This window comes from Candidatus Avedoeria danica, assembly GCA_016703025.1.
GTDB classification, from domain to species: Bacteria; Chloroflexota; Anaerolineae; order Epilineales; family Epilineaceae; genus Avedoeria; species Avedoeria danica.
In genome coordinates this window covers 1-115343 of the sequence record JADJCV010000001.1, presented here as the reverse complement: position 1 = coordinate 115343, position 115343 = coordinate 1, and the positions used below count along the sequence as shown (strand labels likewise).

The 115343-nt window shown below is 71.0% G+C and carries 90 protein-coding genes, 1 tRNA gene and 9 pseudogenes (1 of these 100 running past the window's edge); 46 read left to right on the top strand and 54 right to left on the bottom strand.

Features of this window, described 5'->3' with window-relative positions; genetic code table 11:
- A protein-coding gene (locus IPG72_00500; GenBank protein MBK6767523.1) for a hypothetical protein crosses the window boundary here: on the top strand, positions 1-289 show its 3' portion. The gene continues 857 nt to the left of window position 1, outside the view; the window shows 289 of its 1146 coding nt (coding positions 858-1146); its start codon lies beyond the left edge, outside the window; it ends in the stop codon at positions 287-289.
- A gap of 4 nt (positions 290-293) precedes the next feature.
- On the opposite strand, the gene IPG72_00495 is transcribed toward IPG72_00500, so the two are convergent.
- The 3 genes from IPG72_00495 to trxA form a co-directional block, all read right to left on the bottom strand.
- Positions 294-2255 carry a lamin tail domain-containing protein gene (locus IPG72_00495; GenBank protein MBK6767522.1) on the bottom strand — a complete coding sequence of 654 codons (1962 nt, stop codon included), beginning with the start codon at positions 2253-2255 and terminating at the stop codon, positions 294-296.
- Between the two features lie 124 nt (positions 2256-2379).
- Positions 2380-5454, bottom strand: coding sequence for a hypothetical protein (locus tag IPG72_00490; GenBank protein MBK6767521.1), 3075 nt, complete (start codon positions 5452-5454; stop codon positions 2380-2382).
- Between the two features lie 107 nt (positions 5455-5561).
- Positions 5562-5906, bottom strand: a complete 345-nt coding sequence (gene trxA / locus IPG72_00485; GenBank protein ID MBK6767520.1) for a thioredoxin — start codon at positions 5904-5906, stop codon at positions 5562-5564.
- A 143-nt stretch (positions 5907-6049) separates the two neighbouring features.
- Between trxA and IPG72_00480 the strand changes: the two genes are divergently transcribed.
- The 6 genes from IPG72_00480 to argJ all read left to right on the top strand — a co-directional run bounded on the left by IPG72_00480 (position 6050) and on the right by argJ (position 13231).
- Entirely contained in the window at positions 6050-7180 is a 1131-nt protein-coding gene (locus tag IPG72_00480) for a thiamine pyrophosphate-dependent dehydrogenase E1 component subunit alpha (GenBank protein ID MBK6767519.1), read from the top strand.
- Positions 7173-8150, top strand: a complete 978-nt coding sequence (locus IPG72_00475; protein ID MBK6767518.1) for an alpha-ketoacid dehydrogenase subunit beta — start codon at positions 7173-7175, stop codon at positions 8148-8150. Before IPG72_00480 ends, IPG72_00475 begins: the two co-directional genes overlap by 8 nt.
- Before the next feature lie 122 nt (positions 8151-8272).
- A complete protein-coding gene (locus IPG72_00470) occupies positions 8273-9328 on the top strand; it encodes an N-acetyl-gamma-glutamyl-phosphate reductase (protein ID MBK6767517.1) in 1056 nt (351 codons plus the stop codon).
- Positions 9325-10104, top strand: coding sequence for an acetylglutamate kinase (gene argB, locus IPG72_00465; protein ID MBK6767516.1), 780 nt, complete (start codon positions 9325-9327; stop codon positions 10102-10104). The genes IPG72_00470 and argB overlap by 4 nt, the downstream gene beginning before the upstream one ends.
- The gene (locus IPG72_00460; GenBank protein MBK6767515.1) at positions 10101-11900 is read left to right on the top strand and encodes an argininosuccinate synthase; all 1800 of its coding nucleotides are present in this window, start codon (positions 10101-10103) and stop codon (positions 11898-11900) included. The genes argB and IPG72_00460 overlap by 4 nt, the downstream gene beginning before the upstream one ends.
- Before the next feature lie 5 nt (positions 11901-11905).
- Positions 11906-13231, top strand: coding sequence for a bifunctional glutamate N-acetyltransferase/amino-acid acetyltransferase ArgJ (gene argJ / locus IPG72_00455; protein ID MBK6767514.1), 1326 nt, complete (start codon positions 11906-11908; stop codon positions 13229-13231).
- A gap of 138 nt (positions 13232-13369) precedes the next feature.
- Here the strand turns inward: argJ and argH are convergent, their stop codons facing one another.
- A complete protein-coding gene (gene argH, locus IPG72_00450) occupies positions 13370-14776 on the bottom strand; it encodes an argininosuccinate lyase (GenBank protein ID MBK6767513.1) in 1407 nt (468 codons plus the stop codon).
- A 104-nt stretch (positions 14777-14880) separates the two neighbouring features.
- On the opposite strand from argH, the gene IPG72_00445 reads away from it, so the two are divergent.
- The 3 genes from IPG72_00445 to IPG72_00435 all read left to right on the top strand — a co-directional run bounded on the left by IPG72_00445 (position 14881) and on the right by IPG72_00435 (position 19315).
- Positions 14881-16191 carry an aminotransferase class III-fold pyridoxal phosphate-dependent enzyme gene (locus IPG72_00445; protein ID MBK6767512.1) on the top strand — a complete coding sequence of 437 codons (1311 nt, stop codon included), beginning with the start codon at positions 14881-14883 and terminating at the stop codon, positions 16189-16191.
- 83 nt (positions 16192-16274) lie between these two features.
- Positions 16275-16898: an iron-containing redox enzyme family protein gene (locus tag IPG72_00440; protein ID MBK6767511.1), complete on the top strand. Its 624-nt coding sequence runs from the start codon at positions 16275-16277 to the stop codon at positions 16896-16898.
- A gap of 140 nt (positions 16899-17038) precedes the next feature.
- Positions 17039-19315 (top strand): glycosyltransferase family 39 protein, encoded by a 2277-nt coding sequence (locus IPG72_00435; GenBank protein MBK6767510.1) that lies wholly within the window; start codon positions 17039-17041, stop codon positions 19313-19315.
- Here IPG72_00435 and IPG72_00430 read toward each other — a convergent pair.
- From IPG72_00430 to thiS, 4 genes are all read right to left on the bottom strand, one after another.
- Positions 19242-19877 (bottom strand): thiamine phosphate synthase, encoded by a 636-nt coding sequence (locus IPG72_00430; GenBank protein ID MBK6767509.1) that lies wholly within the window; start codon positions 19875-19877, stop codon positions 19242-19244. The genes IPG72_00435 and IPG72_00430 overlap by 74 nt on opposite strands.
- 28 nt (positions 19878-19905) lie before the next feature.
- Positions 19906-20754: a hypothetical protein gene (locus tag IPG72_00425; GenBank protein MBK6767508.1), complete on the bottom strand. Its 849-nt coding sequence runs from the start codon at positions 20752-20754 to the stop codon at positions 19906-19908.
- 130 nt (positions 20755-20884) lie between these two features.
- A complete protein-coding gene (locus IPG72_00420) occupies positions 20885-21685 on the bottom strand; it encodes a thiazole synthase (protein ID MBK6767507.1) in 801 nt (266 codons plus the stop codon).
- 14 nt (positions 21686-21699) lie between these two features.
- Positions 21700-21915, bottom strand: coding sequence for a sulfur carrier protein ThiS (gene thiS / locus IPG72_00415; protein ID MBK6767506.1), 216 nt, complete (start codon positions 21913-21915; stop codon positions 21700-21702).
- A gap of 430 nt (positions 21916-22345) precedes the next feature.
- Here thiS and phbB point away from each other — a divergent pair, with 430 nt between their 5' ends.
- The 3 genes from phbB (at position 22346) to IPG72_00400 (ending at position 27417) form a co-directional block, all read left to right on the top strand.
- A complete protein-coding gene (phbB, locus tag IPG72_00410) occupies positions 22346-23068 on the top strand; it encodes an acetoacetyl-CoA reductase (GenBank protein ID MBK6767505.1) in 723 nt (240 codons plus the stop codon).
- 270 nt (positions 23069-23338) lie between these two features.
- On the top strand, positions 23339-25270 hold the full coding sequence (gene recQ / locus IPG72_00405) for a DNA helicase RecQ (protein MBK6767504.1): 1932 nt from the start codon (positions 23339-23341) through the stop codon (positions 25268-25270).
- A complete protein-coding gene (locus IPG72_00400) occupies positions 25270-27417 on the top strand; it encodes a CPBP family intramembrane metalloprotease (protein MBK6767503.1) in 2148 nt (715 codons plus the stop codon). The genes recQ and IPG72_00400 overlap by 1 nt, the downstream gene beginning before the upstream one ends.
- Before the next feature lie 117 nt (positions 27418-27534).
- On the opposite strand, the gene IPG72_00395 is transcribed toward IPG72_00400, so the two are convergent.
- Both IPG72_00395 and IPG72_00390 read right to left on the bottom strand, forming a co-directional pair.
- Positions 27535-29427 (bottom strand): VWA domain-containing protein, encoded by a 1893-nt coding sequence (locus tag IPG72_00395; protein MBK6767502.1) that lies wholly within the window; start codon positions 29425-29427, stop codon positions 27535-27537.
- A gap of 193 nt (positions 29428-29620) precedes the next feature.
- Positions 29621-33139 (bottom strand): VWA domain-containing protein, encoded by a 3519-nt coding sequence (locus IPG72_00390; protein ID MBK6767501.1) that lies wholly within the window; start codon positions 33137-33139, stop codon positions 29621-29623.
- Positions 33140-33265: 126 nt separating this feature from the next.
- Here IPG72_00390 and amrB point away from each other — a divergent pair, with 126 nt between their 5' ends.
- Positions 33266-34579 carry an AmmeMemoRadiSam system protein B gene (gene amrB / locus IPG72_00385; protein MBK6767500.1) on the top strand — a complete coding sequence of 438 codons (1314 nt, stop codon included), beginning with the start codon at positions 33266-33268 and terminating at the stop codon, positions 34577-34579.
- 32 nt (positions 34580-34611) lie between these two features.
- Positions 34612-35157 carry a methylated-DNA--[protein]-cysteine S-methyltransferase gene (locus IPG72_00380; protein ID MBK6767499.1) on the top strand — a complete coding sequence of 182 codons (546 nt, stop codon included), beginning with the start codon at positions 34612-34614 and terminating at the stop codon, positions 35155-35157.
- A gap of 67 nt (positions 35158-35224) precedes the next feature.
- Here the strand turns inward: IPG72_00380 and IPG72_00375 are convergent, their stop codons facing one another.
- The 9 genes and pseudogenes from IPG72_00375 to IPG72_00335 form a co-directional block, all read right to left on the bottom strand.
- Positions 35225-35893, bottom strand: a complete 669-nt coding sequence (locus IPG72_00375) for a hypothetical protein (GenBank protein MBK6767498.1) — start codon at positions 35891-35893, stop codon at positions 35225-35227.
- A complete protein-coding gene (gene gap / locus IPG72_00370) occupies positions 35890-36909 on the bottom strand; it encodes a type I glyceraldehyde-3-phosphate dehydrogenase (GenBank protein MBK6767497.1) in 1020 nt (339 codons plus the stop codon). The genes IPG72_00375 and gap overlap by 4 nt, the downstream gene beginning before the upstream one ends.
- Positions 36910-37013: 104 nt before the next feature.
- Complete coding sequence (locus tag IPG72_00365) at positions 37014-40487, bottom strand: VWA domain-containing protein (protein MBK6767496.1); 3474 nt, start codon at positions 40485-40487, stop codon at positions 37014-37016.
- Positions 40488-40562: 75 nt separating this feature from the next.
- Positions 40563-41351, bottom strand: coding sequence for a carbon-nitrogen family hydrolase (locus tag IPG72_00360; GenBank protein ID MBK6767495.1), 789 nt, complete (start codon positions 41349-41351; stop codon positions 40563-40565).
- Positions 41348-42511: an aminotransferase class I/II-fold pyridoxal phosphate-dependent enzyme gene (locus tag IPG72_00355; GenBank protein MBK6767494.1), complete on the bottom strand. Its 1164-nt coding sequence runs from the start codon at positions 42509-42511 to the stop codon at positions 41348-41350. Before IPG72_00355 ends, IPG72_00360 begins: the two co-directional genes overlap by 4 nt.
- Positions 42508-43341 carry a bifunctional hydroxymethylpyrimidine kinase/phosphomethylpyrimidine kinase gene (gene thiD, locus IPG72_00350; protein ID MBK6767493.1) on the bottom strand — a complete coding sequence of 278 codons (834 nt, stop codon included), beginning with the start codon at positions 43339-43341 and terminating at the stop codon, positions 42508-42510. The genes IPG72_00355 and thiD overlap by 4 nt, the downstream gene beginning before the upstream one ends.
- Complete coding sequence (gene thiE / locus IPG72_00345) at positions 43341-43970, bottom strand: thiamine phosphate synthase (GenBank protein MBK6767492.1); 630 nt, start codon at positions 43968-43970, stop codon at positions 43341-43343. Before thiE ends, thiD begins: the two co-directional genes overlap by 1 nt.
- A complete protein-coding gene (locus tag IPG72_00340) occupies positions 43967-45142 on the bottom strand; it encodes a glycosyltransferase family 2 protein (protein MBK6767491.1) in 1176 nt (391 codons plus the stop codon). The genes thiE and IPG72_00340 overlap by 4 nt, the downstream gene beginning before the upstream one ends.
- Before the next feature lie 268 nt (positions 45143-45410).
- A pseudogene (locus IPG72_00335) lies at positions 45411-46595 on the bottom strand (PQQ-dependent sugar dehydrogenase).
- Positions 46596-46797: 202 nt separating this feature from the next.
- Between IPG72_00335 and IPG72_00330 the strand changes: the two are divergent.
- Both IPG72_00330 and IPG72_00325 read left to right on the top strand, forming a co-directional pair.
- Positions 46798-48984 (top strand): hypothetical protein, encoded by a 2187-nt coding sequence (locus tag IPG72_00330; GenBank protein MBK6767490.1) that lies wholly within the window; start codon positions 46798-46800, stop codon positions 48982-48984.
- 104 nt (positions 48985-49088) lie between these two features.
- Entirely contained in the window at positions 49089-51281 is a 2193-nt protein-coding gene (locus IPG72_00325; protein MBK6767489.1) for a hypothetical protein, read from the top strand.
- Between the two features lie 35 nt (positions 51282-51316).
- Here IPG72_00325 and IPG72_00320 read toward each other — a convergent pair whose 3' ends face one another.
- Positions 51317-52006 carry a Uma2 family endonuclease gene (locus IPG72_00320; GenBank protein MBK6767488.1) on the bottom strand — a complete coding sequence of 230 codons (690 nt, stop codon included), beginning with the start codon at positions 52004-52006 and terminating at the stop codon, positions 51317-51319.
- 423 nt (positions 52007-52429) lie between these two features.
- On the opposite strand from IPG72_00320, the gene IPG72_00315 reads away from it, so the two are divergent.
- Positions 52430-54640, top strand: coding sequence for a hypothetical protein (locus IPG72_00315; GenBank protein MBK6767487.1), 2211 nt, complete (start codon positions 52430-52432; stop codon positions 54638-54640).
- A 98-nt stretch (positions 54641-54738) separates the two neighbouring features.
- Complete coding sequence (locus IPG72_00310) at positions 54739-55674, top strand: NAD(P)/FAD-dependent oxidoreductase (protein MBK6767486.1); 936 nt, start codon at positions 54739-54741, stop codon at positions 55672-55674.
- Between the two features lie 37 nt (positions 55675-55711).
- Here IPG72_00310 and IPG72_00305 read toward each other — a convergent pair whose 3' ends face one another.
- The 6 genes and pseudogenes from IPG72_00305 to IPG72_00280 all read right to left on the bottom strand — a co-directional run bounded on the left by IPG72_00305 (position 55712) and on the right by IPG72_00280 (position 61869).
- The gene (locus IPG72_00305) at positions 55712-56542 is read right to left on the bottom strand and encodes an alpha/beta hydrolase (GenBank protein MBK6767485.1); all 831 of its coding nucleotides are present in this window, start codon (positions 56540-56542) and stop codon (positions 55712-55714) included.
- A 159-nt stretch (positions 56543-56701) separates the two neighbouring features.
- Positions 56702-57037 (bottom strand): annotated as a pseudogene (locus IPG72_00300) (DUF5615 family PIN-like protein).
- Positions 57030-57341, bottom strand: coding sequence for a DUF433 domain-containing protein (locus tag IPG72_00295; protein MBK6767484.1), 312 nt, complete (start codon positions 57339-57341; stop codon positions 57030-57032). Before IPG72_00295 ends, IPG72_00300 begins: the two are co-directional and overlap by 8 nt.
- Before the next feature lie 82 nt (positions 57342-57423).
- On the bottom strand, positions 57424-59763 hold the full coding sequence (locus tag IPG72_00290; GenBank protein MBK6767483.1) for an ATP-dependent RecD-like DNA helicase: 2340 nt from the start codon (positions 59761-59763) through the stop codon (positions 57424-57426).
- Positions 59764-59795: 32 nt separating this feature from the next.
- A complete protein-coding gene (locus IPG72_00285) occupies positions 59796-60335 on the bottom strand; it encodes a tetratricopeptide repeat protein (GenBank protein ID MBK6767482.1) in 540 nt (179 codons plus the stop codon).
- Between the two features lie 1267 nt (positions 60336-61602).
- Positions 61603-61869, bottom strand: a pseudogene (locus IPG72_00280) (LysM peptidoglycan-binding domain-containing protein).
- Positions 61870-62145: 276 nt separating this feature from the next.
- Here IPG72_00280 and IPG72_00275 point away from each other — a divergent pair.
- The 5 genes and pseudogenes from IPG72_00275 to IPG72_00255 all read left to right on the top strand — a co-directional run bounded on the left by IPG72_00275 (position 62146) and on the right by IPG72_00255 (position 66425).
- Positions 62146-63195, top strand: a complete 1050-nt coding sequence (locus IPG72_00275; GenBank protein MBK6767481.1) for an amidohydrolase family protein — start codon at positions 62146-62148, stop codon at positions 63193-63195.
- A gap of 222 nt (positions 63196-63417) precedes the next feature.
- A complete protein-coding gene (gene pyrB / locus IPG72_00270) occupies positions 63418-64383 on the top strand; it encodes an aspartate carbamoyltransferase (protein ID MBK6767480.1) in 966 nt (321 codons plus the stop codon).
- A 2-nt stretch (positions 64384-64385) separates the two neighbouring features.
- Positions 64386-65198: an orotidine-5'-phosphate decarboxylase gene (gene pyrF, locus IPG72_00265; protein ID MBK6767479.1), complete on the top strand. Its 813-nt coding sequence runs from the start codon at positions 64386-64388 to the stop codon at positions 65196-65198.
- A gap of 129 nt (positions 65199-65327) precedes the next feature.
- Positions 65328-65975 carry an orotate phosphoribosyltransferase gene (gene pyrE / locus IPG72_00260; GenBank protein MBK6767478.1) on the top strand — a complete coding sequence of 216 codons (648 nt, stop codon included), beginning with the start codon at positions 65328-65330 and terminating at the stop codon, positions 65973-65975.
- 32 nt (positions 65976-66007) lie between these two features.
- A pseudogene (locus IPG72_00255) lies at positions 66008-66425 on the top strand ((2Fe-2S)-binding protein).
- Positions 66426-66491: 66 nt separating this feature from the next.
- Here IPG72_00255 and topA read toward each other — a convergent pair.
- Positions 66492-69064, bottom strand: a pseudogene (gene topA, locus IPG72_00250) (type I DNA topoisomerase).
- 253 nt (positions 69065-69317) lie between these two features.
- Here topA and IPG72_00245 point away from each other — a divergent pair.
- Positions 69318-71162 (top strand): hypothetical protein, encoded by a 1845-nt coding sequence (locus IPG72_00245; protein ID MBK6767477.1) that lies wholly within the window; start codon positions 69318-69320, stop codon positions 71160-71162.
- Between the two features lie 197 nt (positions 71163-71359).
- Here the strand turns inward: IPG72_00245 and IPG72_00240 are convergent, their stop codons facing one another.
- Together IPG72_00240 and IPG72_00235 are read right to left on the bottom strand one after the other, a co-directional pair.
- A complete protein-coding gene (locus tag IPG72_00240) occupies positions 71360-71644 on the bottom strand; it encodes a LysM peptidoglycan-binding domain-containing protein (GenBank protein MBK6767476.1) in 285 nt (94 codons plus the stop codon).
- Between the two features lie 13 nt (positions 71645-71657).
- Positions 71658-71864 (bottom strand): annotated as a pseudogene (locus IPG72_00235) (LysM peptidoglycan-binding domain-containing protein).
- A 315-nt stretch (positions 71865-72179) separates the two neighbouring features.
- On the opposite strand from IPG72_00235, the pseudogene dnaK reads away from it, so the two are divergent.
- The 3 genes and pseudogenes from dnaK (at position 72180) to IPG72_00220 (ending at position 74703) form a co-directional block, all read left to right on the top strand.
- Positions 72180-73390: pseudogene (dnaK, locus tag IPG72_00230) on the top strand (molecular chaperone DnaK).
- Entirely contained in the window at positions 73390-74082 is a 693-nt protein-coding gene (locus IPG72_00225; protein MBK6767475.1) for an Hsp70 family protein, read from the top strand. Before dnaK ends, IPG72_00225 begins: the two are co-directional and overlap by 1 nt.
- A gap of 21 nt (positions 74083-74103) precedes the next feature.
- Positions 74104-74703 carry a nucleotide exchange factor GrpE gene (locus IPG72_00220; protein ID MBK6767474.1) on the top strand — a complete coding sequence of 200 codons (600 nt, stop codon included), beginning with the start codon at positions 74104-74106 and terminating at the stop codon, positions 74701-74703.
- A 42-nt stretch (positions 74704-74745) separates the two neighbouring features.
- Here the strand turns inward: IPG72_00220 and IPG72_00215 are convergent, their stop codons facing one another.
- From IPG72_00215 to IPG72_00205, 3 genes are all read right to left on the bottom strand, one after another.
- A complete protein-coding gene (locus tag IPG72_00215; GenBank protein MBK6767473.1) occupies positions 74746-76482 on the bottom strand; it encodes a tetratricopeptide repeat protein in 1737 nt (578 codons plus the stop codon).
- Positions 76483-77083: 601 nt separating this feature from the next.
- A complete protein-coding gene (locus IPG72_00210) occupies positions 77084-77851 on the bottom strand; it encodes a hypothetical protein (GenBank protein MBK6767472.1) in 768 nt (255 codons plus the stop codon).
- Positions 77852-77926: 75 nt separating this feature from the next.
- The gene (locus IPG72_00205; protein MBK6767471.1) at positions 77927-79312 is read right to left on the bottom strand and encodes a CRTAC1 family protein; all 1386 of its coding nucleotides are present in this window, start codon (positions 79310-79312) and stop codon (positions 77927-77929) included.
- On the opposite strand from IPG72_00205, the gene IPG72_00200 reads away from it, so the two are divergent.
- Positions 79274-79567, top strand: a complete 294-nt coding sequence (locus IPG72_00200; GenBank protein MBK6767470.1) for a hypothetical protein — start codon at positions 79274-79276, stop codon at positions 79565-79567. The two genes, IPG72_00205 and IPG72_00200, sit on opposite strands and share 39 nt — an antisense overlap.
- Positions 79568-79867: 300 nt before the next feature.
- Here the strand turns inward: IPG72_00200 and IPG72_00195 are convergent, their stop codons facing one another.
- From IPG72_00195 to IPG72_00185, 3 genes are all read right to left on the bottom strand, one after another.
- Positions 79868-80239, bottom strand: coding sequence for a VOC family protein (locus IPG72_00195; protein ID MBK6767469.1), 372 nt, complete (start codon positions 80237-80239; stop codon positions 79868-79870).
- Positions 80240-80420: 181 nt separating this feature from the next.
- The gene (locus IPG72_00190; GenBank protein MBK6767468.1) at positions 80421-81728 is read right to left on the bottom strand and encodes a hypothetical protein; all 1308 of its coding nucleotides are present in this window, start codon (positions 81726-81728) and stop codon (positions 80421-80423) included.
- 321 nt (positions 81729-82049) lie between these two features.
- Complete coding sequence (locus IPG72_00185; GenBank protein MBK6767467.1) at positions 82050-82631, bottom strand: RNA polymerase sigma factor; 582 nt, start codon at positions 82629-82631, stop codon at positions 82050-82052.
- 179 nt (positions 82632-82810) lie between these two features.
- On the opposite strand from IPG72_00185, the gene IPG72_00180 reads away from it, so the two are divergent.
- From IPG72_00180 to IPG72_00170, 3 genes are all read left to right on the top strand, one after another.
- Positions 82811-84730, top strand: a complete 1920-nt coding sequence (locus IPG72_00180; GenBank protein MBK6767466.1) for a hypothetical protein — start codon at positions 82811-82813, stop codon at positions 84728-84730.
- A 34-nt stretch (positions 84731-84764) separates the two neighbouring features.
- On the top strand, positions 84765-85631 hold the full coding sequence (locus IPG72_00175) for a hypothetical protein (protein ID MBK6767465.1): 867 nt from the start codon (positions 84765-84767) through the stop codon (positions 85629-85631).
- Between the two features lie 85 nt (positions 85632-85716).
- The gene (locus tag IPG72_00170) at positions 85717-86382 is read left to right on the top strand and encodes a hypothetical protein (protein MBK6767464.1); all 666 of its coding nucleotides are present in this window, start codon (positions 85717-85719) and stop codon (positions 86380-86382) included.
- On the opposite strand, the gene IPG72_00165 is transcribed toward IPG72_00170, so the two are convergent.
- The 3 genes from IPG72_00165 to IPG72_00155 all read right to left on the bottom strand — a co-directional run bounded on the left by IPG72_00165 (position 86342) and on the right by IPG72_00155 (position 89095).
- Positions 86342-87367 carry an S-adenosylmethionine synthetase gene (locus IPG72_00165; protein ID MBK6767463.1) on the bottom strand — a complete coding sequence of 342 codons (1026 nt, stop codon included), beginning with the start codon at positions 87365-87367 and terminating at the stop codon, positions 86342-86344. The two genes, IPG72_00170 and IPG72_00165, sit on opposite strands and share 41 nt — an antisense overlap.
- An 83-nt stretch (positions 87368-87450) precedes the next feature.
- The gene (locus IPG72_00160; protein ID MBK6767462.1) at positions 87451-88155 is read right to left on the bottom strand and encodes an isoprenylcysteine carboxylmethyltransferase family protein; all 705 of its coding nucleotides are present in this window, start codon (positions 88153-88155) and stop codon (positions 87451-87453) included.
- A 37-nt stretch (positions 88156-88192) separates the two neighbouring features.
- Positions 88193-89095 (bottom strand): c-type cytochrome, encoded by a 903-nt coding sequence (locus IPG72_00155; GenBank protein ID MBK6767461.1) that lies wholly within the window; start codon positions 89093-89095, stop codon positions 88193-88195.
- A gap of 229 nt (positions 89096-89324) precedes the next feature.
- Here IPG72_00155 and IPG72_00150 point away from each other — a divergent pair, with 229 nt between their 5' ends.
- The 4 genes from IPG72_00150 (at position 89325) to IPG72_00135 (ending at position 94282) form a co-directional block, all read left to right on the top strand.
- Positions 89325-89882 (top strand): adenylate/guanylate cyclase domain-containing protein, encoded by a 558-nt coding sequence (locus IPG72_00150; protein ID MBK6767460.1) that lies wholly within the window; start codon positions 89325-89327, stop codon positions 89880-89882.
- Positions 89879-92908 (top strand): SUMF1/EgtB/PvdO family nonheme iron enzyme, encoded by a 3030-nt coding sequence (locus IPG72_00145; GenBank protein MBK6767459.1) that lies wholly within the window; start codon positions 89879-89881, stop codon positions 92906-92908. Before IPG72_00150 ends, IPG72_00145 begins: the two co-directional genes overlap by 4 nt.
- Positions 92885-92958: transfer RNA gene (locus IPG72_00140), tRNA-Arg, on the top strand. The genes IPG72_00145 and IPG72_00140 overlap by 24 nt, the downstream gene beginning before the upstream one ends.
- Before the next feature lie 124 nt (positions 92959-93082).
- Complete coding sequence (locus IPG72_00135; GenBank protein ID MBK6767458.1) at positions 93083-94282, top strand: FAD-dependent oxidoreductase; 1200 nt, start codon at positions 93083-93085, stop codon at positions 94280-94282.
- Between the two features lie 140 nt (positions 94283-94422).
- Here the strand turns inward: IPG72_00135 and IPG72_00130 are convergent, their stop codons facing one another.
- Both IPG72_00130 and IPG72_00125 read right to left on the bottom strand, forming a co-directional pair.
- Positions 94423-95103, bottom strand: coding sequence for a hypothetical protein (locus IPG72_00130; GenBank protein ID MBK6767457.1), 681 nt, complete (start codon positions 95101-95103; stop codon positions 94423-94425).
- A 72-nt stretch (positions 95104-95175) separates the two neighbouring features.
- The gene (locus tag IPG72_00125) at positions 95176-96117 is read right to left on the bottom strand and encodes a hypothetical protein (protein MBK6767456.1); all 942 of its coding nucleotides are present in this window, start codon (positions 96115-96117) and stop codon (positions 95176-95178) included.
- Positions 96118-96332: 215 nt separating this feature from the next.
- Between IPG72_00125 and IPG72_00120 the strand changes: the two are divergent.
- A pseudogene (locus tag IPG72_00120) lies at positions 96333-97732 on the top strand (MFS transporter).
- 45 nt (positions 97733-97777) lie between these two features.
- Here the strand turns inward: IPG72_00120 and IPG72_00115 are convergent.
- A complete protein-coding gene (locus tag IPG72_00115; protein MBK6767455.1) occupies positions 97778-98251 on the bottom strand; it encodes a hypothetical protein in 474 nt (157 codons plus the stop codon).
- A 1079-nt stretch (positions 98252-99330) separates the two neighbouring features.
- Here IPG72_00115 and IPG72_00110 point away from each other — a divergent pair.
- The 4 genes from IPG72_00110 (at position 99331) to IPG72_00095 (ending at position 102228) form a co-directional block, all read left to right on the top strand.
- Positions 99331-99756, top strand: coding sequence for a hypothetical protein (locus tag IPG72_00110; protein MBK6767454.1), 426 nt, complete (start codon positions 99331-99333; stop codon positions 99754-99756).
- 445 nt (positions 99757-100201) lie between these two features.
- The gene (locus IPG72_00105; protein MBK6767453.1) at positions 100202-100618 is read left to right on the top strand and encodes a DUF4389 domain-containing protein; all 417 of its coding nucleotides are present in this window, start codon (positions 100202-100204) and stop codon (positions 100616-100618) included.
- A 192-nt stretch (positions 100619-100810) separates the two neighbouring features.
- Positions 100811-101065 (top strand): hypothetical protein, encoded by a 255-nt coding sequence (locus IPG72_00100; protein ID MBK6767452.1) that lies wholly within the window; start codon positions 100811-100813, stop codon positions 101063-101065.
- 419 nt (positions 101066-101484) lie between these two features.
- Entirely contained in the window at positions 101485-102228 is a 744-nt protein-coding gene (locus IPG72_00095; protein ID MBK6767451.1) for an endonuclease, read from the top strand.
- A gap of 66 nt (positions 102229-102294) precedes the next feature.
- Here the strand turns inward: IPG72_00095 and IPG72_00090 are convergent, their stop codons facing one another.
- From IPG72_00090 to IPG72_00075, 4 genes are all read right to left on the bottom strand, one after another.
- Positions 102295-102717, bottom strand: a complete 423-nt coding sequence (locus IPG72_00090) for an ATP-binding protein (protein MBK6767450.1) — start codon at positions 102715-102717, stop codon at positions 102295-102297.
- A gap of 221 nt (positions 102718-102938) precedes the next feature.
- Positions 102939-103370 (bottom strand): PIN domain-containing protein, encoded by a 432-nt coding sequence (locus IPG72_00085; protein MBK6767449.1) that lies wholly within the window; start codon positions 103368-103370, stop codon positions 102939-102941.
- A complete protein-coding gene (locus IPG72_00080; GenBank protein MBK6767448.1) occupies positions 103357-103602 on the bottom strand; it encodes a CopG family transcriptional regulator in 246 nt (81 codons plus the stop codon). Before IPG72_00080 ends, IPG72_00085 begins: the two co-directional genes overlap by 14 nt.
- A 43-nt stretch (positions 103603-103645) precedes the next feature.
- Entirely contained in the window at positions 103646-104827 is a 1182-nt protein-coding gene (locus IPG72_00075) for a YcaQ family DNA glycosylase (protein ID MBK6767447.1), read from the bottom strand.
- A 224-nt stretch (positions 104828-105051) separates the two neighbouring features.
- Between IPG72_00075 and IPG72_00070 the strand changes: the two genes are divergently transcribed.
- From IPG72_00070 to IPG72_00060, 3 genes are read left to right on the top strand one after another with little or no spacing between them, the layout of a single operon-like run.
- Entirely contained in the window at positions 105052-105783 is a 732-nt protein-coding gene (locus IPG72_00070; GenBank protein ID MBK6767446.1) for a hypothetical protein, read from the top strand.
- Positions 105784-105833: 50 nt separating this feature from the next.
- A complete protein-coding gene (locus IPG72_00065) occupies positions 105834-108230 on the top strand; it encodes a hypothetical protein (protein MBK6767445.1) in 2397 nt (798 codons plus the stop codon).
- Positions 108140-108703 carry a VWA domain-containing protein gene (locus tag IPG72_00060; protein ID MBK6767444.1) on the top strand — a complete coding sequence of 188 codons (564 nt, stop codon included), beginning with the start codon at positions 108140-108142 and terminating at the stop codon, positions 108701-108703. Before IPG72_00065 ends, IPG72_00060 begins: the two co-directional genes overlap by 91 nt.
- 59 nt (positions 108704-108762) lie before the next feature.
- On the opposite strand, the gene IPG72_00055 is transcribed toward IPG72_00060, so the two are convergent.
- Positions 108763-109341 carry a hypothetical protein gene (locus tag IPG72_00055; GenBank protein MBK6767443.1) on the bottom strand — a complete coding sequence of 193 codons (579 nt, stop codon included), beginning with the start codon at positions 109339-109341 and terminating at the stop codon, positions 108763-108765.
- A gap of 171 nt (positions 109342-109512) precedes the next feature.
- Here IPG72_00055 and IPG72_00050 point away from each other — a divergent pair, with 171 nt between their 5' ends.
- Complete coding sequence (locus tag IPG72_00050) at positions 109513-109716, top strand: hypothetical protein (protein ID MBK6767442.1); 204 nt, start codon at positions 109513-109515, stop codon at positions 109714-109716.
- Between the two features lie 233 nt (positions 109717-109949).
- On the opposite strand, the gene IPG72_00045 is transcribed toward IPG72_00050, so the two are convergent.
- The 6 genes from IPG72_00045 to IPG72_00020 form a co-directional block, all read right to left on the bottom strand.
- Positions 109950-110282 (bottom strand): hypothetical protein, encoded by a 333-nt coding sequence (locus IPG72_00045; protein ID MBK6767441.1) that lies wholly within the window; start codon positions 110280-110282, stop codon positions 109950-109952.
- A gap of 439 nt (positions 110283-110721) precedes the next feature.
- Positions 110722-111225, bottom strand: coding sequence for a copper resistance protein CopC (locus tag IPG72_00040; GenBank protein ID MBK6767440.1), 504 nt, complete (start codon positions 111223-111225; stop codon positions 110722-110724).
- A 9-nt stretch (positions 111226-111234) separates the two neighbouring features.
- Positions 111235-111987, bottom strand: a complete 753-nt coding sequence (locus IPG72_00035) for a DUF4340 domain-containing protein (protein MBK6767439.1) — start codon at positions 111985-111987, stop codon at positions 111235-111237.
- 12 nt (positions 111988-111999) lie between these two features.
- Positions 112000-112182, bottom strand: coding sequence for a hypothetical protein (locus IPG72_00030; protein MBK6767438.1), 183 nt, complete (start codon positions 112180-112182; stop codon positions 112000-112002).
- On the bottom strand, positions 112176-112898 hold the full coding sequence (locus IPG72_00025) for a Gldg family protein (GenBank protein MBK6767437.1): 723 nt from the start codon (positions 112896-112898) through the stop codon (positions 112176-112178). The genes IPG72_00030 and IPG72_00025 overlap by 7 nt, the downstream gene beginning before the upstream one ends.
- A complete protein-coding gene (locus tag IPG72_00020; GenBank protein MBK6767436.1) occupies positions 112895-113569 on the bottom strand; it encodes a Gldg family protein in 675 nt (224 codons plus the stop codon). Before IPG72_00020 ends, IPG72_00025 begins: the two co-directional genes overlap by 4 nt.
- 373 nt (positions 113570-113942) lie before the next feature.
- Here IPG72_00020 and IPG72_00015 point away from each other — a divergent pair, with 373 nt between their 5' ends.
- Complete coding sequence (locus IPG72_00015; protein ID MBK6767435.1) at positions 113943-114251, top strand: hypothetical protein; 309 nt, start codon at positions 113943-113945, stop codon at positions 114249-114251.
- A 158-nt stretch (positions 114252-114409) separates the two neighbouring features.
- Here the strand turns inward: IPG72_00015 and IPG72_00010 are convergent, their stop codons facing one another.
- Together IPG72_00010 and IPG72_00005 are read right to left on the bottom strand one after the other, a co-directional pair.
- Positions 114410-114598, bottom strand: a complete 189-nt coding sequence (locus IPG72_00010) for a hypothetical protein (protein MBK6767434.1) — start codon at positions 114596-114598, stop codon at positions 114410-114412.
- Positions 114599-114724: 126 nt separating this feature from the next.
- Positions 114725-114940: pseudogene (locus IPG72_00005) on the bottom strand (ATP-binding cassette domain-containing protein).
- Positions 114941-115343: the final 403 nt, after the last annotated feature.

The window sequence follows — 115343 nt, the reverse complement described above, 5'->3', positions numbered from 1 at the left end:
ACAGATCGAGGGCGTTGACAACCGCAGTCAAGATGGAATCGTGTTCTGGTACAAGGCCGAACGGCGGGGAGCTAGTGCCATAGCATATGAAGCGTATCACGCGATCGAGTTGACGTTCGACGACTCTGCGACGCGTGAACCATTGGTGTCGCCAACACCAACGCCTTCCCCAACACCAACGCCTTCCCCAACACCAACCCCAACCCGACGACGCCCCTACTTCCCGTACGTCCTGCGCGACCATCACCTCCGCCCGACAGTTCCCACCCCCACCACCTCCACCCCCTGACCCCTCACCGCCCCACCCAAGGCACCCAAACCCGCATCCCCGCCGCCCCCGCCCAGTCCGCATCGAACACCCGCGCCAGGAACGCGTGCCCGCCCGCCGATTCGAACTGCACCGCCGCCTCCCGGTTTGCCTTGGCCGAGACCTCGGTCCCGTTCCAGCTGCCCAGGTGCACCCAGTGCGCCGCGCGCAGCGCCCCGACGTCGCGGCCCGCGGCCAGCCTGACGAGGACGATCTTGGCGTGCAGCCCGCCCCCGGCCGGGTTGGCCAGGCGCGCCTCCAAGTCGAGGTGCTCGGCACGGGCGACGGCGTTCAGGCGCGCCGCGGTGGCCCAGTTGCCGTCCGGGGACGCGGCATCGTCGAATCGGCCGTCGAGCAGGATGCGCACGCGGGCGCCGCGGCGGGCGGCGCCCAGGTAGGCGGCCACGCGTGGGTTCGTCGGTGGTGCAACGGGCGAGTCATCGCCGGCAACGATCATCGTCGATGCCGCAGTGCCCCACGACCACGGCTCCCGCAGCTGCGCCACGCGCACCCCATCGCCCGGTCCGGCGCGCTCGACGAGCGCCAACAGGCCCGCCGTCGGATGCAGGATGTTCTCCGGGGCGGTGAGCAGCGTCAGACCGGTCACGTCGGTCAGCAGCACCGGATCCGGCGCGACGGGGGTATAGCTGCCCGAAACGTCCGCCGGCCGCGGCGGGGCGTAGTCCGCGGCCGGTGCGCCGCGCACCGGATCGGCGGGCTGGTACGGCCGGACGTCCGCATGGTGTGAGGGATCGAGGTCGCGCGCGATGAGGTCATTGGCCCATGCCGCCACATCGGGCAACGCCGTGGCCAGATACGCGCCACGGCGGCCCGGCCGGCCGGGGGCGGGCGCAGCGCCGAGGCCCGGGTTCTCGGTGCCGATCAGCACGACGCGCCCGTCGACGACGATCACCTTGGCGTGGAAGCTGCGGTAGCGCGGCCGGACATCGCCCCCCTGGTCCATGAACCGAACGTCCCCACCGGCGGCCGCGATTCGGGCCAGACACCAGCGCTGTTCCGGCGGATGGCCGCCGACAGGAGAACCGTCCACCATGACGCGGACGCTCACCCCGCGCTTCGCCTGCGCGGCGACGACGTCGGCCAGATCGGCATTGTCGAACGTGTAGGCTGCGATGTCGATGGACAAGCGGGCGGCAGCCAAATGGCGACGCAGGAACGGCAGGAGCGCATCCGGCGCCACCGCCAGCTCGAGGGCGCCGTCGGCCAGCGTCGGTCCGTCCTCGTCGACACGGACCGTGCGCACCGGCACGCGGACGGGCACGACGCGGTCTTCGAGGTCCCAGCCCGGTAGGCGAACGCGACCGCCTAGCGCATCGTCATCGGGGTCGGACGCCCAGTCGGCCGCACCGTCCGTGTCCGTGACCGGCAGGCCGAGGAGCGGATCGAGCTTGCGATAGAGCACCTGGGCGCCGGCGCCTACCCCCGTCACGCGGTACGGGACGACCGCCGGGCCACGCCAGCCCGCCGACGCGGCGGCGCCGACCGAGTCCGTCTCCGTCGTCATGGCATAGCGCACGACGTCGTCGTAGCCGCCCTGCGGCGCGACGAGCCGGATCGTGTCGCCGCCGTTCGCCAGGCGCGGCGGTGCCGTTCGCACCACCAGCTGGCCAACCACGCCGCTCGCCCGATTTCGGCCGACCGGCCAGGCGTCCGGCGGGGACGAGGTCCACGCCCAGTCAGGCGCCTCGCCGAACGTGCGGGCAAACGCCGACGCGTCGCGCGCCAGCCACCATCGATCGCCCGCCGCCAAGTGCGCGCCGGCGGGAAAGACCGCGTCGCCGGACGCGTCCGCGAGGCGGTAGCCGCTCAGATCGACGCCGCGCGCGCCGACGTTCCATATCTGGACCGCCTCATCGCCCTCGTCGGGCGCGAAGCCGTCCGCGAAGACCGCGCTGATTACGACGGCGGCGGCGAGTACGCTGAACATGCCCACAGCGTACGAGCTGCGCTCGGTCCGAGAAGGTCAACGGCGACCGATTTGCGACACACCCGCGCCAAGTTGGGCGACACGCCCGCGCCAGGATGCGCGTCGAGGATCACTCGCCGCGCGGTCAGCGGCTCCGCCAGGCGATGGGCAGCCAGACACGAGACGGCGCAGCGATGCCGTCGATCATCAGGCGCACGCTCGCCGGCCCGTCCAGGTCGTGGTATTCGAGACGGACCCGGTGGCGACCGGCGGCGGGCACTTCGGCGTGCGCCACGGACGGCCCGTCGGGCGGCGTCGTCCACGTGTCGAGCAGCAGATCGTCGTCGAGCCAGAGTCGCGCACCGCCGCGCCCGTCGAGGACGAGGCGCGAAAGGCCGGCCGGAAGCAGGACGTCGCGGCTTGCCCGCAGCCCGAACCCATCCACCGGCAGCGCATCGCCCGGCGCGGACATCCCCCAGTCGAGGTCGATGGCCTCCGCTCCGACGACGGCGAGCGGGCGCTCGGTCAGCCAGCGGTTGCCGAAGAACTCGATCCGCCACGGTTCGAGCGGCGTCGGGCCGAACCCGATGACGCGGTGGGCCATCAGGTCGGCCACCCACGCACCGCTCGGTCCGAAAGCGATGCCTTCCGGGTTCTGGAGCTCGGAATCGCCGCCGCCCGGCCCGCTCCAATACCCGACGAAGTCGCCATCGCCCGTGAAGCACTGGATGCGGTCGTTCGTATCGCCCGTCAGGCCGTCGTCCGTGACGCAAACCAGACCATCAGGCGTCACCGCAACGTCCGTCGGCCAGACGAACTGGCCCGGGTCGCTGCCGATCGTGCCCCACTCCACGCGCGGCGTGCCGTCCGGGGTGAACGACACGATGCGATGGTTGAGCAGGTCGGACACGAACACCGTACCGTCGGCCGCGACGGCAATGCCCTGCGGCGAACGGAACTCGCCGAGCGCCCGGCCGTTCATGCCCCACGCGGCCAGGAATCCGCCATCGCGGGTGAAATGCTGCACGCGGTGGTTGCCGCGATCGGTGACGTACACCGATCCATCCGGCGCCACCGCGACGCCCGCCGGCCCGACGAACTGGCCGGGACCACGGCCCTGGCCGCCCCAACTCGTCTCGAACACGCCGTCCGAATCGAAGCGCTGCACGCGGTGGTTGCCGAGGTCGGCCACGAACACCGTGCCGCCCGCGTCGATCGCCAGGTCGCTCGGCGCAAGGAACCGACCGCGCCCGTCGCCGCTCGACCCGAACGCCAGCTCGAACGCGCCGTTGGCCGAGAAGCGCTGGATCCGGTCGTTGCCCGTGTCGGCCACGTACAGCCGCCCGTCGGCGGCGACGTCGAGGCCCTCGGGTCCGTTGAACCGTCCCTCCTGCATGCGCGAGACGCCGACGATGCCGAGCAGTCGCCCGGTCTGACCCAACCGCTGGACGCGGTCGTTGCCGGTATCCGCCACGAAGATCGCACCGTCCGGTGTGACGGCGATGCCCTGCGGCCCGTCGAGCTGGCCGTAGTCGCCGCCGCGCTCGCCGAACCCGCCGACCACCGCACCGTCGGCGCCCAGGATCTGGACGCGGTGGTTCAGCGTGTCGGCCACATACACCCGGCCGTCGATGCCGACGGCGACGGCGCGCGGGCGGGCGAACTGCCCGTCGTCGCGGCCGTATGCCCCGACCTGGCCGAGAAACGCACCGCCCGCGTCGAACCACTGGACGCGGTGGTTCCGCGCGTCGGCGACGTACACCCGCCCGTCCGGCGCGATGGCGATTCCGCTCGGGCTGTTGAACTGCCCGGCGCCGTCGCCCGGCGCGCCCCACTCGCCCAGCGGACGGCCATCGGCCTGGAAGCGCTGGACGCGGTGGTTGCCCGTATCGGCGACGAAGATCGTGCCGTCGGCGGCGACGGCCACCCCCTCGGGGCTGTCGAACTCGCCCGGCCCCCCGCCGTATGCGCCCCAGACCGCCAGCACCTGTCCGACGGCGCTGAAATGCTGCACGCGGTGGTTGAGGGTATCGGCCACGAAGAGGGAACCGTCCGGGCCGAGCGCGGTCCCGCCGGGCGATCGGAACTGGCCGGGCGCGCTGCCGAAGCTCCCGATCGCGCCGAGGTAGTAGCCTTCCGGACTGAAGAATTGGATGCGGTGGTTCTCGGTGTCGGCCACGTACACCGTTCCGTCGGGACGAACGGCGATGCCGGCCGGGCTGTTGAACTGCCCCTCGCCGGTGCCTGGCGCACCCCACGTGCCGAGGAATCGCCCGTCGGCATCGAACCGCTGGACGCGCCGGTTCCCATTCTCGACGACGAAGACCGAACCGTCGGCGGCCAGCGCGACGCCCCACGGAAGCAGGAACTGGCCGTTGCCGCGCCCGGGACCGCCCCATGGTGATCGGATCGCACCGTCCGGCCCGAACCGCTGCAGCCGATGGTTGTCCCGGTCGGCCACGACCAACGCCCCGTCGCTCCCCACGGCGATGCCGACCGGGAAACTGAACGCGCCGAGGTCCGTTCCCTCACGGCCGAACACCTCGATCCATTCGCCGGTGGACGACACGCGCTGCAGGCGGTGGTTGAACGTGTCGGCCACCCAGACGCTGCCGTCCGGCGCCGCGGCCACCCCGTAGGGCGAGCGCAGCTCGCCGAGCCCCCGGCCGTTCCGGCCCCACACAGCCACGAACGTGCCGTCCGCCGTGAAGAGCTGCAGCCGGTCGTTGCCGGTGTCGGCCACGACGACGGTGCCGTCGGGCCGGACCGCGACGGCGGCCGGCTGCTTGAACTCGCCCGCCGCCGTCCCGCGCCGGCCGACGGCCGCAAGGAACGTCCCGTCGGCCGTGAACCGCTGCAGCCGGTCGTTGCCGCTGTCGGCCACGACGACGGTGCCGTCCGGCGCCACGGCGACCCCCATCGGCTGCACGAACTGCCCCTCGCCGTCGCCGCGGCTGCCGAACGCCAGCTGGAAAGCGCCGGATGCATCGAAGCGCTGGATGCGGTGGTTGTCCGCATCGGCCACGAAGACCGTTCCGCGCTCGCCGAGCGCCACGCCAACCGGCCCGTCGAACTGGCCGGCGCTGTCGGCGGCGCCGAGGGCGAAGCGCGGCAGCGTCGGCAGGATGGCCGGCGGCGACGGAGCCGCGTCGGCGTTCACGGCGGCAGGCGCTGGGCGGCCGCCCAGCAACGACACCGTGGCCAGAAGGCCGGCGCACACGGTTCGACGCCGGCGGTTGGACCGGCGTCGACACGCGATCAGGTGAGCATCGGGCAATCCAGGCACGGGACGCGCGTCTGCGAATCAGCCGATCCGACTCCGCAGGCTCAGCTGACGAGCGTCGGCGTGAGGTGCGGCTCGAGCTTGGCCAGGATGCGCTCCTTGGGCATGTAGCCCACCAAACGCTCGGCCTCGCGGCCGTTCTTGAACAGGATGAGCGTCGGGATGCTGCGCACCCCGAACTGGAACGACGCCTGCTGGTTCTCATCGATGTCCAGCTTGGCGACCTTCAGCTGCCCGACGGTCTCGCCGGCGATCTCCTCGACCACGGGGCCGAGCATCTTGCACGGGCCGCACCACTCGGCCCAGAAGTCGACCAGGACCGGCATGTCCGACTTCAGGACCTCGGCCTCGAAGTCGGCATCGGTGACGACGACACTGTTGTGACCCATGTTCTTCCCATTCTCCTCAAGCGGGGGCCCGATCCTCGGTGCCCGATCTTGGCCGATAGCGCCGCTCTCGGCCGCCGCCACTTCTTGGCCGCGGCTTCGAGGGCCGCCTACAATCCCACCTTCTGCAACGTGGGAGGTCGGCGATGCCCTTGACCAGCGATGAGCGCTACCAACTTTACCATTATATGCGCCAGAGCCGGGCGATCGAAGATGCCGCGTGGGCCCTCGCAGGCCAGGGGCGACTGGTCGGGCGCTTGTACACCGGTCACGGCCAGGAGGCCATCCCGGTCGGCTGCGCCTTCGCCCTTGCCGACGGCGACGTGATCGCCCCGATGTACCGCGACATGGGCGCCCATCTGGTCCGGGGGATCCGACCGGTCGAGGTCTTCGCCCAGTACATGGGCAAGCGGGACAGCTCGAACGGCGGCACGGATTCCGGACTTCACATGGGCGACATGGCGCGGGGCATCGTTGGCATGATCTCTGTCCTCCCGGACTCCCTTCCCGTTACGGTCGGGGTGGCGTTGGCCTTCAAGCTGCGCCGCGAGCCGCGCGTAGCGATGACGTTCTTCGGCGAGGGCTCGACATCGACGGGCGCCTGGCACGAGGCGCTGAACATGGCGGCCGTCCTCAAAGTGCCCGCGGTGCTGGTGTGTGAGAACAACCAATGGGCGCTCTCGACCCCCACGGACCGCGAGTACGCCGCCGGCTCGATCGCCGACCGCGCGCACGGCTACGGCCTTCCCGGCGTCCGCGTGGACGGCAACGACGTCGAGGCGGTGTACGAAGCGGCACGAGCGGCCGTCGCCCGCGCCCGCATCGGCGAGGGTCCGACGCTGATCGAGTGCATGACGTTCCGGATGCGCGGTCACTCGATCATCGATCCGGCGGACTACGTGCCGGCCGCCCAGCGCGAGGCCTGGGCCGCCCGCGACCCGCTCGCCCGCCAGTTCGAGCGCCTCGTCGCCGCCGGTCTGTGGGACGACGCACGGGAGGCCGCCCTCATCGAGTCGTTCCGGGTCGAGATCGACGACGCGATCGACGTCGCCGCTGCGCTCGAGGATCCGCGGCCCGAAGACGTCGGGGCAGGCGTGTGGGCGACGACGGACGCGCCGACGACACGGCTGCCGGCAGCGGCACTGGCGGAGCTGATCCATCAGGGCTACCCGGACGAATTCCGGGTCACCCGGCCGATGTCGCCCCCCTCCACCGAAGTCGGTGCGATGGCGGCCGAACCCGCGACCGTTGCCGTCCGCGAGCCGAACGATGCGTGAGCTCACCTACCTCGAGGCAATCCGCGAGGCGCTGCACGACGAGATGACGCGCGATCCGCGCGTCTTCCTGCTCGGCGAGGACATCGCCGACTACGGCGGGGTCTACAAGGTGACGGACGGCTTCGTCGACACGTTCGGCGCCGACCGCGTCATCGACACGCCGATCAGCGAGAACGCGATCATCGGGGCGGCGACGGGCGCAGCGATCATGGGAATGCGCCCGATCGCGGAGATCCAGTTCGCGGACTTCATCGCCTGCGCTTTCGACCCGCTCGTGAACATGGCCTCGACGATCCACTACCGCTGGGGCCAGCCCGTGCCGCTCGTCGTCCGGATGCCGGCCGGCGCCACATGGGCCGGGGCCGGGCCGTTCCACTCGCAGAGCATGGAGGCGTGGTTCGCCCAGGTGCCGGGGCTGAAGGTCGTCATGCCGCACACACCCGCCGACGCCAAGGGCCTGCTCCTCGCCGCGATCCGCGACCCGAACCCGGTCCTCTTCCTGGAGCAGAAGTACCTCTACCGCCGCCTCAAGGGCCCGGTCCCGGAGGGCGATTACACCGTCCCACTCGGCCAGGCCGCCATCGCCCGGCCCGGCCGCGACGCCACCGTCGTCGCGTACGGAACGATGGCGCACAAGGCGCTCGAGGCGGCCGCGCTCGTCGCTGCCGACGACATCGACGTCGAGGTCGTCGACCTGCGAACGATCGTGCCGTGGGACCGCGACACCGTGCTGGCCTCGGTGGCCAAGACGGGCCGCGCACTCGTCGTGTACGAGGCCCATCGCACGGCCGGCTTCGGCGCCGAGATCGCGGCCGAGATCGCCGAGGCGGCCTTCACGGACCTCGACGCGCCCGTCCGGCGGCTGGCCGGCCTCGACACGCCGATTCCGGCCCACCCGACGCTCGAAGCGGCGTACCTGCCCGATGAGCACGCGATCGCCGCCGCGCTGCGCGCGCTCGTGGCCTGGTGAGCACGCGCCGGCGCGATCGGCCATGGCCTTCCAGTACTCTGTCACTGCAGAGTCTACGGGTATTGCACGTCTGTCACTGGACACCCGAAGCGTGTCCAGTGACAGAGTACTAGGAGCAACGCGTGATCCGTGCCGCGGTCCACGGCGCCACCGGCTACACCGGCGCCGAGCTGATCGGCCTGCTCGCCCGCCACCCGGGCGTTCAGCTGCGCTTTGCGGTGTCGACCTCCAGCGCCGGCCGAACGCTGGCCGACGTGATCCCCGGCGCACCCGACGTGCCGCTCGTCGCCGCCGATGCCGTGGTGGCCGATGCCGGGATAGCGGACGGCCTCGACGTCGCGTTCCTGTGCCTGCCGCACGGCGCCGCCGCGGAGACGGCGCTGCGCCTGCTGGACGCCGGGGTGCGCGTGATCGATCTGAGCGCCGACTTCCGGCTGCCGGACGCCGATCTCTACGCGGCGTGGTACGACCGCGCCCACCCGTCGCCGGCGCACCTCGGCAGCGCGGTGTACGGCCTCACCGAGCATGCCCGCGGCGCGCTCCCGGATGCCCGGCTCGTCGCCAACCCCGGGTGCTATCCGACGAGCATCCTCCTGCCGCTCGTCCCGCTCGTCCGGGCGGGCGCCGTCGCGTCGGGCGCGGTCATCGTCGCCGACAGCAAGTCCGGCATCTCCGGCGCCGGCCGCGTCCCCCTCCTCCACACGAGCTTCGTCGAGGTGGCCGACAACTTCTCGGCCTACAAGGTGGGCCGCAGCCATCGCCATCTGCCCGAGATCGAGTCGCATCTGGCGCGCCTGACGGCGCCGTCGGGCGCCCCGGCGCCCCCGATCGTCTTCACCCCGCACCTCCTGCCCGTCCCGCGCGGCATCCTGTCCACGCTGTACGTGCCGCTGGCAACCGGCTTCGACCTCGCCGCCGCCCGCGCCGCGCTGACCGACGCCTACGCCGCCGAGCCGTTTGTCGCCGTGCTGCCGGCGGGCGACCAGGTGCAGCTGGCCCACGTCGTACGAACGAACCGCTGCGCGATCAGCCTGGAGACCTGTCAGCCGCCCGACCGCGGGGCGATGCTGATCGTCACGAGCGCGATCGATAACCTGGTGAAGGGCGCGGCGGGGCAGGCGGTGCAGAACATGAACGCGGTCTTTGGGCTGCCCGAGACCACGGGGCTGCTCGGGTGAGCGCTGTCGCCCCGATCGACGTCGTGAAGGTCGGCGGGCACGACCTCGACGACCCGACGTTCGTCGCCGGCCTGGCGGAGGCCGTGGCCGCGCTCCGCGCCGCCGGACGCGCCGTCGTCGTCGTGCACGGCGGCGGGCGGGCGATCGCCGAACTCCAGTCCAAGCTCGGCCTCGCGGTGCGCGTCGTCGACGGGCTGCGCGTCACGGACGATGCCGGCCTCGACGTGGCGGAGATGGTCCTCTCCGGCCTGACGAACAAGCGCCTCGTCGCCGCCTTCCTCGCCGCCGGTCTGGATGCCCTCGGATTGAGCGGTGTCGACCGCGGCCTGCTGCGCTGCCGCCCACTCGAGCACCCCACGGCCGACCTCGGCCGAGTCGGCACGGTCGACCGCGTCCGCGTCGACATCCTCCTCGGCCTGCTGGCCGATGGCGTCGTGCCGATCGTCTCGCCGATCTCGCTCGGCCCGGACGACTCCAGCTGGAACGTCAACGCCGACTCCGCCGCCGCCGCGATCGCCGGCGCCCTCCGCGCCGCGCGGCTGGCGCTGGTGTCCAACGTGCCCGGCGTCCGGCTGGACGACGCCGTCGCCGCGCGGCTCGACGCGGCCGCGATCGAGGCGGCCATCGCCCGCGGCGGGATCCATGGCGGCATGGTGCCCAAAGTCAATGCAGCGCTCGCGTCGCTGGCTGCCGGCGTCGGCGAAGCGTGGATCGGCGACCTCGCGGGATTGGCGAACGGCCAAGGCACCGCGATCGTAGCGACGGAGCCGACATGAGCCGGGCGCTCCACGCCGCCGGCGCGCGTGCTGACGTCGTCGTGCGTGCGGCGGAGCCGAAGGACGTGGCTGCGATTGCCGCCCTTGTGGCCGAGTTCGCGCGGCGCGGCGACGTCCTGCCGCGGCCGGCGGCGGCCATCCGCGTGACGCTGCGCGACTGGGTCGTCGGCGTGGCGGGCGACGACGTCGTGGCGTGCGGCGCGCTGTTCCGCTACGGCGCCGGGCTGGCCGAGGTCCGGACGACGATCGTCGCCGACGCGTGGCAGGGCACCGGGCTCGGGCGGCGGATCGTCGAGGCCGTCATCGGCATGGCGGCGGACCGGGGCATCGAGACCGTCTTCACGTTGACGCGTCGTGCGCCGTTTTTCGAGCGGCTCGGCTTCGGGGCCGCCGACAAGGCGGACTTCCCGGAGAAGGTCTGGAAGGACTGCCGCACCTGTCCGTTGATCGACGCTTGCGACGAGACCGCGCTGCGGCTCGACGTCATCGACGCGCGCATCGCGGATGCGCCGTTGCCAAGGAGGCTTCCGATGTCCAACCGAACCCAGGTCAACCGCGTCGTCCTCGCCTATTCCGGCGGGCTCGACACCAGCGTCATCGTGCCGTGGCTGCGCGAGGAATACGGCTGCGAGGTCGTCTGCTTCTGCGCCGACCTCGGGCAGGGCGAGGAGCTCGAGGGCCTGCGCGACAAGGCGCTCGCGAGCGGCGCCGCCGACTGCGTCATCGAGGATCTGCGCGACGAGTTCGCCCGCGACTTCCTCTTTCCGATGCTGCAGGCCGGCGCGGTGTACGAGCGGCAGTACCTGCTCGGCACGGCGATCGCGCGCCCGCTGATCGCCAAGTGGCAGGTCGCGGTGGCCGAGGCCGTCGGCGCCGACGCGCTGGCGCACGGTTGTACCGGCAAGGGCAACGATCAGGTGCGCTTCGAGCTGACGTTCCAGGCGCTCAACCCGACGCTGCACGTCATCGCGCCGTGGCGCGAGTGGCACATCCGCAGCCGCGAGGACGCCCTGGCGTACGCCGACGCGCACGGCGTGCCGATCGCCAGCCGCGAGAACTCGGTCTACAGCCGCGACCGCAACCTCTGGCACATCTCGCATGAGGGCGGCCGGCTCGAGGACCCGCGGCTCGAGCCCGAGGCCGACATGTTCCTATGGACGGTCGATCCGCGCCACGCACCGGACACGCCCGAGGAGGTCGAGATCGGCTTCGACGCCGGCGTGCCGGTCACCGTCGACGGCGAGCGCCTGGCGCCGGCCGCGCTGATCGCCCGCCTGAACGACCTCGGGGCGCGGCACGGCGTCGGCCGGGTGGACATCGTCGAGAACCGGCTCGTCGGCATGAAGTCGCGCGGCGTGTACGAGACGCCCGGCGGGACGCTGCTCTACGCGGCGCACCGCGAAATCGAGTCTCTTTGCCTCGACCGCGACACGGCGCACTACAAGGAGCAGCTGGCCGGGCGCTACGCCGAGCTCGTCTACTTCGGCCAGTGGTTCCACCCGCTGCGCGAAGGCGTGCAGGCGTTCATCGCCCGCACCCAGGAGTCCGTCACGGGCTGGGCGCGGCTGCGGCTCTTCAAGGGCACGGCGACGGTCATCGGCCGCTACAGCCCGCACAGCCTCTACCGCGAGGACTTCGCCACGTTCGGCCGCGACGACGTCTACGACCAGACGGACGCCGCCGGCTTCATCCACCTCTTCGGGCTGCCGATGAAGACGCGGGCGATGATGGAGGTCTCCGGCGGCGGCAAGACCCGCTACGCGGCGCCGGACTACTCGCAGTTCAAGCGCGACTGATCGCCATGGCTGCACCGAACCCCGCCGACGTTCGCCCCGTCGCAGCTTTCGACGCACGCCCCGAATCGGCCGTCGACGCCATCGCACCTCTCGACGGCGACGTGACGACGCCCCGCGGCTTCCGCGCCGCCGCCGCCACGGGCGGCCTGAAGGCCTCCGGCGCGCCGGACATCGCCCTCGTCGTCAGCGACCTCGAATCCAGCGCCGCCGGGGTGTTCACCCAAAACGCCTTCGCCGCCGCGCCCGTCCGCCTGGACCGTGCGACGCTGCGTGCCAGCGGCGGCCGAGCGCGCGCCGTCATCGCCAACAGCGGCAATGCGAACGCCGTCACCGGGCCGGCGGGCGACGCCGCGGCGGCGGCGATGCAGCGGGCGGCCGCGTCGGCCCTCGCCTGCCCGGCCGAGCACGTGCTCGTCCTCTCGACCGGCATCATCGGCGTGCCGCTCGACGTCGCCAAGGTCGAGCGCGGCATCGCGCTGGCGAGTAACGCGCTGTCGGCGAACGGTGGGCCGGCGGCGGCAAGGGCGATCATGACGACGGACACGCGGCCCAAGACCGCGGCGCGGCGGGTCCGCCTGTCGGGGGGCGACATCCTCGTCGGCGGCATGGCCAAGGGCGCCGGGATGATCCATCCCGACATGGCGACGATGCTGGCCGTCGTGACGACCGACCTCGACCGGACGCCGATCGCGTTGGCTGCCGACCTGGCCACGGCCGTCGACGTCTCGTTCAACCGGATCTCGATCGACGGCGACACGAGCACGAACGACAGCGTGATCCTGCTCGCCAACGGCGCATCGGGCGTAGCGGTCGCCGCGGTCGACGACGCCGACGCCGACGACGTCGCGACGTGGCGTGCCGCGCTCGTCGACCTCTGCCAGGACTTGGCGCGCCAGATCGTTCGGGACGGCGAGGGCGTGCGGAAGCTCGCCGTCATCGTCGTCGCCGGGGCAGCCGATGATGCCGACGCGCGACGGGTGGCGAACGCGATCGCGACGTCGCCGCTGGTGAAGACCGCGTTTGCCGGCGGCGATCCGAACTGGGGTCGGATCGTCGCGGCCGCTGGCCGGTCCGGTGCCGCCGTCGATCCGGCGCGCGTAACCCTGACGTTCGCCCCGGGAGAACACGACGTCGAGGGTGCCGCCGCGCCCGTGCGCCTCTTGGCGAACGGCCTGCCGACGGGCTTCGACGAGGCCGCGGCCGCCGCGATCCTGGCCGATGATGCGTTCCGCGTTCGCCTCGACCTCGGGCTGGGCGACGGGGCGGCGACGGTGTGGACGGGGGATCTGACGGAGGAGTACGTGCGGATCAACGCGGATTACCGGACGTGAGCGCGCCCGCCCGCAGCGATTGGACCGCGCCGCCCGCAACAAGGCGCGTGTAGGGGCACGGCATGCCGTGTCCATCGTCGGACGCACGATGTCGTTGGATCGCGGTGTTCGCCAGACAGGGCACGGCATGCCGTGCCCCTACCGACGTCCGATCGATGAGCCACCGTCCCTATCGCCCCACGCCGCCACAGCCGCCCGCGCCGCCGCCAACTGCCGCGCCACCGCCGCCGGCGCCGTCCCGCCCTCCACCGATCGCGCATCGAGCGCGGCCTGCCAGTCGAGGGCCGCGACGTCGCCCGGTTCGAACGCCGCGTCGAGGGCGACGAGGTCGGCGGCGGGGAGCGACGTGAGCGCAATACCGCGCTCCTCGGCCAACCGGACCGCGCGGCCCGCCAACGCGTGGGCCGTGCGGAACGGGATGCCGCGGCGGACGAGATGGTCGGCGAGGTCGGTCGCGAGCATCGCCGGGTCGAGCTGGGCCGCCATCCGCACCGGGTCGACGCGCAGCGTGGCGACGAGGCCGGCGAGCACCGGCAGCAGGGCGGCCAACGTGTCGAAGGCGTCGAACACGGGCTCCTTGTCCTCCTGCAGGTCCTTGTCGTAGGCCGACGGCAGCCCCTTCAGCGTCGCGAGCAGCGCGGTGACGTGGCCGATCAGGCGGCCGGCCTTGCCGCGCGCGAGCTCGAGCGGGTCCGGGTTCTTCTTCTGGGGCATCAGGCTCGAACCGGTCGAAAAGCGGTCGTCGAGGGCGATGAAGCCGAAGGCCGGCGTGGCGAACAGGATGAGCGGCTCGGCCAGCCGGCTGAGGTGGACGCCGGCGAGGGCCGCGGCGAACAGGAACTCGGCCGCGAAGTCGCGGTCGGCGACGGCGTCGAGGCTGTTCGGCGCGACGGCGCGGAAGCCGAGGTCGGCGGCAATCGCGGCGCGGTCGATTCCGAACGCGGTGCCGGCCAGCGCAGCGGCGCCGAGCGGCAGAACGGCAGCCGAGGCGCGGACGTGGTGCAGGCGGTCGCGGTCGCGGGCCAGCGGCCAGACGTGGGCGAGCAGCCAGTGGGCCCACGTGATCGGCTGCGCCGGCTGGAGGTGGGTGAACCCGGGCATCGTCGTCGACATGTGCGGTGCGGCAGCCTCGACGAGGGCGGAGGCGAGCTGGCCGGTGGCGTCGACGAGGCGGTCGCAGGCGGTCATGACCCACAGGCGCAGGTCGGTCGCCACCTGATCGTTCCGGCTCCGTCCGGTGTGGAGCTTGCCGGCGACCGGACCGGCGAGCTCGCCCAGCCGCCGCTCGACCGCGGAGTGAATGTCCTCGTCGGCCTCGGCGAAGGCGAACGCGCCGCGCCGGAACTCGTCCGCGACGGCCTGCAGTCCCGTGTCGAGCGCTGCGGCCTCGTCGCCGGCCAGCACGCCGGCCCGTGCGAGCGCGCGCGCCCAGGCCCGGCTGCCGGCGACGTCCTCGGCCCAAAGCCGCCTGTCGAACGGCAGGCTGCGGTTCAGCGCATGCGCGGCCGGGTCGAGCGAGCCGGCGAATCGGCCTCCCCAGAGCATGGCGGTCGTCCTTCCGTATGGCGAGCGAATGCAGCGATGACCCGGCAATGCTTGGAACCGCGTCGCACGAGAATGATAATCCGCTGCCCAGCTTGAGGTGCCCGATGACCCCTTCCGATCCGGTCGATCTCCCGCGCCGCCCCGGCCAGGACCCCACCCCCCTCCTCGACGCCGACCGCGCCGCCGTCCTCCAGAACTACGCCCGCCCGCCGATCGTCTTCATACGCGGCGAGGGCGCGTGGCTGTACGACGATGCCGGCCGGCGCTACCTCGACTTCAACGCCGGCATCGCGGTCAGCGCGCTCGGGCACGGGGACGCCGAGTTGGCGCACGCCATCGCCGACCAGGCCGGGCGGCTCATCCACACGAGCAACCTCTACCACACCCCGCCTTACATCCGGCTGGCCGAACAGCTCGTTGCTCGCTCGTTCGCCGACCGGGTGTACTTCGGCAACTCGGGCGCCGAGGTGGTCGAGGCGGCGCTGAAGTTCGCGCGCCTGTACGCGCGGAAGACGCATGGCGAGATGCCGGCCCCGGACGGGTGGTCGGAACTCGTCGATGACGCGGCGACTTCGAGTTGGCCGCGCAAGTGGCGGACCGTCGCCTTCGACCACGCCTTCCACGGCCGGACGATGGGCGCGCTCTCGTTGACGCACAAGGCGGCCTACCGCGCCCCGTTCGCGCCGCTGCTCCCGGGCGTCGTGTTCGCGCCGTTCAACGACGTCGCGGCGGCGGAGGCGGCGATCGACGAGACGACGATGGCCGTCGTCGTCGAGCCGATCCAGGGCGAGGGCGGCTACGTGCCGGCGACGCTGCCGTTCCTGCACGCCCTTCGAACGCGGTGCGATGCCGTCGGCGCGCTGCTCGTCCTCGACGAGATCCAGTGCGGCCTCGGGCGCACCGGCCATCTCTTCGCGCATGAGATGTACGGCGTGCGGCCGGACATCGTCTGCCTGGCCAAGCCGCTGGCGGGCGGCCTGCCCATCGGCGCCGTGCTCATGACGCAGGCGGTGGCAGATTGCGTCGGCGTCGGCGAGCACGGCAGCACGTTCGCCGGCGGCCCGCTCGTCTGCCGCGCGGCCGAGGTCGTGTTGAACCGGGTGAGCGATCCGGCATTCCTGGCCGCCGTCCAAGCCCGCAGCGATCACCTCGTGCGCGGCCTGCTCGCCCTCGACAGCCCACACATCGTCGACATCCGGGGCGCGGGGCTGATGATCGGCGTCGAGCTCGATCTGGCGGTGAAGCCGATCGTCGACGCCGCCCGCGACGACGGTGTGCTGCTTATCGGTGCGGGCGAGCGCGTGCTCCGGCTCTGCCCGCCGCTGATCGTGGACGAGGCGCAGATCGACTTGGCCGTGGGTGCCATCGGGCGGGCCATCGCGCACACCGCGGAGCGCTCTGCCGCGCCCGGTTGACCCGCTGCGAGTTGCCTTCAGCCGGCCGATGCCTACGATGAGCGGCCAGCCCCGACGAACCGTGCCCCCGAAGGAGCCTTCCGGTGACGACGCCCGACACGCTTGCCGCCCGCTGTGACACCCATATCGCCGCGCACAGCCTGCTGCAGCACCCGTTCTACCAAGCATGGAGCGACGGCACGCTGCCCGTCGCCGCCCTGACCGACTACGCCCGCGAGTACGGCTCGTTCATCGGCCGGATCGCCGATGGGTGGCGTACGGTCGGGGAGCCCGACATCGCCGCCATCGAGGTCGGCCACGCCAAGGTCTGGGCGACGACGTTCGCCGACGGCCTCGGCACTGCGGTCACCGCGCCCGAGGTCCGCGCCGTGCAGGCGCTCTGCGCCACCGCCGACGCGCTCTTCACGGATCGCGTGACCGCCCTCGGGGCGCTGTATGCCTTCGAGGCCCAGCAGCCGGCCACCGCCCGGAGCAAGCGCGCCGGCCTCGCCACGCACTACAGCGCGTTGCCGGCGAGCTGCGAGACGTACTTCCGGCTGCACGAGGACGACGACCACGAGCCGGCGCTGCTGGCGGCCGGCCTGAACGCGTTGCCGGCCGAGGACCGGGCAAGGGCCGAAGCGGCGTGTGCGCAGATGTCCGTCGCGCTCTGGGATGCGTTGACCGGGCTCCACGCGCCGCATGCTGCGGCGTGCATGGCGAACTAGTACCCGCGTATGGGCTTGGTGGATCGGCCGCATTGCGACCGATCCCGCGATGGCACGATGTGGGTAGGGGCGCGCGGCCGTGCGCCTCTACCCATCGGCAACTCCACATCGTGGCACCCTCGTAGATCGAGGAGGAGTCGATGTCGGATGGATCGATGGACGGAGCGGCGGTTGGCCAACCGCACGATCGCCGCGCGATCGCCTTTTTCGCCCTGGCGATGGTCGTCTACCTGATCACCCGCCTGTACGCGCTCGACCGCTTCCCGATCTTCTTCCACGCCGATGAGGCCTTCGGGCCGTTGACGGCCTCGAGCCTGCTGACGAACGGCTTGAGCGACGCCTACCAGCGCCTGCTGCCCATCTACTTCGAGCCCGCCCCCAACCGCTGGATGCCGATCGGCACGGTGTACGCTCACCTCGTGACCGTTGCCCTGTTCGGCAAGAGCATCATCGTCACACGCGTCACGACGGCGCTCGTCACCGCGGCCGGCGCCGCGGCCGTGGCGCTGGCGCTGCGCGACGGCTTCCGCGCGCGGCGCTGGTGGGCCGGCGCGCTCGTCCTTGGCGCGATGCCGACGTGGTTCCTCCACAGCCGCACCGGCTTCGAGGCGGCGATGATGACCGCCGCGTTTGCCGTCTTCCTGTGGGCTTACCTGCGCTATCGGCAGGGCGGCGGGCGCTTCTGGTCGTGCGCCGCCGTCGCCGCCGGGGCGGCCACGTTCTATGCGTACTCCAACGGCCAGTCGCTCATGGCCGTCCTCGGCATCCTGCTCCTCGTCGTCGACAGCCGCTTCCACTGGTCCCAGCGGCGCGCCCTCGGGCCTGCCCTGGCGCTCGGCCTCGTCCTGCTCATCCCGTTCGTGCGCTTCCGCCTGGCACACCCCGGCGCCGAGATCGAGCACCTGCGGGCGATCGACAGCTACATCGTCGACCCCGCCGCGTCCGCAGGCGACAAGGCGCTCGGCTTCGCCCGGCGCTACGCCTTCGGCCTCCACCCGCGCTTTTGGTTCATCAGCCACGATGTCGACAACCCCCTCCAATGGGCCGAGGAGCGCTGGCCGGCGATCCGGCCGGCGCTCATGCTCGGCGGCAACCTCGACATCGAGCGCCACCGTTACCGCGGCCGCGGTCACATCGCGCTGTGGATGCTGCCGTTCTTTGTCGTCGGGCTCGTCGCCGCGCTTCGCCGCTGGCGGTCGCCGGCCCATCGCACCGTGCTCCTCGCCGCCCTGGCCACCCCCTTCGGCGCCGCGACGGCGGGCGTCGGCGTCACGCGCGTCCTGGCCTTCGTCGTGCCGGCGGCGGTACTGATCACGTTGGGCATCGAAGCGGTCATCGACGTCGCCGGGCGATGGCTGGCGCGCGAGCGCGCGTCGACGCGGGCATGGGCGTCGTCGTTGGCGGTGCTGGCGGCGCGTTGGCGTTCCCGGGCGCCGGGCGTCGCAACCGGGCTGTGCTTTGTCGCTCTGGCCGGCGCCAACTTCGAGCTGCTGACGACGGCGCTGCGCACAGGCGACCGGTGGTACGACGACTACGGGCTGTACGGGATGCAGTGGGGGGCCGCGCAGCTGTTCGACGACATGATCCCGTCGCTGTTGGCGGCGGACCCGGACGTCCACGTGCTCGTGACCTCGGACTGGGCGAACGCTGCGGATCGCTTGCCCTACTTCTTCCTCGACTTCGACCAGACGCGTCGGGTCCGGTCCCGCAGCGTCTCGGACCCGCTCACGCGCCTGATCGAGCTGTCGGACGACGAGATCTGGATCGTCACGGACCACGAACTGGACGGCGTCCGCAAGAGCGGCAAGTTCGCCCCGCCCGAGATCGTGCGCACGCTGAACTGGCCGGACGGGCGGCCCGGCTTCCACGCCGTGCGCCTGCGCTACGCGCCGGGCATCGACAAAGGTGTTCGCCGCCGAGCGGGCCGCGCGGCGCAAGCTCGTCGAGGCCGCCGTCGTCCTCGACGGCCAGGACGTGGTCGTTCGCCACTCCGTGTCCGACATGGGCTCGCCGGCCGAGCTGTTCGACGGCGATCCGAGCACGCTGCTGCGCGGGATGGAGGCGAACCCGCTCATCATCGAGCTTGCGTTCCCGACGCCCCGTGCCTTGACCGGTATCGCCGCCCACTTCGCCCACATGCCGTTCACCTGGACGGCCGACCTCTTCGCCCCGGACGCCGACGAGCCGGTGACCTATGCGCAGACGGTGACCGACGTCCCGGACGGCGACGCGCACGGGGACCTCGCATTCGATGCGGGGCCGGCCGCGGTGTCGCGGCTGAAGCTGACGATCCACCAGGACGACCTCGAGGACGAGGCGCACATCCACGTGCGGGAGCTGACGCTACGCTGACCAGCCCTCGATCAGCTCCGTCACCACCGACCTCGGATCCCCGGCACGCGCCACCGCGCCCATGACCACCACACCCGCGGCGCCTGCCGTCCGGCACGCCGCGACATCGTCGCGGGTCGCGATGCCGCCGAGGGCGAGGACGGGCACGTCGGTGGCCCGGGCAACCGCCTCCAATCGTGCGCGCCCGAGCGCCGGTCCGTACCCCGGCTTGCTGGCCGAGGCGAACACCGGGCTGAGCGTCACGTAGTCGGCGCCGGCCGCGGCGGCCCGTTCTACCTCGCGCAGATCGTGCGCGCTCAGGCCGACGAGGGCGTTCGGACCGAGCGCCGTTCGGGCTGCGGCGACGTCGCCGTCGCGCGGGAGGTGGACACCGTTGGCGGCGGATGTGCGGGCGATGCGCGCGGCGGCAGCGGCGTCGGCGACGCCGGCGACGAGGACGGTGGCGCCGTACGGCTTCGCCAGCGCGACGACGTCGGCGACGAGGTCGGCCAAGCCATCGGGCGCAAGGTCCTTCTCCCGCACGGCGAACCAGCGGCAGCCGCCCGCGAGGGCCGCCGCGACGACGGCGCGCAGCGGCAGGACCGACGCGCGCCGATCGGTGAGGACGAGCAGCGGGGGTGTCGGCAGCGGCGAAGTCGAACGACGTTCGGTCGAGCTACTTGGCACGGAACGCGGCGGCCACGAGGTCCGGCGGGAAGTAGCCGCCGACGCGCTGGCCCTCGGCGTAGCGGTAGACGGCGGCGGTGTAGATGCCCTGCAGCGCGCCCTGGACCAAGCCGATGAGGAGGATCGCCAGCACGAAGATCACGACGGCGGCGATGATCATCACCACCGACTCCGTGGCGGCGGCACCGATGATCGCGATCACGCCGATCGGGATCGTCACCAGGTAGGCCAGCCCGAAAACGAAGCCCATGCCCAGTCCGCCCGCCAGCTGCTCGCCCCACGTCTGCTTGAGCAGTGCCGTGCTGCGCTTCACCGCGGCCATCGGGCCGAGGCCCTCGTTCACCAGGACGGGCACGACGAGCGCGGTCGCGATCGTCCAGCCAAGGCCGCCAAAGCGCGAGATCGTCTGTCCGGCGCGCCCGCCGCGATCGGCCAGCACCTTGAGCGCCACGCCGACCGTCGCCGCCATCGCGGCGTAGCCCAGGATGTGGGCAAGGTGGCTGTTGGCCACGCGGAAGCCGTCCGACACGGTCGGATCGCCCCCGTCGAGGCGGATCATCGCCGCGCCGACGAGGGCCGAGTTGAAGTAGAAGATCACGACATACTGCACGAGGTAAAAGGCGAAGAGGAAGACGTAGCCGCCGATGCTGCGATCGGCGTTCCGCTCCATCACCTGCTGCCCGAACCCGGTGAGCCAGGCCGGCACGAAGAAGCTGGCGGAGACGATGAGCGCCGCGATGCTCGAGACGACCGGAAAGACGAGCAGCTCCTTGTCGGCCCGCAGCACGGCCGCGCTGGCCTTGACGAGCTGCCAGCTGTTGGACAGGCGTTGCATCATGGTGGGCCTCCTGGGCGGGGGTGCGGTTGTACGAGCCGCGCCGACAGTTTACGCCAAGGAATCGGTATATTCGTAGGGGCGATGCGAACGCATCGCCCGCAGGCCCTCCGCCTCTCGCCGCCGCCCGCTGCTACCCCACGTCCAGCATCCCCTCCAACGGACTGGACGCCTTCGCATACAACCGCCGCGGAATCCGCCCCGCCCCGTGCGCCAGCCGCCCCGCCTCAAGCGCGAGGCGCATGGCATGCGCCATCGCCACCGGATCGCGCGCGCCGGCGACGGCGCTGTTCAGCAGGATGCCGTCGTAGCCGAGTTCCATCGCCAACGCCGCGTCGGACGCCGTGCCGACGCCGGCGTCGACGATGAGCGGCACGTCGAGCAGCTCGCGGATGATCCGGAGGTTGTACGGGTTGGTCAGCCCCATCCCGCTCCCGATCGGCGCGCCAAGGGGCATGACGGCGGCGCAGCCCAGATCGGCCAGCTTGCGGCACGTCACGGGGTCGTCGTTGCAGTACGGCAGGACGATGAAGCCGTCGCGGACGAGTTCGGCCGCCGCCTGGAGCAGCTGCTCGACGTCCGGGAACAGCGTCTCGTCGTCGCCGATGACCTCGAGCTTCACCCAGTTCGTGCCGAGCGCTTCACGTGCGAGCTGTGCCGTTAGGACGGCCTCGCGCGCCGTGTAGCAGCCGGCGGTGTTCGGCAGGAGGTGGTAGCGCCCGCCGAGGACGTCGAACAACCCCTCGCCGCCGCCATCCACCTTCACGCGCCGCATGGACACCGTGACGATCTCGGCGCCGCTCGCTGCAATCGCATCCAGCATGACCTGCTGGTTGGGGTAGCGCGACGTGCCGATGAGCAGGCGGGAGGTGAAGGTCCTGCCGGCGATGACGAGGGGATCGACGTCGAAAGCGGTCGCCGCCGTCGGCGCCATGGACGAACCCGTCATCAGCCGCCCGCGATCGCGTGCAGCACCTCGACGCGGTCGTCCGGCGCAAGGTGCGTCGTGGCCCACGCCGAACGCGGCACGACGCGGTCGTTGACGGCGACGGCGATGCCGGGGCGGGCGGGGTCGGCGCCGGTGACGAGGGTGGCGAGGAGGGCGTCGAGCGTATCGCCGGGGTGGTGGGGGACGGGGGTGCCGTTGACCTGGACCGTGGTCATGGTCGTCGTCCCTGTAGGGGTCCCCGTCGCGATCGTCTCGGACACGGCAAGTCTACCCTTGGCGTGGAAGCACCGGCGCAGCAGCGAGCCCGTTCTTCTTGGCCAGCTTGGCGGCCTTCTTTTCCTTGGCGGTCAGCGCTGGCTGCTTCTTGGTTTCCTTGGTGGTCGGCGTGGCTTTGCCCATGGTTCTCTGCTCCTCGTGTGCACCGGTGAACGCGTGTGCGCATTGCAGCATAGCGCACTTTGGCGTGGCGCCGGCATCTGACGTGACGCCACACGCACTGCCGTCGGCCCGGCGCGACGTGCCGGACGCTCGCCAACCCGGTGAAATCGTCGATTGACACCCCGCCGCCCCCCTGGTAACGTCGTCGCGCCGGGTGGGGACCCGGCATCGCACGCATGACGACGTCGTTCGCGACAGGAGGTGGCTGTGGGCCGGGTGGCGGTTGTGACCGGAGGGACGCGCGGGATCGGGCGCGCGATCAGCGTGGCGTTGAAGGAGGCCGGACACACCGTGGCGGCCGTGTATCACGGCAACGATGCGGCCGCCGCCGCGTTCACGGCCGAGACCGGCATCGCCACGTACAAGTGGGACGTGGCGGACTACGAGGCCTGCCAAGCCGGCATGGCGAAGGTCGCCGCCGACCTCGGACCGGTCGACATCGTCGTGAACAACGCCGGCATCACGCGCGACGGCACGTTGATGAAGATGTCCGCCGAGGACTGGTCGACCGTCATCGCCACCAACCTCGGCTCGTGCTTCAACATGGCCAAGGCCGCCTTCCCGGCGATGGTCGAGCGCAAGTTCGGCCGGATCGTGAACATCGGCTCGATCAACGGGCAGGCCGGGCAGTACGGGCAGGTGAACTACGCCGCCGCCAAGAGCGGCATCCACGGCTTCACGAAGGCCCTCGCCCAGGAGGGCGCGCGCCACGGGATCACCGTGAACGCGATCGCGCCGGGCTACATCGACACGGACATGGTGGCCGCCGTGCCGCCGCCGGTGCTCGAAAAGATCATCGCCAAGATCCCGGCCGGCCGCCTCGGCAAGGCCGAGGAGATCGCCCGCGGCGTCGTGTTCCTCGTGGCCGAGGATGCCGGCTTCGTCACCGGCGCCACGATGTCGATCAACGGCGGGCAGCACATGTATTAGGGCCGGCCACCGGGGAGGCTAGGGGGACCCGCCCCTGCTGGCCATCACGAGCGTGTGCAGTGGTGGTCGGCGTGCCGGGGCAGTTGTCGCCGCCGCATCGCGCCGCGCTTGCGCGCCGCTGCGTGTCGTTACGCGGGCGGCGTGACGTTGTCGCCAACGTGTCGCCGCGGCGCTTGTCCGCAACGGCCTTGGCCGGTACGCTCTGCACATGATCCACGACCCGCTCGACCTCGCCGCCGACTCCCCCCCGCCGCCGCCGACCCGCGCGCGGTGCTGCGCCGTGTCTTCGGCTTCGCGGAGTTCCGCGGCCAGCAGCGGGCCGTCATCGACCGCGTCCTCGGGGGCGGCGACGCGCTCGTCGTCATGCCGACGGGCAGCGGGAAGTCGTTGTGCTACCAGCTGCCGGCGCTCGTGCGGCCGGGCGTGACCGTCGTCGTCAGCCCGCTCATCGCGTTGATGGCCGATCAGGTGACGGCGATGCGGGCGCTGGGCGTGCGCGCCGCGGCGCTGAACTCGTCGCTCGACCTCGGGGCGCAGCGCGGCGTCGAGGCCGCCGTGCGTGCGGGGCGGCTGGACCTCGTGTACGTGGCGCCCGAGCGCCTCGTCACGGAGGGATTCCTCGAACTGCTCTCGTCGACGAGCGTCGCGCTGTTCGCGATCGACGAAGCGCACTGCGTGTCGCAGTGGGGGCACGATTTTCGGCCGGAGTACCTCCAGCTCGATGTCCTGGCCGACCGCTTCCCGGGCGTGCCGCGCATCGCCCTCACCGCCACGGCGGACGGGCCGACGCGGCGCGAGATCGTCCAGCGGCTGCGGCTGGCGGACGCAACCGTCTTCGTGGCCGGCTTCGACCGGCCGAACATCCGCTACCGGGTCTGGCTGAAGGACGATCCGTTCAAGCAGCTGCTGACGTGCCTGAAGCGCGAGCACGTCGGGCCGGACGGCGGCATCGAGACCGGGATCGTCTACTGCCTGTCGCGCAAGAAGGTCGAGCAGACGGCCGAGCGGCTGAGCGCCGCCGGGATCGCGGCGCTGCCCTACCACGCCGGCCTGGACGCCGCCGATCGCGCGCTGCACCAGCGGCACTTCACGCACGACGAGGTGCCGGTCGTCGTCGCCACCGTCGCGTTCGGGATGGGGATCGACAAGCCGGACGTGCGGTTCGTGTTCCACGTGGACCCGCCCAAGAGCTTGGAAGCCTACTACCAGGAGACCGGCCGCGCCGGCCGCGACGGCCTGCCCGCCACGGCCACGATGCTCTACGGCATGGCGGACATCGCCCGGCTGCGCTCGATGATCAGCGACGGCGAGGCGGACGAGGCGCGCCAGCGCGTCGAGCACCACAAGCTCAGCGCGCTGCTGGGCTTCTGCGAGACCGCCCGCTGCCGCCGCCAGGTCCTCCTCGAGTACTTCGGCGACGCGCCCGCCGAGCCGTGCGGCAACTGCGACACGTGCTTGGAGCCCGTCGACACCTGGGACGGCACCGTCGCGGCGCAGAAGGCGATGTCGGCCATCCTGCGCACCGGCCAGCGCTTCGGCCAGGCGCACGTCGTCGACGTGCTGCGCGGCGAGACGACTGAGAAAGTGGAGCGCTTCGGCCACGACGCCCTGCCGACGTTCGGCGTCGGATCGGATCTCGACGTGCGCGGCTGGGCATCCGTCATCCGCCAGCTCGTCGCCGGTGGCCTGATCCGCGTGGACGTCGAGGGCCACGGCAGCCTCCAGCTGACGGACGGCGCGGCAGCGGTGTTGCGCGGCCAACAGTCGGTGACGCTGCGGCGCGATCCGGCGCCGCAGGCCGGTGCGTCGCGGCGGAATCGGTCGGCGGAGCGATCGCGGTCGCGTGCCGGCAGTGGTGGGAGTGGTGGTAGTGGTACGAATGGCGTCAGCGGTGGCGGCGGGCTGTTCGACGACGATGTCGACGCCGACGTGGACGAGGCGCTCTTCGCCGCGCTGCGCGCCTGCCGCCTCGCCCTCGCGCGCGAGCAGGCGGTGCCGCCGTACGTGATCTTCCACGACAAGACGCTCCTCGCGATGGCCGCCCGGCGGCCGACGACGACGGCGGCGCTGGGCGGGATCTCGGGCGTCGGGGACGTGAAGCTGGCGCGGTATGGGGAGGCGTTCCTGGACGTGATTCGCCAGCACATCGACGCGAGCGATGTCGGGGAAGACGGTGGGTCCGGCATCGGCGACGCCGACTGATGCTCGATGATCTGCGCGTTCGGCTGCGCGACCCGTTCAAAGGACTCGGTCGCCCATCCCGAACTTCAACGGTGTGGATCAGCCTTGCCCTCCTCTACCCCCTCGTCCTGACCTGGCTCTACTTCATCGCCCTGGCCGACGTCCCGGCGCCGTGGCCCCAGCTGGCTTACGGCGTGGGCAAGGCCGTCCAGTTCGGACCGGCGCTGTGGTGGCTCGCCCGCGTCCGCCCGGACCTCGTCCGCCCGCGCGCCCGGACCACGCGCCGCGACCTGGCGGTGGGCGCCGCGTTCGGCACCGCCGTCGCCCTCGCGCTGTTCGCCGTCTACACCGGCCGCCCGTTCGACCTCCTCGGCCCGTCCGGCCACGCCGCCTTCGCCGCCGCCGCGTCCGACAAGGCCGGCGCGCTCGGGATCGCCTCACCCGTCCGTTTCCTCGTCCTTGGCATGTTCTACGCCCTGCTCCACAGCGGTCTGGAGGAGGCGTACTGGCGCGGCCTCGTCTTCACCACCGTCCGCGACCGGACGCGCGCCCGGACAGCCGTCTGGGTGTCGAGCATCGCCTTCACCCTCCACCACATCGTCCTCGTCACAACCCTTCTCCCCGGCCAACTCCCGCTGGCGCTCCTGCTGGCGGCGTGCGTCGGCATCGGCGGCGCGGCGTGGAGCGTCCAGCGCTCCGTCTCGCGGTCCCTCCTGGGGGCGTGGCTCGGGCACGGGATCGTGGACGCGGCGATCTTCGCGGTGGGGGGGTGGGTGTTGTTTGGGGGTGGCGCGGACGGGGGGCCGGCGGCGGTCGGATCGCCGACGCCGCGGCCGATCACTTGGGCGTCGCCGTATCCGTCGGCGACGCTTGGGCCGATCACGCCGCCCTCGCCGCAGCCGTCCGCGACGCCTGGACCGAGCGCGACTCCCTCGCCGTGGCCGACGAAGACGGCGCTACCGACGGTGGATGCGAGCGTGCCGTTGCCGGTGGCGATGACGTTGGAGGAGGCGCGGGGGGAGGTGATGTCTTGGTTGGATCCGGATCATGCACCGCGGATCGTATCGGCGGACTACGTGCCGGCGGCGGCGGTGGCCTTCGAGCGAGATCATGTCGGGGCGTTCATCGTCAACGACTTGTACGGGGGCTGGTGGGAGGATCGGCGGCTGGAGCGGCTGCCAACGACACTCGTACGCGTCGTCGCCGACGCCGAGCCGCTTGAGATGCGGCTGATCTTGCGCCGGCCCGGCTTCAACGCTCCACCGCTCGATGCCCCGCGCCCCGGGCAGAGTGACGAGCGATCCCGAATCGTGGCCTGGTTCGATGCGCTCTCAGGCGCGCGTCTTGCCCTGGAAACTCTCGACTGGCCGAGCGACGAGGTTCGCGGACAACCACCGGCGGAGCCGACGGCCGCGATCACGTTCGCCGTCACCCCCATCCCGTTGACGATGACACCGATGCCACAGGCCAGGGAGCGTGTGGTCCCGACGGCGGTGCCGACGCCGCTCGGCGCGCCGGTCGACGCAGACCACGTTCCGCCGGCGTTGCGCGACGTACTCACCGCCTACCCGTTGCTGCCCGGCAGCACGTGGACGTGGGACTCGACGTCGTGGGAAATGAGGGTGACTTGGTCGCGCTGGCGAACCACGGAAACGGTTACCGGCGCGTGGCAGCTGGACGATCGGCGGATCGTCGTTCGGTCGTTCGTCGTGCCGACGGTTACGATGCGCACGCGCTCAATCGGCGCATTAGCCGACAGGATCGACGCGTCCTTCGAATTCTGGCGTACGGTCGACTCCGACGGCCACGTTTCCGGCCAGGACGCGCGGGGCGCCGAATTCCTGCGTACCGATCGATCGCGTCGCCTCATCGAGGACGCACGCTTCGAGCTGCCGATCGAGCCTATCGGCTTCGCACACGAGGGAGTGCATGACTTCATGGGCCTGCTGTCCGCGCTATCGACGGACCGCATCCCGGTCACGACGCCCGCCGGGCGCTTCGAAGGGTGCGGGGTAATCGAGGTCACGACCAGCGCCGGTTCCGGTTCCCACCGCGCGATCTGCCCGGGGGTCGGCTACGTGGAAACGGACACGTGGGCCTTCCACACGGGGTATGGCTGGCAGACGGTATCGCAGCTTGTGTCGTACGACGTCGTTCTGCCGCGCTAAGGGTATCAACGGCTGAAGCCATTGATTCGTCGTTGCTCTCTCAGGACCTGACCACACGGCGGCTTCACGCGGAAATGGTGTTACGCCCCGCGCCCCTCGGATCCTCCCCCGCCGCCCTCAGTCCCCACCCACCCCCCAAACCGCCCCCCCCGGACAAGGCAACGTCCCCGCGATCCCCGCAAACACCCCCGCCAGCTCCGCCGAAGTCGGCGCCTCGTAATACAGTGCGGGCGACGACGCAACGGCCCGCAGCAGGTCGCGGTCGATGTCGTCGCCCAGGCCGATCGTGAAGACCTTGCGGCCGTCGCGGGCGCGCTGGGCGGCGGCGAGGACGTCGACGCTCGGGGCGCTGGCGCGGCCGTCCGTCAGGAGGACGATCATCGACTGTCGCGCCGGGTCGACGGAGGCCGGGACCGCCCCCGCGGCAGCATCGAGCGCCCGGTCGATCCGCGTGCCGTCTGCCGTCTGGATGCCGTCGATCGCCGCGTTCAGCGTGCCGGCGTCGGACGACAGCGGCGCGGCGACGATCGCGTCCGTGTTGAACGCGACGATCGCCGCCCGATCGCCCGGCTTCAGCAGCTCCACGAACACGCGCGCCGCGGCCTTGGCGGCGTCGATCTTGGCCACGCCGGCGCTTTGCTCGCGCATGCTCGTCGAGGCGTCGATCACGAGCGCGACGTCGAAGCGGACGTCCTTGGGCAGACAGACGGCGCGGGCGAGGACGGGTAGCCAGATCTTGCCGGGGCGAGATTCGCGTGTCGCCGTGGCGGTGGGGGGTGTGGTCGGCGTGGGCGTCGCGGTCGGCGCCGGCGTCGGGCTGACATCGGGCGTGTCGCTCGGGACGGGCGTCGGGGGTGCCGTCGTCGGCGTCGGGGTCGGCGGGGCGCACGGGCCGGTGACGTCGAGCGTGTCCGGCGGCACGACGGCGGGCACGCCGTCGCGGCCGATCGAGTCCTCGAGCAGCACGCTGCTGTCCTTCGTGCGGTTCGCCTGCTGGCCCAGCGCGGTCGTCGAGATGCGGTACGTGGCGGTCACCGTCGTTCCAGGCGCGGCGTTCGCCCAGGCGAAGGCCAGCTCCTGGCCGGTGACGACCGGCACCGGGTTCGCCGAGCCCGGGATGAGCCGGATGGCCGGCGGCAGGATGTCCTTCAGCGTGACGGTCTTCACCGACACGCCGCGGCCCGCCTCCTGCAGGGCGCGGACCTCGGAGGGCAGCTTGCCGCCGGGCGCCTTGAAGGCGAGCGTCTTCGGATCGGAGATCGCCCGATAGTCCTGGCAGTTCGCCCGCGGCCCGCTCTCGAAGCAGACCGTGGCGATCTTCACGTCCTTGGCGGTCGCCTGACCGGCCGCCCGCTGCGCCGCGCCGGGGCAGGACGGGACGCTCGGGTCACAGCCGTCGCCGTAGAGGATGATGATCTCGATCGGCGCCAGCGGGCGGCCTTCGGAATCGTTCCGGATCCGCTCGAGCATGCTGACGGCCTTGTCGATCGCCTCCGGCGGATCCTCGCCGAGGTCGCCGGCATCGTAGCGGATGCCGTTGACGCCGCTCTGGGCCCGGCTGGCGGAGTCCGTCCAGTCCGTTTCGACCTTCACCTTGAAGCCGTGGGATAGAACGGCCACCATCGTGCCCGGGATGTTCCAGTCCAGCTCGGAGAGCACGTCGCGCGCGCTCTTGCGCACGTCGGGCAGGAGCGGCTCGATGGACTGCGAGCGGTCCACGGCAATGACGAGGTGGATCGGCCGCGCGGCCGGGCACGTGATGCCCATCGTCACCGTGACGGCGGCCGTGTCGCAGGCGCGGATCGAACCGGGCGCCAGCGTGTGGCTGATGATCGCCGCGCACGCGGACGGGGGGACGCCGCCCTGTCGTGGCGCCTGTTGCGGTGCCTGTGCGCTGGCCGCGGCGGGACGGCCGATGGCAATCGCGACTGCGACGAGGGCGAGGCCGGCGATCGAAGAGACGGCGGCGGCGACGGTCGTCGCGCGCGCGAAGGCAAGGCGGGGGGTCATCGCGAACTCCTGCGGCATCCGGCTTCGGCCGCCCGCCATTGTAGCGCGACGGCGGCGCAGCACGGCGCGGGTGAGGTCAACGCGCGATGAACGGGGCTTAATGGCTCAACGACAGGTGTGCGCGGACCTGCTCACAGCCGTAGGCACCTGCTCACAGCCGTAGGCACAAGCCATAGGCACAAGATCGACCCCCTCACGGGCAGGGGATCGCGCCGGCCACCGTGCGATACACCCGCGCCAGGTCCTCAGCCCCCGGCGCCTGGTAGAAGTAGCGCGTCGACGATGCCAGGAGCTTGAGCAGATCAGGGTCGACATCGGGGCCGAGGCCGATCGTGAAGAGCGTCGCGCCGGCGCGCTTGACGGCGTCCGCGGCGGCGACGACGCGGCCGGCGGTCGAGCGCGTCGGCTGGCCGTCCGTCATCAGGATGACGACGCCGCGCGCCGTGGTCCGACGGCTCGGGCCTTGGAGCTCCGCCCGCGCCGCGTCGAGCCCGGCGTCGATCCGGGTGCCGGGCGCCATCGGCAGGTTCGTGAGGGCCTGCCGGAGCGCCGCACCGTCGCCCGTCAGGCCGATCCGCAGCCGCGCCGCGTCGTCGAACGTGACGACGGACACGTGGTCGCGGGCGAGGTCGATGAGCGCGAGGAAGCTCTGGGCCGCCTGCTGGGCCGCATCGATCTTGCGGATGCCGCCGGCGGTCGTCACGCCGGCCATCGACGTCGAGGTGTCGAGGACGAGGACGATGTCGGCCGAGCGCTGCCCGGGCTTGCAGCGGTTCAGGACGGCGTACGGCAGGTAGATGTCCACCGGCGGCCGCGGCGTTCGGGTGGCGGTGCGCGTCGGCGTCGGGGTGCGCGTTGCGGTTGGGGTCGGCGTGTCCGTGGGCACGGGCGTCGTCGTCTCGGTCGGGGTGGGCGTCACGGTGGCCGTCGGCGTGTCGGTCGGCGTGTCCGTCACGACCGGCGTCGGGACGATCACGCGCACGACGGGCACCGGGAACTGCGCCTCGCCCACCGCGCCCGTGCCGTCCGTGTGGCGGGTGCGGGCGTCGACGTTCGTCGGGAACGTGCCGCCGGTGCGCGGGACGGCGCGGTAGGTCAGGCGGAAGCCCGGGACATCGACCTGGCCGAGCCGCCACGTGAGCGTGCGGGTGGATGCGTCCCACTCCGGCTCGCTCGGGCGGCCGGATCCGGGCACGTAATCGACGTTGGCCGGCAGGACGTCCGTCACCACCGCGTCGCGGAACAACGGCACCGCGCCGATCCGGCCGGCGATGCGGCTGAAGATGTCCCCGAGCTCGGCTTCCGTCGGACTGAAGAAGTAGTCCTGCGGCGTCGAGGCGATCCGCTGAAGGGTGGCGACGTCGAGGTCGAAGCCGAGGCCGATCGTGAAGACCCGGATCTGCAGCCGTCGCGCCTCGGCGATCACGCCGTCGATCTCGCTGAGTTCGTTCAGGCCGCTCGTGTGTCGCCCGTCGGTGAGCATGACGATGACGGGTTGCGCGCCGGTCCGCGGCGAGGCCGTCAGGGTCTTGATCGCCTCGTCCAGCCCGGCCACCAGGTTCGTGCCGCCGTTCGCCTGGATGCCGGCCACGGCGCGGATGGCGGTCGGGCGATCGGCCGTCAGGTTCTGGACGCGTGACGCGTCCGTGCTGAACACGACGACGCCGAAGCGCGAACCGGCGCCGCCGCGCACGATGAACGTCGCCGCCGCATCGCGGGCCGCCTGCATCTTGCTGCCGAGCATCGAGCCCGAATTGTCGATGGACAGCGCGATGTCGACCGCCGGCGGCGGATCGGGGCAGACGCCGTCGACGACGAGCTGGATCTCGATCTCCTGGCCCAGCTGGATCTCGGCGGGCTGGGCCGCCTTGCTGGCCATCAGCTGGCACCCGCCGTCCGTCAGGTTCGGGAGCGGGCCGGCGTTCGCAGCGGGCGCGTAGACGCGCACGACGTTGCCGAGCTCGCCGATGAACGTGACGTACAGCCGCCCTTGCGCATCCAGGGCCAGGTCCGTCGGCACGCGGTCGCGGCCGCCGACGGGGCGGGCGAGCGTCAGCGTGCCGTCCGCCTGCCAGCCGAAGACCCAGCCGTTGCGCGTCAGCGCGAAGGCGCTGCCGTCCGGTCCCGCCGCCACCCGCTGCGCGCCGGCCAGCACCGGGATCGTCCGCAGGAGCGTTCCGTCGCGGGCATACACGACGAGCGAGGCCGAGCCGCGGTCGACGAGGAAGACATGGTCGGCCGAGAGGGCGATGTCGAACGCGGCCGTGAAGCTGACGCCATCGATCTTGAACGAGCCGACGGCATTCAGGTTGCGGTCCAACAGGAAGACGCGCTGGCCGAGGGAGTCGAGGGCGGCCACGTTGGGGCCGTGCGCGCTGATGGCCGTGACCCAGGCACCGTTCGGCGGCACCCACTCGGCGCCCCAGCTGCCGTCCGACGCCAGCCGACGGACGACGCTCGTCTCCCACAGCACGTACGGGTCATCGCCGGCCATCGCGACGTCGATCGGCGGTGTGAGTTCGGCGCGGGCGAGCGGAGCGCCGGGGGGGACCGGGGTGCCGAGGACCGGCAGGAACGACGGATCGAACGGAACGTCGCGCTCGGGAATGCCTTCCAAGTCCCAGATCTGCACCCGCGCCGCCAGATCACCGATGACGGCTTCGTTGCCGACGGCGATCCGACTGGGCTGGAGGAGGAGGCCGAACGTCAGCCGCGACTGCAGCTCGAACAGCCCGAGGTCCGGCACGCGGATCAGGCCGTGCGGCGCGACGGCGGCGTACGCCACGCGCGGGCTGGCGATCTCGATGTCGCTGACATCGTCGAACGCCAGCCGGCCGACGGTCTGGTAAAGCTCGTCGCCCAGCACGAGGCCGATCTGCGGGGCGCCGATGAGGAAGCGCGCGTTGCTGCCGCTGCGCGAGAGCAGCCCGCCGACGCGGACCGACTGCAGGCGGTACTGCTCGAGGGCGGTGGAGGAGTTGGCGGCGGTGAAGAAGAGACGCGACTGGCGCGGGTCAGCCAGGTCGAACGTCGGCACCGGGCCGCTCGGCCCCTGCCCGTCGCCGCGGTACATGATCCCTTCCGGCTCGGTCACGCGGTTTTGGACCGCCATGACCCGCGTCGGCGTCCCATCAGGCTGGAACGCGAGCACCCGTTGGTCGCGGCGGCTGACGACGAAGATTTCGTCGCGCACGACCTCGATGCCCTGCGGGTCGGCGACGGGCCAGCTGGCCAGCGAGACCCCAGCGCCCGAAACCACCTGCACGCGGCCGTTGCCGGTGTCGCTGACGACGAGCCGTCCGTCGGACAGGTAGTCGACGTCGCGCGGCTGCCTGAACTGCCCCGCCTGGCTGCCCTCGCTCCCGACGGTCTTGACGAACAAACCGTCCCGGTCGTAGATCCGGACCGTGCCGCTCGTCACGTCCGTCACCGCCATCTGCCCGACCGTCCCGTGCCGACCGATGCCGCCGGACGTGTGCCCCGCCGGCCATTCCAGCGCGTCGTAGAGCGACTTGCCCTGGCTGTGCCACTCCGCCAGGAGGTTGTCGCCGGGCGGATCGGACTGCGCGCGGGCCGTCGGTCCTCCGGACGTGGCGACGGACAGCATGGCGACGATCGGCAGGGCGATCGCGCCGAGCGCGGCGGCGACAAGGCGCCGCTTTCGGACGGGCGGATGGGCGGGGATCACGGCGGGCGCCTCCGGGGCATACATGCCGACGTATCCGAGGGGGGCTCGGTTACGGGCGGGCGAAGGGTAGCATCAGGACGGGCGAGGGCACGAAGTGACGAGCGATGTCAATCGCTCGCCCCGAACGCCGCCCGCTATAATCGGCCCCCGATGTCCACAACACCAAGCCCTCTCCTGAAGCTACGCCCCGTCCCGATCGAGGTCGCGCAGATCCAGGGGCGACCGGCGCTCGTCTTCGTGGACCCGGCACGCTTGGCCGGCCGGCCGGTGCTGCTGCCGTTCGCGTTCGCGCCGATCGTCCAGCTGCTCGACGGTACCCGGGACCGCGCCATGCTGGCCGCCGATCTGGCGGCCCGCGACGACGGCGGCTGGCCGGATGACGTGATCGACGAGGTGCTGGACCACCTTCACCGGACATTCCTGCTCGACAACGAGGTGAGCAGCGCTGCGCTCAGCCTCGCCGTCGCCGCCTTCCGCGACTTGCCCGCCCGCCCGCCGGTCCACGCCGACGCGGTGTACCCGGCGCATGCCGGACGGCTGGCCGACGTGCTCGACGGGTATCTCGTCGCCGTCGGCGGGCACGCGGTCGGTCGCGAGCCCGCCGACATGGCGTCGAGCGTCACGAACGACGGCGTTGGGCCGCCCATCGAGGCCGTCGACCCGGTCGACGCGTCCGACATCGCCTGGCCGTTCGCGTTCTTCAGCCCGCACATCGATTACGCCCGGGGCGGCTTGGTGTACGCCGGCGTCTGGCACCACGCCCGCGCCGCCGTCGAAGCGGCCGACATCGCGGTGCTCATCGGCACGGATCACCAAGGCCCGGCCGGGACGTGGACGTTGACCCGCCAGAGCTACGCCACGCCGTACGGCACGCTGCCGACGGACACGGCGGCCGTCGACGCACTGGCCGAGGCGATCGGCGCGGACCGGGCGTTCGCGGGCGAGCTGCGGCACCGCGAGGAGCACGCGCTCGAGCTGATCGCCGTCTGGCTCCACCACATGCGCGGCGGCCGACCGATCGAGGTCGTCCCGGTCCTGGTCGGCGGCTTCGATCACTTCGAGGCCGATCCCGACGAGCCCGAGCGCGACACGACGGTGCGCGCGGCCATCGAGCGCCTGCGCGCGACGATCCGCGGCCGCCGGGCGCTCGTCATCGCCTCGGGCGACCTGTCCCACGTCGGCCCGGCGTTCGGCCAGCTGCCGATGACGGACGACGACCTCGCCACGCTGCGATCGGACGACCATGCGCTCCTCGAGCGGCTGTGCGCGGGTGACAGGTCCGGCTTCTTCGCCCCGATTCAGCACAGTGCCAACCGGACGAACATCTGCGGCGTCGCGCCGTTCTGGCTCACGATGGCCGTCGCCGAGGCCACCGGCGGCACGCTGATCGACTACGAACAGTGCCCGGCGGATGAAGACGACACGTCGTGGGTCAGCATCGGCGGCGTGGTGCTGCACCGGTGAGCGGCGCAGCGGACTCCGCCCCGGCGTCGACGCTGTCCGCCGGCGCGCGTGAGGCGGTGCTCCCGTCGCCGTTCGGCCCGTTCCGCGTCACCGTCGACGAGGAAGGCCGGCTCGTGCGCGCGGACTTCGTCGACGACGCGGGTGGCGGCGGGCACGCGGTCGCCGACGTCGACTCGGCGGCCAATGCCGGCCCCGTGGGCGACGCCGACGTTCACCCCGTGCTTGCCCGCGCCGTCGCCCAGCTGGCGGACTACTTCGCCGGCCGCCCGGTGTCGTTCGACGTGCCGGTCGCTCCTCACGGGACGGACTTCGAGCGCCGCGTCTGGGCGCACCTGACGACGATCCCGTACGGCCGCACGACGTCTTACGGGGCCGTCGCCGCCGCGATCGGCCAGCCCCCCGACGCCGCCCGTGCGGTCGGCGCCGCGAACGCGCGCAATCCGATCGCCGTCGTCATTCCGTGCCATCGGGTGATCGGGGCGGATGGGTCGTTGGTGGGGTACGCGGCGGGGTTGGACCGCAAGCGCGGGTTGTTGGCGATGGAACACGGCCAACCGTCGTTGGATTTGTTCCCGTAGGGGCAGGTCCCCGTGCCTGCCCCGTAGGCCGCCCTCCAACACCGACCCACGGCCCACACGAACGTCCCTACGGCAGATATTGCTCGACGATCCGAACGATGATTCCGTTCGCGGTCGTGATGTACATCGGGGGACCACCTGTCTCAAGCATCCACGTCCTGTCCGTGGTGAAGATCGGCGCACCTGGAATCGGTGTGCCCCAAAACCATCCCATGAACGTTTCGACGCTCGAGTTCATCGGGTTCTCGCTGATCCCCCCGTCCGCCGCCCACGCGACGAGTTCGACAGCGGCCGTCGGTGAAACGGGAAGTGTCACCGTCGCCGCGTCGAGGTCGCGGATGTAGAAGGGGCTCATCAAGGAGTGCCGTTCGGTCGTGTGGCCGTCCGCGATCGACGCCGCGTCCGCTTCGTCGCCGCCGAACATCACGGCCGGGTTCACGACGAGCATGGCCGGCGAGCCCGGCATCGCGGCCCGCACGAAGGTGAAGTGCTCACCGTCGTGCATCTCCTCAGCGGTTGGATCGCGCGGAAGCGCGCGGCCAGTGGCGGCGGCCTCAGGGCCGGTCGTCGGCGTCGGCGTTTGGATGAGCGCGCCGTGGGCGTACTCCTGGGTGGCGCGCAGTGACGCGGCGGCGGTGGCGGCCGCGTCGGGTGTCGCCGTCGGGCGGGCACAGGCGACGAGCGCTAGCCCGAGGACGAGCACGAATCCCGTGGTCGCTGTTCGCACAAGGTTCATGGGTTGTCTCCGATGTAGTGCACAAGGTCCATCACCCGCCCCGCATACCCCCACTCGTTGTCGTACCACGCCACGACCTTGGCCACGCGCCCCGTCCCGCCCATGACCATCGTCGACGGCAGGTCGACGATCGCCGATTCGTCCCGCCCGACGATGTCGCTCGAGACGATCTCGTCGTCCGTCACGGCGAGGACACCGCGGTACGATGCGTCGATGGTCGCGGCGTGGAAACGGGCGTTGATCGCGTCGGCGTCGACATCGTGCCCGAGCTGGCAGACGACGTCGATGACGGAGCCGTCCGGCACCGGGACGCGGTAGGCCATGCCGTCGACCTTGCCCGCCAAGTGTGGCAGGACGAGGCCGATCGCCTTGGCGGCGCCGGTGGAGGTCGGGACGATGTTCAGCGCGGCGGCGCGGCCGCGGCGGCCCTTGGCGGCGACGTCGACGAGGGCCTGCGAGCCGGTGTAGGCGTGGACGGTCGAGACCATCGCCCACGACACGCCGAACGCCTCGTCGAGGGCGCGCAGGACGGGGGCGAGGCAGTTCGTCGTGCAGCTGGCGTTCGAGATCAGGTGGTGCTTCGCCGGGTCGTACATGCCCTCGTTGACGCCCATGCAGATCGTCACGTCCGCGCCGTCGTCCTTGGCGGGCGAGGTCAGGACGACGCGCTTCGCGCCGGCCGTGATGTGCTTGGCCATCCCATCACGCGCCTCGAACGCGCCGGTCGACTCGATGACGACGTCGACGCCGAGGTCGGCCCACGGCAGGAGGGCCGGGTCGCGCTGCTGGAGCGCCTTGATCTCGTGCCCGTCCGCCCGCAGCCACCCCTCGCCCGAGGCGATGTCGCGCGGCGGCGCGGGGTGGACGGAGTCGTAGCGCAGCGCGTAGGCCAGCTGGTCGAGCGGGGCGAGGTCGTTGACGGCCACGATCTCGACGCCGCGCGCGTCGTGCAGCCAGTGGCGCAGGACCATCTCGCCGATGCGGCCGAGGCCGTTGATGGCGACGCGGGTGGGCATGGGAGACCTCCGGGTGGGCGGGGCGGGCGAGCCGGACGGTCATCATAGCCCAGCGACGGCCGCGCTCGCCGGAGCGGACGATGCCCTGCCGCCGCCCGCAGACCCTATCGCCGCCCCCAGAACTGCGCTGCCGGACACGGCAGGTCGCGGGCGATGTCGCGGTAGATCGCTTCCAGCGACGCGGCGTCGGATGTGCGGTAGAACGACTTCGGCGAGGACGCGATCGCCTCGAGCGCAGCGGCATCGAGGTCGCTGCCCAGGCCGATCGTGAAGACCGCGACGCCCGCCGCCTTCGCCGCCGCCGCCCGCGCCACCGCCTCGCTGGCCGGCCGCGGGTTCGAGCGGCCGTCCGTCAGGAGGACGATCAGCGCCCGGCGGTCGGGTCGGTGGCCCGCCGCGTCGAGAATGCCGATCGCCGCGTCGACGCCGCACACCAGGCACGTCTGGCGGTCCGTGGCGATGGCGACAAGGGCACGGTCGAGCCGGCCGCGGTCGGCGGTCAGCGGCGCAGCGACGACGGCCGCGCTATGGAACGCGACGATTGCGGCCTGATCCCTGCCGGATAGTCGAAGGTTGTCGAGGAACGTCCCGACCGCCGTACGGGCCGCTTCGAGCTTCGTCCGGCCGTCCGCGATCCGTTCGAGCATGCTGCTGGAGGCATCGAGGACGAGGACGGCGTCGACGGGCGATGTCACCGGGCGGCAGCGCTCGGTGAGGGCGAGGGGGAGGTAGATCGTCGGCGGGATGGGCGTCGCCGTGGCCGTCGGCGTCGGTGTGGGTGTCGGCGTCGGCGTTGGCGTCGGCGCGATGACCTCGACGACCGGGATCGGCAGGATGTGGCGGCGGCGCGCGCCGTCGGCATCCGTGTAGTTGGCCCACGCGAAGCGGTTTGTGTTGATCAAGCCCGTGGCCAGCGGGCGGACGCGGTAGGTGAGCGTGATGCCGCCGGGCGGCAGGATCGGGCGCGCCCAGCGCAGCATGTCGTCGCTGCGGGCAGCCACCGGGCGCGGGCTGTCCTCGACGAGCTCGACCTGGGCGCCGAGGGCGTCGTCGATCGTCCAGTCGCCGGCGACGGTGCCGAAGATCGTCGACAGCAGGCGGCGGTGGATGGCGGCTGCGGCGCCCGGCGCGCTGGCGACGAAGGCGAGGTCCGTGTCTGCGGCGATCTGCGAGAGATCGTTCCGCGACGCGTCGATGCCGACAGCCACGGTGGCGAGCAGGATCCCGTCCGACGCCAGCGCGTCCCCGTCGTACAACGTGTCGGAGCGGCCGTCCGTGATGACGACGGCGATCGGCACCGCCTTCGGCCGGCGATCGGCACGCAGCGTCGCGTGGGCGAGCGCGAGGGCGGCGGAGACGTCCGTCGTCCCTTCGGCGGAGACATCGGCCAGGAGCGACGCAACGTCGCCCGCGGCCGAGAGCGGCGCGTCCAGCTGCGCCTCGGCCGCGAACGTCACCAGACCGACGCGGTGCGGCGTTCCGGCGAACGCACGCGCCAGGCGCACGGCGACCGCCTTGGCCGTGTCGATCTTGTCGTCGCGCGCCATCGAACCGGATCGATCGACGACGAGGAGCACGTCGGCACCCTCGAACCGGGTGGCGCCGGGGCACGCGGCGCGCAGCGTGATCGAGACGTCGACGGTTTCGCCGAGGACGATGCGGCGCGGCGCGGCGCCCTTGGTCCCGCGCACGTCGCATGACAGTGGCCCCGGCGTCGGCGTCGCGGCGGCGGGCGGTGATTCGATCGGCACAGGGGTGGGCGGATAGGCATGCACCGCGCCCCGCTCCGTCTGCGCCACGTAGACCGTGCCGTCCGGACCGACGGCGACGTCGCCCGGCACGAACGCGGTGCCGTCGGCATCGGACGGCTGCCAGCGGTCGACGAGCGTGCCGGTGGCCGCATCGTACCGCTCCACGGCGCCGTCGTCCGTGGCCACGACCGCAATACGGCCGCCGGGGATGTCCGCGACGGCCACGAAGCGCGGGGCCGAGGCGAGGCCGACGGACCACGTGGCGGAGACGGCGCCGGACGGTGACAGGACGGCCAACTCGTTGCGCGTCGCGTCGATCGCGTAGAGGGTCCCGTCCGCGGTCGCGGCGATGTCGTCCGGCCATTCGCCTGCACGCGGCGACGTGTGCTGTGCGACGATGGCACCGTTGGACGCGTCGAGCACGAGGACGGTGCGGGAGATCGGCTGGGCCACGTGGACACGGCCGCCCGCGGCGGCGATCCGGGTGCCGCCCGGGGCGATGACGGCCGGCCAAGCCGTGTCCGACTGGCCCGCGCCGTCGTAGCGCCGCACGCGCCCAAGCTCGTCGACGGTGAAGATGGCCCCGGCGGATGTGGCGACGTCGATGGCCGGCGCGCCTTGACGCAGCGGGACGACGACTCCGGTGGGGCCGAGCGCAAGCAGGCCAGCGGCCGTTCGATCGACGACCACGGGCAGGCCGAGGTCACCGGCGGCCACGGCCACGGCGCGCGGCATGCTCGTGACAGGGTTCCGCCAGCCCGAGAGGTCGAACCGCTCTTTCGCGCGCCCGCCCACCAGGCGGTGACGGACACGGCCCGCAGCGTCGTAGCGCGTCACCTCGAAGAACTCGCGGGCCGTCGACACCGCGTAGTCGCCATCGGCGCCGACATCGAGCGCCCACGGCCACCGGGTCGGGGGCGGGGCCGGCGTGTCCTCCAGGCGAACGGCGCCGATCTCGGTGAGCGCTTCGCCGATGATCCGGACGAGCGGTCCGCCGCCCGCGGCAGGCACGCCGACGTCCGGCCGAACCAGGACGTGGAAGCGCAGGTCGCTGCCGGCGCCGACCGCGATCGGGACCTCGCCGGTGAACGTGATCGCCTTGCGGAGGTTCGCTCGCGGAGCGCCTGCACCTTCGCTGATGCTGTCGTACACCTCGAACGGGCGACCGTTGGCCTGCGTGAATCCCGTCCAGTTGTTGCGCCATACGGCGACTCTTGGCTGGACGGGACCCGGCACCACGATCGCGCTTGCCAGCACCTGTGGATCCACGCTGTTGACGCTCGGATGCACCACCAACCGACCATCGAGCGGCCGTACGGCGATATCGATGAGGCCGAGCTGCCTGGGATCGAACGACACGGTGATCCGGGACACCGTGCCGTTGGAGGCGACCCGCTCGATGGCGCCGTGGTTCCGCGATTCGTCGGCCGACGGCCGCTCGAGCGGGTCGGACTCTGTGCCTCCACGATCGAACAGCCAGGCAACGAACCAAGCGCCGTCGAGCGCGTTGCCCGACACGGCGACGGGCGTCCAGTTGAAGAGGCGGGGCGTCGCACCCACCCGATTTCCGTCCCGGTCGAAGAGCAGGACGGTTCGCGACCGCCCGTCGGCGATCGCCAGGCGGCCGTCGGGCAGGATCGCAACGTCCGTCGGCTCGAACGGCGTCGCCGCGGGCAGCTGCCACGTGCGCTGCGGGCCGACGGCGGCACGCGCGGGCATCGACGCGGCGGCGAACGAGGCGGCGGCGGCCAGGAGCAGGGCGGCGGCGAGGGCGGCGGACGGACGGACGGGTCGGCGATGGGCGGGCATTGCAGCGCGGGACAGCATCCGTGGCTCCAGTGGTGGCGCATCGATGTGAAGCGTGGGTGCCGGAATTAACCCGCGAGGTGCGATGTTCTGACCCTAATGCCCCTGCAGGCCCGCGTACACGTCCCCCCGCCGATCCGCCAGCGCCGAGAACCGCGCCCGCGCGTCCGCCACCACCGCCGCGTCGACCGTCCCGACGACGAGCCGCGCCACCCCGTGATCCCCCGCCGCCGCCGCCACGCCCCCCCACGGATCGTGCAACACCGACCCGCCCCCATACGCCAACCCGCCCCCCTCGCCGATCCGGTTCACCCCCAGCACGTACGCCTGGTTCTCGATCGCCCGCGCCGCGAGCAGCGTCGACCAGTGCGCGCTGCGGGCCGCGGGCCAGCTGGCGATCACGATGAACAGGTCCGTGCGATCGGCCGCGGCGCGGAAGGGCTCGGGGAAGCGGAGGTCGTAGCAGATGAGCGGCGTGACGCGGACGCCGTCGATGTCGGCGGTGGGCAGCGCATCGCCGCCGTCGTAGTGGGCATCCTCGCCGCCGAACGTGAACGGGTGGATCTTGTGGTAGCGCAGCGCCTCGTCACCACGGGGGTCGATCACGCTGGCGGCGTTGCGCGGTCGGCCGGGGCCGGGCTCGGCGTAACCGCCCAACACCCACAGGTTGTGCCGCCGGGCGATTTCGGCCAGCCCCATCCGGATCTCCCCGCCCCACGGCGCGATCCGCTCGGCATCCATCGAGAAGCCGGTGGCGAACATCTCCGGCAGCACGACGAACGACGCGCCCGCCGCCTTCGCCGCCGCCGCGGCCGCGTCGGCGCGCGCCAGGTTCGCCGCCGGGTCCTCCCACGCGATGTCCATCTCGACGCCGGCGACGATCATCCCCCCAACCCCGCCTTCAACCGCCCCGCCGCCCCCTCCAACGTCGCCACTCGCTTGCAGAACGCAAATCGCGCCAGCCGCCGCCCTTCGTCGACGTTGTCCGCATAGAACACGCTCGGCGGGATGCACGCGACCCCGACGGTCGTCGTCAGGTGGCGGGCAAACGCATGGTCGTCACCGCCCGACCAAGCGCGCGTGTAGTCGGCCAGGACGAAGTACGTACCGTTCGGGACGGCGACGTCGAAGCCGACATCGCGGAGCGCTCCGACGAGCATGTCACGGCGCTCCGTGTACTCGGCCTTCAGCCCGGCGACGAATGCGTCGCGCAGCGAGTCCAGCGCCACGGCGGCCGCTTGCTGGAACGGCGTCGCGCTGCAGAACGTGAGGAACTGGTGGGCCGCCTGCAGGCCCGCGACGAGGTGCGCCGGGCCCGTCGCCCAGCCGGTCTTCCAGCCCGTCAGCGAGTACGTCTTGCCGAGCGACGAGAGCGTGAGCGTCCGGTCGCGCATGCCGGGAAGCGTCGCGATCGGGACGTGCGCGACGCCGTCGTACGTCAGGTGCTCATATACCTCGTCGGACACGACGAACGCATCGTGCGCCTCAGCCAGTCGCGCGATGGCGGCCAGCTCGCCCGGCGTGAAGACCTTGCCGGTCGGGTTGTGAGGCGTGTTCAGCAGGACGGCCTTCGTGCGCGCCGTGAAGCACGCCGCCAGCGCGGCCTCGTCGAGCGCGAAGTCCGGGAAGCGCAGCGTGCACGGACGCACGACCCCGCCCGCCATCGCCACGGCGGCCGGATAGCTGTCGTAGAACGGCTCGAACAGGACGACCTCGTCGCCCGGCTCGAGCAGGCCGAGCATCGCGGCCGCGATGCCCTCGGTGGCGCCGGCGGTGACGGCGACCTCGGTCATCGGGTCGTACTGCAGCCCGTAGTCATGGGCCACGCGACCGGCGACGGCTTGGACGAGCCGCGGGTGGCCGGCCGAGCGGGCGTACTGGTTGTGGCCGGCGCCCATCGCCGCGGCAGCCGCGTCGAGCAGCTCGTCGGGGCCGTCGAAGTCCGGGAAGCCTTGGGCCAGGTTGATCGCACGATGTTCGGTGGCCAGCGCGGTCATCGTGCTGAAGACGCTGGCGCCGAAGGGGCGGAGGCGGGCGGCGGTCATCGTCCCTCCTCGTCGCTGTGCCACGCCCAGGCGTGGTCGACCGGTCCATGGCCGCCGCCGATGCGCATGCCGGCGCCGCAGCGGATCGCCTCGGTGATGTAGGCCTTGGCGGAGGCGACGGCCGCGCGCAGCGGCTGGCCCTTGGCCAGCTCGGCGGCGATGGCTGCAGCGTAGGTACAGCCCGTGCCGTGCGTGTTCGGCGTGTCGATCCGGGCGGCGCGGAACGTGTGGTGGTCGCGGCCGTCGTAGAGGACGTCGATGCTGTCCTCGCTCGGATCGCCCGCGGCATCGATCGTGTGGCCGCCCTTCACGAGGACGGCGCCGGGCCCCATCGCGTGGATCGCCGTCGCAGCCGCGATCATGTCGTCGAACGTCCGTACCAGCCGGCCGAGCAGCACGCCGGCCTCGTGCAGGTTGGGCGTGACGACGGTCGCCAGCGGCAGGAGGTCGGCGATCAGCGCCGCGCTCGCCTCGGGCGCGAGCAGCGCGTCGCCCCCCTTGGCCACCATCACCGGGTCGACGACGAGCGTCGTGACGCGGTGGGCGACGAGGCGCTCGACGACGGCGGCGACGATCCCGCTGTCGGCCAGCATCCCGATCTTGACCGCGTCGGCGCCGATGTCGTCCAGGACGCTGTCGATCTGCTGGGCGACGAAGGCCGGCGGGACGACGACGACGCCCTGCACGCCGAGCGTGTTCTGCGCGGTGAGCGCCGTGATCGCGCTGGCGCCGTACACGCCGAGCGCCTGGAACGTCTTCAGGTCCGCTTGAATGCCGGCGCCGCCGCCGGAGTCCGAGCCGGCGATCGTGAGGGCGGTGGGGAGGCGGATCACGCCGACGCCTCCGCGTCGCGAATCGCCCGCGCCGCCCGCTCCGGATCGTCCGCCAGCCCGACCGCGCCAAGCACCGCCACCCCCGCCGCCCCCGCCGCGAGCGCATGTCGCGCGTTCATCGCCGTGACACCGCCGATTGCGACGACCGGGATCGTCGCGGCGGCGACGACGGCGGCCAGGCCGGCGAGCCCGATCGGCGCGTCGGCGTCCGGCTTCGACGTCGTGCCGAAGACGTCGCCCGTGCCGACGTAGTCCGCGCCGTCGCGCGCCGCACCGATCGCCTCATCCGGCGTGCCGGCCGAGCAGCCGACGAGGGCGCCGGGACCGAGGAGGCGGCGGGCGGCAGCCGGCGGAAGGTCGTCGGGGCCGAGGTGGACGCCGGCGGCGCCGCAGGCGAAGGCAACGTCGGCGCGGTCGTTGACGATGACCGGCACGCCGTGCGGGCTGGCGACGGCCTGGACGGCATCGACGAGTGCGATGAGCTGGCGGGTCGTCGCGCCCTTCGCGCGCACCTGCAGGAACGTCGCGCCGCCGGCGATGGCGGCAGAGGCGACGGCGGCGACGGGGCGGCCGCGCGTGAGGGCCGGGTCGAGGATGACGTAGAGTCGGAGGTCGGGCGCGTTCATGCGGTGGATCGGTCAGTGGATCGGTCAGTGGATCGGTCAGTGGATCGGTCGACGGGATCGCCGTTCACGCCCTCGCCGCCGACGATATCGCCGCTGACGATATCGCCATTGACGACATTGCCGTTGACGACGTCCTCGCGCGACGGGCCGAGCGGGCCGTAGCCCCAGCGGTCGCGCACCAGGTAGAGCGGACGCTGCTTGACCTCGCCGTACACCCGGGAGAGGTACTCGCCGATGACGCCCAGCGAGATCAGCTGGATGCCGCCGAGGAAGAGGATGACGGCCATCAGCGAGGCGTAGCCGGGGGTGTCCTGCGGCGTGATGAACAGGCGCCGGACGATGACGATGACGGCGTAGAGGAAGGACAGGCCGGACACGCAGACGCCGATGTAGCTCCAGACCTTCAGCGGCCACATCGAGAAGCTCGTGATCCCGTCCAGGGCGAAGTTCCAGAGCCGCCAGTAGTTCCACGTCGTCCGGCCGCCGTAGCGCGGCTCGCGGTCGTACAGCACGGCGGTCTGCCGGAAGCCGACCCAGGCGAACAGGCCCTTCATGAAGCGGTTCCGCTCCGGCAGGTGCCGCAGCGCTTCGACGACGCGGCGGTCCATCAGGCGGAAGTCGCCCGTGTTCGGCGGGATGGCCACCTCGCTCATCGCGTCGATCACGCGGTAGAACGTGTTCGCCGTCGCCTTCTTCAGCCACGTCTCGCCGGCGCGCGAGCGGCGCGTGGCGTAGACGACGTCATAGCCCTCGCGCCACTTGGCCACGAGGTCGCCGATGAACTCCGGCGGGTCCTGGAGGTCGGCGTCGATCGGGACGACGGCGTCGCCTTGGGCGTGGTCGATGCCGGCGGTGAGGGCGATCTCCTTGCCGAAGTTCCTTGCGAAGCTGACGACCTTGATGGCCGGATTGCGCCGGTGGTGGCCGATGAGCCGCGCCAGCGTGTCGTCGCGGCTGCCGTCGTTCACGCAGACGATCTCATAGGTCAGCGACGCGTCGCCGGCGCGCTGGCTGTTGAGGACGCGCTCGAGGCGCTCGAACAGGGCGTTGACGGAAGCGGACTCGTTGTAGCACGGGATGACGACGGACAGCGTGACGGGGCCGCCGGTGGATGGGGCGGCGGGCGGTACGGCGAACGACGCGCCGTCCGGCGACGTGTCGGGCGGCGGCACGACGGCTGGGGTCAAGGGGCGATCACGGGTGGTTGCGGAAGAGAACCGGCAAGCGGACTCGCCAATGTGCGGGAGGGACGGTCTCCGTGGCTGCCACCAGCGTCGGAGTAGCCGACGGCTCCAACGGCTCGGTCGGGGAGGGCTGGGACGACGTGGCCGTCGGCGCCGGCTCCGTCGTCGCCGGCGGCGGCGGGTCCGTCGGCGTGTTCGTCGGCCGCACCACCGCGTTCGCGTCGCGCAGCCGCTGGATGCGGCCGGTCTCGAGGGCGATGTAGATCTCGCCGTCCTCGTCGCGGCCGAAGCTCGTGATGCCGTTCTTGCCGGTCAGGATCTCGGCGTTGCGCCACTGGCCGTTCGTGCCGCGGCTGAGCGCCCAGACGCGGCCGCGGGAGTAGTCGGCGTAGAAGTACGTGCCGGTGAGGCCGGGGAAGGCTTCGCCGCGGTAGACCTCGCCGCCGGTGATCGAGAGGCCGAGGCTGTGGCTGTACTCGGCGACGGGCAGCACCTTGTTGCGCTGGTCGCAGCCCGTCTGCGGGTTGAAGCAGTGCGAGCCCTCCATCACGCTCCAGCCGTAGTTCTCGCCGCCCTTGCTGTCTGCCGGCTGGTGGTTCACCTCCTCCCACGCGTTCTGGCCGACGTCGGCGATGTAGAGGTCGCCGGTGGCCCGGTCGAACGTGAACTTCCACGGGTTGCGCAGGCCGTAGGCCCAGACCTCGGGCGCGCGTCGCGGCGTGCTGGCGAAGGGGTTGGACGGCGGGATGACGTACGGGTCGCCGGTGTCGACATCGATCCGCAGCATCTTCCCGAGCAGTACGTTCGCGTCCTGCCCGGCCTGGAACGGGTCGCCGCCGCCGCCGCCGTCGCCGGTGCCGATGTAGAGGTAGCCGTCCGGGCCGAACTCGAGATTGCCGCCGTTGTGGTTGCCGTTGATGTTGTGCTCGATCGTGAGCAGCTGGAGTTCCGAGTCGGGATCGGCCTTGTCCCGGTCGGCGGTCGCGCGGTAACGAGCGATGACGAGGTCGCCGCGCTTCCGTCCGCGAACCGCTTTGGAGGTGTAGTAGACGTAGAACTGCCAGTTCTCGGCGTACTCCGGATGGAACGCCAGCCCGAGCAGCCCGCGCTCGTTCGCCTGGGCCTCGACGCGGTCCGCGATGTCGAGGAACGGCGCATCGAGGAGCTGCCCGTCCTTGACGATCCGGATCCGCCCCGGCTTCTCGACGATGAACAACCGCCCCGACCCGTCGCCGGCGTTCGCGATGTCCACCGGGATGTCGACGTCCTGCACGACGTTGTCGAAGGCGATCTTGATCGTCTTCGGGTCGGCGGGCAGCTCGCCTTGGGCGTGGGCGGGCGCCGGCGCGCCGGCATCGAGGCGGGCGGCGGCAACGACGAGGGCCGCGGACAGGGCGATGGCGCTCGTCGCGACGGCCAGGAGCGCGGCGGGTTGGCGCATGGGTCCGTCCTTGTGCGGGGTCGGCCGCCGGGCATGCCGGAGCACGGAGGCGGTATCAGGCGACCGGGGCCGGAATTCTAGCGGAAGCCGCCCGCGCGCGTTATCCTGCCGTCCGCGCGACGGCCATCGCGCGACCCTGCACGGGACGAACGCGTACATCGCCGGCGTGCCACGTACATCGCAGCCATACAAGGAGCCCACGATGATCCCCTTCCCGCCGTCGCGACGGCAGCGCCGCGCCTTCGCGGTGCTTGCCGCGATCGCCACCCTCCTCGCCCTTGCCGCTGCCGCCCCACCGCACCCCGCCCTCCCCACCCCCACCCCCGCCCACGCCCAGGCACCCACCGCCGCGAACGAACCGTACCTCCGCCCCGTCGACCGCTGGCTGGGTGAAACGCTTGCCGTGGCCGTGGACGGCGACCGGGCGTACTACAGCGTGGGGCGCGCCGTGGCGGTGGCGGATATCAGCGATCCGGCATCGCCGCGGCTGATCGGGCGGAGCGCGCCGCTCGTTATCGCGGATGACGAAGACCAGCCGCAGCCGATCGACGATCTCGCCGCCAGCGAAGGAACGGTGTGGACGATCACGCGGGACACCCGGTGGTGGATCTCCGCGTGGGATGTCGGTGATCCGACGGCCGTGCGGCTGGTGGCGACGATTGACCTGGGCGAGAAGATGGGCCCGATCGCGCTCGATGCGCGGGGCCGGATCGCACTCGTTTCGTACGTGGGCGCGGCGTGGCCGGACCGGGGCATCTTCGCCCTCCGGCGGACGGAGAGCGGTATCGAGACGGTCGGGCGCTGGCAGCTCGAAGACCCGGCCGTCAGCGTCGGTGGCGTGGTGTGGCGGAACAGCAACGAGGTCGTCGTGGCGCTGGGCGGCGGCGGGATCGGTCGGCTGGCGGTGACGGAGGCGGCGGACGGGGCGGTGCGCATGACGGTCATCGGCCAGCTCACGGATCCCCGATTCGCCGAGGGCGCGCGGCACCTGGCGATCGACGGTTGTCGGGCGTACAGCTCCAACATGGACCGTTCGTCCTCGTTCGGCACCGGGTTCTGGGTCTTCGACATCTGCGGCGACGGTCCGCCGGTGCTGTTGGCCGAAGTGGGGTTCAGCAGCGACGAGCTGCACAACCCAGCCAGCATGGCCGCGCTCACAATCGAGGACCGTCCCCTCCTGATCGTGGCCGACGCCGGCGGCGGGCTGCACGCGATCGACGCGACGGAGCCGCTCGAGATGGAGTGGCGGTTGACGAAGATCTACCCGCCGATCACGGGCGAGCCGGTCTGCCATTCGGACATCGCGGCGGCGCTGGACAGGCTCGTCGTCGCGGGCTGCGGCCTGCGCGTCCTGCAGCTGGACTCCAACGTGGAGCGGCCGGTCCGCGACGGCGCGATCCTGAGCGCACCATCGTACGGCGACAGAACGGGGGACGGTCCGTGGTTGACGGCGATGGCGGCCACGGACGACGCCGTGCTGATCGGCCACGGCAACGTGTTGAGCGTCGTCCGCCCGATCGGGCCGCTCGGGCCGGTGGTTGTCGGGCGCGTCGCCTACCGGGATGTCGGCCATCCATTCTTCGATATCGACGATCTTGCCGTCGCGGGCCACACTGCTTGGGTGGCGCCGGGGGACGACTCGGTCGTCGCGATCGACCTCAGCGATCCGCGCGCGCCCTTCGTCATCGAGAGCGGGTATCCGGAGGCGGACGTCATCGCCGTCACCGACGGCCTTCTCGCCGCCTCGATGGGCGATGCGGTCGAGCTGATCGACGTCACCGACCCGCGGCTGCCCCACAGCCGGAGCGTGCTCTCGCTCGAGGTGCCCCCGTCCAGCGACATGGCCTTCGCCGGCGACCGCCTGATCGCCTCGACCGGCGCCAAGGGGCTGGTCGTCGTCGACGTGCGCGATCCCGTGCGCCCGGCGATCATCGGGCGGCACGACGGCATCCCGACCGGCGCGATGGCGGTGGCGGACGGCCTGGCGGTGGCGCTGGCGGACGTCGGGCAGGCCGAGGACGGTCTCGCGATCTTCCGCACCGACGAGATCGACGAGGGCCGGATCCGCGTGGCGTCCACCGTTCCGCTGCCGATCGCCGCGGCGGCGTACCGCGACACGTCCGTCGGCATCGGCCACGTTGCCGGCCGGCGGGTGGCCGTCGTCCGGCGCGGCCCGACACTTCTGGCGGTCGATATCACGGACCCATCACACCCCGTCGTCGGGCCCGCGGTCCTCTTGCCGGTGAACGCCGACGGGATGGCCGTCCACGGCGACCGCGCTTTCCTGTTCGGGCGGCGGGCGGGGGTCGAGTTCTCGGTGTTCGAGCTCGGCACATCGGGCATCGCGGGCGTGCTGCACTTGCCGTGGCTCGGTGCCGACAAGCCGTAATGCGTTCGTGGGCCGCGATGCACTGGTCACCGGAGCGCCCTTGCCGTGAACGGGCTTGACGGCTACGTTTGGCGTGCATCGAAGCGCCATCAACGGAGCCACCCATGAAAACGGACACCTCTCTCCGCGCCGCCGTCGCCGTCGCCGCGATCACCGCCACCCTGCTGACGAGCCCCTCCGCCGCCCATCCGAACAGCGCCGCGGCGGCGCAGCCGCCCGACGTGCCACGACCGTACTTCCAGCCCGTCGATCGTTGGCTGGGTGAGACGCGGGCCGTCGCGGTGGACGGCCATCGGGCCTACTTCAGCGTCGGGCGGAGCATCGCGGTCGCGGACATGGCGGATCCGACCCTGCCGCGGCTGCTCGGCCGGAGCGCGCCGCTGCCGCTGGCCGACGGCGACGAGGACGCCCCGCCGATCACCGCGATCGCTCTCGGCGACGGCGTGCTCTGGGCGATCACCGGCCGGGCCGTCGACGGGGTGGCGCGCTTCGACGTCACGCGCGCGGACGAACCGCGCTTCCGATCGCAGACGGCGCTGGATCCGGACAGCCTGCCGCTGAGCATCGCCGCGCGGGGCACCCAAGTGGTCGTGGCGCTCTACCGGACGCGTACGAACGAATCCGGGCTTGCCGTCCTCCAGTCCGACTCCGCAGGACCGGCCGTCGCGGTCGCGGAGTGGAGGGACGAGGACCAGGCGAAGTTCGCCGCGCCGGTGCTGTGGACGGATGTGGGCATTCTGGCCGGGACGTTCCGCCGACTCCTTCGCTTCGAGCTGGCGCGCGACGAGGCCGGCCGGCCTGCACTACGGGTCGTCGGAACGACGGGCGACACCACGTTCTACGCGATGACCCACATCGTCGCCGACGGCTGTCGCGTCGTCAGCTTGGAGATGAGACGGTGGACGAAGCAGGTGACCCCGTTCGATGCCTGCGGCGCCACGATCCGCCAGGTCGGCGATCCGCAGTCGATCGATCCGCCGCTGGGAGATGATCCGATGTCCGGCATCGCGCTGGCAACGGTCATGGGCACACGTCGGCTGCTGTTCGGCAGCGACTACGGCGGTGTGTGGTCGATCGACTGGGCGGCGCTCGAAACCCCCGGCCCGTTGACCGCCGTGCGGCTCCTGCCGGCCACGACGAACACCACGTTGTGCCGGGGAAGCGTCGCCGCGTCCGCCGATCGGCTGGCCGTGGCCGGCTGCGGCCTCGAGACCGCCGCAACGGATCGCCCGGAGCCGCCGAGCGCGTCGCGGGGTCGGATCCTCGGCCTGCCCGGCATGGCGGCGCCGACGGCGTACTACCGCCAAGGACTGGCGGCGGCTGCCTTCGGGAACCGCGTCTTCGTCGTGGGCGCCGACATCTTCAGCGAGCTCGTCCGAACGCCGGATGCTCCGCCGATGGTCGGCGGACAGCTGCGACTCGAGCCCGAGACGGACATGTGGCCCACCCACTGGGCCGACATCGCGGTCAGCCGCGACACGGCATGGCTGTCGAACCACGATTCCGACGCCATCGTCGGGGTCGATGTGCGGGACGCCTTCCACCCGGTCCAGATCGCCCGCTTGGCCATCCATCGGGACGCCGCGGTCGCGGCCGACGATCACACGCTGGTGATCGCGCCGTACGAGAACAGGGTGCGTGACGGGAAGGCACACGTCTTCCGCCTGGAGCAACCCGCCACGCCGCGCCAAGTCGGCACGATCTCCCTTCCCATCCAGGGCCCGATGAACGGCAGCCTCTTTCCCGGCGAGATGATCGTCGACGGCGCCGAGCTGATCGTGGGTTCGTCGGAGGGGCTCGCGGTGATCGACATCGCCGACATTGCGGACCCCGCGAACCCGCGAACGATCCTCATCGATCGAACCGAGTCGATCCGCGATCTGGCCCTCCTGCCGGACCGGATCGTGGCGCTCCGCTCGAACAACCTCGTTCTCTACGATCGAACGGCCGCGCGCGCGGGCCGGACGGTCCTCCTGACGACCGTGCCGATTCCGTTCGAAGCCGACGGCTCTGCCCCGTACGACGAGGTCCATGTGACGCACGTGGGCGACCGCGTGTACGCCGTGCTGAGCGGAAACCGGAAGGCACAGTCCGTCGATATCACCGCCGCCAGCGCGCCGATCGTCGGGCCGCCGTTTCGCTTCCCGACATCCATCGACCACGCGGCGGTAACCGGCTCGCTCTTCTACGGCATCGGGCACCGCAATGGCCCTGAGGTCACGGTGTTCGATCTCGGCGCGCTCCTGAGAGTCACGCACGTGCTCCGACTGCCGTTCCTGGCCAACCTGGGGGGCTGACCCCCGTCACCCCCATCACTCGCGCGACGCCGCGCCTACGCGCCCTGACCGAGTCGCGCCACAAGCGCCGCATGCCCCTCCGTCGCCACGTCCGCCCGTACCGCTGCGAACGAGGCCGCGGCGTCGCGGGCCCACATGGCGTCCGCCGGCAACCACAGTCCCGGCCACAGCGGGCTGCGATAGACCCCGTCATCGTCCGGCGCCTGTTCGACGTAGGCGCCGTCGGTCAGCACGAACCAGTGCAAGCCGCGCTCGTGCGCGGTGGCGACGATGTACTCGGGGACGCCGATGCGGGCGTACACACGTTTCTTCGCGTTCAGGTCGTAGGCGGCGCTGGAGGCGGATACCTCGAAGACCAGTTCGGGGATGCCGGACAGATAATCGTCATCGGTGGGTCGACTCGACCCACCGCGCGCCTCATCAAGCCGCAGCATCGCGTCCGGCTCGACCTCGTTCTCGTTGTCGACGACGAGCGTGACCGGGCCGGTGACTTCCAGGCCAGGCGTGTGCCCGGCATAGAGGCCGAGCCAGGTGATGAGGAAGCCCTGTGGCCCCCCGTGCTTGGACAAGCTGATCGGCGAAGCCATGACAAACACGATCCCCTCGATGAGCTCGGCGTGGAACGTCTCCGGCGTGGCCAGGTAGCGGCGGTGGAACTCGGGCTGCGTCAGACGATCGCCGTTGCAGAGCGGCGGCAGTTCGTCGTCGGACGCAGGCCGAGGCACCGGCGCGGGGCGCGGCCGGCGGACGGGGGGGTGGGTTGGAGAGGGCACGGAATCGACCAATGGGTGTGCCAACGGATCGACGAACGGATCGACGAAAGACGGTGCGGATCGGGGCACGGTGCGCCTCCTGGTGGGGCGCGTCGGGGGCCGGGGAAGGATAGGTGTGCGCGTGCGGCGGGGCAATGGCGGGTGCGCCGCGTGGCTGGGCCGAAAAGCAATGTTGAGTCTGATCGAGAGTCAATGTTGATTCTTGGTGTGAATCCATGTTGCTTTTCGGCACGGAGCAATATTGAAACCTGAGGCCGCTCATCCCTGCATTCCACACACGCGAACGGCCTGCCACGGACGTGCCTATCGCTGTTCGCCGCCGCGTTGTTGCGTTAGGCTCCCGCCCACAACAAACCGCCCCCATCGGAGCCCGCCATGCGCCCGGCCATCGTCCCCCGCGCCCTCGCCCTCTCCGCCCTCGCCGCCGCCACGCTCGCCGCCGCCAGCCCGCCGCGCCGCCCGGCCGACGCGCGCGCCCTCGCCCAGCCGCCCGCCCCGGCGACCCGCCCGTACGTCCGCCCCGCCGACCGCTGGTTCGGCGAGACGCGCGCCGTGGCGGTGGAGGGCGACCGGGCGTACTACAGCGTGGGGCGGGCCGTGGCGGTGGCGGACATCGGCGATCCGGCGGGGCCGCGGCTGATCGGGCGGAGCGCGGCGCTGGCGACGGGGCGGGATGACTATGCGCCGACGCCGATCACGGACATGGCGGTGAGCGGGCGGTGGCTGTGGGCGATCACCGGGCGGGGGAAGGACGGCGTCGCGCTGTTCGACGTACAGGATCCGAATCGTCCGGTACTGCGGGCGATCGTGCCGATGGCTCCGGAGCGGTCCATCGAGGCGATCGTGGCGCGAGGGACAGATGCGGTGCTGCTCTACGCGGACTACGAAGTGATCCGTCTAGGGGTCGAGACAAGCGGACTTCTCGCATTGCAGCTCGATCCATCGGGCATGCCGCACGTCGTCGGACACTGGTCGCCTGCTGAGTCATCCGGCCGCGTCTACGCTGTCGCATTGTCAGCCGCTTCGCTCGTCGTAAGCGGCGTCGACGGGGGCGGGGATGGCTTCGTTGGCCGGCTGCAGGTGAACAGCTCGGGTGAAGGGAGGATTGTGTTCGAGCCAGTGGGTTTCACTTCCTACAAGGGCTTGCTGATGAATCGGATCGTTGTCGACGGATGTCGGTTGTACGGTGGATACGGCGCCGACTGGTCACAGGGGGGCGGCAATGTGAAGGTCTTTGATGTCTGTGCGGATCTGCCGCGACGCCTGGGCGACTCGGAACTACCGTTCTTTGGGCATATCGTGCCTCGGATGATGATCAGTGGCGTCAGCGCCACCACCTGGGGCGGGCGCAACCTGGTATTCTTGCCAGAGGCGACGGGCGGTGTTTGGGCCGTCGATGCCACGGACCCGACCTCGTTTACCTGGTCAGCGACTTCGTTGATCGAACCCGTGACGACGACGCCCGCCTGCTTGGGCGACACGGCGGTTGCCGGCTCGAGGCTGGTGGTCTCCGGTTGCGGAGTTGCCGTTCTCGAGATGAAGGAGGGCGCCACCTTGCCGCAGATCGTCGGCCGGTTGCGGCATCCGCCGCTGTCATGGGAGGGCGGCGACGTTCTCGGCGCGCGCGGGCCGGCCATCTGGGCCGAAGGGGACGACATCCTCATCACCCGGATGAATGCCCTCAGCACGATCGATTGGGGTTCGGACGCTCCACCGACCGTCGTGGGACAGATCGCCGTCCACCCGAACGGTGACCAGTGGTCGTACGCCGTACTCGACATCGCCGTCGCGGACGACACGGTGTGGCTGGCAGACGTGCAATCGGGAGGTCTGTTCGGCTTCGACGTTCGCGACCGGCGGCGGCCCGTGCGCGTCGCCCAGCTGCCTGACTGGCAAGAATTCATTGCGGCGGACGGGAACACTCTCGCCACGGTTGGGGGAGACGGGCCGATCCAGCTGTTCGACGTGACAGACGCTGCGGAGCCCCGCCCCGTCGGCGAGATCGATCGACCGGGGCCGGTTCTCTACGAAGGCGAGATGTTCCTGGCCGACGGGCGCCTCTACATCGCATCGCGGGCCGGTCTCGATGTCTATGACGTCGGCGATCCAAGCGCGCCCGTGCCCGGCCCGTTCGATCACGCTGTCCCGCTGTGGGACGCCGCGCTGAACGAGGATTGGATCGTGACGCTCGCCCATGATCAGATCCAGGTCTACGACCGGGCCGCGGCCAAGGCCGGCACGCTGGCACCCGTCGCCCTCATCCCGCTTCCGGCCAGCGAAGCGTCCCCGTTCAACCCGTTCGACTTCCCCCGATACACCGACGTGAACCTCGGTCGTGTCGCCGACCACCCGATCGTCGTTGTGAGCAACGAGCGGTCGTTGCTGGCAATCGACATCACCGACCCGGCGATTCCGATCATCGGGACACCCTACGTCTACACCTATCCGGCGTTCTCGATCGCCGTCGCCGGCGACCGGATCTTCCTCGTATCCGAGCCACACGCCGGCGTTACCCGCCTCGACCTCGGCGTGCTGCTCGTGGGGAGCGTCCTGCGGCTGCCGTTCCTGGCGAACCTCGGCGGCTGACGCGCGTCGCTCACGCGTCGCTCGCGCGTCCTCCCACGCCCGTGCCATCATCAATTCCTTCGCGGGTTGCCGACCCGGTGCGGAGGCGCGGAGGTGCGATGGTGGGCGACGGGGATGCACAGTCGGTCGTGGATGCGCTCATCGTCGGCGGCGGGCCGGCCGGACTGTCCGCGGCGATCTACCTGGCGCGCGCGCTCCGATCGGTCGTCGTGTGCGACGCGATGCGGCCGGGGCGATCCGACTGGGCGCAGACGAACTTCAACTACTTCGGCTTTCCGGACGGGATCTCGATCGTCGAGTTGACCGCCCGCGGTCGTCGGCAGGCCGAGCGGTTCGGCGCCCGCATCCTGGATCACGAGGTCACGGCCCTCGCGCGCGACGGCAATGGCTTCGTCGCGACGGTCGACGGCGCACCGCTGCGCTGTCGCGCCGTCGTGCTGGCGACCGGGGTGGCGGACAAGTGGGTGCCGTTCCCGGGCCACGAAGCGTACATCGGCCGATCGATGCACTGGTGCGTCGTCTGCGACGGGCACGAGATGGCCGGGCAGCGTGTCCTGGTCGTCGGGCGAACGGCCGAGGCGGCCGAGTTGGCCGTCCAGATGCGGCGCTACGCCGCCTCGGTGGCGCTCCTCGTCGAAGCCGGGGCCGAGCCCATGCCGCAGCCGGCCCTCGACGCCCTCCACCGCAGCGGCGTGCCGATCCTGCTCGGCACGATCGCATCCGCCCGCGCACGCGCCACGGGCTACTTCGCCGCGGTGACGCTGGCCGACGGGACCGAGATCGAAGTCGACCACGTCTTCAGCCTGCGCGGGGCCGTGCCGAACACGAAGCTGGCCGCGTCGCTCGGCGTAAAGCTCACCGCCGAGGGCTACATCCAGGTCGACACCGAGGCGCACACGAGCGTCCGCGGCGTGTTCGCCGCCGGCGACGTCACGCGGCTGTTCTCCCACCAGGTCATCACCGCCGCCCACGAGGGCGCGGCGGCGGCGATGGCGCTGGACTACCTGCTCTTCCAGGCGGACGGAGGCGGCTGACGATCGCCGGTGGAACCGTCCCGTGTGAGGCGATCCCTCACCGGAGGAACGCGAGCAACGCCTCGTTGACCTCGGCGGCGTGGGTCCAGATGAGGCCGTGCGGGCCGCCCGCGATCACGGCCAGTCGACTGCCGGGGACCACGGCGTGGGTGGGATGTCCCGTCGCTTCGATCGGCAGGATGCGGTCCGCATCGCCATGGATGATGAGCGTGGGCACGTCGATCAGGCGCAGCTCGTCGCGAAAGTCGGTCAGCCACGCCGACACGCAGTCGAGCGTGCCGATGGGAGACGCCCCGGCGGCGATGTTCCAGCTGAGGCGGACGAGATCGTCGCTGACCCGCGTGCCGCCGAGGACATCGACGTTGTAGAAGTTGCCGAAGAACTGCGTGAGGAACGCCAGGCGATCGGCGGCGATGGCACCCTTGATCCCGTCGAACACGGCGTTGTCGACGCCATCCGGATTGTCCGCGGTCTTGAGGAGGAACGGCGTGATCGCGGCGAGGAACACGGCCTTCGCCACCCGGGCGCTGCCATACGTGCCCAGATAGCGGGCCACCTCCCCGCCCCCCATCGAAAAGCCAACGAGGATCGCGTCGCGAAGATCGAGGTGCTCGACGAGCGCGTTCAGATCGCCGGCCAGCGTGTCGTACGCGTAGCCCGATGTCGGCTTGCTGGACTCGCCGAATCCGCGCCGGTCATACGTGATCACGCGGTAGCCGGCCTCGAGCAGAACCGGCAGCTGCTTCTCCCAGGAGCGACCGCTCAGCGGCCAGCCGTGCACCAGCACGACGGGCTGGCCGGAGCCGTGATCCTCGTAGTAGAGATCGATGCTGGTGGAGTTCTCTGTTCCGACGGTGATGGCTGGCATTCCACGCTCCTCGTGTGCGGTATGGACGACCGGTGGACGCTGTCGACGCTGTGGCGCGGCGGGTAGGCGCGCACGATATGTGTATATCCGATGCCGACGGTGTGCGGTCTCAGCGCCCGGCGCTTGTTGCGGATGCGCCTTGTTCGGCAGGAATCCTCCCTACAAGAACTCCACCCGATCGACGATCTCTTCGGCGGCAACCACCTCGTGCATCAGAATCAACGTCCGGATCATCTCCCCGATCGTGCGCGCCGTGCGGTGGCAATAGGCAATCCCTGTGTGCCGTGCACCGGCGCTCGCCATGCGAAGGAAGCCGGCATCGTGCGTGACCAGAACTCGACCCTCCGACACCGCGAATGCCAACTGCGCTTCGTCGGCTGACGTACGCAAGCCGGTTCCAACCGTCGTTGTGACATCGATCCCATGGCTTCGCAGCCCCCGGGCAACCGCCGGGTCGACGTGCTCGTCCAAGTGGAATCAAATCCGTTCACTCATCCCGCAGTCGTCTCAGCCGCGCCGCGAGCAGCGACGGGTTCTGCGCCTGAAACGCTTCCGCGAACGCCTCGTCCGCAGCGATCGAACGGTCGATCGCCGCCCGATCGTCGAAGTACCACGCCAGGGCCGCGTGAACGGCCGCAAGGGGGAGCGCGAACGTTCCGGCGATCTCCTCGGCGCTCTGCCCGAGGCGGACGTGAAGAACGGCCACATCCGCCACCGAGATGCGCGTGCCTGTGATGTGTGGCTGACCGCCTCGAACGGCTGGATCGGACTGAATCATTCGGTCGAGTACGTGCAACATTGCGATCCTCCTCGGTCTGTCGAAAGCGTACATCGGCCGCCGACGTCCGTTGAAGCCATTGTAGCTTCAACCGCTCGCCCGATCACCGCCCCCCCAACCGCCGCCCCAACCCCGTCCACCGCCGCGCCACCCGATCGTTCCCCACCGCCCGCCGCACCGCCGCGTCATCCGCCACCAGCACGCACAGCCGCCGCGCGCGGGTCACCGCGGTGTAGAGCAGGTTGCGCTGCAGCAGCAGGTAGTGGCCCTTCACGAGGGCCAGGACGACGCACGGGTACTCCGCGCCCTGGCTCTTGTGCGTGCTGCACGCGAAGGCGTGCGTCAGCTCGTCCAGCTCGCTGAAGGCGTACTCCACCGGCGTCCCCTCGACGTCGAGCGTCACGGTCTGCGCGGCGGCGTCGACGATCACGACGCGGCCGATGTCGCCGTTGAAAACGTCCTTGTCGTAGTTGTTGCGGACCTGCATCACCTTGTCGCCGGTGCGGAAGGCGCGACCGCCCCAGCGGACCTCGCCCTTGCCCGGCCCCGGCGGGTTCAGCGCCGCCTGCAGCCGCTCGTTCAGCGCGGCCACGCCGGCCGCGCCGCGGTGCATGGGCGTGAGGACCTGGATGTCGGCCAGCGGATCCAAGCCGAAGCGCTTCGGGATGCGCGTCGTGACGACGTCGACGACGCGATCGGCGGCGTCCTCGGCGGACTCGACGCGGAACTGGAAGAAGTCGGTGGCGTCTTTGTCGAAGATCGGCATCTGGCCGTGGTTGATCCGGTGTGCGTTAGTGGCGATGTAGCTCTTGGCGTCCTGGCGGAAGATCTGATCGAGGACGACGGTCGGGATCGCGCCGCAGGCGATCAGATCGCGCAGCACGTGCCCGGCGCCCACGCTGGGCAGCTGGTCGACGTCGCCCACCAGCAGGAGGTGCGAGGCAGGATCGACCGCCTTCGTCAGGTGGTTCATCAGGAGCGTGTCGACCATCGACATCTCGTCGACGACGATCATGTCGGCGTCCAGCGGGTTCTGCTCGTTGCGCTGGAACATCTCGCCGCCCGTCGGCTTGAACTCCAGCAGCCGATGAAGCGTCTTGGCCGTCGTCCCGGTCGTCTCCGCCAGCCGCTTCGCCGCCCGCCCCGTCGGCGCCGCCAGCCGCACCGTCGCGCCGCGCACGGCCAGCATCTGCAGGATCGCGCGCACCGTCGTCGTCTTGCCCGTGCCCGGCCCGCCGGTCAGGACGGCGACCTTGTGCGTGAAGGCGGCACGGACTGCGTCCCGCTGCCTCGCGGCCAGCGGGTGCGGGTGCTGCTGGTCGATCCAACCGAGCGCGGCCGCCCAGTCGATGCTGCGATAGGCGCCCAGCCGGTCCTCTGGCGCATCGGTGATGCGGCGCAGGCGGTTGGCGATGCCGACCTCGGCGTAGTGGAAGACGGGGAGGTAGATGGCTTGGTGGGGCATGCCGGGTGAAATCGTCGACGGCGCGGTTGCGCCTGTCGCCGTCGCCGTCGTAGTCGCAGCCGTGGTCGCCATTGCCGACGTCTCAGCCGTCGCGACAACCGCCGCATCCCCCGGCACATCCTCGACGATCACCGCCTGCGCCGCCGTCAACCGACCGATCGCCGCCTCGATCGCTTCCACCGCGACGGCCGCGTCGTCGACCGCCAGCAGCGTCGACGCCGTGGCCACCAAGTCGGGCCGCGGCAGGTACGTATGGCCCTCGTCGGCCGCCTCGCTCAACGCGAACAGCACGCCGGCCTCTAGGCGCGCCGGGCTGTCGCCGGGCAGGCCCAGGTTGCGGGCGATGCGGTCGGCGGTCTTGAAGCCGACGCCCCAGACCTCGCGTGCCAGGCGGTACGGATCGGTGCGAACGATGTCGGCCGCCGCGTCGCCGTAGGCCTTGTAGATCCGGACGGCCAGGCCGGTCGTGATGTCGTGGCTCTGCAGGAAGACCATCAGCGTCTTGATCTGCCGCTGCTCCACCCACGCCGCCGTGATGCTCGCCGCCCGCCCCGGCCCGACGCCCGGCACGTCCGCCAGCCGCTCCGGCTGCCCCTCGATCACATCCAGCGTCTCGAGCCCGAACCGCTCGACGATCCGCTCGGCCGTCTTCGGGCCGATGCCCTTGATCAGCCCGCTGCCGAGGTACTTGCGGATCCCCTCGACCGTGGCCGGCAGCTTCTCCTCGAAGCGCTCGATCTCGAACTGCTTGCCGTACGTGGCGTGCGACGTCCAGCGCCCCCAGAACCGGAAGCTGGCCCCGACGTTCGCCCCGAGCAACCGCCCGACCGCCGCCACCGTGCCGCGCCCGCCGGACGGTTCGACCTGCGCCACGGTGTAGCCCGTGTCGGCGTTCTGGTACGTGATCCGCTCGATCGTGCCTTCGAGCGTCGCGGGGCGCGCGTGATCAGCGCTGCCTGCGGAGGGAGCCGCCGGCATCCCCGGTGTCGCCGGTGCCGTCGACGACATCGCTAGCCCGGCGCCGTCACGCCGGCCGTCGCGACGTCGACCAGCGCCGCCAGCCGCGGGTCGGATCGCAGCGTCGCCAGGTCGGGATCGGTCACCGCACCCACCACGACGTCAGGCATCACTTCGACCAACACGGCCAGATCGGCCAGCGCACCATCGACGTCGCCGAGGCGGGCGCGGGCGCAGGCGCGGTTGTAGCGGGCGATCGTGTACGTCGGGTCGGCCGCGATCGCCAGGTCGGCCGCGACGAGCGCCGGGCGGGGGCGGCCGAGGAGGAGCTGCGCCGCGGCCAGCAGGTCCAGCGCGCGGGCGTCGTCGGGGACGGCGTGGAGGTAGCGCCGCAGGATCGCCAGCGCCGCACCGGGTTGGCCGAGGGCAAGGGTTGCCTGGACGCGGCGCAGCTCGGCGTGACGGTCGTTGGGCCGGTCGGCCAGATCCTGGAGGGCGCCCCGCAGTCGGGCGTGCCAGTCGGCCACAGCGGCGGGGTCGGCGGCGGCGGCGACTTCGGCCACCGGCCTGTCAACCGGCTCACCACCGGACATCGTTGCCCCCCACCGAGCGGCACTCGCACGCCGCGCGGTCCTCGCCGTCCGCGCGCTTCAGCCCGCCGTCATACACGCGCGGGCTGCCGTACGCCGTCCAGCCGCCGAGGTCGAACGGCGCCGTGCCGGCCGCGGCCAACCACTCGCCGTCGTAGAGGCGGGCGATGTGGACGTGGGTCGCGTTCGAGAACCCGCCCTCGCAGCTCGGGTGGCCGAGTCGGTCCCCGGCGCGGACGCGGCTGCCGGCGGCGACGCGGCCCTCGGCGGCCAGGTGCAGATGGAACAGGACCGGGCCGGTGCGCCGGTCGCCGTCGGCCGGACCTTGGCCATCGGCGCCGCCGCCGTCGAGATCCAGGATCACCTGACCCGTGCCGCCCGGCACCACGACACCGTCCGCCGCCGCCGTCACCCACGCCGCGGATGTCGCGCAGCCCGTCGGCTCCTCGTCCGGCACGAAGTCGATGGCCGCCCACGCGCTGCCGTCCCCCCACCCGCCGTGCGGTCCGCCCGTCAGCCACCACGTCTCGCCGCGGGCGAAGGGCAGCGTGAGCGGCGGGAAGGCGCGGCGGAGGCCGGCGCTGCGATCGCGGCCGCGGGTGCCGTCCGTGCGTGCGGTCGCGGTGCGCGAGGCGGTATCGGTCCCTGAGGTCCCCCGGGCCCCTTCAGACCCCTCAGACCCATCGGTCCTATCTGTCCTCTCCGTCGCCGGCACCGCCCCGAACAGCGCCTCGTACGCCGCCAGCACCCCCGCAATGTCACCCGGCAGCGCATCCGGCGTCGACTGCAGGCCGAGGACGCGCTGCACCGCCACCGAGCCCGCGTTCAGCGCCGGATGGGCCGTCAGCCGAACGCCGTCGCCGAACGTGAGCACCGGCGAGCCGCGCGTCGCCTGGTCGTAGTACCCGCCGTTCAACCGGTCCGCCAGCCAGTTCAGCTGCAGCCACAGCCCATGCCGCACCGGATCGACGAGCCCGGCCGGGTACTCCGCCGCCTCGGCGGACCGCGCCGCGCCCGACACGATGCCGCTCTTGGCCTCGACGACGGCGAGGAGCGCCCGCGGGCCGACGGAGAACTCCTCGACGACGCGCGCGACGATCTCCGGCCCGCTGAGCGCCTCGCCGTTCACCTCCTCGCTCCACGTCGCCAGCGCCCCGCCGCGCGCCGCCACCCACGCGGCGACGTCGAAGCCGGCGTAGGCCGGGCCGTACACGAGCTCGGCATCGGGCAGGACCGGAATGTCCGGCCCTTCGCCCTGCACCGGCGCCTGCACCGTCAGTTCCTGGCCGGCCACGAGCGCGTCGGGATTGGAGATGCCGTTGAGCGACATGATCGACGCAACGGACGTGCCGAAGCGCGCCGCGATCAGCGAGAGCGTGTCCCCCGGGGCAACGGTGTACGACGTCGTGGCCGCTGCCTGCGTCGGCCCGGCGTCGCCGTCGTGTGCGGCGCCGCGGCTCGCGCGGTCGAGGGTGTCGGCGCCCACGGCGGCATCGGCGTCCGCGCCGGACGATGTGCCGGCGGGCGTCGACCCCATCGTCCGCCGCAGCGCCACGGCCCCGACGACGATGAAGACCGCGACGACGAGGGTCGGGACGAGGGGGACGGTGAGCGGGGTGGACGGACGGCGGGGTGGGGCTGGGTCGAGCACGGGGCGAGTATAGCATCGGGCAGGAGAGGGGTTGGGGAGGATGTTCGCACGGCCGTTCGGACCGCGACAACGCACCGGGCCTGCCCCGCATGGCCGCCAGCCCCTCGCCGTGATATCATCGCCCCCCGGCTGGTGCCCGTCCTAACGCCCTTTGGGGGGCTGATGTCGACCCACATCCTGCCGGGCCTTGTCGACGTGCACGTCCATCTACGGCATCCGGGCGGCGCGCACAAGGAAACGATTCGGACCGGGACGGCCGCCGCGTTGGCAGGCGGGGTCACCGCCGTCCTTGGCATGCCCAACACCCAGCCCCCGATCACCGACGGCAGCGGGCTCGACGCCGCGTTGGCCTATGTGGCGACGGAAGCACTGTGTGACGTCGGGCTGTACCTCGGCGCCGCGGACGGGAACGCGAACGACGCGGCCGCGGCGGCCGATCGGGCGTGCGGGCTCAAGGTCTATCTGAACGACACGTTCGGCCAACTGCGGATCGAGACGCTCGCCGCCCTCCGCCCGCACTTCGAAGCGTGGCCGCATGGCCGCCCGATCGTCCTGCACGCCGAGGACCTGAACGTGGCGACGGCGATCGGCCTCGGGCGTGTCCACGGCCAGTGGGTCCACATCGCCCATGTCAGCCGCGCCGAGGAGATCCGGCTCATCGCCGCCGCCAAGAACGCCGGCCTGCGCGTGACGTGCGAGGTCGCCCCGCACCACCTGTTCCTGTCCACGGATGACCTCGACCGCCTCGGCGCGCTCGGCGACATGCGCCCGCGCCTCGGCACGCCGGCCGACGTCGCGGCGCTCTGGGCCCACCTCGACGCCGTCGACTGCATCGCCACCGACCACGCCCCGCACACGCTGACCGAGAAGGCGTCGCCGACCCCGCCGCCCGGCGTGCCCGGCCTCGAGACGACGCTGCCGCTCTTGCTCAGCGCCGTCGACGACGGGCGCCTGACGCTCGAACGCCTCGTCGACCTCGCAAGCACAACGCCGGCCGCCCTCTTCGGAATTGCGACGCCGACCGAGAGCACCGTCGAGGTCGAGATCGGACCGGGTGGCCGCTGCCCGAACGCGGCTGGCAGACGAAGCCCGACTGGTCGCCGTTCGCCGGCACGCGCGTCCGCGGCCGCGTCGTCCGCACGACGCTGCGCGGGGCGACGGTGTGGGATGAGGGGCGGTTGGTGGGGGCGGCTGGCACAGGGCGGGTCCTGACGTTCGACGCCGCGGCGGTCGCACGATGACGCTATCCAACGGCATCGCGACCGCGCCCGGTAGGGGCACGGCATGCCGTGCCCATTCGATCGGCAACACGTGCCCTTCGCGGCCACAATTCGGGCGATGGGCACGGCATGCCGTGTCCCTACCAACGGGATTCGCGACGAGCGGACACGGTCGCCGTGCCGCCGAGAATCATCACACACCCAGGAGTGGTCGATGACCCACGGTGCCAATCGAGCCTCCGCCGCCGGCCACGGCCTGGCCCATCAGGACATCCTGTCCGTCAACCAGTTCAACACGGACATGCTCGGCGCCATCTTCGCGCTCACCGACGAGATGCGATCGACCGTCCGGGCGTCCGGCGGATGCGATCTGCTGCGCCACCACGTCCTGACGTGCCTGTTCTACGAGCCCAGCACCCGCACGAGCGCCAGCTTCATCGCCGCCATGGAGCGCTTGGGCGGCAGCGTGATCCCGATCACACAAGGCGTGCAGTACTCGAGCGTCGCCAAGGGCGAGAGCCTGCCGGACACGATCCGAACCGTCGAGCAGTACTCGGACGCCATCGTGCTGCGCCACCCCGAGGTCGGGAGCGCGCGCGTCGCGGCCGAGGCGGCCTCCAAGCCCGTGATCAACGCCGGCGACGGCGCAGGCGAGCACCCGACGCAGGCGCTGCTGGACCTCTACACGATCCACAACGAACTCGGCACGCTCGACGGCCTCCACATCGCCATGGTCGGCGACCTGCGCTTCGGCCGGACCGTCCACTCCCTCACACGGCTGCTGCTGCAGTACGACGTGAAGCTGACCTTCGTCAGCCCCGAGATCCTGCGGCTGCCGCTCGACCTGATGAACGCCGTCCGCGACGCCGGCCTGCCGGTCCGCGAGACCTACAGCGTGGCGGACGTCATCGGCGACGTCGACGTGCTCTACGTGACGCGGGTCCAGAAGGAGCGCTTCACAGATCTGGCGCAGTACGACGAGGCCAAGGGCTTCTACAACATCACGCCCGAGCTCATGCGCGATGCCAAGTCGCGGATGGTCGTCATGCACCCCCTCCCGCGCGTCGGCGAGATCAGCGACGCCGTCGACACCGACCCGCGGGCGGCGTACTTCCGACAGATGGAGAACGGGATGTTCATCCGGATGGCGCTGCTGGCCGCCGTGCTCGGCAAGGCGTGACGATGAAGTCTCACCCGTCGGACATGCCCGCCGCGGCCGCGTCGACGACCGCCCCGCCCCCGCCGGCGTTCAACAAGCGCCTCGCGGACGCGATCGACCGCGACGGCTCGGTGCTGTGCGTCGGCCTCGACCCGCGCCTCGACCGTCTCGAGGAGCCGATCGCCGACTTCTGCCGCCGCATCGTCGACGCGACGATCGACGCCGCGGTGGCGTACAAGCCGAACAGCGCGTTCTTCGAGCAGCTCGGCGCGGCCGGTTGGCAGGCGCTCGAGACCGTCGTCCGCCACATCGGCGGCGCGCGGATCGTGATCCTGGACGCCAAGCGGGGTGACATCGGTCCGACGGCGGTGGCCTATGCGCGCGCCGCGTTCGAGACGATCGGCGCCGACGCGCTCACCGTCAACCCCTACCTTGGGGGCGACAGCGTCGCACCGTTTCTGGCCGATGCCGCGCACGGCGCGTTCGTCCTCTGCCACACCTCCAACCCCGGCGCCACGGACTTCCAGACGCTGCCCGTGGATGGCCGCCCGCTCTACCACCACGTCGCGGCCCGTGTCGCCGCCGATTGGAACGTGGCCGACAACGCCGGCCTCGTCGTCGGCGCCACGTACCCGGCGGCGCTCGAAGCGGTGCGCGAGATCGCCCCGCGGCTGCCGATCCTCGTGCCCGGCGTCGGCGCACAGGGCGGCGATGTGGATGCGGCGCTGGCGGCGGGGCTCGACGGCGGCGGGCGCGGCCTGATCGTCAACAGCTCGCGCGAGATCCTGTACGCCGATGACCCCGGCATGCCGCCCGCCGCCCCCGCGACGCGCTGAACGCGTCGCGGGAACGCCATCGTTGACCCGCCGCACCGTCCGAACCGCCCGTCCCGCCCATCCCGCCCGGATCGGGCGAACTGACCGCATCGTGCGGATCGACCGCACCCACCGCGCCCCGGAGGCCCGATGATCGACCCCCGCCACTTGGCCGAGGAGGCTGCGACGCCCGGCGACTGCGCCGCGCTGGCCGAACAGCTGCACCGGATCGGCGCCGTCCAGTTCGGTACGTTCACGCTCAAGAGTGGGGCGTCGTCGCCGGTGTACTGCGACCTGCGCCTGCTCGTCAGCGACGCCTGCGTCCTCGCCGCCGCAGCCGAGCACTACGCCGCCCTTCTTGCGCCGCTCACGTATGACCGCATCGCCGCGATCCCGTACGCCGGCCTTCCGATCGGCGCCGCCGTCAGCCTGCGGTTGAACCGGCCGCTGATCTTCCCGCGCAAGGAGGTCAAGGCGTACGGCCGCGGCCGCGTGATCGAGGGCGCCTTCGCCGCGGGTGAGACCGCCGTCGTCGTGGACGACCTCGTCTCGAGCGGCCTCTCCAAGATCGAGGCGATCGCCCCGCTGGCCGAGGCCGGGCTGATCGTGCGCGACATCGTCGTCCTCATCGACCGCCGTGGCGCCGACGCCACCGACCTGGCGGCGGCCGGGTTCCGTCTGCACGCCGCGTTCACGCTGCCCGAGATCGCGGCCGCCCTCGCCGAGCACGGCCGGATCTCGCCCGAAGAACGCGCCGCCATCGACCGCTATCTGGCGGCCGATCGACCCGTCGCCTGATCGCGACGCACGACCCTGGAGCCATCAACGGCATGCCCAAGCTGACGATCATCGGTCACGGAACGTACGAGGTACCCGCCGGCACGCGATTGGTTCGTGCCGTTATGGACAGCGGCGCCGACATCCTCCACCGCTGCGGCGGCTGGGCGAAAGTGCACGACATGCCGCGTCGACATCATCGACGGGCGCCCCGCGGTGATGACCCGCGCCGCCTTCGAACGGCTCACCGCCAACGGCCAACTGGGCGAGTTCGACCTGTCGTGCCAGACCCTGGTGGAGGACGACATGACGGTCCGACCGCTGATGAGGCTGACCGGCAGCGATCTGGACGACGCCGGCCCGAAGCCGGATGAGACGATCACGCCGGCGGCGGAGTGGGTGGCGCGGCCGGGCGACGACGACGCCCCGAACACGAATGCCGCCCCCGTCCCGAACCCGGATGCCCTGTAGGGGCGGGTCCCCGTGCCGGCCTCTACAGGGCACTCGACATGCGTCTACGATGCGACATCCGGCGCCCTACCCCGCCTTCCGCCTCGTTGTCGTCCGCCGCTTCGCCTTTGGCGCGCTGCCCTTGGCGGCGAGCAGCGCCAACACCTCGTCCATCGTGACGGCCGCGACGTCGGCGTCCTTGGGGAGGGACGCGTTCGTGCGCTGGTACTTCACGTACGGGCCATAGCGGCCGTCCAGGATCTGGAGCGGCTCGCCGGTTTCGGGATGCGGGCCGAGCTCCCGCAGCACGGTGGCGGCGCCGGATCGCCCCGGGCCGCGCGACTCCTTCTCCGTCAAGAGCTGCAGCGCGCGATCGAGTTCGACCGTCAGGACGTCGTCCGTCGGCTTGAGGCTGGCGAATGTCGTCTCGTGGACGACGTACGGACCGAAGCGGCCGACGCCGGCGCGCACCGGCTTGCCGGTCTCGGGATGGTCGCCGAGGGCGCGCGGCAGCGCCAGCAGCGCAAGAGCGGTGGCGAGGTCGACGTCGGCGGCGGCCAATCCCTTCGGCAGGCTGACCCGCTTCGGCTTCTCGCCATCGGCATCGCCGAGCTGGACGTATGGGCCGTACGGGCCGTCGCGCAGGAAGACCGACAGGCCGGTCTCCGGATCGTCGCCGAGGCTTGACGGTCCCTCGCCGCCCTTGACGACGAGCGCGTCGAGCACGGCCTGCGAGAGATCGCCCGGCGCCATGTCCTCCGGAAGCGCCACCGTCGTGCGCCCTTCGCCCTCGCCGATCTCGACGAATGGGCCGTAGCGGCCGATGCGCACCGCGATGTCGCCCAGTTGGACGGTGCTGGCACGCCGCGGGTCGATCCGGCCTTGCGCGGCCTCGACCTGGGCGGCCAGGCCCGCCTCGCCTTTGTAGAAGCGCGAGAGGTATTCCTGCCAATCCACCTCGCCGGCCGCGATGCGGTCGAGGTCCTCCTCCATCTCGGCGGTGAACCCGAGGTCGACGAGCTGTTTGGAAGTCGGTTTCGAGCAGCCCGGTGACGGCGAAGGCGGTGAACGTCGGCAGGGAGCGTCGTGCCGGACTTGCGGACGTAGCCGCGGTCCTGGATCGTGCCGAGGATCGTGGCGTACGTGCTCGGCCGTCCGACGCCGGCGGCCTCGAGCGCCTTGACGAGCGCCGCCTCGGTGAATCGACCCGGCGGCTGCGTTTCGTGGCCACCCGGCGAGAGGTCTTTGAGGTCGAGATCGTCGCCGGTTGTCAGCTTGGGCAGCGGCGCGTCGCGATCCTCGATCGCCGCATCGGGGTCGTCCGACCCTCGACGTATGCCCGGAAGAAGCCGGCGAAGACGACGCGGCGCCCGCGCGCCCGGAAGACGGCATCGGCGGCCTTGACATCGGCGGTGACGAACTCGAGTTCGGCGTCGGCCATCTGGGTGGCCACGGTGCGCTTCCAGATGAGGTCGTACACCTGCGCCTCGCGGCCGGACAGTGGCAGGTCGGCCACCGGCCGCATCTCCGAGCCGGACGGCCGGATCGCCTCGTGCGCTTCCTGGGCCGCCTTGGCCTGCGTCTTGAAGCGGCGGGGCTTCGGGCTCAGGTGGTCGGCGCCGTACAGCACCTTCACCCTGTTGCGCGCGGCGTCGATCGCCTCCTCGGACAGGTTGACGGAGTCCGTGCGGTGGTACGTGATGTACCCGTTCTCGTACAGATCCTGGGCGATCCGCATCGTCTCGCGCGCGGAAAGGCGCAGCTTGCGGCCGGCTTCCTGTTGGAGGGTGCTCGTCGTGAACGGCGGATAGGGCTTGCGGACGGTGCTGCGGGTCTCGACGGCGCCGACCTGCCACGTGGCGTCCGCCAGGCGGGTGCACAGCGCGCGGGCATCGGCTTCGGAGAGCAGTCGGACGCTGGCATCGGCGGCGAGGCGGCCGGTCGTATCGTCGAAGTCCTTCCCGGTGGCCACACGCTGCTGGTCGATGCTCGTGAGCGTGGCCGAGAACGCCTCGCCGCCCGGGCGGGTCGCGACATCGGCCGTGACGTCCCAGTAGCTGCCGCTGCGAAACGCGTGACGCTCACGCTCGCGCTCGACCAGCAGGCGCACCGCAACGCTCTGCACGCGGCCGGCCGACAGCTTGGCGGCGATCTTCCGCCACAGGAGCGGCGAGAGCGTGTAGCCGACGAGCCGGTCGAGGATACGGCGCGTCTCCTGGGCGCGGACGACGTTCTCGTCGACGGAGCGCGTGTGCGCCAGCGCCTCCCTGGATGGCGGGCCGCGTGATCTCGTGGAAGACCATCCGCTTGACCGGCACCTTGGGTTTGAGAACCTGCACCAAGTGCCAGCCGATGCTCTCACCCTCCCGATCCTCGTCGGTTGCGATGATCAGCTCGTCCGCCTTGGCCAGTGCCTCCTTGAGCTGCTTGTGCGTTTCCTTCCGGTTGGCGGTGATGACGTAGAGCGGTTCGAACCCCTCGTCGACGTTCACGCCCAAACGGGCCCACGGCTCGTCGCGCTGCGCCTTCGGGATCTCGCTGGCCGACGACGGCAGGTCACGGACGTGACCCATGCTGGCCATCACGACATATTCGTTCGGCAGGTAGTCGCGAATCGTGCGCGCCTTGGTCGGCGATTCAACAATGACGAGCTTGGTCATGGGCACCGCTTCTTCTGATCGAGGGGGGAGATAGTACAGCACTGGTCGGACGGTCCAAAACGGTTGACTCCCGGTCATGGCCCCACCGTCACCGGAATGGCGCCGTCTCCGGGCGGCGGCCAGCCAGCCATGCCGTGGCGGCGCGGTGTTGGTGACGTTGCCCGGGTCGCCTCCTATGGTTGCCCGCTTGCGCGCCCGCACCGCAACTCGATTGGGCTCGACCCCAGCTGCCCGGGGTCCACATTGTCAGGAGTTGTCGTGTACACCCGCTCCCCCACCGGATCCCCCCCGGATCCTCCACCGCCTCCACGCGCCCGCCGCCACCGGCCGCGCCGCCGTCGCCGCGGCCGTCCTCGCGCTGGCGGCGACGGCCGCGGTCTTCACCACGCCGCAGGCCGCGCGCGCGTCGTCCGCGCCCAAATCGGTGCGAACGACCTCCTCCTGCCCGGACCTCCGATCGGCCGGCCCGACGACCGCGACGCTGCCGACGAAGAGCATCGCGCCCGTGCGGCGCGGGTTCGGACCGGCGCGGCGGCTCGGGCCCAGCGGAATCGCCGACTTCGGCTTCACGGACATCCACGTGGCCAACCTCACGGACAGCGCGCTCTCCGTCCAGCTCAACCTGTCCCTGCGGGACCGGAACCCGCGCAGCTTTACACGGCAGCTGGCCATCGGCGGGGGAGCGACGCTCCACATGGCCGGCGAGGCGACGATCTCGGAAGGGTACTGGCACGGCACGGTCCGCAGCGCAGGCGCGGTGGGCGCAATCGTGCGGACGGGGTGGGTGATCTCCGGGACGAGCACGTCGGCCTACGAGGGCGTCCGTCCCGCCACGAAGCTCCTCGTGCCGTTGTTCGTCCGCGGCGTCGACGGCGTCTACTCGGACTACGAGATCATGAACCTCGACACCGACCTCGAGGAGAACACGGTGACGTACCAGACATTCTCGCCCGACACGGGCGAGCTGCTCAGCGAATGGGAGGATCGCCTCAAGCCGGGCGCCGTAACGAACCTCGACGCGATCGAGGACGGGACGTCGGTCAGCCGGCTGGAGGCCAACCGGCCGGGGGATGCCTGGATCGGCAGCCTGCGGATCGAGGCGGCCGGTGCCGTTGCCATCCAGGTCTACCAGAACGAGGCGTTCGAGGGCGGCGTCTCGGCAATTGGCGCGCGGCCGTTCGCGGCGGCGGCAACAACACAGTACGTGCCGCTCGTCCGCCGCAACTATCTCGGCAACTCCGTTTTCGCCGTCCAGAATCGCGACGGCAAGAAGGCGAATGTGACGATCGCCTACCGCGGCGCGCCCGACAGCCCGAAGCACGCGAACGGAACGGTGCAGCAGACGTTCTCGATCGGGCCGTACGGCATGCACTTCGTCGACCTCGGCACCGGCCAGATGGGCGATGTCGCCGCGCCGGCGATCGACCGCGGCGGAGGGGCGAACACCGGCTTCTACGGCAGCGCCGTCATCACGAGCGATCAGCCTGTCGTCGCGTCGGTGATGGAGACGACCGGGCAGCCGGACCTGACGCGGACGAACGCCGCATACAACGCCTTCCTGGCGTCCGAACTCGGCCAGAAGTTCATCGTCCCGAGCATTCGCCGCAGCGCCGCGCGCGTCACGCAGTTCGTCGTCCAGAACCCGGGCGCCGGCGCGGCCGGTGTCGACGTGAAGATCACTTCCGCGGGAGGTCGCTCGAGCACGCTCGCGACGACCGTCCCGGCGGGCGAGATGCGCATCGTCAAGCTCACCGAGGACACGGACGGCTCACAGGCGGTCATCACGAGCGACCAGGCGGTGGCCGTATTGGTCTACGAGACGCCGTTCGGCACGGCGGGCGCCTTCAAGGACGCCGAAGCGGCCGATACCGTCGCCTACGCCGCGCCGCGCCACGCCGGCGGCAGCGTTCCGCCGACGGCGCAGAGCATCTCCCCGACGCCCACGACGACCGCATCGCCGTCGCGCAGCACACCGCCGGGGCCGACCGCGACGGGCGGGACGCCGGTGCGGACGCCGTCCGCGACGATGGCTGGTCCACGCTTCCGGGCGTTCATGCCGATCGTGGTGCGTGGCTATCGGTTAACCGGTCGCCAGTAGCGTGCGCCGTTCGTTCCGCGGGTCTGCCCGCGGGTCGGGCGCGCCGTTCCCGGACGATCGCATTCCCAGACATGCGCATTCCCGGACATACGACGAAGGGGCGCAGCAATGATGCTGCGCCCCTTCGTGCTTCGCCGCGATCGGCGGTCGTGCTGTCGCCGGCGACCGACGTGCGGTGAACGTCGCCGATGCTCGGACTACCAGCCGTGCCCCGGAATCGTGAGCGTCTGACCGGCGCGGATGTAGTTCACGTTCACGATGCCGTTCGCATGGGCGATGGCCCAGGCCGTCGTGCCAGCGGTTGGCGATGCTGTAGAGCGTATCGCCGTGCCGAACGCAGTAGCGGTTGCCGGCCATGCCGCCGTAGTTGTAGTCGGCCTTCTTGTCCCAGCCGCCGTCCCAGCCGGCGTGCTCGTAGCCGCCGTTCCAGTTGGGCTTGTCGTAGCCGTCGTCCCAGCCCTTGTCGTTCCCGCCCATGTCATGGCCGCCCGACCAGCCCGACGGGATGCTCAGGCACTGGCCGGCGCGGATGTAGTTCGGGTTCCAGAGACCGTTGTGATGCGCGATCGCCTGCGCGGTCGTGCCGTAGGCCCAGGCGATGCCGTAGAGGGTCTCGCCTTGCCGAACGCAGTGGACGTTGCCGCCGTGCCCACCGGGTCCCCAGTTGGTGGCGGATGCGGTGGCGCGCGGCGCGACGGTCATCGCGAGCGCCATGGCCAGGGCAAGAACGGTGATCGAGAGTCGTGAGCGCATGGAATCCTCCGGTTTGTTGGGTGCGGTTCGACCGTTGAGCGCGCTTGCGCGCGCGACGTTCTGCTCCGAAGAATCCGGTGGGGTCGGTTACTTTCGGATTAAGATCCGCGGCTAGGATACGCACGTTGCGCCGTCCTGTCAAGTGGTTCATGCGGGCGACGGTGTGATCTGAGCGCGGTTCTGGCGGGTGGGGCGGCGTGTCGGCGGGTGGCGGTCCGGACCGGCCCGTATAATCGACCCATCTCATCTGTGGAGGTTTGGAACATGGCCAAGACCGTAGGGATCGATCTCGGCACGACCAACTCGGTCGTTGCTGTCATGGAGGGTGGCGAGGCCGTCGTCATCCCGAATGCCGAAGGCGCGCGCACGACGCCATCGGTGGTGGGCTTCACGAAGAGCGGAGAGCGGGTCGTCGGCGCGGCGGCCAAGCGGCAGGCGGTGGTCAACCCGAGAACACGATCTTCTCGGTCAAGCGGCTCATGGGCCGCCGATACGACGAACCCGAGACGATCGGCGCGCGCGAGCACGTCCCGTATGCCATCGAAGCAGGCAGCGCCGGAGACGCGCGCGTCGGGGTGCCGCAGGCGGGCAAGAGCTTCACGCCGCAGGAGATCTCGGCGCTCATCCTCGAGAAGCTGAAGCGCGACGCCGAGGCCTACCTTGGCGAGCCCGTCGACAGCGCGGTCATCACGGTGCCGGCGTACTTCAACGACAGCCAGCGCCAGGCCACCAAGGATGCCGGCAAGATCGCCGGCCTCGACGTCCAGCGGATCATCAATGAGCCGACGGCCGCCGCATTGGCGTATGGTCTCGACAAGGGCACGGACGAGACGATCCTCGTCTTCGACCTCGGCGGCGGCACGTTCGACGTCTCGATCCTGGACGTCGGCGAAGGCGTCGTCGAAGTGCGTTCGACGTCGGGCGACACGTTCCTCGGCGGCGACGACTGGGATCAGCGCGTCGCCAACTGGGTGGCGGATGAGTTCAAGAAGGAGCACGGGATCGACCTGCGCGGCGACCGGCAGGCGCTGCAGCGGCTCAAGGAGGCGGCCGAGAAGGCCAAGATCGAACTCTCCGAGCTGCAGCAGACTGAGATCAACCTGCCCTTCATCACCGCCGACGCAAACGGCCCGAAGCACCTCACGCTGACGCTCACCCGCACGAAGTTCGAGCAACTGTGCGAGGACCTCGTCGGCCGGCTGCGCAAGCCGGTCGAGCAGTCGCTCAAGGACGCCGGCCTGAAGAAGACGGACATCGACGAGATCATCCTCGTCGGCGGCTCGACGCGCATGCCGATGGTCCAGGATCTGATCCGCGGTCTCATCGGCAAGGAGCCGAACCGCGGCGTGAACCCGGACGAGGTCGTGGCGATCGGCGCGGCGTTGCAGGCGGGCGTGCTCGCGGGCGACGTGAAGAACATCCTCCTGTTGGACGTGACGCCGCTCAGCCTTGGCGTCGAGACGCTCGGCGGGTGATGACGCCGCTCATCGAGCGGAACACGACGATCCCGACGGAGCGCAAGGAGACGTTCTCCACCGCCGAGGACAGCCAGACGGCCGTCGACATCCACGTCCTGCAGGGCGAGCGCCCGCTTGCGCGCGACAACATGACGCTCGGCCGCTTCCGGCTCGAGGGCATCCCGCCGGCCCCGCGCGGCGTGCCGCAGGTGGAGGTGACGTTCGATCTCGACGCGAACGGCATCCTGAACGTCAAGGCGCGCGACATGGCCACCGGCCGTGAACAGCAGATCCGGATCACGGCGAGCACGAACCTCTCAAAGGAAGACGTCACACGGCTCGTCAAGGAAGCCGAGGCCAGCAGGGCCGACGACGAGAAGGCGCGCGCCCGGATCGAGCTGCGCAACCGCGCCGACAGCTTGGCCTACCAGGGCGAGAAGCTGGTGCGCGACGCCGGAGAAGCCGACGCTGCCGCCCGCGAAGCGGTCGAACGCGAGGTGAAGGCCGTGCGCGAGGCGCTCGAGTCCGACGAGGCCGAGCGGATCGAGGCCGCGGCTGCAGCGCTCGAGGCGGCCATGCAAACCCTCGGCCAGGCGATGCATGCGCAGCAGGCGGCTGCCGGCGCATCGCCCGATGGCAGCGACGATGGCGCCACCGAGACACAGCCCGTGGACGACGATGTCGTCGAGGGCGAGTTCCGCGAGGCGTAGCCGATGACGCTCCACCAACGGGTGCCGCGCGATCCGCAGGGTGACGCTTCGGCGTCACCCACCCCGGGCGATGGCACCGACGGCCGTCGCGACACCGTGCCGTCGGTCGACGTGCCCGGCGGCGATGTCGACGCTGCCGATCTGGCCGACGACTTCGCCCGGGAGCTCGCCGAGGCGCGCCGCGCGGCCGACGAGAACCATGACCACTACCTGCGCGCCGTGGCGGAGATGCAGAACGTCAAGCGGCGCCACGAGGAGCGGCTGAAGTTGATCGTCGAGCAGCAGCGCCGCGACCTCCTGCTGCGCTTCCTGGACGTCGCCGACAACCTCGAGCGGGCTCTGGCGAACGCCGGCGCCGGCGGCGAAGCACTCGTCGCCGGCGTCGACGCGACCTATCGCGAACTGGAGCGTCTGCTGGAGCGCGAGGGCGTCGAGCGCGTGGCGGCCGACGGCGCACCGTTCGATCCGATGATCCACGAGGCGACCGGCGTCGTACCGGTGGCGGGGCTCAAGGCGGAGCAGGTGGTCGCGGTGGAGCGCAACGGGTATACGGTGCGCGGGGAGCTGCTGCGGCCGGCGCGGGTGGTGGTGGGGCAGCCGGGGGGGCACATCAACGGCTGAAGCCGTTGACCTCTCTTGCCGACGGTGCTGCCGACCGCTCCGCTACGGCACCACCGTCGGCCGCTCGGACGGCTCCATCGGCTGGCCGAACTCCGGTGGCGGTCCGGTGCCGGTGCCCTGCAGTGCGTCGATCAGCGCCTGCTGCACCTGTTCCTGTGCCTCGGGCGGCGCGAGCTGCATGGCGCCTTGCAGCGCCTGGACGGCGCTCTGCGTGTTGCCGCTCTCGCGGTGGAGCTGGCCCAGGTTGTAGAGGACGCGCCAGTCCACGCGCTGGCCGAGGATCTCGATGGCCTTCTCGTAGCGAACGATCGCCGTCGAGAGGTCGCCGGCCTCGCGGGCCTCGTCGCCTTCCCGCAGAAGGATGCTCGCGTCGCCCCCGGCGCCGCCGGCACCGGCGCCGCCCAGCTCGGCGGCGCGCTTGAGCGCCTCGTCCGCCTTGGCGGTGTCGCCGGACCGCTTGTAGGCCTCCGAAAGCAGGCCGTATGTCGACGGGTTGTCGGGGTCGAGCGTGTCGCGCGAGTACTCCAGTAGGGCCAGCCCTTCGGGCAGCTTGCCCTGCAGGAGCTTCGCCGTCGCGAGCTCGTTGGCCACCTGCGGGTCGTAGCTGAGGATGTCGAAGGACTGCTGCAGCGCGAGCTCGGCGTTCTGCGCCGCGGCCATCGCCACCGAGGCCGTGGCCGGGTCGCCGCTGGCACCCATGAGCTGCGCGGCCAAGAGCTGGACGTGGCCACGGTTGAAGACGTGGAAGATCATCGCCGGGTTGATCGTCTCGGCCCGGCCAAGCAGGTTCTGGGCGGTGTTCATCGCCGTGGCCAGCGTCTCCGCCTGGCCGGTCTGGCCGGCAACCTCGCCGAGCTGGGCGTAGAGCTCGGACCACTTCAGGAACATGATGTCGTCCCGCCGCTGCAGCGCGACCGCCTGGTTGAACCGCTGCGTGCCGGACTGGAATCGCTGCTCCTGATCGCCGGACAACGCGATCCGGAAGTCGTCGTAGCCGGCCTGGAACAGGAGATCGCCCTGCACGGGTTGGATCGCGAGGAGCATGATGACGACGACGGCGCCCACCCCCGCGATCGGGTAGGTGATGCCCGGCGGGCCGATCCAGAAGGGCGCGCGCTCACTCGACGCCGCGCGGAGGAAGATCCCGGCGCCGATCGCCAGCACGATCAGCCACAGGATGAGCACCAGCCAGAGCGTCGTCGGCACGATCCGCACCGGATAGGCGGCCGTCGGACCGGCGCCGAGGACGATCAGGCTGCGCAGGAACGTGAAGAGCGCCGTGAGCGTCAGGGCGAAGAGCACGTAGGCGCCGACGCTCTCGCGCGTGTCGACGACCGCCAGCAGCATCGCGCCGAAGCCGGCGGCGATCAGCAGGCCGAGCACGAGGCGTGTGTGCGTCAGCGGCACGGCGCCGGGCAGGAGGAGGTCGTACAAGGCGACGCTCATCGCCCCCGCGGCGATCAGGCCCAGCGCCGCGCCGCCCGGCGACCAGCGCAGGCCGACGCGGATCTCGGCCCCGGCGCCCCGATCGTGGCCACGGTCGCCCGACGCCGCCGTGCGACCGGCCGCGCGGCGGCCCGCCGTGGCTGCCGCCGCGGCCGGTTCGGCCACATCGCCGAGCGTCAGCGCGACGACGAGGCCGGCCAGCACCCAGAAGATCAGCTGCGTGACGACGGTCTCGATCCCGAATGCCGCCTCGACGACGGCCGCCGTGCCCGCGGCCAGCAGCGCCAGCGCGGCGCCGTTGACCGGACCCGCATCGTCGCCCCGACGCCGCAAGCCGGCCCAGGCGACGTACAAACCCGAGGCCGACAGCCAGGCCGAGCGCCGCGACCCGGTCCGGCGAACGCCGGCGCCACGAACCATGCGACCGCGCCGGCCAGCGCGCCCGCGCCGAGGAGGGCCGCCAGACCGGTGCGGTCCCGGCGCTCGGACGCGAGCCCGAGCAGCCCGACGCACGTCGCCAGCCAGGCGGCCCAGAGCCAGAGGCGCGCCGCAAGGCCCGGCAGGCCGGCCGTGAGGAGGACGTCGAACGGGACGTCGTGGGCCCGGTCGACGAGGCGGTCGGCTTGGGCGCGGCCGCCCATGTAGGTGTCGCCGAACGGGAGGAGGACGTAGCGCTGCATCTCCGGACCGTGGCCGACGAGCCACTTGAGCACGCGACCGCGCTTGAGCTCGACCTGCGCGACGAGCGGCGCGGTCTCGGCCTCGGGGTCAGCGGCGGCCGCCATCGTGGCGGCGGCGGCGCGCCAAATGCCGAGGCGCACGGCCTGCGAGCCGGTGCCGGTCTCGCCGATCTGGGCCAGCCGGCCGATGACCGGCGCGTCGCGCAGGCCGGCCAGCGGCGTGCCCGGCATCGCCAGCACGCCGACGAACACCGTCAGCGCCGCCCCGACGCCGACGGCCCACCGACCGCGCGCCGCCGCCCGGCCGCCGCCGCCCAGCCGAGACCGAGGATCACGAGGGCCGCCAGGAGCCCGACGAGCGGGCCGCGGCTGCCGGTGAGCGCGAGGGCGGAGAGCTGGAGCAGGGCGACGAGCGTATACGCGCCGGCCACGAGCGGTCGGCCGCCCGTCAGCGCCGCGCCGAGGCGCCAGAGTGTGAGCGGAACGAGCAACATCAGGTAGGCGCCGAGGAAGATCGGGTTGGACAGCGTGCCGAAGACGCGCTGCGCAGACTCGACCGTCCCGGGCACGACCTCGAGCCGCGCGGCCTGTGCCAGCGCGTACACCGCCACGGGCACGCTCGCGGCGATCATCGTCGCCACGAGGCGGGCGCGGCGCTCCGGGGCGCGGGCGACGGCGGCGGTGGCGACGAACAGCACGGCGCACGCGAGCAGCGAGAGCCAACCCTGGGCGCGCTCGGGCGAGCCGAAGAAGCTGACGCTCGGGACGATCGAGAGGACCGTCGCAATGCCTTCGATGGCGACGACTGCCAGCGCCGCGCGCACGACGCCTTCACGCAGCGCAGCCCGCACGCCGGTCCGCGTCCCGTCGCCGCCCTCGAGGAGCGCGATGACGCCGACGGCGGCGGTCAGGAGCGCGAACGTGAGGACGACGGCTGCCTTCGGGAGTTCGAAGGCGCGGAACCCCTGATAGTTGACGACGAGGGGCGCGGCGGTGACGACCGCCAGGAGGGGCCGCCTCAAGCAAGCCTTTGGACCACGCGGAGAGCTGGGTCTTGGTGTTCATGGCGGGCGATTATACGCGCGTATACGCGCACCCTACGGCGCCGCCACCCCTTCGCCGCGCCGTAGCTCGACGGCGCAGTCGACGCAGTCGATCCCGAACGACTCCTCCAACCCGTCCGGCCAGCGGACGGCGACGCGATCGACGGACGTCGCGGTGCCGAGGCCGAAGTGGGCGATGGCGGGCACGCTCGACTGGTAGCTGCCGCTCGTCCGGATGAAGCGGCGCTGCCGCCGCCCGCCGGCGTCGAGGAACAGCCGCGCCCCGATCGCATCGCGCTGCAAGCGCGGATCGACGGCGCGGACGGCGAGCCAGTGGCCTTGGCGGGGGGCTCGGTTGTCATACAGGCGGGCGGGCGACTCGACGTTGGCGACGACGATGTCGAGGTCGCCGTCGGCGTCGAGGTCGCCGGCGGCCAGGCCGCGGGAGATGTCGGTGTCGGCGCATAGGCCGCAGGGGGCGGCGGAAGTGGTGGCTTGGGACCTATTGGACCCATTGGACCCATTGGACCCATTGGATGAACCCACCGTCTCGAAGTTGCCGACGCCGTCGTTCAGCTGAAGAAGCTTCGGCTCGGCGAGGGCGGCCCACGGTCCGGCCGGCGCGGCGCCCGGCAGCGCGGGCAGGCTGCGGTGGACGCGGCCGTTGGCGACGACGATGTCAAGGTCGCCGTCCAGCTCGGCGTCGAAGGCGGCGATGCCGAAGCCGGTGAGCGGGTAGCTCGGGAGGCCGAGGCCGCTGGGCAGGGTGAGGTCGTCGAAGCCGGCGCCGGCGGTGCGGCGGGCGTAGAACGTGTTCGTCTCGGCGTGGAGGTGCGTCACGACGGCGTCGGTCCGCCCGTCGCCCGTCAGATCGTCCGCGACGACGCCCATGCCGGCCTCGGCCTCGCCGGTGAGGTTGTACGCGGCGCCCCAGGCGAGCGCGACGTTGTCGAACGTCCCGTCGCCGCGGTTGCGCCACAGGATGTTCGGGTCGCCGTCGTTGGCCACGAAGAGGTCCGGCCAGCCGTCGTCGTCGAAGTCGTCGACCGTCACGCCGAGCCCGGCGTACGCGACGCGGTCGATGCCGGCGCGGGCCGAGGCGTCCGTGAAGCGCGCGCCGCCCTCGTTGTGCCAGAGCATGTCGCGGACGTCGCCGAAGGCCGCCGGGCCGCAGTAGTCGGCGTTGCCGTCGCGGTCCTGGCACGGGACGTCGGGGCGCCAGGCGATGTAGCGGGCGACGTAGAGGTCCAGCCAGCCGTCGCGGTCGTAGTCCAGCCACGCGGCCGACGACGACCACTGGGTCTCCGTGATGCCGGCGCCGGCCGAGACGTCGGCAAACGTGCCGTCGCCCTGGTTGCGCAGCAGGTGGTCGGGGCCGAACGCGGCGACGTAGAGGTCGACGTGGCCGTCGTTGTCGTAGTCGGCGGCCGCGACGCCCATGCCGTAGCCGTTGTCGGCGATGCCGGCGGCGGCGGAGACGTCGGTGTAGCGACCGTCGGGGTCGCGGCGATAGAGGCGGTCGGTGGGCTGAGCGGGGGCGGGGACGGCCGCGTCGTCAGCGTCGATGTCGATGCCAGTGCCAGTGCCGTCGTCGTCGTTGGCATTGGCGACGTCGTTGTCCGTCGGATCGGGCAGTCGATCGTTGCCGTTCGTGAAGTAGAGGTCGAGGTCTCCGTCCGCGTCGTAGTCGAATAGGCGACGCCGCCGGCCATGATTTCGGGCATCCAGAGGCGGCCGGTGGCGCCGGTGTGGTAGGCGAAGGGACGTCGGCGGGGGGGGGGATGTCGGCGAACCAGGGGGTGGGGGGGCAGGCGGTGGGGAGGAGGAGAGCGGGGAGGAGAGCGACGGGGAACAACGGCTGAAGCCGTCGCTGGGGGTGGCCTATGGCCACCGCGCGCCTGCCTTCGCAGGCGCCAAGGCAAGTGGGCGAGGGTGATCCGGGCGCCTGCGGAGGCAGGCGCGTGGTGGCGTGCAACGCCACCCTCAGCGACGGCTTCAGCCGTTGTTCCCGATCGCCCCAGCCGTCCGCTGGATGATCTGCAGCGCGTTGCCCTCCGAGTCGTTGAACGAACCGAAGACCGCACCCGGCGTCGTGTTCTCGAACGTGAAGATGCAGCCTTTGGCCTGGAGCGCGGCCTTGGCGGCGGGGTAGTCGTCGACGCGCAGGACGGGCGTGGCGCTGGCGGAATGCGACGCGGCGGCCGCGGGGTCGCCGCCGTGGAGGGCGAGGGGGGCGCCGCCGGTCTCGAAGACGGCGAAGTCGCCGTGGCGGGCGCGGAGGGTGAGGCCGAGGACGTCGGTGTACCACGCGACGGCGCGGTCGACGTCGGCGGCGAAGAGCATGACCATGTCTAGATCGCGGATCATGGGAGGTCTTCCTTGTCGAGCTTCTCGAGACGATGGCCTGCCCGCCCCGCGCGGAGGTGTCGGTCGGCGGGGTGGGCAGGAGTGGACGTCCGGGGTGTGGAACGATTGTAGGGCGGTTATGGTTCGAGAGACGCCATCGAAACACGGTGCACATATGGTGACGGCGATATCCGCCGCTCGACTACCGCTCCGCGGGCGCCTCGGCGTTCGCGAACCAGCCGAGTAACGCGGCCGACGAAGCGGGTGATCGCAGCGGGTCGGGTAGCATCCACGGCAGGGTGATCGGCGCATCGCCGCGCAGGAAGGTGGCATCGAGGTCGACGAGCTTGCCGTCTGCCGTCAGAAGTACAGACGAGTTCGGGAAGAACATGAGCGGCAGGCCCGTCAGGCCCCCGATTCGGAAGTCGCGTGGATATGCGTCCCACAGGTCGATCACGTCGAGAAGCCGTTCCTCCGGTGAAGGCTTGTCTGGCCCTTCGGCTGTCTCTGACCCCCCAATGTCGGACAAATGGATCCCGACGAGCCATCGCCCATCGGGAGACGAGAACATGGGATACTGGTCGTGGGCAAACAATCCGCGCCAGAGGATCTCCACCTTGTGCGTTGCGATGTCGAGTCGCCCATAGCGGTAGATGGGGTCAGGATCATTGCTCTCAGGCCCGCCACAAGACAGCTTTCCGGGCACCGCCAGTCCCATGCACCCCATGGACGTGTCCTCCGGACTCTCGATGCGGTCGACCACGGCTCCGGAATCGAGGTCGAAGACCAAGTAATGATCCGATCGTTCATCTTGGAAATTCGTCAGCAGGACGATCACCCGGCGGGCATTCTCATCCACGTCGACCAGAAAGGTCGTCGCTGCGCCCTCTAGTGCAGGGGCGTCGAGCCGGATCAGGACGCGATCCTCGCCCGCCTCGGTCAGGGAGCGCAGTCCCTCGTCGCTGTTGCCCCAACCGAGCAGGCCGCCAGTCCCGCTTTCCCTCAGCGAGAGGATGTGGAACTCCCATCCGTTGAGCGGAGGGAATCCGCCACGATCCACGGCCAGATTGTCCGTTGGGGTCGGCGTCGCGGGGCCGGGGATCGGGTGCGCATAGTACAAAGCTGTGCCGTCGGCGGTCCAGTCGATCGCCTCGATATGGTGCGCCTCGACCATCGAGCTCGGCTCCCGTGCGCCGCGCGCGAGTGTGCTCACGTAGAGCGACGATGGGGCATCGGGGGACTGGGCGCGGCGCACGACTGCAACGCGCGATCGGTCCGGCGAGAGCACCGCGATCGTGTACGTGGACGCATCGGTCCACATCGAGCGGGGCGCTTCCCACACCGGCTCGGACCGCCCGGTCCGCATGTCGAGTCGCAGGATGGCCATCGGATCGCCGACCGCCGGCAACGTGCGGTAGAGTTGCGAGTCGAGGGCAGAGGCGATCGTGCCGCTTGTCACCGGCCGCGCGTCGAGGCCGACGGGCGCCGACAGCGGCCGCGCCTGCCGCATGCGACCGCTGGATGTGGCCCACAACGCGAGCCCAACCGCGATGACGAGCAGCGCCGCCGTCGCCAGCGCTTCGCGCAGGTGGAGGACATCCCGCCGGCGAGCCGGCGGGTGAGGCACCGGAACTGCCTCCGGGGTCTTCGGCTGGAGCGGTCACGTTCGTCGCGACCGGCCGCAAATCGGGAGCTCCGGCTGTGATGGCGGTTAGCCGTGCCTGCAGGGCTTCGCCGAACCGCGGCCATGGATGTGTCGCGAGTGCCTCGCGGACGGCAACTTCATCGGAGACGATGTCGGACTGGCGCATCGATCGTTCCTGATCGTCCATCATACCCTCCCTTCCGGCATCGCATCGCGAAACCGCGCGCATGCCCGCTGCCAGCGTTTCTTCGCGGCGGCCGGCGAGATCCCAAGCGCCTCGGCGGCTTCGCCGATCGACAGGTCGTGCGCCCCCACCAACAGCAGGACCGCGCGGTCGTCGACACTGAGGTGACCCAACGCCCGTTCGAGCGCAACGCCGTCGTCCGGCAGGTCATCGCGGCCGTCGACGGCAAGGCGGGGGGCCGCGAGCGGCAGCGCCTCCAGCGGCAGCCAGCCGAAGCGGTGGGCGCGGCGGAGGTGGCGGCGGGCGGTGTTGGCGGCGATGGCGAAGAGCCAGCTGCGGGCGGCCGTAGGCTCTCGCAGCTCATCGATGTGCGTCCAGGCAAGCAGGAATGTCTCCTGGGCCAGATCCTCGGCGGTGGCCCGGTCGCCGGTCATGCCGTACAGGAAGCGGGCGACGGCCTCGCCGGCGTCGGCGACGAGGGCGTTGAACGTCAACGTGCGTGTGGCCGTGGCAAACGTTGCTCCGGCCACACGGGCGACTTCAGGCGGGTACGGGCGTTGGGCGGTCGGTGGGGCGTCGGTCATCACCATGTTCGTTCGGTGCTCGCTGGGTGATGCGGATTTCACCGCGGATTTCACTCAGGAGAGTCATGAGAGGGCCGTTCGGGGACACGTTCCCCGAAAACCCGTGCCGAGTCCAGCATTGGGGCGATACTCTCGGAGTCCCGATACGACGGACGTCGCGATGTCACCGGGGTCCGACCATGCGCATTCCCGCCCGTTCCACCATTCGACGCACCGCGGCGATCCTCGCATCGACCTTTCCGGCCGTCATCGCCCTTGGTTCGACGGCCGCCCACGCCCAGCCCGCCCCCAACCCCGCGGCCGACGGCTACCGCCTGATCTACGCCCTCGACATCCCCGTCGCCTCCCCCGGCTACCACACGTCGCCCGTCCCCTACCAAGTCGACGCCAGCGACGGTCTCGACGCGGGTTTCGACCGCGTCGGCTACCTGATGGAGCTGCGGACGACGGGCGGGGTCGATCAGTGGGTCTGGGTGACGATGCAGGCGTTCACGCGCGATGTCCGCCGGATCGGCCTGCCGACGGCGCCGAGCGGGGCGTCGTTCCAGCGGAGTGTCGGGGCGATGACGGTGGCATCGAACGTGGCGGGACTGCCGACCGGCGACGGCATCGAGGGCAACGTCGAGCTTTGGCCGAACAACTACGCCGCGGCGAACGGTGGCCGCGTCGTCGGCGCGAGCGACAGCGCGTACGACTTCGGCGACGCTCCGGCCGATCCCGTCGCCGGCTACGGCTCGCTCCAGGTGCACGCGACGGCCAGCGGCACGACGCTCCTGGCCTACAACCGCTGGGGCTTCACGGATGCCGGCGACATCGGCATCGGCAACAGCCCGACGGGCAACCCGGACTGGACGTTTCGCCAGAACGCGGGCGATTACGTCATTCGGCGCCTGCGCGTGTACGTCCGCGAAGCCCCGCTGCCGGCGATCGACCTCACCGCGCCCGCGCCGTTCGCGGTGCAACAGCGCGGCGACGACGACCGGGCGGCCGTCGCGATTCGGGGCCGCACGAGCGCCGCGACAGGGCGCGTCGACGTCCGAGCCGTGCCCGCGGGCGGCTTCCGCGGCCAGGCGACCGGCTGGCGAACCGTGGCGCTCGGCGCAAACGGCGTCTTCAGTGAGACGATGCCCGTCGCGGGCGGCTGGTACCGGATCGAAGCGCGAGCGATGGCGGTTGCGGGCGACATCGACGATGTCGTCCTCGGCACCGCCGCCGTCGAACCTGTCGGCGTCGGCGAGGTCTTCGTCACCGCCGGCCAGTCGAACTCCGCGAACCACGGCGCGCCGCGACAGACGCCCGCGGACGCGCGCATCGTGGCGTTCGGCCCCGGCGGCTGGCGGCCGGCGGCCGACCCCAGCCCATCGCCACCGGCGAGGGCGGGTCGCCTTGCCCCGCGTTCGGCGACGCGCTGGCCGGCGCGGTCGACGTGCCCATCGGTCTCGTGTCCGTCGGCTGGGGCGGGACGACGGTCGAGCAGTGGCTGCCGGGCGGTACGCTGTACCCGCGGCTGCGGGATGCGCTCGTCGCTCTCGGTCCCGGCGGGCGCGGGCCGTGCTGTGGCACCAGGGCGAGAGCGACGCGGCGGCGGCACGTCGCGCACCGTGTACGCCGCGCGACTCCGCACCGTCATCCGTGCCTCGCGCGTCGACGCCGGGTACGCCGTGCCGTGGGGCATCGCGCGCGTCGGCTTCGTGCCGGGCCTGGCGCAGGCGCCGATCGACGCGATCGTGGCGGGGCAGGACGCCGTGATCGCAGGTATTGCCGGCGGCGCCGGCGACGACGGTGTCGGCGAGGTGTTCGCCGGGCCGCCGACGGACGACATCGTCGGGCCGGCGTGGCGGTCGGACGGCATCCACTTCAACGCGGCGGGGCTGACGGAGCACGGTCGGCGGTGGGCGGGGCACGTTCGGGCGGCGATCGTGTTTCCGGAGCGAGCCGTGACGCCCACCGACGAGCCCACCGTCATGTCGACGGTCGCGCCGACCGCATTGCCGACAGGAACGTCGTCGAGGATGCCGGAACCGTCGGCGACGCCGCCGGCGGCGGGGGCGCCGGCGTCGTTGTGGCTGCCGATCGCGATGCGGAGTGCGGTCCGCTGACGCTCGCCCGGAGCCCGATCGCTATCATCCCCCCATGGTCAACCCGTCCACCGACCGACTGCTCGTCCAGCGGTTCGCCGACCAGATGTTCAGCCGCGCCGCCGGTGCGGCGCTCGTCGGCGGGAACGCCGTGCGGGTGCTGCGGGACGGCACCGAGAACTTCCCGGCCTGGGAGGAAGCGATCGCGGGCGCGGGCGCGACGATCCATATCGAGATGTACATCTTCCGGCACGATCGAACTGGCCTGCGCTTCGTCGACTTGCTGGCGAGGCGGGCGCGCGCGGGCGTCGAGGTCCGGGTGCTCTACGACTGGTTCGGGTCGGGCCTCAGCGCCGCGCGCGGCGTGTTCCGGCCGCTTCTGGAGGCCGGCGGGGAGGTGCGGGCGTCCAACCCGCCGTCGATCCGCGCGCCGCTCGGGTGGGTGTCGCGCAACCACCGCAAGCTGATCGTCGTCGACGGCCGGGTGGCGTTCGTGAGCGGGCTGTGCATCGGCCGTGAGTGGGAAGGGGTGCCGGACAAGGGGCGGGAGCCGTGGCGGGACACCGGCGTGGAGCTGATCGGCCCGGTCGTTGCGGACGCGGAGCACGTGTTCGCGGCCAGCTGGCGGCGGGCGGGCGGCGTCATCCCCGTGGTGGAAGGAAGCGGCGCGCGCGCGGATCGCGCCGGCGACATCGACATCACCCTCGACGTCGGCGTCGAGGGCGAACGAGCTGCCGACGAACGAACGGTCGGCACACAAACGGCCGGCGGCAACCCGGCTTCCGCCGCGCCCGTCAACGTCCGGTTGATCTCCACCGAACCGTTCGCCGCGAACCTGCTCCGGATGGACCTCCTCGTCTGCTCGCTGGCCCGCCGGACGCTCTGGATCACGGACGCCTACTTCATCGGCAGCGGCTCCTAGTGGATGCGCTGCGGCGCGCGTCGGAGGACGGCGTGGACGTCCGGCTGCTGCTGCGGGGGGCAGCGACGTGGGGTGGACGGTGCCGGTGTCGCGGTCGCTCTATCGGCCGCTGCTCGAGTCCGGCGTGCGGATCTTCGAGTGGCAGGGGACGATGATCCACGCCAAGACCGCGGTCGCCGACGGGCTGTGGTCGCGCGTCGGCTCGACGAACCTGAACCTGAACGGCTGGGTCGGCAACTGGGAGCTCGACGTCGCGATCGAGGACAAGGGGCGTGGCCGGCACGATGGAAGGGCACTACCTCGAGGACCTCACGCGCTCGACGGAGATCTTTGCCGAGCTTCACTTCGCGCCGCGGCGCCCGGCGGTCTGGCTGGCGCGGCGGCGCTGGCGCCCGCGGTCGGCGCAGCGGATGGCACGGACCGCCACGCGGTTCGGAACGGCGATCGGCGCCGTCGTCCTGGGTCGCCGGGCGCTCGAGACGATGGAAGCCAAGCCGATCGTCGGCATGGGCCTCGCGCTCCTGACGGGCGGCGCCGTATTGTTCTTGGCACCGCGGCTCGTCGCGTGGCCGCTGGCGGTTATCGCGGCGTGGGGGGGCATCGTGTTCCTGGTCGACGCCGCGATGCTGTGGCGCCGGCGGCCGCGGCGGACGAAGGACACGTCGGCCGGTTCGGATTGATGCGTCGCAGGCGATCCCCCTGTCGCCCCCTCACCACACCGGCAGCTCCCCCCGCGTCAACCGCTCCGTGAACCCCCCGATGGCCGCCAGCTCGCGCGCAAACACCCGCTCGACGGCCGGCGACAGCTCGCGCACGTCCGCGCCCGCCGCCGGGCGGACCTGCGCCGACGCCAGCCATGGGTCGTCGATCGGGCGGCCGATCTGGCTGCACAGCCAGACGTAGACCTCGTCGATGCCGGGCACCTCGCGCTGGATGCGGTCGGCGATGTGGTGGGTGAGGAGCGTGTAGATCTTGCCGACGTGGCGCACCGGGTTCTTGCCGGCCGCCGCCTCCGAGCCGATCGGGCGGTTCAGCGGGATCACGCCGTTCACGCGGTTGCCGCGGCCGACCTGGCCGCAGTCGCCGCCTTCGGCGGACGTGCCGAGGACGGTCAGGTACATCCCGCCTTCGCCGCGCGTCGGATCGTCCAGTGTGTTCAGGTCGACCGTGACGGCGTCGAGGTGCTCCAGCTGGGCGGACAAATGGGCCTGCAGGTCGCGGCGGATCGCCTCCTTGCGCTCGAAGTAGGCCGCCGCCGACTGCACGAACCGGTCGACGAACGCCAGCGCGACGGTCAGGCCGAGCGTGGCGTCGGTGCGGCAAGCCATGACCTTGATGTCCTGGCCGGCTTCCGGGAACGCTGCTTGGAACGTCGAACCGTTCAAGTAGCGCTCGGCGGCGATGACAAGGCGCTCGGTCTCGGACAGCGGCGCGTAGCCCATCGCAGCCGAGGTGTCGTTCGCGCCGATCGTTTCGCGGCCGAACAGGTCCGTGAGCTCGACGGACCCCGGCTTCAGCGTGCTCTCGACGACGAAGTGGCGCTCGGGATCGACGTACCGCAGGTGCGCGCCGATCCAGCCGCGCGCCGCGGCCGTCGCGATCGCGGCGACGTCGAAGTGCCGGCCGCCGACGTCCGTCGTCGCCCGGTCGCCGACGAGCAGGCGCATCGGCTCGAGCACCTCGCAGGGCTCGACGACGATCGGATTGCGGGTGGATGCCATCCGGGTGGATGCCATCTACGGTCGCCCCGATCGCGCGGGTCTCGCTGTCGGCGCTGTCGGTCGTACGTATGGCTGCCCCATCATCGGCGGCACGTCGCTCACCAGACGCCCGGCAGCAGCCGGTAGCGGACGCCTGCCATGTAGTCGCGGTAGCCCGCGAGGTCGCGTGCGAGCACGCCCTCCTCGTTGCGGATCCGCAGCACGATCACGGGCAGGATGCCGAGCATGGGCAGGAACGACCACCACGAGCCGAGGGCGATCGGCGACGCGAGCCAAATCGCCAGCATGGCGACGTACATCGGGTGCCGCACGACGGCGTACGGCCCGGTGGTGGCCAGCGTCTGCTCCGGCGCCACCTCGATCACGCGCGACGCGAAGCGGTTGGCCAGCAGGACGCGCGCGAACAGGAGATAGCCCGCGACGATGACGATGTCGGCCGCCACGACGACGGCCGGCGGGACGGTCGACCAGCCGTAGCGTCGATCGAGGCCGGGGATCAGGGAAGGCGACGAGGGTAGAGCACGAGGGCGAATCGGATGATCCGCTGCTGCGACATCTCGGTCTCGCGCGTGCGGAGGCGGCGCTCGAGGACGGCCGGCTCGTAGCGGATCGTGAGTGCCCAGAACGGCCATGAGGCCGAACAGGATGGCCAGGTACAACCAGGCCTGCCAGTAGTCGAGCGTGCCGGCCGGGAGGAAGAACATGCCGCCCAGGAGGAGCAGCGCCGCGAAGTAGTACAGCACGGAACGGCGTGCGATGGAGCGCGGTATCGGCGCAGACGTGCTGGCGGGATCTGTCGCCACGATGAATCAGCCCTCCGTTGTGCAGCGCTTCGACGGTTCAGTGGTTGCCTTCGGCTTTGGCCTCCACCGTCACCAAATACGCCCACAGCGCCTTGAGCTCGCTGTCCGTCATGCGGGCGAACTGCACGGCGGGCATGACCGGGTTGAGCTTCGTGCCGTCGGGCCGGGTCTGCTCGCGGATCGCCTTGAAGAAGTCGGACTCCGTCCACTGGCCGAGACCGGTGGCGGTGTCGGGCGTCAGGTTCTGGGCCGGCGGCCAATCGGGCGGAGCACTGGCGATCTTGCCGCCGGAGAGCGTCGGGCCGTGGCAGCCCCTGCACGTGTTCGCCAGGTACGCACCGTACTCGGCCGTCTCGCCCATCGACGGCGCGTCCGGCACGGTCGCGGTGTGGTCGATGTCCTCGGCGTCCGGGGCGAAGTCGCCCTTGATGACGAGCAGCTGGCCGAGCGGGCGAAACTTCACGTCCGGCACCTCATGATCGACGGGCGGCACCTGCTTGAGGTAGGCGATGAGCGGCAGGAGGTCGCTGTCGGCCATCATCGCGTACTCCGCGGACGGCATCACGACGAGCCCCTTGCCGTCCGTGCCGACGCCGTGGCGCACGGCGCGCACGTAGTCGGCGTCCGTCAGCGTGCCGCCGAGGCCGCCCTTGCCGCTCGTCAGGTTGGGGCCCATCGCCGTCCCGAGCAGCGGGTCATCGACGATCATGGCGCCCGAGGCATCCGTGCCGTGGCACTCCGCGCAGGCGCGGGTCACGAAGACGTGCCCGCCGTGGGCGATCGCCTCGGCGTCGGTCGGCACGGTGACGGGCGCGACCTCGATGGCGTACGTCGTGGCGAGTCGGCGCTGGGTGAGCATGTAGATCGCCCCGTACGCGACCCCGAGGATGACGGCGACGCCGACAATGAACTTCAGCAGGCCCCGAATGAAGCCCCCCATGCGTGCTGCTCCTTGGTGCGTGGATCCGGTCCCGTCGCGACCCCGCGGCGACGGGGGGGCGAATGAATGGCATGGATTGGCGGCGCGCGCAAGAGTCGCGGGCATCGAGCCACGTTCCTGCGATGATTCACCGTGCCCGCGGTGACTACAATACCACGCGCGTTGGGCCGCGCCGCCGCCGCGCTCGCCTCTGCAAACCTGCCTCGCGTCCGCCACGCGGAGGGCACCCATGAGCAGCCACCCGACCGAGGCTCTCACCTTCCTGTTCACCGACATCGAAGGCTCGACGGCCCGCTGGGAGGCGCACCGCGAGGCCATGTCGATGGCCCTCGCGCGCCACGACGCCATCGTGCGATCCGCCATCGAGTCCCACGGCGGGCACGTTTTCAAGACGGTGGGCGACGCCTTCTACGGGGCGTTCCCTGCCGCCCCCGCCGCCCTCGCCGCGGCGGTGGAGGCGCAGCGCGCGCTGTACGCCGAGGATTGGGGGGCCGTCGATCCCGACTTCGCCGATCTGCGCGTGCGCATGGGGGTTCATCGGGGACTCGCCGAGGCCCGGGGCGGCGACTACTTCGGCCCGGCGCTCAACCGCACGGCGCGCCTCGCGTCGGCCGGACACGGCGGCCAGATCCTGCTGTCGCAGGCGGCGGCGCAGGCGGTGCGCGGCGACCTGCCGGCGGGCCAGACGCTGCGCGATCTGGGCGAGCACCGGCTCAAGGATCTGCGGCACTCGGAGCACATCAGCCAGGTCGTCGTCGAGGGCCTCCCGACGTCGTGCGCTCGGTGACGACGGCCGGCGAGCTCAGCGCCCGAGACCGCATCGTGGTGGCCGACCCCGACGTTCTGGACCGCGAGGTGGGCGCGGCGCCGACGGTCGTCGTGCAGTCGGTGGCGGAGACGCTGGCGGCACTGCACGCCGTGATCCGTCGCGACACCGCCACCGTGGTCCTCACGGCAGCGCACGTGCGACTGGCCGCGCAGCACAAGCCCGCCGACCTCACCGAGCACCGCCTCGGCCGCATCGCCGAGTGGAGCCAGCCGCGCTACCGGCTCGATGGCCGGTTCGTCTGCCTGACGTTGCTCGTCGACCAAGGGGAAGAGAACGCTGCCGGGCGCTGGGCGGCGAGGCCGGAGCGCTACAACAGCCTCGGCGCACTGCTGGCGGCGGTCGCGGAGCCGGCGGTGGTGGTGCTCGGTCCGCCGGGCAGCGGCAAGAGCACCCTCCTGCGGCGCCTCGAGCTCGACAGGGCGATCGCCGCACTCCGCCACGAGGACCCGTCCGATACGGTGACGTTCTTCGTTCAGTTGAACCAGTACAAGGCGTCCGAACCCGGCCAGCTGCCGCCGCCCCCCGCGCGCTGGCTGGCCGAGCGCTGGGCCGACCGTTACCCCAGCCTGCCGCCATTGGACGTCCTGCTGGCCGAGGGACGGATGGTCCTGCTCCTGGACGCGCTGAACGAGATGCCCGCCGCGTCGGGCGCGCGCGTTCCGCGAACGGGTGCGGGCGTGGAAGGACTGGCTGAGTCGAGCTGGCCCGGACCCGTCCGGGCAACCGCGTCGTGTTCAGTTGCCGCACGCTCGACTATGCGGCGCCGCTTTCGACGCCGGCGCTGCGGGTGCCGCAGGTGCTCGTCGAGTCGCTCTCCGACGATCAGGTGCGCGCCTTCCTGCGGCTCTACAGCCCGATACGCGGCGACGACATCTGGCAGGCGATCGCCGGGACGCCGCAGTTGGAGGCCCTCAGGGCCCCGTTCTTCCTCGCCCTCATCGTCGACCAGGTCGAGTCCACGGGCGAGCTGGGCGGCGACCGTGCCGGCTTGTTCACGGGCTTCGTGCGCCAGGCGCTGCGGCGCGAGGTCGAACGCGACAACCCGCTGTTTGCGGACGAGGACCTCCTGGACAGTCGGGATACCGCCGCATCGCGCACTGGCGGTGGCAGGACGCGTACCAGCTGCCGGAGCGCGGCGCGCTGCTGCCGCGGCTGGGCCGGCTGGCGTACGGGATGCAGGCGACGGACACCGACGGCGAAACCGCCCAGGTTCGGGTGGCCTACGACGCGGCGCTCGACCAGGTGGACCATCCGCGCGGTGCCGACATCGTCAAAGCGGGCGTGGCGATCAGCGTGCTGGACGAGGACCCGGCGGCGGACGAGGTGCTGTACCGTCACCAGCTGTTGCAGGAGTACTTCGCGGCGCGGGTGCTGGCGAACGAGCCGAACCCGGAGCTCGTCGCGGCGCCGTGGCGGACCGCCGACATCCGGCCCGGCCTGCGCGAGATCCTCGACGCGCTGCCGCCCGGCGAGACGCTGCCGACGCTCCGCCAGACGGGCTGGGAGGAGACGACGATCCTGGCTGCGGCGATGGTACCCGACCCGGGCGGTTCCTGCGGGCGCTGATGCCCTGCAACCTGATCGTGGCGGGGCGGGCGGCACGGCTGCAGACGATCGGGTCCAGGCTCAGCGCGGCGATGCACCGCGACTTGTGCACAGCGTTGGTGGGGCGAAGCCGTGATCCGGCCGCCGACCTGCGCCACCGCATCGCGTGCGGCCACGCGGTTGGCGATCTCGGCGACCCGCGGTTCGAGCGTCGCACCGGGCCGCACGGCGACTTTCTCGTGCCGCCGTTGGTCCCGGTGCCGGGCGGAACGTACCAGATCGGTGACGACGGGCCACTCGCGTGGTCGGTCCTCGACGTGCATGGGACCACGACCGCCCACGTACCGCGACACGAGGTCGCGCTCGCGTCCTACGAGATCGGCCAATTCCCGGTGACGAACGCCGAGTACGCCTGCTTCATGGCCGCAGGCGGCTACGACGACGAGCGATGGTGGACGACGGACGACGCGCGTCGCTGGCGGCGCGGCGACCTCGGCAACACCGGGCAGAAGGCGAATGATTGGATCTGGCGACGGCGGTTTCTGACCGAGCCTGGGCTCTTTGATCAGATGGAGTCGGAGGGCCGCTTCCCGAGTGCGGACGTGCTCGAGCGTTGGCGCGCCTGGTTGACGCTGGACGAGGAGGCGTTCGAGCTGGCGCTCGACGATCGCTGGCCCGCCAAGCGCGAGACCGAGCCGCGGTTCTGGGGGGACGAGCGTTTCAATCGACCGACCCAGCCCGTGGTGGGGCTGTGCTGGTACGAGGCGCGGGCGTACTGCGCCTGGCTGAGCGCCCAGATGGGCCGGGATCTGCGGTTGCCGACCGAGGTGGAGTGGGAAGCCGCAGCCCGCGGCCGTGACGGTCGCGCGTATCCGTGGGGTGACGCCTGGGACCGGCTCGGGGCCAACACGAACGAGGCGCGGGTGTGGCGCACGACTCCGGTAGGCGTCTTCGTCGAGGGCGACAGCCCGTTCGGCGTGGCCGACATGGCCGGCAACACCACCGAGTGGACCGCGAGCCTCTTCGGCGGCAGTGCCGACGACAGCGAGCCCCCGCAGTTCCCGTATCCGTACGACACGCGCGACGGACGCGAGGAACCCGCTGCGCCCTCGTCGGTGTGCCGCGTGCTGCGGGGCGGGGAGTGGAGCTACGTGCAGGGGAATGCGCGGTGCGCGTACCGGGGAACAACCTGCCCGACATCCGGTTGGACGTCACGGGGTTCCGGGTGGCGGCGGTGGCAGAGGGGGCGCGTAGCCACGGAGCATCGGGACCGCCGAGTCGGTTCCGCCCCATGGAGCATGCCAGTCGACGGACGCGCAGCCCTAGTCGTCGACGCGTCTATACTTCTCGGCCGTGGCGATGGGTGCCCGGTGCGTTCGGCGGATGGGTCCGGGTGGACCGGGTGGAGAGACCACACGCCCCGTAGCTCAGGTGGATAGAGCAGCGGTTTCCTAAACCGCGTGCGTAGGTTCGAGTCCTACCGGGGGTACTCACGTACGTGATCTCGGCGTGGCGGCGTTCGGGTGGAAGGTGACGAGGAAGCCGAGGTAATCGGGCTTGCGCGCCCCCTGCGTTCAACGTAAGGTCAGCCGCTCAAGAAACGGAGGCTCTGCATGTCGAAGAGGATCGTGGTGTTGGGCGGCAGCTTCGCGGGGATGACCGCGGCCATCGAGCTCAAGAACAAGCTGGCCGATGAGGTCGACGTCACCGTGGTCTCGAAGGCGGCGGACTTCCTGTTCATGCCGTCCATGATCTGGGTGCCGTTCGGCCTGCGCACGCGCGCGGACATCATGTTCCCGCTCCAGCCGGTCTTCGAGAAGAAGGGCGTGCACTTCGTTCACGACGAGGCTGTCCTGCTCGACCTGCCCGAGAAGCGGGTGGAGACGAAGCAGGGCCAGAAGCTCGAGTACGACTACCTCGTCATCGCCACCGGCCCGAAGCTCAACTACGCCGCGATCCCCGGCTTCACCCCCGAGGAAGGCAACGTTCAGTCCATCTTCTCGATCGACGCCGCCGAGCGCGCCAAGGTCGCCTTCGACGCGTTCCTGGAGAACCCCGGCCCTGTCGTCATCGGCGGCGCGCAAGGCACCGGCTGTTTCGGCGCCGCCTACGAATTCCTGTTCAACTTTGCGCACCAGCTGAAGAAGCACGGCATCACCGACAAGGCGCCGCTCACCTTCGTCACCGCCGAGCCGTTCCTCGCCCACTTCGGCATCGGCGGCTTCGGCCCCGGCACGAAGATGACGGAGTGGTTCTTCAAGAACCTGCACATCACCGGCATCACCAACGTGGGCGTGAAGGAGTTCCGGCGCGGCGAAGTCGAGCTCTCCGACGGGCAGGTGCTCAAGCACTCGTTCGCGATGTTCGCGCCGTCTTTCCTCGGCGTCGACGCGGTACGCGCGTGCGCCGACGTCACCACCGCCGCGGGGTTCGTGAAGGTGAAGGAGACGTACCAGACCGAGAAGTACCCCGAGGTCTACGCCGCCGGCGTCGCCGTGCAGGTCGATCCGCCGGGCCCGACCGAGGTCCCTTGCGGCGTGCCGAAGACCGGCTACCTCTCGGAGGAAATGGCGAAGGTGGTGGTCCACAACATCGTCGCCGACATCGAGGGCCACCCCAAGGTGAGCCTCTCTCCGGGCGCCATCGACGCCAAGTGCGTCCTCGACGCGGGCAACACGGGGATCATCGCGACCTCCGACCACCTGCTCGAGCCGCGCGGGCACGCGTGGTTGATCCCCGGCCCCGAGGCGCACTGGGCCAAGCTCGCCTTCGAGAAGTACTTCTTGGCCACGCACAAGCGCGGGATGGTCTGACGCTCGCACCGGGCCAAACACCCGAGGAGCTGGCGGAGATCATCGTGGCGGACATGCGCGAGGACGTGATCGGGGACGGGTGATCGAGCGGAGGTCATACGATCCGCTCAGGGCCGGTCGCGAATCGACCTTCCGGCCCACTACAACGCCCCCTCCACCCACCTCCCGGCTGCCACCTCGCCCCCCACCGGCCGATCCCGCGCCGCGCACCGCGCCGCCAGCGCGCGGGCGGCGGCGTAGTAGTCCGGCTCCTCCCGCCGCCGCGCCTCGTCGTCGATCACCGGCCCGAGCTTCGCCCACGTTTTGCGGACGATCGGGCTCGTCCACCGGATCACCTCATCGTCCGCGCCGGGATGGAACGCGACGAGGAAGCCGAGGTAGTCCAAGGCGTTGACGACCCGCTTGTACCGGGCGCGGTTGTCATCGGTCTCGATGATCTCGGCATGCGCCGCCGCGACATCGTCCGGCAGGCCGTACACCCACCGGCGCGCCTCGATCTGCTCGTCCTGCATGAGCAGCATGAACGCCTCCGTGAACGCCGCCCGCGATCGCTCGCGGTGCGACTGGACGAGCTGCGCCCACAGCAGGAGGCCGCCGCCGATCGTGATCGAGACGGCGGCGGCGGCGGACACGTTGCCCAGCACGGTCCAAGGATCGACGGTCGCGCCCTTGGCCTGCAGCAATGTGGCGATGACCCACGTGGCAGCCAGGATGGCTGCGAAGGCGATCGCGCTGACGGACACGGCGCGGACGACGAGCGTCTGCGGCGGGACGTCGATCCAGCGCTTGGTCGGCAGCGGGGTTACGGGCTTGGGCGTCATGGTGGTGCTTCCTGTGTCGCGGTCGTCGGGCATGCCACGACCCGATGTTACTTGTGCTCCTACCTGTTGATCCTACCTGTCGCCGTTCGCCGCCCGCATCGCCCTGACCGCCGCATACAGCGCCACCGCGTCGACGGACGGCGGGGCGATCGTCACGAGCGTCGCGGCGCGGTCCCGGACGACGACGCGGTAGCCCGGCTCCTGCCGCTCCCGCCGCTCCCACCACCGCTGCCGCGCCCGCCGCTCCCGCCAGTCCGGGTCGCCCCAGACGACCCGGACGTCGCGGACCGCCTCACGCTCGATCCGGAGATCGTCCTCCCGAGTGCGGATCGTGATGCCCGCAGCATCGACGGTCGTCTCGATGATCGCATCGCGTGACTTGCGATAGCCCGCGTACGCCAGCGGCGCGAGGCCCGCCAGGACGCCGATCGTCACGACCGCGAAGGCCGCGAGGGCGCCGGGGGCCCCGCCGTACGATGCGAGCAACCCGCCGCCGACCGCGAACACAAGGGCGCTCAGCACGCCGGCAACCCATCGGATCCGGCCGCCCCTGGCTGCGCGTCCGTCGAACGTGACCGGGAGCGGCGGGACGGGCACCGCAGACGGGCACGCGGCCATCACTTCGTCCAGCGCATCCTGAAACCCTTCCACAACGATGGAAAACCCCGCCATCCGCCGCCCGGCGTCGTCGAGCAGGACGACCTCGCCGCGCCTCACTCGCACGGTATCGACCACCGACCACGGCCGCCACTCGGCGTTCGGCTTCGGGTTCCGGAAGCCGAACGGACCGTGCTCGAAGCCGTACCGCGCAGTTCGGCGCGCCGCAACGAGCGCCCAGACGCCCAATCCCACCAGGACGACGGTGAAGATCCCGGCGCCGATCTGTCGAATGGGATCGGAGCGCAGGGAAGAGAGGGCCATCACGGCGCCCGCGACGAAGGCCAAATGCCGATCCATCGCGTCGTCGGCGCCAGACTGGGGTTCGGACCGTAGCGGCGGGGGCAGGTCGATCATCGTGGGGTCCTCGTGGCGATGAAGGCGGCGGTGCACTCCGACGACCTACGCACGGATGGGCGGCGTCGTTTCGCACAGGATTGTCCCTTCGTGCGGTCGCGACAACGTTGGATTCGCTTGACCGCATGGAACATCCGTTCTATCCTCGCTTCGCCCGCTCACACCACGCTTCGCATCCCGCCTCTCCCCTCTCAGCCTCTCCCGCGAGCACCGCCATGTCGCTCTTCCACCGCATCCTCGCCAACTCCCTCGTCGCCTCGGTCGTCAACACGTTCGTCTGGTTCGCCGTCACGTTCTGGGTCTACCTCGAGACGCGATCCGTCATCGCCACGTCCGTCATGGCCGGGATCTACACCGTCACCGTCGCCCTGTCCGGCTTCGCGCTCGGGACGATCGTGGACCGCTATCCCAAGAAGGCGGCGATGCTCGCCTCCAGCCTCGCGTCGCTCGCCCTCTATTCCGTCGCGGCGGGCGTCTACGCCGGCCATCCGCCGTCCGCCTTTCGCAGCGCGGCCAACTGGCCGCTCTGGGCATTCGTCCTGTGCACCCTGATCGGGGCGATCGCCGGCAACCTGCGCGGGATCACGCTCTCGACGCTCGTGACGACGCTCGTCCCCGCGGACATGCGCGACCGGGCGAACGGCCTCGTCGGAACGGCGAACGGCGTCGCGTTCCTGGCCGCGTCGATCTTCAGCGGCCTGGCGATCGGCTACCTCGGCGTGACGTGGATGCTCGTCCTGGCGATCGGGCTGACGGCGCTCGTCGTGGCGGATCTCGTCCACCTGACGATCCCGGACGTGCCGCCGGCCGACGCAGCTGCGGGCGACGTCGTGCCCCCAGCCATTCACCCATCTGTCATCCACGCCGCCGTCGAGGTCGTACCCGAGGTGCCCGCCCGGCCAGGCATCGACCTGCGCGGCACGATCGCGGCCGTCCGGGCCGTGCCCGGCTTGTTCGGCCTCATCTTCTTCCAGACGTTCAACAACTTCCTGGGCGGCGTCTTCATGGCGCTCATGGACGCCTACGGGCTGCTGCTCGTCTCGGTCCAGGTCTGGGGCGCGCTCTGGGGTGGGCTGAGCGTTGCGTTCATCGTCGGCGGCATCGCGGTGGCGCGGTTCGGCCTCGGCGCCCGCCCGCTGCGCGCGCTGTTCGCCGCCAACATCGCCATGTGGGCGGCGTGCATCGCCTTCCCGTTGCGGGCCTCGATCGTCCTGCTGACCGCTGGGATGTTCGTCTGGCTCAGCCTGGCGCCGGTCGCCGAGGCGGCCGAGCAGACGATCCTCCAGAAGGTCGTCTCGCCCGAGCGCCAGGGACGGGTGTTCGGGTTCGCGCAGAGCGTCGAGCAGGCCGCCACGCCGATCACGGCGTTCCTCATCGGCCCGATCGCCGAGTTCGTGTTCATCCCGTACATGACGACCGGCGCCGGCGTGGCGCAGCTCGGGCCGTGGTTCGGGACGGGTCCCGACCGCGGCCTCGGCTCGTGTTCGTCGTCGTCGGCTGCCTCGGCCTGGCCGTGACGGTCGGGGCGATGCGGACCCGGGCGTACCGGGCGCTCAGCGCCTACGACACGGCCGGCGCGGCGGGAGCTTCGACGCCGGCCGAGGCGGCGGCCTGATGCCTTCGGCCGCCGGCCCCGGCCGGGCGGTCCGGATCGCCGCGCCTACTCCGCCGGCTCCTCGGCGCACTCCGTGAGCCCGATCGCCTTGAGCCGCTCGTTCACCGCCGCGAATGGATCCTCTTCGGAGGCGAACAGCTCCTCACTCCCCTTCGCTTCGATATCGGCCAGGATCGCGCGAGCGTCGCTGAGGATGGAGTCCACCTCGGGCTTGAGGTCCGCCGGCGCCTTGAGGGCCTCCACCCCGTCCATTTGCTTCTTGCTGACCGTTACGATCGTCTGGAAGAACGCCTCGCCTTCCGGGCCGGAAGGCGGCCCTGGGACCTCGGACTCGGGCACTGCGGCGGCGACCTCCGCGTTGCCCTCTGCGCAGATCGTGTTGCCCTGCTTCAGGAATTCCTCACGTGAGAGTGTGCCGCCGCTCTCCGGGCTGACGGCACAGCCCGCGACGGCTGCCAGGGCCAGGGCGGACAGAGCGGCGCAGGACATCGTCCGATAGCGGGCGGTCGAGCGGATCACGAGCGGGCCTCCAGTTGCGTGCGTGGTGGGATGGGAGCATGCGCCGCGATACGCACGCGGCGCGCGTTGCGGCGCATGATGGCATGCACGTCTGCGCGTGCGCCAGTCAGCACGCGCGCCAGTCAAACCGGCCCAACAATGCACTGGCGGCGCCGCGTAGGACGGCGCCGACACGGCGTCGGGGCGATCGCCGATACCGCGGCCGGATGCGCGTGAAGATGATGGGGGTTCGATTACGAAGTCCGCGGTCGGCGGGCATGCGACAGGAGAGCAGAACATGCCCGCGAAAGAAGCCCCGATCACCGGCAAGGTTCGCAAGAAGAGTTCGAGCGGGCACACGACGATCGGCCGCAGGAGAGGCGTCCAAGGCGCGACGACCGAGATCAACCACTACGGGGAACTCGGGACCGAGACGAGCACGTTCGGGCAGGGGGATCTGCAGGGGGGCGCCGTCGCGGAAGGCGCTGGCGAAAGTCCATCGACGGATGGAGTGCCGACAGCCGAGCCAGCTGCGCCCCCGGCACCTGGGGCGCAGGTCGCGCCGCGAAAACGGTCCGATCTGGAGTTGCCACGGTAACCCGCGGCAGCGGTTCTCGATCTCGACGACGACACAGTCGTGCGGGCTGCGGCCGATTAACGGTTGTAGGGCGAACCGACGCCTATGCCGACTCGGCGTGACGCGGCCGTGTGGTCAGGCCATTGAGAGCGCCGCGACAAATCAACGGCTGATGAAAGTTGTGTAATTGTTCGGGATGTTCGAGACCGCCGTCCGCCCGGCCGTTCACGGTCGGGTGGGGCCGGGCAGCGGATTGATGGTTCGCCTTAAGTTGTCGCCTATTGGGGGCCTTCGCGCGCGTCCCTCGAGCGAATCCCCCGATTCCCTCCGGTGATTCCCGCGATTCGCTTCAGCGACCTCGCCGATTCCCCCAAGCGATCCGCTCCCGCCCCCCCAGCGTCGGGCAATCAGCGGCCACGCGGCGGCCAAGCGCCGTTCACACCCCTCTACCACCCCGTACGCTGTGCGCCATCGATTCAACCGCCGGCACGCGCCGGCACCCGCCCTTGAAGGAGGTCTCACGATGGCGTCGTTCTTGGAGGCGTTCCACGTCCACGGCCCGCGGCTCGTCTATAGCCGTACGGCCACCACCGTCGAGCTGGCCCAGCTGCTGGCCGGACGGACCGGGTTCAAGCACGGCCAGATGCTCATGGTCCTGCGCGAGCTGCACGAGGTCCTGCTGCAGTACGGCCGCAGCGGGGTCCCGGTCGAGGTCGACGGTATCGGCCGGTTCCGCCCCGCGATCCGCCGCGACGGCCACATCCATATGGCGATCGTCGTCGACCGGGAGCTTGCAACCGGCCTCGCGGCCCTCGACCGCTACGTCGGCGAGATCGCCAACCGCGGGAACATCGGCTTGGACGACGCCGGCTACAAGGCCCTGTGGGATGCGGCACACCCGGAGGATCCGCTCGATCTGCCGCTGCAGGTCGCAGAACCGGCGGCGTAATGTCGTGCCGCCACACGACGGCGGCACTCGGCCACGCGAGGACGGCGGCGGCCCACATTGCCGCCGCCGTCCTCGGGCACGCAGCGAGCACGTCGCTCGGCGCAAACGTCGACGGCCGTCGCCTTGTCCACCGGCATCCTTGTCCTTCCGCATCGTCGCTGGTACAAGTTCGCCCGCCAATCGATCCCAACCTGGAGGCGCATCGTGCCCGAGTCCGCCCCGTATGCCGCTCGCTTCGACGTCGACTATCCCGAAAGCCTGGACCGGATGACCACCTTCTTCCGGATCATCTGGGCCATCCCCATCCTCATCATCTTCGGCCTGATCGCGGGGGCGGCCAGACCGGAAACCGTCGAGGCGGTTCCGGGATGGGGGCGAGATCATCCGGACGGCGCGGTCGGCGGGCGCCGGGATCGCGGCCCAGCTCACGATCGCCACGGCGTTGATGATCGCCTTTCGCAAGCACTATCCGCGCTGGTGGTTCGACTTCCAGCTCGAGCTGGCGCGCTTCGGGAATCGGGTCGGGGCGTACATGGCCCTGCTCACCGACGTGTACCCGTCCACCGTCGAGGCGCAGTCCGTCCACCTGGACGTCGACTACCCGAACGTGGAGCTGGAGCTGAATCCCTGGCTGGCCCTGGTGAAGTGGCTGCTGGCGATCCCGCACTACATCGTGCTGATCTTTCTCTCGCTCGCCGCCTTCGTCGCGGTGATCATCGCCTGGTTCGCGATCCTCTTCACCGGCCGCTACCCGCGCCCGCTGTTCGACTTCGTCGTCGGCGTCGCGCGCTGGTGGATGCGCGTGTCCGCCTACGCCTTCCTGCTCGTGACGGACGAGTATCCGCCGTTCAGCTTGCAGTAGCGCGGGCCATCCGCCCGCTCCCGACAGCGCCTCGTCCACCCAATCCACGCCCTCCTGCCCGCGACCCGCCCGCCGATCGTCCGCACACGACGTGTAGGACAGCGCCGACGCGGCATCGGGACAATGGCCGATTACGCGGTCCGTGCAGAGGGGGGATGATAGGAGTTCGATGCCGCGAATGGAGTGGAGATCATGGGCGCCAAAGAAGCACCGATTAGGGGCAAGGTCCGCAAGAAGAGCTCGAGCGGTCTGACGACGATCGGCCGCCGGCGCGGCGTACAGGGCGGGACGACCGAGATCAACCACTTCGGGGAACTCGGTACCGAAGCGACCACTTTCGGCCAGGGCGATCTGAAGGGGAGCGCCAACGCGGTGCGTACACACGACATGCCGCGGACGGACGAAGACGCACCGGCAGCGGTGGAACCGCCGGCGGTCGCCCGCTAGCTTGGCGTTGTCGAGTCCGTGATGATGTGGTGTGGATGGTATCGTCGGCCGGAACTGAAGGACGGCGCCGGACCGCGGGAAAGGATGCTCACGTGAGCATCGACCCAATTTCAGGCTGTTGGACGCCATAGGGGCAAGGGCTTGCCGACGTCAAGAGGGCGATGTATCGTCGCCGACGCATGCCGCCCCCCAGAACGGCCGTCGCACAATTCGCGCTCGTCGTCATCAGCCTCCTTGTCGCACTCGCGACGGTCGCTGCGCGGCGGCATGCGTCCGTGCGCGCACAGCCCCCGATGCCAACACCGTCGCCTACTGCGACACCGTGCGTGATTGGGGCGGCGCTCCGCGGTAACGCGCTGCACGCTCGCGTGCACTCGTGCGCGGCGAGCGGTCACATGAGGAGGGGGGCACCGGAAACCGTGGCGACACGCATCCTCACGGAAACGGAAGAAGATCCCGCGACTCCGGAGAACGTGATCGACATCTACTTCGGCGAGAGTATGAACAAGGTCGCCAAGATCGGCACTCCGCGGCGGCCCTGGGACATTGAGCACGTCTGGCCGTCGTCGCGCGGATTCGCCGAGGAGGGGGCGTGCAATGTTCCCCTCTCGGACGCCCATCACCTCTTCGCTGCGCACCCGATCGCGAACGGCAGCTCTGGTCACTCGAACCACCCGTTCGATGACTGTCACCATGACTGCACACCGATGCCGTCAGGCACGCCCTCCCCGAATCAGAACCAGCGCGGTGAGGACGCCGACGGCCGGGACGTCTTCGAAGTGTGGATCGAGCGCCGCGGCGACATCGCCAGGGCGCTGTTCTATATGGACGTGCGCTACGACGGCGGGCCGACCAGCGCGGTCATGCCGTCGGCAGGGGCGTGCGACGATGAGCCAAAGTTGCAGCTCGGCGAAAACGTGCCGGAGAGCAGCGGCGGCCCGCCCTTCGATGAGATCGTACGCTATGGCCGGCTCAGCACGCTCGTCCGATGGGCGCTACAAGATCAGGTGGACGGGCGCGAACGACGTCGCAATGACATCATCGGGCGACGCGACATGCAGGGCAACCGGAATCCGTTCATCGACGATTCAGGACTCATCTGTCGCATGTATCCAGTGGGTCCGTGCAGACCCCTCTTCCTGCCGTCCGTGGTCCGGCCGTGACTTGCTGATACGGGACAGGTGTGCGGCGCGGGCCGCGCGTGACGACAGGCCGCGACACGAACCATCCTACCGCTCCACACCCACCCCGAACCTCCTCCGCACGATCCGACGCGCCTCCTCCCCATCCGTCACGGCCTTCGTGCCCGCTGGGTATCGCCACCAGAGCGTCCGGTCGTCCTCCCCTGTGCCCTCGTATACCGGGAAGTCGGCCGGTTCGACGCTGACGCGGCAGAGGTCCTGGCCGTCCATCGTGTGGAACTCCCACGATACGAGGGAGGCGGCGGCATCGCCGAGGCGGCCGACGATGAGGTTCTGGAGGTGCTGGCCGAAGAGGTCGCGGTCGCCGCGCTGGCCGCGCTTGGAGAACGTGGCGTAGTCGGTTTCGAGGCCGTGCAGGGTGCCGTCGTCAGCGACACCGATGAGGAGGTTGCCTCCGTACGGGGCGTTCAGGAACCCGGCGACGGTCTTGAAGGTGGCCTTCGCGGGGATGCCGGTCCTGTGGGACGCGGCTCACCCGGACGATCCGCTCGAACTGCCGCCTCAGGGCGCGGAGCGGGCGCCGTAATGTCGTGCCGCCCCATGGCGGCGCTCGGCCAATTCAGGACGGCGGTGGCCGGCATCGTCGGCCGCCGTCCTCGGTCGCACTGCGGGCACGTCGCTCGGCGCCGGGATTGCGACCCAGCTCACGGTCGCCACGGTGTTGGGTGACCTCAGCCCGCTAGCGGGTTCAGCACCTGGACGCTCCCATATCGTTGGCTGGCGTTGAGATCTTCCGACCACACGACTTCGCAGCCGAGCGACTGCGCGCTGACCAGGATCATCGCGTCCCAAAAGGTAATCCCGTAGCGCTCTGCCAGACGTATCGCGTCGAGCACGTCGGCCGCGGTCGGCGTATGGACGTCCCACGTGGAAAGATCGGAGACGATGTCGGCCGCCTCTGCAACGTTGAGCGGGTGAGGCACCTTGCGGGTGATGTTGACGTAGAACTCCTGGAGCACTTGAACGCTTAAGCAGCCCCGGCCGCTGTCCCACAGCGAGCGGATCAGATCGCGGGCGACCTCGTGCTTGTGCCCGGCCGATCGATCATGGGCGTAGATGAGGATGTTCGTGTCCACAAAGGTGCGCGGATCATCCTCGCGCATGAAGTTCGTCGCGGGTTGCGTGGATCACACCGTTCGTCCCGAGGTCTGCTGGCGCCTCCAGCGCCGCCAGGTGATGCCGGCGCCCTCGCACAAACGCATCCTCGCGGGCGACGAGCTGCTCCAACGCATCGGTCAGCAGGCTCGACACCGACGTCCGTCGCTGCGCGGCGATGACCTTGACCCTGAGCAGAACATCCCTTGGCAGCGATACCGTCACATTCTGGGCATCCATCAGCACCTCCACGAGAATCAGTGTAGCACGAAAACTCGTGAGATCATCCCGCCGCCCGCCCTAACGCCCCCGCCAGATCCCCCTTGTCCTCGACGACGACCTCCCCCGCCCCCACCCCCGCCGCCGCCTCGCGCAGCACCTCCGCCAGTTCACGCGCCACGTGCTCCGCGTCATAACCCGGCTCGAGCCATGCCGACCGCACCAGCAGCCGCCCCGCGGACCGATCCGCCTTGACGTCGACCCGCGCCACCAGATCCTCGCCCAGCAGGAACGGCAGCACGTAATACCCGTGGACGCGCTTGGCCTCAGGCACATAGATCTCGATCAGGTACGCGAAGTCAAACAGCCGCTGCGCCCGCGGGCGGTACCAGACGAGCGGGTCGAACGGGGACAGCAGCGCGCGGGCGCGGATGCGGCGCGGCTCGGCAGCGCCAACCGCAAGCCACGTCGGTTCGCACCAGCCCTCGACGGCAACCCGCTCGACCTCGCCGCTCCGCTCGAGCTCGGCCAGCCGCGCCGCGGTTTCGGCACGCAAGAAACGCCAGTAGTCCGCCGCGTCGCCCAGCGTGAACACCCCCAGGCTGCGGGCGGCGATGGCGACGAGCGCGCGACGGGCATCGACAGGATCGGGCGTCGGCATCGCCAGCACGGTGGCGGGAAGACGCCGCTCCGGCACGTCGTACACGCGGGTGAAGTCGGGGCGGCGCCACGCCGTCAGGCGCCCCTTGGCAAACAACCACTCCAGGACGACACGGCCTTCCGACCGCCACCACCCGTCGTCGCGCGTCCCGACGTCGTCCAGGTCCTTGATCGTCAGCGGCCCGTTGGCCGCGACGAAGTCGAACGTCCGCTCGACGAACCCAGGGCGGTCGACCTCGATCTGATCGATCCGTTTCCACGGCCACGCCTGGTCCATCTTCCACCGAAACAGCGGCTGCATCGCCACCGGCATGCTGGACGCCATGTGGCCCCAGTACTCGAACAGCTCGCCGGTCTCGTTCATGTGGCGGTCGACGATCCTCGGCGCCGGCCAGCCGAGCCGGCTGGCGAACGGCATGTGGTGCGCCCGGGCGAACACGTTCACGCTGTCCAGCTGAACCGCCGCCACCCGGTCGACGACGCGGCGCAGGTGGCGCACGTCGGGGCGGCCGGACGGCAGGGGGTCCGCGAAGCCCTGGGCCGCCAAGGCGATGCGCCGGGCGGCGGCAAGGGTCAGGGTGCGCATGTCAGGGTAAGCATGTCAGGGTAAGCATGTCAGGTAACGATCCGCTCCTCAACGGCGACTGAATCGCTTGGCGCAGAATGGCTGTGCCATCAACGCTGCCCGAACGCCGGCGATTGTGGTACATCTGTTCGACATCGTCAATGCCCCCGCCCCCTCCCCAACCGCCCCACCCCTCACCACCCCATCGCCCCCGACATCATCCCCTGCCCACAGGAGAAGTCCCGATGCTCCGTCGCTTCCTCATGCCCGCCGTCGCCACCCTCGCGGCCGCGGGCGGCCTGGCTGCGGCCGCCGGCGCCGCGCCGACGCGCGCGCAGACCGGCCTGACCGCCTATCAGATGGTCGATCAATGGCCCCGGCGCGACAACGCGTCCGAGGGCCTCTTCCAGAGTCCGTCCGACCTCGACGTCTCGCGCGACGGCCACGTCTTCATCGCCGACCCGGGTGTCGCCGGCGTCCACCGCCTGCTGCCGTCCGGCGAGTTCCTGCCGCCGTTCGGCGTCACCGGCGGCTTCCCGCAGCAGCTCGGACGCGTCGGCCCGCTGGCCGTCGGACCGGCGCCGGCGGATCCGTCGACGGAGCGCGTCTACGTCCTCGACACGGCCGTCGACCGCGTCGTGATCTATGGGCTCGACGGCACCTACATCGGCCAGTGGGAGAAGGTCCCGGCCGAGAGCATCGCCGCCGCCGGCGACGGCACGGTGTACATCCTCGACCGCGAGACGACGCAGATCGTGGCGATCGACGGTGCGACCGGGCAGGCCAGGTGGCGCTTCGGCGTGCGCGGCCTGGACGACGGCCAGCTCACGAGCACGACGGACCTGGCGGTCAGCCCGGACGGCGCGGTCGTGGCCGTCGGCGACAAGAACGGCCTGCGGGCGCAGCTCTTCGACGTCGCCGCCGCCGACGCCGTGGCCGGCGGCGCGCCCGCCGCTGGCGCTGCGGCAGGTATATGACCTCCGCAACCCCAAGTACACCCAGGGCGACGTCGTGCCGCGCCACGCGCGTGAACGCGCTCGGCGGCGACAGCGTCTTCCTCGGCGAGGCCGCCGGCGCGTGCGTCGTCACGGAGCGGGACGTCGCGTTCGCCATCGCGGCGAGCGCGAACAAGAAGACGATCTGCCGCGAGACCGTGACGCTGCCGCGCCTGCGCGCCGACACCCAGCAGTACTTCGCGCTGGCCGTCTCGAACCCCAACACCGGCAACTGCGGCCAGAAGCGCCAGGACCTGAAGACGAGCCCGGTCGTCGTGTCCTTCGAGGACAACGAGCTGCGGCAGGTGAAGACGGTCTGGCAGGCCGCGTCGAACGAGGATTCGGCGAACCCGGTGCTCTTCTCGCCGGAGTCCATCTCGATGCCCGCGCCCGGCGTCGTGTTCGTCCAGGACCAGTCGTCCCAGTTCCGGTTCTTCGACACGGACGGCAAGCAGCTCGCCACCGCCGCCAAGGACACCCAGGTGGGGGACTTCTCGACCGACTTCGAGTTCTTCAGCGTCATCCTGGGCGTCGGGACCGAGACGCTGGGCGAGGTGTACGGCTACTACCTGAAGATCACCCGCCAGGGACAGGGCCAGCCCAAGGTCGACGGCGGCATCGGCCGCTTCAAGACCGTCGAGAAGCGTGGGCGCGAGGGCACGGAGCGGATCATCGAGAGCGTCTGGACCGACCAGCTCGCGTCGTCGTTTCAGCAGATCGAAGTGCCGGCGATCAGCTTCAACCCGGTCAGCGGCGAACTCCTCGTCGTCCGCAGCGACCTGACGCCGCAGACCCGCACGTACGATGTCCGGATCGTCCGCTACGCGCCCGACGGCCGCCAGATCAAGCCGGAGTGGGACCTGCCCGACGACGGCAAGGGCAACCCGTACACGGACATGGAAGTCGGCCCGGACGGCCGGGTGTACGTCCTGGACGATCTGGCCGACATCGTGCGGGTGTACGCGGCCGACGGCACGTCGCTGCTGAACGTCCCCGTCGCCTTCGACGCCCGCTCCGTCAGCGGCGGCCCGGGCGGTGCTACCCGGCCGGTGACGGACCCGCGGATCCGCTGGGGTCCGTGTTCGTCCTGCGCGAGCCCGGTTACATCGAGCGCTACGCGGACGACGGCACCGTCACCGCCCGCTTCGACGCCCGCCCGCTGGCTTCTCCGACCCGACGACGCTGACCGACCTCACGGTCGACAGCGCCGGCCGGGTCTACGTGGCCGACGGCCAGTCCAGCCTGATCAGCGTCTTCGAGCCGTCCGCCGATCCCGACGCACTGGCCGTGCCCGAGGACCGCACGTGCACGTTCCGCGGCCATACAGCGGCAGATCCGCTGTCTATGCCGCTCGGCGCCTCGACCACCGTCACCTACACCCTCGACGGGCGCTGCGGCATCGGCGAAGAGCCGGCCGACATCGTCGTCGTCGTGCCGTACCTCTCCGAGCTGCAGCAAGGGGCGGATCCGTCCGCGACGACGATCACCGAGCTCAAGCTGTTGGCCGCACGCCTCGACTTCAGCCGCCACCGGATCGGCCTCGTCAGCTACTACAACACGACGGCCCTCGACCTGCCGCTGACCGGCGATCGAAGCGCCTACATGCGCGCCGTCGAGGACATCCAACGCTTCACGCCGGCCGCGCCGACCATTCGACCGCGGCTCAAGGACGCCATGGAAGAGGCAGCCGAACTGTTCGACACCAGCGGCTCGCGCCGCAAGGTGATGGTCCTGGACCGCGCCGCGTACTGCAGCGCCGCCAACGAGTTCTTCCCTGGCCAGTGCGCCGGGATCCCGCCGGCCGAGGACACGGCCGCCCAGATCCGGCTATCCGGGGTGACGATCATCGCGATCACGAGCTTCGGCGCGTCCGACCTGGCCAGCTCGGACGAGGACGTCATGAACGGCACGTACGCCGCCCACCGCCGGATGGTCCGCTACGGCGTCCCGGATCTCCTGGCCACCGGCTTCACGCTCACCAGCGCCGTCCCGGCGACGATGGACGTCGAGCCCGGCAGCCTCTCGGCCGCCGGATCGTGGCTGGCGCCGAACATGACGTGGTCGCACGCCTCGCTCGACGCGCCGTCCCTGTTCTCGGCCCGCCTCAAGCCGCGGGCCGCCGGCACGTGGCCCGTCACGGACGGCACGTTCGCCGAGTTCGTCGATGGCTGGGGCCAGCCGCAGCGCGTACCGTTCCGTCGCTGTCCGTCGAGGTCGTCGGCCCGCCGGCGACGGCCACGTCGCCGGCCACGTCCACCCCGCCGCCCGCCGCTTCGCCCACCTCCACCCGCGACGCCCGAGACCGTGCGCGTCTACCTGCCGTTCGCGGCTCGATCCCATGTGCTGGCCGCAGAAGGCGCGACAGGACATCGTGCTCGTCGTCGACGTCTCGAACTCGATGGCCGACGGCGGGCTGGCGACGGCCGTGAGCAGCATCCGCGCCTTCCTGGACGTCGTCGGCTTGGCGGACGGCACGGACCGCGTGGCGCTCGTCGACTTCGCCACCGAGGCGCGCGTCGCCGTGCCGCTCTCAAGCGACCGCGCAATGCTCGACGCCGGCCTGACCGGCCTGACGACACGCTCCGGCACGCGGATCGACCGCGGGCTCGAGGCGGCGACGGGCGTGCTGGCCGAGGGACGCCGGCCAACGGCCAAGCCGGTCATCGTCGTGCTGTCGGATGGCCGCCAGGTCGAGGCGCCGGAGCGCGCCGCCGCCGCAGCGGACGAAGCGCGCCGGGCGCACGGGATCGAGGTCTACGCGATCGGCTTTGGCGCCGACGTCGACCGCGCGCAGCTCGAGGCCGTGGCGGGTGATCCCGCCCGCGTCTTCCTGGCGCTGACCGGCGCCGAGCTGGCCGAGGTCTACCGCACGATCGCGGCGCAGATGCCGGGGTGCCCATAAGAACGAAGCCGGCCAACGCGGCGTCCCGGGACGCCGCGTTGGCCGGCACGGTCACGCCCTCACGGCGCGTTCGTCGACTCGTCCATCCCCGAAGCCCGGCGGGTCAGGAGGTTCAGCTCATCCACCGCCAACGGCCCTTCGACCCGCGCCGACAGGAAGCCTTGCGTGTCGAAGATGAACGTCCACGGGTCCGTGGTCAGGCCCCAGTCCTTGGCCGTGGCCGACATCTGGCTCGGGTCGGCGGGATCGCGTGATTCGATGTGGATGAAGTTGGCGCCGAGCTTCCACGCGGTTGCGGCGCGCTTGATCGGGTCGAGGGCGTCGCGGCACTCCGCTTCCGGACAGTTGCCCGGCGAGCTGAAGTGGACGACCGTCGCATAGCCGGAGACGACGCCCGAGGACACGCGCTTGTAGTAGAGGTCGTTGGCCGGATTCGGATCGGTCGTGAGCGCCGCCACCCCGCTGGCGTCCTCGGCGTACGGCGTCTCCCCGGTGGGCGGCGGCTGCCTGGCCGCCGGCAATTTCGTGCGCCCCGCCACCTGGAAGTCGGCCCGGGCGATGCCCTGCGTGCCGTCCATCAGCTGGACCGCCACGTCGACCGACCACGGGCCGGAAGCGTCGAAGTCCGTGTACGTCACCCATCGCCCGCCGCCGGTCAGCCCCGTCCGAAGAAGAGCGCCGGGCCGTTGGCGGTCCGCTGCGGGCCGCTGTCGCTTGGCGATAGAACGTCGTCTCGACGTTGCCGTTCTCGATCACCTCGCCGTCGTCCCTCTGAGCACGAACGCAAGGCGATCGGAGAACCGGGCCTGATGACGGATGTCTTGATCTCGATCGAGATCGCCTGCGCCTCGGGCGACGGGGTGATCCGGCTGAACGGGTCCTCCGTCGGCGGCACCGGCGTGACCGTCGGCGGGTCGGACCGGCAGCCGGCGACGGCGAGCGTCGGCCCGAGCGAAACGGTCGCCAGTGTGAGCGAAACAAAGCGCGATCGGAGTCGGGTCCCTGTCAGCTGATCCACCTTACCCTCCTCCTGTGACGCGTTCCAGCAGCGGAACGAGCTCGGCCTGCGTAGCGTTGCCCTCGAGCCGGGCGGCGACGTGGCCATCGCCCGTCAACACAAACGTCCTGGCTCGGTTTCGAGACCCCAGGCATCCATCTCGTCCGCCAGGACGAGCGGGTTGAACTGACTTGTAGACCTCGAGGTGGATGACGTTCACCCGGCCGCGCCACGCCGCGGCCACCGCCTTCACCTCGTCGATGACGGGCGTGCAGATGCGCGATTCAGTAGCCGGGCGTCGCAAAGACGACGACCGTCGGTTGCGCTGGCGACGGCCTCATCGACGGTCATGGCATCGGGCTCGGGGTCGGGCATCGGATCGCTCGTCAGCGCGGCGATGTCCGGGACGGTGGCCAGCGTCCGGTTCGCCGTCGGCGGCGCCATGTCGCCCACCGCCGGCGAGCGGGGCCGGCTGGCGACCTCGAACCGTACCCGGTTGGGCGCAACGGCCCGGCCATCCGGCAGCGTGCCGCTGATCTGGACCCCCCACGGCCCGGCGCGGTCGAAGCGCGTCAGCGCCACGTACGTGCCGGCCTCGCAGCCGCGAGGCGTAGTACGTCGCCGGGACGGTGTCCGTCTCCTCGGCCGACTCGCCTTCCAGTCGAAAGAACGTCGCCGTGGCGTCGACGTCGGGGAGGAGCCGTTGTCGACGCCAAGGACGGCGAACGCAAACCTGTCCTCGCCGACCGCCAGGTCGCTCGCCGCGATCGAGATCTGGATCGGAACGCCCGCAGTGCGTCCGCGGCGCCGTTGACGACGCCGCGGCTGGCCCGTCGCCGGCGGACGAGCCACTTGCGCGCCGTCCGTCACGGTCGCGCTCGCCGTCGGGCCGGTCGAATCGTCGGAACAGCTGGTGGCGACGCTTGCGACGGCCGTCGCAACGCCAGAGCCGCCAGCATCGCGGCCGGCGTCGGTCGGGCGCGGCGCCGCGCGACGGTCGCAACGCTGAGCACCGCCACGGTCAGCGCCACGAGGACGAGGATCGTCTGCCCTGCCGTGCCCGATGGTTGCGACGCCGCCGCCACGTCACCGACGCTGAACGTGTAGCTGCCTGACGTCTTGTGCCCGTCGGCGCGTCGTGGGCCGTCCAGGCGACGGTGCAAGCACCGAGCGGAAGGTCGTGCAGCAGGGCGACGGACATCGCGTGCGGGTCATCGGCGTCCACCCGGGTCGGGCCCTCGGTGACCTCGGCGAATGTGTCGTCGACGACGCTGATCGTGCTCTCCGGACCGAGCGGATCCGTGTACCGCACGGTGACCGTCGTCGGCGCAGGAAGGACGGCATCGCCCGGGGCGGGCTTGCTTTCGACGGTCTCGCTGTGCGCCGCCGCCGGCGCCGTCCGGACGAGGGCAAGCGCCCACGCCAGCAAGAGCACGGCGGCGGCCCGTCGGGCGAACGGCAGCCGGGTGCCGGCAGCGCCGGGGGCGCGGCGTCGTTCGCGGGACGGGCCGTCTTCAGGCGCCATGCTGTCGACCTATTCGGTGGCGGTCGGAATCGCGGGCTCGGTGGGCAGACCGGGCGTGGTCGGCAACGCGACGATGGTCGCCATGCCGGGCAGGCCGATTGGGGCGGTGTCCGTCAGCGCGGTCGTGTCCGTCAGTGCGGACGTGTCCCCGAGTCCGGTGTCCGCAGCCGGCGTGCCCGCTGTCGATCCCGCTGTCGATCCCGTTGTCGATCCCGTCGTCGTCGGGGCAGCGGCCGTCGGCGTCGGGGCGAGGGGCGGGGTCGTCAGCCAATCCTCGAGCTGGCCGAGATCGAAGCCGCTGACGATATAGATCGTCGTGCCGTCCTGGCCCATCACGTATCGGTCGCTCTCGCTCGTCAGCGGCGGATCGCCGACGATGAGCGTGTGCGCCGTTTCCGACACCGTGAACGTCACGGTCAGGGTCGGCGAGGCGAAGCCGTAGTTCGTCGCGTCGCGGCCGCCGGGCAGGGTGCGCTGCACGGACGGACTGGCCGTCCGCTCGACGACGCCGGCGACCTCGTCGTTCGTCGGCAGGTTGTCGACCTGCCACTTGCCGTCGACCAGCGCCAGCGTGTACGCGTTGCCGGCGCCCGACACCTCGACCTTCGAGACCGCCTTGGCGTCGAGCGCCCAGATCGGCCCCGGAGTCGGCGTCGGCGCGTTCGGGCCAACCTGCTTGCCGGTCTCGTTGCGCAGGCTGTAGGCCAGGATGACCATCGCGGCGAAGATCAGGAACAGGATGAGCGTCAGTCGTCGGTTCATCGTCCTCGTCCTTTAGCGGCGCTGCCACCAGACGTAGAAGCCGATCGCGGCGACGATCGCCGGGAGCAGCAGCGTGGTGACCAGGAAGATCAGGATCGGGCTCTGCGGCGCACGGAGCGGACGGTCGTCCGGCTCGGTCGCCCGGATGCCCATCAACTCCTCGTCCTGCGCCAGCCAGTTGATGGAGTTCAGCACGAGGACGATGTTGCCGCTGGCTTGGATCTGCTGGAGGATCGCATCCGCGACCAAGCTGGCGCTGCCGATGACGACGATTCGCCGGGTTCCTGCATCCGCGGCGCGTCCGCACCGGCCGCCGGCTCACCGGCCACGGCGAGGTCGAGCGGGCCGGCGGCGTCCACGTCGTCCTTCGTCGGCTGCGCATTCTCGACCTCGAGGGCCGCCAGATCCGTCTCGCCCCACGCCGCGTCGCTCGTCTTGGAGCAACGCCGACGTCGTCGTGCCGGACGGAGCGGTCGACGGGAGGACGATCGACCGGGCGCCGGGGAGGACGGTGAGGAGGGGCTCCGGGTTCGACATGTCGCTCGTGATCTCGTGGAACTGGAAACCTTCCTTCGAGATGACCGGGACGGCGGGGGCTCTGCAGGGCACTCGGGATCGAGCACGAGGTCGTTGCGGAGGCTCATGCCGTAGCGGTTCAGCAGCGGCGAGAGATCGGCCTTGTCCTGCGGGTCGGCGAGGGCGAGCACGCCGCCGCCGCCGGCGCTGAAGCTGGCCAGGCGCTCGAGCTCGGTGCTGTTGAACGGCTCCTGTGCGCCCGCGACGACGATGACGTCGGCGCTGAGCGTGTCGCTCGTCGCCAGCTGCACGGTGACGACCTTGCAGCCGTCGCGCTCGAGGGATTGGGCGATCCCGGCGTAGGAACGCTGGTCGGATCCCGTCGGGCTACTCATGGGCCGGACGTGAACGCCACGACCTTCTCCCGCGGACGGGTGACCTTGATGATCGCCCCCGTGATCGACTTCTCGTCGAACGCGTACACGACCTCGTGCCGGTCGCCCATCCGGACGACAACCTCGTTGTTGGTCAGGGGCTGGTGGATCGCCTCCTGCAGCGCGAGCGCCCGCTCCGGTTCGGCCCCGGCGTCGATGGTCGCGAAGGTGACGGCGTTGCCGTAGGCGACGTAGTTGTCCATGAGCCGCCGTAGGTCGGCCAGCGTCGGGCTGCCCGCCGCCATGACCGCCGTGACCTTGATCTGCTGGCCCTGGTCGCGCAGGTCATCAAGGATCGTCTTGGACTGGCCCGAGATCGCGAACCGCTGGTTCGTCGTCGTGTCGAGCTTGACGAATCGCTGCGTGCCGAGAATGTTGATCACGACGAGGATGCCGATGACCGACACCAGCAGCACGAGCGCGTTGCCGCCGAACCGCGCCTGGCGCGACCCGAACGCCGTGCGCATCTCATCGGCTCGGCCGAGGGGATACGCCAACAAGAGGACGATACCGGCGGCGCCGATCGCCAGCGGCAGCCAATCGGGGCCGGTGTTCGTCTGCCGCATGCCGAGCGCGCCGACGATCAGGACGAGGCCGACGGCCGCGACAGGTGCGACCGCGCTTAGCTTCACGCATCTAGCGCCACCTCCGGGACTCGAGGATTCGGGTGGCCAGGAAGAGGCACCCGATCGTGAACGTGACCATGTGGATGACGTCGCGCGGGTCGATGACCCCTGGCCGAAGTTGTTGAAGTGATCGGAGAGGCCGATGCGCTGATCGACTTCACCAACCATCCGCCGCTGGGAAGATCTGGTTCACGAGCGGGAGAAACCAGAGGATCGTGCTGAGCATGATCCCGACGAACGCGGCGATCGCCTGGTTTCTGCGTCAGGACGACGTGAGCACGCCGAGCGAAAGGAGCATCGCGCCCAGGAGGAACATGCCCAGGTAGCTGGCGAGCAGCGGCCCCCAGTCCATGCCCTTCTCGGCGTAACGCGCAGCAGGATGGCGACGTGCGCCAGCGTCAGCGACGTCAACCCGACGGCATGCAGATCGCGCCGACACTTCCCCCAGACGACCTGCCAGTCGTTCACCGGCGCCGTCATCAGCACCTCGAGCGTGCCCGTCCGCTGCTCCTCGGCCAGAAGCTTCATCGACAGCACCGGCGCCGCGAAGAGCATCACGGTGCTGTATAAGCCCAAGAGCTGCATCATCTCGGCTTGCTGGGCCCGGGCTGTTCAGGATGAAGCCGAACAGGAAGCCGCTGAAGACCATGAAGACCAGTCGCGACGACCCAGAAGACCGGCGACGTGAAGTACGACGCGATCTCGCGCGCGCGATCGTCCAGAGGTTACGCATCGCCGTCCTCCTCTCTCCACATCCGTGTCCGTCTCGCGATTTCGGTTTCGTCGACCCGTCCGCATCGGCCGTCAGCTCGAGGAAGATCCGCTCGAGCGACATGCCCATCGGCGTCAGCTCCAGCAGCGGCCAGCTGCGCCCGACGATCGTCTGGGCGATGCCGGCCCGGGGTTGCCCTTGGCCGTCGCCTTGACGAGGTAGCGCCCGTCGCCTTCGTGCGCCACGCCGGCAACGCCTTCGACGTCGGCCAGCGCCTTCTCGACCTCGCGCGCCGCCACGCTCGGCGCCACGACGACCCGCACCGCCTGCGCCCTGCCAGCTGGCTCTGCAGCTCCTCGGGCGACGCCGCCGCCACGATCTCGCCCCGGCTGATCACCAGGACGCGGTCGCACAGCTGCTCGGCCTCGAGAGGATGTGCGTCGAGATGATCACGGTGTGGTTGCCTTCAGCTCATGGATGAGGCTGCGGACATCCTGGATCTGGCGCGGGTCGAGGCCGATCGTCGGCTCGTCGAGGATGACGACGGGCGGATCATGCAGCACCGCCTGAGCGATGCCGACGCGCTGGCGCAGCCCTTCGAGCTGGCCGATCACCTGGTCGGCGCGGTCGTCGAGGTTCACCCGGCTCATGGCGCGCCTGACCGCATCGAGTTGCGGTTGGCGACGCCATGCAGGCGCGCCATGAAGTCAAGTAGCTCCAGACCGTCATGTCCGTGTAGAGCGGGGTCGTCTCGGGCAGATAGCCGATGTGCCGGCGCACCTCCATCGACTGCTCGATGATGTCGAAGCCCGCGATCGAGGGGCGCGGCCGCTCGTCGGCGGCAGATAGCCGGTCAGGAGCGCATCGTCGTCGTCTTCCGGCGCTGTTCGGTCCGAGGAAGCCGACGATTTCGCCGCGGTAGGCGTCGAACGTGATGCGCAGAGCGGGGCTCGGACCGTAGTAACGAGCCAGGTGCTTTGCCTGGATCATCACTTTCGGTCCTGGGCTGGTTGTGATTTCGCGGGCGTTCCCCCACCCGGTATCGCGGATCGCAGTGACTCGTGGAAC

Coding starts and splice junctions, on each gene's coding strand:
- IPG72_00400 (MBK6767503.1), top strand. CDS start 25,270: ATGCTCGATGATCTGCGCGTTCGGCTGCGCGACCCGTTCAAAGGACTC.
- IPG72_00195 (MBK6767469.1), bottom strand. CDS start 80,239: ATGATCCGCGATCTAGACATGGTCATGCTCTTCGCCGCCGACGTCGAC.
- IPG72_00150 (MBK6767460.1), top strand. CDS start 89,325: ATGAGCAGCCACCCGACCGAGGCTCTCACCTTCCTGTTCACCGACATC.
- IPG72_00015 (MBK6767435.1), top strand. CDS start 113,943: ATGGCGACGTGCGCCAGCGTCAGCGACGTCAACCCGACGGCATGCAGA.
- IPG72_00060 (MBK6767444.1), top strand. CDS start 108,140: ATGTGCTGGCCGCAGAAGGCGCGACAGGACATCGTGCTCGTCGTCGAC.
- IPG72_00475 (MBK6767518.1), top strand. CDS start 7,173: ATGCGTGAGCTCACCTACCTCGAGGCAATCCGCGAGGCGCTGCACGAC.
- thiE (MBK6767492.1), bottom strand. CDS start 43,970: ATGAACGCGCCCGACCTCCGACTCTACGTCATCCTCGACCCGGCCCTC.
- IPG72_00375 (MBK6767498.1), bottom strand. CDS start 35,893: ATGAACCTTGTGCGAACAGCGACCACGGGATTCGTGCTCGTCCTCGGG.
- IPG72_00185 (MBK6767467.1), bottom strand. CDS start 82,631: ATGACCGACGCCCCACCGACCGCCCAACGCCCGTACCCGCCTGAAGTC.
- pyrF (MBK6767479.1), top strand. CDS start 64,386: ATGAAGTCTCACCCGTCGGACATGCCCGCCGCGGCCGCGTCGACGACC.
- IPG72_00040 (MBK6767440.1), bottom strand. CDS start 111,225: ATGGCGCCTGAAGACGGCCCGTCCCGCGAACGACGCCGCGCCCCCGGC.
- IPG72_00365 (MBK6767496.1), bottom strand. CDS start 40,487: ATGCTGTCCCGCGCTGCAATGCCCGCCCATCGCCGACCCGTCCGTCCG.
- IPG72_00105 (MBK6767453.1), top strand. CDS start 100,202: ATGATCGCCTTTCGCAAGCACTATCCGCGCTGGTGGTTCGACTTCCAG.
- IPG72_00435 (MBK6767510.1), top strand. CDS start 17,039: ATGTCGGATGGATCGATGGACGGAGCGGCGGTTGGCCAACCGCACGAT.
- IPG72_00180 (MBK6767466.1), top strand. CDS start 82,811: ATGCGCATTCCCGCCCGTTCCACCATTCGACGCACCGCGGCGATCCTC.
- IPG72_00275 (MBK6767481.1), top strand. CDS start 62,146: ATGTCGACCCACATCCTGCCGGGCCTTGTCGACGTGCACGTCCATCTA.
- IPG72_00330 (MBK6767490.1), top strand. CDS start 46,798: ATGATCCCCTTCCCGCCGTCGCGACGGCAGCGCCGCGCCTTCGCGGTG.
- pyrE (MBK6767478.1), top strand. CDS start 65,328: ATGATCGACCCCCGCCACTTGGCCGAGGAGGCTGCGACGCCCGGCGAC.
- IPG72_00025 (MBK6767437.1), bottom strand. CDS start 112,898: ATGAGTAGCCCGACGGGATCCGACCAGCGTTCCTACGCCGGGATCGCC.
- IPG72_00135 (MBK6767458.1), top strand. CDS start 93,083: ATGTCGAAGAGGATCGTGGTGTTGGGCGGCAGCTTCGCGGGGATGACC.
- IPG72_00445 (MBK6767512.1), top strand. CDS start 14,881: ATGACCCCTTCCGATCCGGTCGATCTCCCGCGCCGCCCCGGCCAGGAC.
- IPG72_00070 (MBK6767446.1), top strand. CDS start 105,052: ATGCTCCGTCGCTTCCTCATGCCCGCCGTCGCCACCCTCGCGGCCGCG.
- IPG72_00395 (MBK6767502.1), bottom strand. CDS start 29,427: ATGACCCCCCGCCTTGCCTTCGCGCGCGCGACGACCGTCGCCGCCGCC.
- amrB (MBK6767500.1), top strand. CDS start 33,266: ATGTCCACAACACCAAGCCCTCTCCTGAAGCTACGCCCCGTCCCGATC.
- trxA (MBK6767520.1), bottom strand. CDS start 5,906: ATGGGTCACAACAGTGTCGTCGTCACCGATGCCGACTTCGAGGCCGAG.
- IPG72_00240 (MBK6767476.1), bottom strand. CDS start 71,644: ATGACATGGGCGGGAACGACAAGGGCTGGGACGACGGCTACGACAAGC.
- IPG72_00125 (MBK6767456.1), bottom strand. CDS start 96,117: ATGATCGACCTGCCCCCGCCGCTACGGTCCGAACCCCAGTCTGGCGCC.
- IPG72_00285 (MBK6767482.1), bottom strand. CDS start 60,335: ATGTCCGGTGGTGAGCCGGTTGACAGGCCGGTGGCCGAAGTCGCCGCC.
- IPG72_00035 (MBK6767439.1), bottom strand. CDS start 111,987: ATGAACCGACGACTGACGCTCATCCTGTTCCTGATCTTCGCCGCGATG.
- IPG72_00205 (MBK6767471.1), bottom strand. CDS start 79,312: ATGGGCGTCGCGGCCGCCGACTACGACAACGACGGCCACGTCGACCTC.
- pyrB (MBK6767480.1), top strand. CDS start 63,418: ATGACCCACGGTGCCAATCGAGCCTCCGCCGCCGGCCACGGCCTGGCC.
- IPG72_00295 (MBK6767484.1), bottom strand. CDS start 57,341: ATGTTGCACGTACTCGACCGAATGATTCAGTCCGATCCAGCCGTTCGA.
- IPG72_00100 (MBK6767452.1), top strand. CDS start 100,811: ATGGGCGCCAAAGAAGCACCGATTAGGGGCAAGGTCCGCAAGAAGAGC.
- IPG72_00315 (MBK6767487.1), top strand. CDS start 52,430: ATGCGCCCGGCCATCGTCCCCCGCGCCCTCGCCCTCTCCGCCCTCGCC.
- IPG72_00225 (MBK6767475.1), top strand. CDS start 73,390: ATGACGCCGCTCATCGAGCGGAACACGACGATCCCGACGGAGCGCAAG.
- thiS (MBK6767506.1), bottom strand. CDS start 21,915: ATGACCACGGTCCAGGTCAACGGCACCCCCGTCCCCCACCACCCCGGC.
- IPG72_00425 (MBK6767508.1), bottom strand. CDS start 20,754: ATGATGCAACGCCTGTCCAACAGCTGGCAGCTCGTCAAGGCCAGCGCG.
- IPG72_00355 (MBK6767494.1), bottom strand. CDS start 42,511: ATGACCGCCGCCCGCCTCCGCCCCTTCGGCGCCAGCGTCTTCAGCACG.
- IPG72_00495 (MBK6767522.1), bottom strand. CDS start 2,255: ATGTTCAGCGTACTCGCCGCCGCCGTCGTAATCAGCGCGGTCTTCGCG.
- IPG72_00050 (MBK6767442.1), top strand. CDS start 109,513: ATGACGGATGTCTTGATCTCGATCGAGATCGCCTGCGCCTCGGGCGAC.
- IPG72_00155 (MBK6767461.1), bottom strand. CDS start 89,095: ATGGGGGGCTTCATTCGGGGCCTGCTGAAGTTCATTGTCGGCGTCGCC.
- IPG72_00190 (MBK6767468.1), bottom strand. CDS start 81,728: ATGCGGCAGGCGCGGCCGCTGTCGGCGCCCGTCGGCCTCGACGCGCGG.
- IPG72_00110 (MBK6767454.1), top strand. CDS start 99,331: ATGGCGTCGTTCTTGGAGGCGTTCCACGTCCACGGCCCGCGGCTCGTC.
- IPG72_00080 (MBK6767448.1), bottom strand. CDS start 103,602: ATGGATGCCCAGAATGTGACGGTATCGCTGCCAAGGGATGTTCTGCTC.
- IPG72_00325 (MBK6767489.1), top strand. CDS start 49,089: ATGAAAACGGACACCTCTCTCCGCGCCGCCGTCGCCGTCGCCGCGATC.
- IPG72_00420 (MBK6767507.1), bottom strand. CDS start 21,685: ATGGCGCCGACGGCGGCGACCGCTTTCGACGTCGATCCCCTCGTCATC.
- argJ (MBK6767514.1), top strand. CDS start 11,906: ATGGCTGCACCGAACCCCGCCGACGTTCGCCCCGTCGCAGCTTTCGAC.
- IPG72_00290 (MBK6767483.1), bottom strand. CDS start 59,763: ATGCCGGCGGCTCCCTCCGCAGGCAGCGCTGATCACGCGCGCCCCGCG.
- IPG72_00460 (MBK6767515.1), top strand. CDS start 10,101: ATGAGCCGGGCGCTCCACGCCGCCGGCGCGCGTGCTGACGTCGTCGTG.
- IPG72_00390 (MBK6767501.1), bottom strand. CDS start 33,139: ATGTATGCCCCGGAGGCGCCCGCCGTGATCCCCGCCCATCCGCCCGTC.
- IPG72_00165 (MBK6767463.1), bottom strand. CDS start 87,367: ATGGCATCCACCCGGATGGCATCCACCCGCAATCCGATCGTCGTCGAG.
- IPG72_00085 (MBK6767449.1), bottom strand. CDS start 103,370: ATGCGCGAGGATGATCCGCGCACCTTTGTGGACACGAACATCCTCATC.
- IPG72_00175 (MBK6767465.1), top strand. CDS start 84,765: ATGGTCAACCCGTCCACCGACCGACTGCTCGTCCAGCGGTTCGCCGAC.
- IPG72_00310 (MBK6767486.1), top strand. CDS start 54,739: ATGGTGGGCGACGGGGATGCACAGTCGGTCGTGGATGCGCTCATCGTC.
- IPG72_00480 (MBK6767519.1), top strand. CDS start 6,050: ATGCCCTTGACCAGCGATGAGCGCTACCAACTTTACCATTATATGCGC.
- IPG72_00130 (MBK6767457.1), bottom strand. CDS start 95,103: ATGACGCCCAAGCCCGTAACCCCGCTGCCGACCAAGCGCTGGATCGAC.
- IPG72_00305 (MBK6767485.1), bottom strand. CDS start 56,542: ATGCCAGCCATCACCGTCGGAACAGAGAACTCCACCAGCATCGATCTC.
- IPG72_00075 (MBK6767447.1), bottom strand. CDS start 104,827: ATGCGCACCCTGACCCTTGCCGCCGCCCGGCGCATCGCCTTGGCGGCC.
- argH (MBK6767513.1), bottom strand. CDS start 14,776: ATGCTCTGGGGAGGCCGATTCGCCGGCTCGCTCGACCCGGCCGCGCAT.
- IPG72_00360 (MBK6767495.1), bottom strand. CDS start 41,351: ATGATCGTCGCCGGCGTCGAGATGGACATCGCGTGGGAGGACCCGGCG.
- gap (MBK6767497.1), bottom strand. CDS start 36,909: ATGCCCACCCGCGTCGCCATCAACGGCCTCGGCCGCATCGGCGAGATG.